The organism is Nitratireductor aquibiodomus (assembly GCF_900105565.1).
In the GTDB taxonomy this organism is placed as follows: Bacteria; Pseudomonadota; Alphaproteobacteria; order Rhizobiales; family Rhizobiaceae; genus Nitratireductor; species Nitratireductor aquibiodomus.
The window spans coordinates 2,805,344-2,917,985 of sequence record NZ_FNSL01000001.1 but is presented as its reverse complement, the minus strand read 5'-3'; the positions used below and the strand labels follow the sequence as shown (position 1 = coordinate 2,917,985).

At 62.1% G+C, this 112,642-nt stretch carries 110 protein-coding genes, 1 tRNA gene and 1 other RNA gene (2 of these 112 cut by a window edge); 61 read left to right on the top strand and 51 right to left on the bottom strand.

Annotated features, from left to right (window positions below; all coding sequences use genetic code 11):
• The 4 genes in view from rph to hemW are tightly spaced (at most 18 nt apart) and all read left to right on the top strand, a layout consistent with a single transcriptional unit that may run on beyond the window.
• Positions 1-456 carry the 3' portion of a ribonuclease PH gene (gene rph / locus BLW55_RS13930; RefSeq protein ID WP_007008103.1) on the top strand. Its footprint begins 261 nt before the window's first position, so only the last 456 of its 717 coding nucleotides appear in the window; its start codon lies beyond the left edge, outside the window; its stop codon occupies positions 454-456.
• Between the two features lie 18 nt (positions 457-474).
• Positions 475-888 carry a VOC family protein gene (locus BLW55_RS13925; protein WP_090329202.1) on the top strand — a complete coding sequence of 138 codons (414 nt, stop codon included), beginning with the start codon at positions 475-477 and terminating at the stop codon, positions 886-888.
• Entirely contained in the window at positions 885-1,532 is a 648-nt protein-coding gene (rdgB, locus tag BLW55_RS13920; RefSeq protein WP_090329201.1) for an RdgB/HAM1 family non-canonical purine NTP pyrophosphatase, read from the top strand. The genes BLW55_RS13925 and rdgB overlap by 4 nt, the downstream gene beginning before the upstream one ends.
• Positions 1,529-2,692, top strand: a complete 1,164-nt coding sequence (gene hemW / locus BLW55_RS13915; protein WP_090329200.1) for a radical SAM family heme chaperone HemW — start codon at positions 1,529-1,531, stop codon at positions 2,690-2,692. The genes rdgB and hemW overlap by 4 nt, the downstream gene beginning before the upstream one ends.
• Before the next feature lie 3 nt (positions 2,693-2,695).
• On the opposite strand, the gene BLW55_RS13910 is transcribed toward hemW, so the two are convergent.
• Positions 2,696-3,913 carry a penicillin-binding protein activator gene (locus tag BLW55_RS13910; RefSeq protein WP_090329199.1) on the bottom strand — a complete coding sequence of 406 codons (1,218 nt, stop codon included), beginning with the start codon at positions 3,911-3,913 and terminating at the stop codon, positions 2,696-2,698.
• Positions 3,914-4,001: 88 nt separating this feature from the next.
• On the opposite strand from BLW55_RS13910, the gene rsmI reads away from it, so the two are divergent.
• Both rsmI and BLW55_RS13900 read left to right on the top strand, forming a co-directional pair.
• The gene (gene rsmI / locus BLW55_RS13905) at positions 4,002-4,910 is read left to right on the top strand and encodes a 16S rRNA (cytidine(1402)-2'-O)-methyltransferase (RefSeq protein ID WP_090329198.1); all 909 of its coding nucleotides are present in this window, start codon (positions 4,002-4,004) and stop codon (positions 4,908-4,910) included.
• Positions 4,900-5,268 carry a YraN family protein gene (locus tag BLW55_RS13900; protein ID WP_090329197.1) on the top strand — a complete coding sequence of 123 codons (369 nt, stop codon included), beginning with the start codon at positions 4,900-4,902 and terminating at the stop codon, positions 5,266-5,268. Before rsmI ends, BLW55_RS13900 begins: the two co-directional genes overlap by 11 nt.
• 985 nt (positions 5,269-6,253) lie before the next feature.
• Here BLW55_RS13900 and BLW55_RS13895 read toward each other — a convergent pair.
• Both BLW55_RS13895 and BLW55_RS13890 read right to left on the bottom strand, forming a co-directional pair.
• Positions 6,254-9,661, bottom strand: coding sequence for a class I SAM-dependent DNA methyltransferase (locus BLW55_RS13895; protein WP_090329196.1), 3,408 nt, complete (start codon positions 9,659-9,661; stop codon positions 6,254-6,256).
• A gap of 214 nt (positions 9,662-9,875) precedes the next feature.
• Positions 9,876-11,246 (bottom strand): cytochrome P450, encoded by a 1,371-nt coding sequence (locus BLW55_RS13890; protein ID WP_025031662.1) that lies wholly within the window; start codon positions 11,244-11,246, stop codon positions 9,876-9,878.
• Positions 11,247-11,412: 166 nt separating this feature from the next.
• Here BLW55_RS13890 and BLW55_RS13885 point away from each other — a divergent pair, with 166 nt between their 5' ends.
• Positions 11,413-11,610 (top strand): CsbD family protein, encoded by a 198-nt coding sequence (locus tag BLW55_RS13885; protein WP_007008094.1) that lies wholly within the window; start codon positions 11,413-11,415, stop codon positions 11,608-11,610.
• A gap of 75 nt (positions 11,611-11,685) precedes the next feature.
• Here BLW55_RS13885 and BLW55_RS13880 read toward each other — a convergent pair whose 3' ends face one another.
• Together BLW55_RS13880 and BLW55_RS13875 are read right to left on the bottom strand one after the other, a co-directional pair.
• Positions 11,686-11,892, bottom strand: a complete 207-nt coding sequence (locus tag BLW55_RS13880) for a hypothetical protein (RefSeq protein WP_090329195.1) — start codon at positions 11,890-11,892, stop codon at positions 11,686-11,688.
• Between the two features lie 112 nt (positions 11,893-12,004).
• On the bottom strand, positions 12,005-13,081 hold the full coding sequence (locus BLW55_RS13875; protein WP_090329194.1) for a zinc ABC transporter substrate-binding protein: 1,077 nt from the start codon (positions 13,079-13,081) through the stop codon (positions 12,005-12,007).
• A gap of 180 nt (positions 13,082-13,261) precedes the next feature.
• On the opposite strand from BLW55_RS13875, the gene BLW55_RS13870 reads away from it, so the two are divergent.
• From BLW55_RS13870 to BLW55_RS13845, 6 genes are all read left to right on the top strand, one after another.
• Entirely contained in the window at positions 13,262-14,131 is an 870-nt protein-coding gene (locus BLW55_RS13870) for an ATP-binding cassette domain-containing protein (protein ID WP_090329193.1), read from the top strand.
• Positions 14,121-14,942 carry a zinc ABC transporter permease subunit ZnuB gene (znuB, locus tag BLW55_RS13865; RefSeq protein ID WP_090329192.1) on the top strand — a complete coding sequence of 274 codons (822 nt, stop codon included), beginning with the start codon at positions 14,121-14,123 and terminating at the stop codon, positions 14,940-14,942. The genes BLW55_RS13870 and znuB overlap by 11 nt, the downstream gene beginning before the upstream one ends.
• A complete protein-coding gene (locus tag BLW55_RS13860; protein WP_007008088.1) occupies positions 14,939-15,334 on the top strand; it encodes a Fur family transcriptional regulator in 396 nt (131 codons plus the stop codon). The genes znuB and BLW55_RS13860 overlap by 4 nt, the downstream gene beginning before the upstream one ends.
• 92 nt (positions 15,335-15,426) lie before the next feature.
• Positions 15,427-15,870, top strand: coding sequence for an Rrf2 family transcriptional regulator (locus BLW55_RS13855; protein ID WP_090329191.1), 444 nt, complete (start codon positions 15,427-15,429; stop codon positions 15,868-15,870).
• A gap of 3 nt (positions 15,871-15,873) precedes the next feature.
• Entirely contained in the window at positions 15,874-16,761 is an 888-nt protein-coding gene (locus BLW55_RS13850) for an NAD(P)/FAD-dependent oxidoreductase (protein ID WP_090329190.1), read from the top strand.
• Between the two features lie 8 nt (positions 16,762-16,769).
• The gene (locus tag BLW55_RS13845; RefSeq protein WP_244509075.1) at positions 16,770-17,459 is read left to right on the top strand and encodes a class I SAM-dependent methyltransferase; all 690 of its coding nucleotides are present in this window, start codon (positions 16,770-16,772) and stop codon (positions 17,457-17,459) included.
• On the opposite strand, the gene BLW55_RS13840 is transcribed toward BLW55_RS13845, so the two are convergent.
• The 8 genes from BLW55_RS13840 to BLW55_RS13805 all read right to left on the bottom strand — a co-directional run bounded on the left by BLW55_RS13840 (position 17,452) and on the right by BLW55_RS13805 (position 25,387).
• A complete protein-coding gene (locus BLW55_RS13840) occupies positions 17,452-17,994 on the bottom strand; it encodes a P-loop NTPase family protein (RefSeq protein ID WP_090329188.1) in 543 nt (180 codons plus the stop codon). The two genes, BLW55_RS13845 and BLW55_RS13840, sit on opposite strands and share 8 nt — an antisense overlap.
• A gap of 102 nt (positions 17,995-18,096) precedes the next feature.
• The gene (gene hisD, locus BLW55_RS13835; protein ID WP_090329187.1) at positions 18,097-19,428 is read right to left on the bottom strand and encodes a histidinol dehydrogenase; all 1,332 of its coding nucleotides are present in this window, start codon (positions 19,426-19,428) and stop codon (positions 18,097-18,099) included.
• 85 nt (positions 19,429-19,513) lie between these two features.
• The gene (locus BLW55_RS13830; RefSeq protein WP_177175082.1) at positions 19,514-19,969 is read right to left on the bottom strand and encodes a GNAT family N-acetyltransferase; all 456 of its coding nucleotides are present in this window, start codon (positions 19,967-19,969) and stop codon (positions 19,514-19,516) included.
• A complete protein-coding gene (locus tag BLW55_RS13825) occupies positions 19,962-20,891 on the bottom strand; it encodes an ABC transporter ATP-binding protein (protein ID WP_007008081.1) in 930 nt (309 codons plus the stop codon). Before BLW55_RS13825 ends, BLW55_RS13830 begins: the two co-directional genes overlap by 8 nt.
• Complete coding sequence (locus BLW55_RS13820) at positions 20,888-21,697, bottom strand: ABC transporter ATP-binding protein (protein ID WP_090329185.1); 810 nt, start codon at positions 21,695-21,697, stop codon at positions 20,888-20,890. Before BLW55_RS13820 ends, BLW55_RS13825 begins: the two co-directional genes overlap by 4 nt.
• A complete protein-coding gene (locus BLW55_RS13815; RefSeq protein WP_090329184.1) occupies positions 21,694-22,602 on the bottom strand; it encodes an ABC transporter permease in 909 nt (302 codons plus the stop codon). The genes BLW55_RS13820 and BLW55_RS13815 overlap by 4 nt, the downstream gene beginning before the upstream one ends.
• Positions 22,602-23,579, bottom strand: a complete 978-nt coding sequence (locus BLW55_RS13810; RefSeq protein WP_090330004.1) for an ABC transporter permease — start codon at positions 23,577-23,579, stop codon at positions 22,602-22,604. The genes BLW55_RS13815 and BLW55_RS13810 overlap by 1 nt, the downstream gene beginning before the upstream one ends.
• Before the next feature lie 149 nt (positions 23,580-23,728).
• Positions 23,729-25,387: an ABC transporter substrate-binding protein gene (locus BLW55_RS13805; protein WP_090329183.1), complete on the bottom strand. Its 1,659-nt coding sequence runs from the start codon at positions 25,385-25,387 to the stop codon at positions 23,729-23,731.
• Between the two features lie 262 nt (positions 25,388-25,649).
• On the opposite strand from BLW55_RS13805, the gene BLW55_RS13800 reads away from it, so the two are divergent.
• Positions 25,650-29,009: a hybrid sensor histidine kinase/response regulator gene (locus BLW55_RS13800; protein WP_090329182.1), complete on the top strand. Its 3,360-nt coding sequence runs from the start codon at positions 25,650-25,652 to the stop codon at positions 29,007-29,009.
• Between the two features lie 44 nt (positions 29,010-29,053).
• Positions 29,054-30,985 (top strand): beta-N-acetylhexosaminidase, encoded by a 1,932-nt coding sequence (locus BLW55_RS13795; RefSeq protein ID WP_090329181.1) that lies wholly within the window; start codon positions 29,054-29,056, stop codon positions 30,983-30,985.
• 4 nt (positions 30,986-30,989) lie between these two features.
• Here BLW55_RS13795 and BLW55_RS13790 read toward each other — a convergent pair whose 3' ends face one another.
• From BLW55_RS13790 to BLW55_RS13770, 5 genes are read right to left on the bottom strand one after another with little or no spacing between them, the layout of a single operon-like run.
• Positions 30,990-31,493 carry a GAF domain-containing protein gene (locus BLW55_RS13790; RefSeq protein WP_090329180.1) on the bottom strand — a complete coding sequence of 168 codons (504 nt, stop codon included), beginning with the start codon at positions 31,491-31,493 and terminating at the stop codon, positions 30,990-30,992.
• Positions 31,494-31,505: 12 nt separating this feature from the next.
• Positions 31,506-32,258 carry an ABC transporter ATP-binding protein gene (locus BLW55_RS13785; protein WP_090329179.1) on the bottom strand — a complete coding sequence of 251 codons (753 nt, stop codon included), beginning with the start codon at positions 32,256-32,258 and terminating at the stop codon, positions 31,506-31,508.
• On the bottom strand, positions 32,255-33,100 hold the full coding sequence (locus tag BLW55_RS13780; protein WP_090329178.1) for an ABC transporter ATP-binding protein: 846 nt from the start codon (positions 33,098-33,100) through the stop codon (positions 32,255-32,257). The genes BLW55_RS13785 and BLW55_RS13780 overlap by 4 nt, the downstream gene beginning before the upstream one ends.
• Entirely contained in the window at positions 33,097-33,993 is an 897-nt protein-coding gene (locus BLW55_RS13775) for an ABC transporter permease (RefSeq protein WP_025029857.1), read from the bottom strand. Before BLW55_RS13775 ends, BLW55_RS13780 begins: the two co-directional genes overlap by 4 nt.
• Positions 33,990-35,066, bottom strand: coding sequence for an ABC transporter permease (locus tag BLW55_RS13770; RefSeq protein WP_090329177.1), 1,077 nt, complete (start codon positions 35,064-35,066; stop codon positions 33,990-33,992). The genes BLW55_RS13775 and BLW55_RS13770 overlap by 4 nt, the downstream gene beginning before the upstream one ends.
• 232 nt (positions 35,067-35,298) lie before the next feature.
• Here BLW55_RS13770 and BLW55_RS13765 point away from each other — a divergent pair, with 232 nt between their 5' ends.
• From BLW55_RS13765 to queF, 7 genes are all read left to right on the top strand, one after another.
• Positions 35,299-35,964, top strand: a complete 666-nt coding sequence (locus BLW55_RS13765; protein ID WP_025029859.1) for a helix-turn-helix domain-containing protein — start codon at positions 35,299-35,301, stop codon at positions 35,962-35,964.
• A 21-nt stretch (positions 35,965-35,985) separates the two neighbouring features.
• Positions 35,986-37,572 (top strand): ABC transporter substrate-binding protein, encoded by a 1,587-nt coding sequence (locus tag BLW55_RS13760; protein WP_090330003.1) that lies wholly within the window; start codon positions 35,986-35,988, stop codon positions 37,570-37,572.
• A gap of 87 nt (positions 37,573-37,659) precedes the next feature.
• Positions 37,660-38,757, top strand: coding sequence for a M24 family metallopeptidase (locus BLW55_RS13755; protein ID WP_090329176.1), 1,098 nt, complete (start codon positions 37,660-37,662; stop codon positions 38,755-38,757).
• Between the two features lie 137 nt (positions 38,758-38,894).
• Entirely contained in the window at positions 38,895-39,626 is a 732-nt protein-coding gene (queC, locus tag BLW55_RS13750) for a 7-cyano-7-deazaguanine synthase QueC (protein ID WP_090329175.1), read from the top strand.
• A complete protein-coding gene (queD, locus tag BLW55_RS13745) occupies positions 39,619-39,975 on the top strand; it encodes a 6-carboxytetrahydropterin synthase QueD (protein WP_007008690.1) in 357 nt (118 codons plus the stop codon). Before queC ends, queD begins: the two co-directional genes overlap by 8 nt.
• The gene (gene queE / locus BLW55_RS13740; protein ID WP_177175081.1) at positions 39,972-40,691 is read left to right on the top strand and encodes a 7-carboxy-7-deazaguanine synthase QueE; all 720 of its coding nucleotides are present in this window, start codon (positions 39,972-39,974) and stop codon (positions 40,689-40,691) included. Before queD ends, queE begins: the two co-directional genes overlap by 4 nt.
• Before the next feature lie 16 nt (positions 40,692-40,707).
• On the top strand, positions 40,708-41,175 hold the full coding sequence (gene queF / locus BLW55_RS13735) for a preQ(1) synthase (protein WP_090329174.1): 468 nt from the start codon (positions 40,708-40,710) through the stop codon (positions 41,173-41,175).
• Positions 41,176-41,246: 71 nt separating this feature from the next.
• Here the strand turns inward: queF and BLW55_RS13730 are convergent, their stop codons facing one another.
• The 3 genes from BLW55_RS13730 to BLW55_RS13720 all read right to left on the bottom strand — a co-directional run bounded on the left by BLW55_RS13730 (position 41,247) and on the right by BLW55_RS13720 (position 43,189).
• Positions 41,247-42,068, bottom strand: coding sequence for a class I SAM-dependent methyltransferase (locus tag BLW55_RS13730; RefSeq protein WP_210184103.1), 822 nt, complete (start codon positions 42,066-42,068; stop codon positions 41,247-41,249).
• On the bottom strand, positions 42,065-42,577 hold the full coding sequence (locus tag BLW55_RS13725) for a GNAT family N-acetyltransferase (RefSeq protein WP_177175080.1): 513 nt from the start codon (positions 42,575-42,577) through the stop codon (positions 42,065-42,067). The genes BLW55_RS13730 and BLW55_RS13725 overlap by 4 nt, the downstream gene beginning before the upstream one ends.
• A gap of 138 nt (positions 42,578-42,715) precedes the next feature.
• Positions 42,716-43,189 (bottom strand): GNAT family N-acetyltransferase, encoded by a 474-nt coding sequence (locus tag BLW55_RS13720; protein ID WP_090329172.1) that lies wholly within the window; start codon positions 43,187-43,189, stop codon positions 42,716-42,718.
• Positions 43,190-43,699: 510 nt separating this feature from the next.
• Here BLW55_RS13720 and BLW55_RS13710 point away from each other — a divergent pair.
• A complete protein-coding gene (locus tag BLW55_RS13710) occupies positions 43,700-45,292 on the top strand; it encodes a TIR domain-containing anti-phage reverse transcriptase (protein ID WP_342027735.1) in 1,593 nt (530 codons plus the stop codon).
• Between the two features lie 314 nt (positions 45,293-45,606).
• Positions 45,607-46,176 (top strand): hypothetical protein, encoded by a 570-nt coding sequence (locus BLW55_RS13705; RefSeq protein ID WP_090329169.1) that lies wholly within the window; start codon positions 45,607-45,609, stop codon positions 46,174-46,176.
• Between the two features lie 315 nt (positions 46,177-46,491).
• On the opposite strand, the gene BLW55_RS13700 is transcribed toward BLW55_RS13705, so the two are convergent.
• Positions 46,492-46,581, bottom strand: a tRNA-Ser gene (locus BLW55_RS13700).
• Positions 46,582-46,811: 230 nt separating this feature from the next.
• On the opposite strand from BLW55_RS13700, the gene BLW55_RS13695 reads away from it, so the two are divergent.
• The 6 genes from BLW55_RS13695 (at position 46,812) to BLW55_RS13670 (ending at position 53,693) form a co-directional block, all read left to right on the top strand.
• A complete protein-coding gene (locus BLW55_RS13695; RefSeq protein ID WP_090329168.1) occupies positions 46,812-47,123 on the top strand; it encodes a hypothetical protein in 312 nt (103 codons plus the stop codon).
• 276 nt (positions 47,124-47,399) lie between these two features.
• Positions 47,400-48,392: a BMP family lipoprotein gene (locus BLW55_RS13690; RefSeq protein WP_025029871.1), complete on the top strand. Its 993-nt coding sequence runs from the start codon at positions 47,400-47,402 to the stop codon at positions 48,390-48,392.
• Between the two features lie 127 nt (positions 48,393-48,519).
• Positions 48,520-49,902, top strand: coding sequence for a dipeptidase (locus BLW55_RS13685; RefSeq protein WP_090329167.1), 1,383 nt, complete (start codon positions 48,520-48,522; stop codon positions 49,900-49,902).
• Positions 49,903-49,918: 16 nt separating this feature from the next.
• Positions 49,919-50,536: a ribonuclease D gene (locus BLW55_RS13680; protein ID WP_025029873.1), complete on the top strand. Its 618-nt coding sequence runs from the start codon at positions 49,919-49,921 to the stop codon at positions 50,534-50,536.
• Between the two features lie 109 nt (positions 50,537-50,645).
• On the top strand, positions 50,646-52,874 hold the full coding sequence (locus BLW55_RS13675) for a transglycosylase domain-containing protein (protein ID WP_090329166.1): 2,229 nt from the start codon (positions 50,646-50,648) through the stop codon (positions 52,872-52,874).
• A 75-nt stretch (positions 52,875-52,949) separates the two neighbouring features.
• Positions 52,950-53,693 carry an SDR family NAD(P)-dependent oxidoreductase gene (locus tag BLW55_RS13670; protein WP_007010895.1) on the top strand — a complete coding sequence of 248 codons (744 nt, stop codon included), beginning with the start codon at positions 52,950-52,952 and terminating at the stop codon, positions 53,691-53,693.
• A gap of 37 nt (positions 53,694-53,730) precedes the next feature.
• On the opposite strand, the gene BLW55_RS13665 is transcribed toward BLW55_RS13670, so the two are convergent.
• Entirely contained in the window at positions 53,731-54,177 is a 447-nt protein-coding gene (locus BLW55_RS13665) for a baeRF12 domain-containing protein (RefSeq protein WP_090330000.1), read from the bottom strand.
• A gap of 225 nt (positions 54,178-54,402) precedes the next feature.
• On the opposite strand from BLW55_RS13665, the gene cysG reads away from it, so the two are divergent.
• From cysG to rpsU, 6 genes are all read left to right on the top strand, one after another.
• Positions 54,403-55,830, top strand: a complete 1,428-nt coding sequence (cysG, locus tag BLW55_RS13660) for a siroheme synthase CysG (protein ID WP_090329999.1) — start codon at positions 54,403-54,405, stop codon at positions 55,828-55,830.
• Positions 55,830-56,138: a DUF2849 domain-containing protein gene (locus BLW55_RS13655; RefSeq protein ID WP_007010891.1), complete on the top strand. Its 309-nt coding sequence runs from the start codon at positions 55,830-55,832 to the stop codon at positions 56,136-56,138. The genes cysG and BLW55_RS13655 overlap by 1 nt, the downstream gene beginning before the upstream one ends.
• Positions 56,139-56,153: 15 nt before the next feature.
• Positions 56,154-57,824, top strand: coding sequence for a nitrite/sulfite reductase (locus tag BLW55_RS13650; protein ID WP_090329165.1), 1,671 nt, complete (start codon positions 56,154-56,156; stop codon positions 57,822-57,824).
• A complete protein-coding gene (locus tag BLW55_RS13645; protein WP_090329164.1) occupies positions 57,799-58,566 on the top strand; it encodes a phosphoadenylyl-sulfate reductase in 768 nt (255 codons plus the stop codon). The genes BLW55_RS13650 and BLW55_RS13645 overlap by 26 nt, the downstream gene beginning before the upstream one ends.
• A 9-nt stretch (positions 58,567-58,575) precedes the next feature.
• Positions 58,576-59,097, top strand: coding sequence for a DUF934 domain-containing protein (locus BLW55_RS13640; protein ID WP_090329163.1), 522 nt, complete (start codon positions 58,576-58,578; stop codon positions 59,095-59,097).
• A gap of 295 nt (positions 59,098-59,392) precedes the next feature.
• Entirely contained in the window at positions 59,393-59,620 is a 228-nt protein-coding gene (gene rpsU / locus BLW55_RS13635) for a 30S ribosomal protein S21 (RefSeq protein WP_007010888.1), read from the top strand.
• Positions 59,621-59,725: 105 nt separating this feature from the next.
• Here rpsU and BLW55_RS13630 read toward each other — a convergent pair whose 3' ends face one another.
• From BLW55_RS13630 to BLW55_RS13605, 6 genes are all read right to left on the bottom strand, one after another.
• Positions 59,726-59,929, bottom strand: coding sequence for a hypothetical protein (locus tag BLW55_RS13630; RefSeq protein WP_143038440.1), 204 nt, complete (start codon positions 59,927-59,929; stop codon positions 59,726-59,728).
• 119 nt (positions 59,930-60,048) lie between these two features.
• A complete protein-coding gene (locus tag BLW55_RS13625; protein ID WP_090329161.1) occupies positions 60,049-61,077 on the bottom strand; it encodes a trans-3-hydroxy-L-proline dehydratase in 1,029 nt (342 codons plus the stop codon).
• Positions 61,078-61,080: 3 nt separating this feature from the next.
• Positions 61,081-62,193 (bottom strand): cis-3-hydroxy-L-proline dehydratase, encoded by a 1,113-nt coding sequence (locus BLW55_RS13620; protein WP_007010885.1) that lies wholly within the window; start codon positions 62,191-62,193, stop codon positions 61,081-61,083.
• 9 nt (positions 62,194-62,202) lie between these two features.
• A complete protein-coding gene (locus BLW55_RS13615) occupies positions 62,203-63,204 on the bottom strand; it encodes a 4-hydroxyproline epimerase (RefSeq protein WP_090329160.1) in 1,002 nt (333 codons plus the stop codon).
• 12 nt (positions 63,205-63,216) lie between these two features.
• Positions 63,217-64,476, bottom strand: a complete 1,260-nt coding sequence (locus BLW55_RS13610; RefSeq protein ID WP_090329159.1) for an NAD(P)/FAD-dependent oxidoreductase — start codon at positions 64,474-64,476, stop codon at positions 63,217-63,219.
• 16 nt (positions 64,477-64,492) lie between these two features.
• Positions 64,493-65,950 (bottom strand): aldehyde dehydrogenase family protein, encoded by a 1,458-nt coding sequence (locus tag BLW55_RS13605; protein WP_025029882.1) that lies wholly within the window; start codon positions 65,948-65,950, stop codon positions 64,493-64,495.
• Between the two features lie 309 nt (positions 65,951-66,259).
• Here BLW55_RS13605 and BLW55_RS13600 point away from each other — a divergent pair, with 309 nt between their 5' ends.
• Positions 66,260-66,934: a GntR family transcriptional regulator gene (locus tag BLW55_RS13600; RefSeq protein WP_025029883.1), complete on the top strand. Its 675-nt coding sequence runs from the start codon at positions 66,260-66,262 to the stop codon at positions 66,932-66,934.
• 9 nt (positions 66,935-66,943) lie between these two features.
• Here the strand turns inward: BLW55_RS13600 and BLW55_RS13595 are convergent, their stop codons facing one another.
• The 6 genes from BLW55_RS13595 to ffs form a co-directional block, all read right to left on the bottom strand.
• Positions 66,944-67,342 carry a Kazal-type serine protease inhibitor domain-containing protein gene (locus BLW55_RS13595; RefSeq protein WP_007009202.1) on the bottom strand — a complete coding sequence of 133 codons (399 nt, stop codon included), beginning with the start codon at positions 67,340-67,342 and terminating at the stop codon, positions 66,944-66,946.
• Between the two features lie 118 nt (positions 67,343-67,460).
• Complete coding sequence (locus BLW55_RS13590; protein ID WP_025029884.1) at positions 67,461-68,693, bottom strand: lytic murein transglycosylase; 1,233 nt, start codon at positions 68,691-68,693, stop codon at positions 67,461-67,463.
• A gap of 32 nt (positions 68,694-68,725) precedes the next feature.
• Positions 68,726-69,331: a recombination mediator RecR gene (recR, locus tag BLW55_RS13585; RefSeq protein ID WP_090329158.1), complete on the bottom strand. Its 606-nt coding sequence runs from the start codon at positions 69,329-69,331 to the stop codon at positions 68,726-68,728.
• Between the two features lie 52 nt (positions 69,332-69,383).
• Positions 69,384-69,707 (bottom strand): YbaB/EbfC family nucleoid-associated protein, encoded by a 324-nt coding sequence (locus tag BLW55_RS13580; protein WP_090329157.1) that lies wholly within the window; start codon positions 69,705-69,707, stop codon positions 69,384-69,386.
• 17 nt (positions 69,708-69,724) lie between these two features.
• Positions 69,725-71,563: a DNA polymerase III subunit gamma/tau gene (locus BLW55_RS13575; protein ID WP_244509074.1), complete on the bottom strand. Its 1,839-nt coding sequence runs from the start codon at positions 71,561-71,563 to the stop codon at positions 69,725-69,727.
• Positions 71,564-71,690: 127 nt separating this feature from the next.
• An RNA gene (ffs, locus tag BLW55_RS13570) (signal recognition particle sRNA small type) lies at positions 71,691-71,787 on the bottom strand.
• Between the two features lie 129 nt (positions 71,788-71,916).
• Here ffs and BLW55_RS13565 point away from each other — a divergent pair.
• Positions 71,917-72,336 (top strand): HIT domain-containing protein, encoded by a 420-nt coding sequence (locus BLW55_RS13565; RefSeq protein WP_007009197.1) that lies wholly within the window; start codon positions 71,917-71,919, stop codon positions 72,334-72,336.
• A gap of 31 nt (positions 72,337-72,367) precedes the next feature.
• Entirely contained in the window at positions 72,368-73,336 is a 969-nt protein-coding gene (nudC, locus tag BLW55_RS13560; RefSeq protein ID WP_090329155.1) for an NAD(+) diphosphatase, read from the top strand.
• Here the strand turns inward: nudC and BLW55_RS13555 are convergent.
• Together BLW55_RS13555 and BLW55_RS13550 are read right to left on the bottom strand one after the other, a co-directional pair.
• Positions 73,333-74,205: a prephenate dehydratase gene (locus BLW55_RS13555; protein ID WP_090329998.1), complete on the bottom strand. Its 873-nt coding sequence runs from the start codon at positions 74,203-74,205 to the stop codon at positions 73,333-73,335. The genes nudC and BLW55_RS13555 overlap by 4 nt on opposite strands.
• Positions 74,205-74,951 (bottom strand): 3-deoxy-manno-octulosonate cytidylyltransferase, encoded by a 747-nt coding sequence (locus BLW55_RS13550; RefSeq protein ID WP_090329154.1) that lies wholly within the window; start codon positions 74,949-74,951, stop codon positions 74,205-74,207. The genes BLW55_RS13555 and BLW55_RS13550 overlap by 1 nt, the downstream gene beginning before the upstream one ends.
• Positions 74,952-75,148: 197 nt before the next feature.
• Here BLW55_RS13550 and BLW55_RS13545 point away from each other — a divergent pair, with 197 nt between their 5' ends.
• From BLW55_RS13545 to BLW55_RS13515, 7 genes are all read left to right on the top strand, one after another.
• Positions 75,149-75,901 carry a c-type cytochrome gene (locus tag BLW55_RS13545; RefSeq protein ID WP_090329153.1) on the top strand — a complete coding sequence of 251 codons (753 nt, stop codon included), beginning with the start codon at positions 75,149-75,151 and terminating at the stop codon, positions 75,899-75,901.
• 152 nt (positions 75,902-76,053) lie between these two features.
• The gene (locus BLW55_RS13540) at positions 76,054-77,934 is read left to right on the top strand and encodes an extracellular solute-binding protein (protein ID WP_007009193.1); all 1,881 of its coding nucleotides are present in this window, start codon (positions 76,054-76,056) and stop codon (positions 77,932-77,934) included.
• Positions 77,931-79,820, top strand: a complete 1,890-nt coding sequence (locus tag BLW55_RS13535; RefSeq protein WP_090329152.1) for an extracellular solute-binding protein — start codon at positions 77,931-77,933, stop codon at positions 79,818-79,820. Before BLW55_RS13540 ends, BLW55_RS13535 begins: the two co-directional genes overlap by 4 nt.
• Positions 79,821-79,874: 54 nt before the next feature.
• The gene (locus BLW55_RS13530; RefSeq protein WP_007009192.1) at positions 79,875-80,987 is read left to right on the top strand and encodes a microcin C ABC transporter permease YejB; all 1,113 of its coding nucleotides are present in this window, start codon (positions 79,875-79,877) and stop codon (positions 80,985-80,987) included.
• Positions 80,987-82,138, top strand: coding sequence for an ABC transporter permease (locus tag BLW55_RS13525; protein ID WP_090329151.1), 1,152 nt, complete (start codon positions 80,987-80,989; stop codon positions 82,136-82,138). Before BLW55_RS13530 ends, BLW55_RS13525 begins: the two co-directional genes overlap by 1 nt.
• Positions 82,135-83,766, top strand: a complete 1,632-nt coding sequence (locus BLW55_RS13520) for an ABC transporter ATP-binding protein (RefSeq protein ID WP_090329150.1) — start codon at positions 82,135-82,137, stop codon at positions 83,764-83,766. Before BLW55_RS13525 ends, BLW55_RS13520 begins: the two co-directional genes overlap by 4 nt.
• 17 nt (positions 83,767-83,783) lie before the next feature.
• On the top strand, positions 83,784-84,734 hold the full coding sequence (locus BLW55_RS13515; protein WP_090329149.1) for a 2-hydroxyacid dehydrogenase: 951 nt from the start codon (positions 83,784-83,786) through the stop codon (positions 84,732-84,734).
• On the opposite strand, the gene BLW55_RS13510 is transcribed toward BLW55_RS13515, so the two are convergent.
• From BLW55_RS13510 to BLW55_RS13500, 3 genes are all read right to left on the bottom strand, one after another.
• On the bottom strand, positions 84,731-85,585 hold the full coding sequence (locus tag BLW55_RS13510; RefSeq protein WP_090329148.1) for a C40 family peptidase: 855 nt from the start codon (positions 85,583-85,585) through the stop codon (positions 84,731-84,733). The two genes, BLW55_RS13515 and BLW55_RS13510, sit on opposite strands and share 4 nt — an antisense overlap.
• Positions 85,582-85,932 (bottom strand): MarR family transcriptional regulator, encoded by a 351-nt coding sequence (locus BLW55_RS13505; RefSeq protein WP_090329147.1) that lies wholly within the window; start codon positions 85,930-85,932, stop codon positions 85,582-85,584. The genes BLW55_RS13510 and BLW55_RS13505 overlap by 4 nt, the downstream gene beginning before the upstream one ends.
• Before the next feature lie 99 nt (positions 85,933-86,031).
• On the bottom strand, positions 86,032-87,411 hold the full coding sequence (locus BLW55_RS13500) for a leucyl aminopeptidase family protein (protein ID WP_090329146.1): 1,380 nt from the start codon (positions 87,409-87,411) through the stop codon (positions 86,032-86,034).
• Positions 87,412-87,532: 121 nt separating this feature from the next.
• On the opposite strand from BLW55_RS13500, the gene BLW55_RS13495 reads away from it, so the two are divergent.
• On the top strand, positions 87,533-88,357 hold the full coding sequence (locus tag BLW55_RS13495) for a tetratricopeptide repeat protein (protein WP_007009185.1): 825 nt from the start codon (positions 87,533-87,535) through the stop codon (positions 88,355-88,357).
• Positions 88,358-88,420: 63 nt separating this feature from the next.
• Here BLW55_RS13495 and BLW55_RS13490 read toward each other — a convergent pair whose 3' ends face one another.
• The 9 genes from BLW55_RS13490 to BLW55_RS13450 all read right to left on the bottom strand — a co-directional run bounded on the left by BLW55_RS13490 (position 88,421) and on the right by BLW55_RS13450 (position 97,554).
• Positions 88,421-89,410 (bottom strand): type II secretion system F family protein, encoded by a 990-nt coding sequence (locus BLW55_RS13490; protein ID WP_090329145.1) that lies wholly within the window; start codon positions 89,408-89,410, stop codon positions 88,421-88,423.
• A gap of 3 nt (positions 89,411-89,413) precedes the next feature.
• Positions 89,414-90,427 carry a type II secretion system F family protein gene (locus BLW55_RS13485; protein WP_007009183.1) on the bottom strand — a complete coding sequence of 338 codons (1,014 nt, stop codon included), beginning with the start codon at positions 90,425-90,427 and terminating at the stop codon, positions 89,414-89,416.
• A gap of 41 nt (positions 90,428-90,468) precedes the next feature.
• A complete protein-coding gene (locus BLW55_RS13480) occupies positions 90,469-91,995 on the bottom strand; it encodes a TadA family conjugal transfer-associated ATPase (RefSeq protein ID WP_090329144.1) in 1,527 nt (508 codons plus the stop codon).
• A 19-nt stretch (positions 91,996-92,014) separates the two neighbouring features.
• Positions 92,015-93,295, bottom strand: coding sequence for a CpaE/TadZ family protein (locus tag BLW55_RS13475; protein ID WP_007010844.1), 1,281 nt, complete (start codon positions 93,293-93,295; stop codon positions 92,015-92,017).
• Between the two features lie 14 nt (positions 93,296-93,309).
• A complete protein-coding gene (locus tag BLW55_RS13470; protein ID WP_090329997.1) occupies positions 93,310-94,038 on the bottom strand; it encodes a CpaD family pilus assembly protein in 729 nt (242 codons plus the stop codon).
• Positions 94,039-94,067: 29 nt separating this feature from the next.
• Positions 94,068-95,558, bottom strand: a complete 1,491-nt coding sequence (locus tag BLW55_RS13465; RefSeq protein ID WP_086008168.1) for a type II and III secretion system protein family protein — start codon at positions 95,556-95,558, stop codon at positions 94,068-94,070.
• A 98-nt stretch (positions 95,559-95,656) separates the two neighbouring features.
• Complete coding sequence (cpaB, locus tag BLW55_RS13460; protein WP_007010847.1) at positions 95,657-96,472, bottom strand: Flp pilus assembly protein CpaB; 816 nt, start codon at positions 96,470-96,472, stop codon at positions 95,657-95,659.
• 218 nt (positions 96,473-96,690) lie between these two features.
• The gene (locus tag BLW55_RS13455; protein ID WP_090329143.1) at positions 96,691-97,212 is read right to left on the bottom strand and encodes an A24 family peptidase; all 522 of its coding nucleotides are present in this window, start codon (positions 97,210-97,212) and stop codon (positions 96,691-96,693) included.
• Positions 97,213-97,362: 150 nt separating this feature from the next.
• Positions 97,363-97,554: a Flp family type IVb pilin gene (locus BLW55_RS13450; protein ID WP_090329142.1), complete on the bottom strand. Its 192-nt coding sequence runs from the start codon at positions 97,552-97,554 to the stop codon at positions 97,363-97,365.
• A gap of 314 nt (positions 97,555-97,868) precedes the next feature.
• On the opposite strand from BLW55_RS13450, the gene BLW55_RS13445 reads away from it, so the two are divergent.
• The 10 genes from BLW55_RS13445 (at position 97,869) to BLW55_RS13395 (ending at position 107,931) form a co-directional block, all read left to right on the top strand.
• On the top strand, positions 97,869-98,309 hold the full coding sequence (locus tag BLW55_RS13445; RefSeq protein WP_065817351.1) for a pilus assembly protein N-terminal domain-containing protein: 441 nt from the start codon (positions 97,869-97,871) through the stop codon (positions 98,307-98,309).
• Positions 98,310-98,469: 160 nt separating this feature from the next.
• Entirely contained in the window at positions 98,470-99,018 is a 549-nt protein-coding gene (locus BLW55_RS13440; RefSeq protein ID WP_090329141.1) for a TadE/TadG family type IV pilus assembly protein, read from the top strand.
• Between the two features lie 31 nt (positions 99,019-99,049).
• Complete coding sequence (locus BLW55_RS13435) at positions 99,050-99,679, top strand: TadE/TadG family type IV pilus assembly protein (protein WP_090329140.1); 630 nt, start codon at positions 99,050-99,052, stop codon at positions 99,677-99,679.
• A 285-nt stretch (positions 99,680-99,964) separates the two neighbouring features.
• The gene (mutM, locus tag BLW55_RS13425; RefSeq protein WP_025030870.1) at positions 99,965-100,858 is read left to right on the top strand and encodes a bifunctional DNA-formamidopyrimidine glycosylase/DNA-(apurinic or apyrimidinic site) lyase; all 894 of its coding nucleotides are present in this window, start codon (positions 99,965-99,967) and stop codon (positions 100,856-100,858) included.
• Positions 100,859-100,909: 51 nt separating this feature from the next.
• Entirely contained in the window at positions 100,910-101,683 is a 774-nt protein-coding gene (locus tag BLW55_RS13420) for an enoyl-CoA hydratase (protein ID WP_025030869.1), read from the top strand.
• Between the two features lie 165 nt (positions 101,684-101,848).
• The gene (gene rpsT, locus BLW55_RS13415) at positions 101,849-102,115 is read left to right on the top strand and encodes a 30S ribosomal protein S20 (protein WP_007010565.1); all 267 of its coding nucleotides are present in this window, start codon (positions 101,849-101,851) and stop codon (positions 102,113-102,115) included.
• 973 nt (positions 102,116-103,088) lie between these two features.
• Complete coding sequence (dnaA, locus tag BLW55_RS13410) at positions 103,089-104,525, top strand: chromosomal replication initiator protein DnaA (RefSeq protein ID WP_040665473.1); 1,437 nt, start codon at positions 103,089-103,091, stop codon at positions 104,523-104,525.
• A 286-nt stretch (positions 104,526-104,811) separates the two neighbouring features.
• Positions 104,812-105,930 carry a DNA polymerase III subunit beta gene (gene dnaN, locus BLW55_RS13405; RefSeq protein ID WP_090329138.1) on the top strand — a complete coding sequence of 373 codons (1,119 nt, stop codon included), beginning with the start codon at positions 104,812-104,814 and terminating at the stop codon, positions 105,928-105,930.
• A gap of 23 nt (positions 105,931-105,953) precedes the next feature.
• Entirely contained in the window at positions 105,954-107,123 is a 1,170-nt protein-coding gene (recF, locus tag BLW55_RS13400; protein WP_090329137.1) for a DNA replication/repair protein RecF, read from the top strand.
• A 31-nt stretch (positions 107,124-107,154) separates the two neighbouring features.
• Positions 107,155-107,931: a molybdopterin-synthase adenylyltransferase MoeB gene (locus tag BLW55_RS13395; RefSeq protein WP_007010193.1), complete on the top strand. Its 777-nt coding sequence runs from the start codon at positions 107,155-107,157 to the stop codon at positions 107,929-107,931.
• Positions 107,932-108,177: 246 nt separating this feature from the next.
• Here BLW55_RS13395 and BLW55_RS13390 read toward each other — a convergent pair whose 3' ends face one another.
• Entirely contained in the window at positions 108,178-109,179 is a 1,002-nt protein-coding gene (locus BLW55_RS13390) for a 2-hydroxyacid dehydrogenase (RefSeq protein WP_007010192.1), read from the bottom strand.
• A 163-nt stretch (positions 109,180-109,342) separates the two neighbouring features.
• Here BLW55_RS13390 and BLW55_RS13385 point away from each other — a divergent pair, with 163 nt between their 5' ends.
• Positions 109,343-109,897, top strand: coding sequence for an SH3 domain-containing protein (locus BLW55_RS13385; protein WP_007010191.1), 555 nt, complete (start codon positions 109,343-109,345; stop codon positions 109,895-109,897).
• A 14-nt stretch (positions 109,898-109,911) separates the two neighbouring features.
• Here the strand turns inward: BLW55_RS13385 and irrA are convergent, their stop codons facing one another.
• Entirely contained in the window at positions 109,912-110,340 is a 429-nt protein-coding gene (gene irrA / locus BLW55_RS13380; RefSeq protein ID WP_280140474.1) for an iron response transcriptional regulator IrrA, read from the bottom strand.
• Positions 110,341-110,591: 251 nt separating this feature from the next.
• On the opposite strand from irrA, the gene fabA reads away from it, so the two are divergent.
• The 3 genes in view from fabA to fabI are tightly spaced (at most 49 nt apart) and all read left to right on the top strand, a layout consistent with a single transcriptional unit that may run on beyond the window.
• Positions 110,592-111,104: a 3-hydroxyacyl-[acyl-carrier-protein] dehydratase FabA gene (fabA, locus tag BLW55_RS13375; protein WP_007010189.1), complete on the top strand. Its 513-nt coding sequence runs from the start codon at positions 110,592-110,594 to the stop codon at positions 111,102-111,104.
• Between the two features lie 49 nt (positions 111,105-111,153).
• Complete coding sequence (gene fabB, locus BLW55_RS13370; RefSeq protein ID WP_090329136.1) at positions 111,154-112,374, top strand: beta-ketoacyl-ACP synthase I; 1,221 nt, start codon at positions 111,154-111,156, stop codon at positions 112,372-112,374.
• A gap of 11 nt (positions 112,375-112,385) precedes the next feature.
• Positions 112,386-112,642, top strand: partial view of an enoyl-ACP reductase FabI gene (gene fabI, locus BLW55_RS13365; protein ID WP_007010187.1) — the beginning only. Its footprint extends 562 nt past the window's final position; only the first 257 of its 819 coding nucleotides appear in the window; it begins with the start codon at positions 112,386-112,388; its stop codon lies off the right edge, out of view.

The window sequence follows — 112,642 nt, the reverse complement described above, 5'->3', positions numbered from 1 at the left end:
CTCGAAATCCAGCGCCTCATCGGTCGCTCGCTCCGCTCGGTCGTGGACCTGCAGGCCCTTGGCGAAAAGCAGATCACCGTCGACTGCGACGTGATCCAGGCCGACGGCGGCACCCGCACGGCGGCCATAACGGGTGGTTTCATCGCCCTTTCGGACTGCCTTTCCTGGATGGAAGCGCGCCAGATGGTCAGCCGCGACAAGGTTTTGAAAGATCATGTCGCCGCCATCTCCTGCGGCATCTATAACGGCACGCCCGTTCTCGATCTCGACTATGCCGAAGACTCGGCTGCCGAGACTGACGCCAATTTCGTGATGACCGGCAAGGGCGGCATCGTTGAGATTCAGGGCACGGCCGAGGGCGAACCTTTCTCCGAAGACGAGTTCGCAGCCTTGATGGGGCTTGCCCGCAAGGGTATCACCAAGCTGGTGGACATGCAGAAGATGGCCATCTCCTGAACTGGCGCAAAGCGAACCATGCAACCCTCGGCAATCCTTGAAGCCGCGCTCTACGTAAGCGATCTTGCCGAAGCCGAACGCTTCTACGGCGAAACGCTTGGGCTTGAGAGGATCGCCAGGATCGAGGGCAGGCATGTGTTCTTTCGCTGCGGGCAGACCGTTCTTCTGCTGTTCGATCCGGCGGCAACCGCCGAATCGCCCGCAGCCGACGCCCGGCTTCCCGTGCCGCCGCATGGCGCCCGCGGACAGGGCCACCTCTGTTTTGCCGCAACTGCCGAAGAGATTGTCCGCTGGAAGGCGCATCTCGAAGCGGGCGGCATCGCCATCGAGGCGGATTTCGAGTGGCCCGGCGGCGGCCGCTCGATCTATTTCCGCGATCCCTCCGGCAATTCGCTCGAATTCGCCGAACCGCGCATCTGGGGACTGACTTGAGACCGATCGACAACAAGACCTTCGTGCTCGCCAGCCATAACAAGGGCAAGCTACGCGAGTTTTCAGACCTTTTGGCCCCGTTCGGCTACACGGTGCGCTCGGCTGCCGAGCTTGGCCTGCCGGAGCCGGAAGAAACCGGCACGACATTTGAGGAAAACGCCCGCATCAAGGCACTGGCCGCAGCCGCGGCCACCGGCCTGCCGGCGCTTTCCGACGATTCCGGCCTCTGCGTGGATGCGCTGGACGGCGCGCCCGGCGTCTACACCGCCGACTGGGCGACCAAGGACGACGGCAGCCGCGACTTCATGATGGCCATGGAGAAGACGGAAAAGCTGCTCTCCGAAACCGGCGCAGACACGCCGGAAAAGCGCACCGGTCGCTTTGTGGCAACGCTATGCCTCTGCTTTCCCGATGGCGAGACGGAGTATTATCGTGGTGAAGCCGAAGGGCATCTGGTCTGGCCGCCGCGCGGTACGGACGGATTCGGCTACGATCCGGTGTTTCAGCCACTCGGTCATGACGTCACTTTCGGTGAGATGAGCGCGGAACAGAAGCATGGCTGGAAGCCCGGCGACGAGCATGCCCTCTCCCACCGCGCCCGCGCCTTCCAGAAACTCGCCCGCGCCAGGCTGGGCGCCGCGTGATCATCCCACTCGATACGGCTCCGGGTTTCGGCGTCTATCTGCACTGGCCGTTCTGCGCGGCCAAATGCCCATATTGCGACTTCAACAGCCATGTACGCCACCAGCCGGTGGATCAGGCCCGCTTTGCCGCAGCCTTTCAGCGCGAGCTTGCCACCATGCGTGCGCGAACCGGCCCGCGCACCGTCACCAGCATTTTTCTCGGCGGGGGGACGCCCTCGCTGATGGAACCCGGAACCGTCGGTGCGCTGCTCGATGTCGTTGCGGCCAACTGGAGCGTTCCGGACGGTATCGAGGTGACGCTGGAGGCCAATCCAAGCTCCGTCGAGGCAGACCGTTTTCGCGGTTACCGCGCGGCCGGCGTCAACCGTGTTTCGCTCGGCGTTCAGGCGCTCAACGATCGGGATCTGAAATTTCTCGGACGGCTGCACAATGTCGATGAAGCGCTGAAGGCGATCGGGCTTGCCCGCGAGATTTTTCCACGCCTCTCCTTCGACCTGATCTATGCCCGCCCGCATCAGAGCGAGGAGGCCTGGGCCAGCGAGCTCGAACAGGCCATCGGCCACGCGGCTGATCATCTCTCGCTCTATCAGCTCACCATCGAGGAAGGTACGCGCTTCCAGCTTCTCCATGAGGCCGGCAAGCTCGCCATGCCGGACGGGGATCATGCCGCACGACTTTACGAGATCACGCAGGAGGTGACGGCGGCGTGCGGGTTGCCGGCCTATGAGATTTCCAACCACGCTCGCCCGGGCGCGGAGAGCCGACACAATCTCGTCTACTGGCGCTATGGCGAATATGTCGGTGCCGGCCCCGGCGCCCATGGGCGGTTCATCGAGGATGGCCGCCGCCATGTGACGTTCACCGAAAAGATGCCGGAGACATGGCTCGAACGCGTCGAGACCGAGGGCCATGGCGTGATAGGCGGCGAAGTACTGACCCATGATGAGGAAGCCGATGAATTCCTGCTGATGGGGCTGCGGCTTGTCGAGGGCATAGACCTGCCACGCTATGAAGCGCTTTCGGGCCGGGCGCTGTCCAATGCGCGTATTGCGGTGCTGCAGGAGGAAGGCCTTGTCGAGCCCGTTGGCAACACCCGGCTGCGCGCGACGCCGAAGGGCATGATCGTGCTGGATGCGGTTGTCGCCGATCTGGCCCGATAACGCCTAACTGCCTCCCCCAAACCGAGACGGCGCCGCGTCAATGATCTCGGCCTTGCCTTCCCGAACCTCATAGATGGCGTATCCGCGCTCGGTCGTGCCGTCGCCCAGGAAGCGGAAAAGGCCGGTATAGCCATTGAAACCGACCGGCGTTTCAAGCGCGTGACGCTGGATCCCGCCGCCGCCCTTTGCGATGTTGGCCACCAGAACAACCGAGTCATAGGCAAGCGCGGATGTGAGCGACGGCTCGGCACCGAACCGCGCCTGATAGCGCTGCTTGTAGGCGTTGACGCGGCTCTGGTCCGTATCGGCAAACCAGCCCCCCTGAAGCGCCGGATCGGCCAGATTGGCGCTCGTCCATTGCCCGGTCCCCAGAAGCTTCTTGCCGGAAATGTCGATCCCGGTTTCGGTCATGGTGGATGCGATGGTGGCCGGGCTCGTGCCGCCATCGGGAATGAACACGGCATCCGCCGCGCGCACCGCATCGGCAACGCCCTGCACCGCTTCATAGACTGACATGTTGTCATAGGCGTAGCGGGCGACCGCCGTCACCTCACCCCCCATGGAAAGCATGGTGCGGCGCGCTTCGGCCTCTGCGATGTCGCCGGCAGCCCCCTCGGGCAGGATCGCCACCACGCTGCGCACGCCCTGACCCGCGGCATAGGAAAGCGTGCGCTGGACCACGCCCTGCGGAAGGAACGAATTGAGATAGACCCCCGGCGATGCCGCCCCACGGTCGGAGGAAAACGCGATCATCGGGGTCTGCGACATGCCGAGCGGCGGCGCGGCGGCGCGCACATTGGCCGAAAAGAGCGGTCCCAGCACGGCAGCGGCACCTTCGGCGGAGGCCTGACCGGCAGCGATTGCAGCGCCTTCGGTGGTCCCGCCCGTGTCCTTCACCACCAGTTCAAGCGCGTTCAGGCCGACGTCGTCCATGGCAAGCAGTGCGGCGTTCTTCAGCTCGGCAGCGATGCGGCTGGCATTGCCTTCGCCGGTTAGTGGCAAAAGCAGCGCAACACGCGTCTCACCGGTGCCAATCACCTCACCCGAGGCGGGCAGACGCGGCGCATTGTCCACAACCGGCTGCGTGGCAATGCCCTGACCGCCCGGCTGCGGCATGCCGTAGGGCACATCGCCCCCCACGCAGCCACCGAGTACCAGAAGACCGGCCAGCGCCAGCGAGCGGAACCCGGTTCTGCGACCGGGCGATGTCCAGACTTTCATACGTCGCATCCGTCCCAAATTCAGCGCGCGACTTTGCAACCCACATGCCTCCATGTCAAAGAGATGAGCGAATAAGGATCAAAGAGTTATGGATAACCCGCGCGGGGAGAAAAGTTTCGTCGTTGGCAGCGCCCGCATCGGCGCGGCACCGCTGGAGCCGGCGCTTTATCTCGTGGCAACGCCCATCGGCAATCTGGGCGACATCACGCTGCGCGCGCTCGAAGTGCTTGCCGGGGCGGATATCGTCGCCTGCGAGGACACCCGCGTTTCGCGCGTGCTCCTTGCGCGCTATGGCATCGGCCAGAATCTCACCGCCTATCACGAGCACAATGCGGAAAAGGCCGGGCCGCGCCTTCTGGCCGCACTCGAAGCGGGACAGAGCGTTGCGCTCATCTCCGACGCCGGCACGCCCCTCGTCTCCGATCCCGGCTATCGTCTCGTGGATCAGGTGATCGAAAAGGGTCTGCGCGTCGTGCCCATTCCGGGGCCCTCGGCGGTGCTGGCAGCACTCTCGGCCTCCGGTCTGCCGACGGATGCCTTTCTGTTTGCGGGCTTTCTGCCCGTGAAGGACGGCCAGCGCCGCGCGCGGCTCGAAACATTTCGCCAAACGCCGGCGACACTGGTGTTTTTTGAATCCCCGCGCCGCCTTGATGACAGTCTGGCCGCCATGGCGGAGGTGCTTGGCGGGGCGCGCCAGGCCTGCGTGGCACGCGAGCTGACCAAGACGTTCGAGGAACTGCGGCGTGGCGCGCTTTCGGATCTGGCCGCGCATTACGCCGACTCCGGTGCGCCCAAGGGCGAGGTGGTGGTGTGCGTGGCGCCGCCCCTGGATGAAGAGGAAACGAGCGCGGAAGATGTGGACCGGCTGCTCATGGCGCTCTCCAAGGAGATGTCCGCCTCGAAGGCGGCGGGTGAAGCCGCCCGCATGACCGGCGGGCGCAAATCCGAGCTCTATCAGCGGCTTCTTCACCTGAAAGCCAAGAGCGATGCGGAGTGAGGCGCGGCAGAAAGCCTATCGGCTCGGCCATCGCGGCGAGTGGCTGGCGGCCATGGCGCTGCGGCTGAAGGGTTATCGCATTCTGGCTCGTCGTTACCGCACGAAGCTTGGCGAGATCGACCTGATCGCCCGGCGTGGCGATCTGGTGGCGATTGTCGAGGTGAAGGCACGCCCGACCGTGGAGGCGGCGATGGATGCGGTGGCCTACCATGCACAGACCCGCATCGAGCGCGCGGCGGACCTCTGGCTTGCGCGCCAACCCGACCACGCGCGCCTCTCGCTGCGCTTCGACCTCGTCGCCGTGCTTCCCCGCCGCTGGCCGGTGCATGTGGAGAATCTGTTCCAGGGGCGTGGGTGAAGACCGGGCCGTGCTCTTGCGCGCGCTGCCAATGGGACCCGGGTCAGGCCCGGGATGACGGGAGTGGGGTGAGCGCTTCATCGTCGTCATCCCGGCCGAGCGGAGCGAGAGCCGGGACCCATTGAGAGGCGTGGCCGGGTGCGGCTGGTGGTGCCGGGGTGAGGACCGGGCCGTGCTCTTACGCATTCTGCCAATGGGTCCCGGGTCAAGCCCGGGATGACGATCTCCTTCTCCCCGCGGGCGGGGAGAAGGTCCCGGCAGGGGGATGAGGGGCGGGCGGCGCCTTGCGATCTTCTCCACCTCTGTCGGTATCCCGGCCACTGATGGCGCTCGCCCCTCATCCTCACCTTCTTCCCGCTCGCGGGGAGAAGGGGGCGTTTGACGTTGGCGGGCATTCTGCAGAGGGGGGTGTGGCGCGGACATTTCAAGACAGGCTCCTTCGTTGCCGCGCGGGGTTCCGCCGGGGTTTGCATCGTTCGGGAAACGGGGCGCGTTTTTCGTGCCTCTCTGTTGTGAAATAAGTGGCGCGAAAAGCGCGCCCCGCCGGCCGCTGTCCCGACTGCCGACCGGTCACTCGGGCAAACTTTGCCCTAGCGGCTTTTCCGCAACCGGTCTGAAACCGGCCGCCGGCCTTTCGCGGGCCCTCACAGGCCTCGGGTTACCGAACCCGAGGGGGAGGCTGCCGTCGCTCCTCCTGATCCCCGGCTCCGGACCCGGTTCCCGACAGGGGCGATGGATGGAGTGTAGCGGAGGTTTTGGGGGTGGGGGAGAAAAGAGCGAATAGGGAATAGCGAATAGCGAGTAGGGTACGCGCTTCAACTCCCTCGTCATCCTATGGCCAGGCCATGGGAGCCATGCCGTTGCGGGTATGATGGGGGGGCGGGTGAGAAAAATTGCGTTTCGCCTTGCAGGGCGGCGGTTTATCCCCGGTGTTGCGGCATGGGTCCTCGGGTCGGGCCCGAGGACGACGAAGCAGTGGTGGTGCTCAGGCGGCGCGGCGGGCGGCGTAGGTGCCGTCGGGCAGCGCGGTGACGTGGCCATAGGCGGCCAGCGTGCGCAGATGCTGCTCCACCCTGCCCTCGATGCGCTTGCCGCCGCGCTTGAACTGGCGGGCGATCTCGGCTGCCGCCATGGGGCGGGCCTCGACGGCAAGAATGCGCTCCACCGCGAGCGGCTGCTCGTAGGCATCGGTGGGGAAGGAGGGCCTGTCCCTGTCGATGGCGACCACCGGCGCATCGAGCGCCAGCTCGCCGCTTTTTGCGGCAGCGCCCTTTGCGAAACGGGGGATCTGATATTCTGGCCGCAGCCAGCGAACATGCCCTGCCGCCTCCTCCTTCGCCCGCTCGGCATTGAGCGCGACCAGCCGTTCGAGGATGTCCTCGTCGGAGAGATCGTGCGGCCAGCCATAGGCCTCGGCGGTGAGCCGGTCGATGGTTTCGTGCAGCTCTTTGAGGATCAGCACGAGGCCGCGTGTCTTCACATCCTCGTCCTTCTCCGAAAGCGCCTCGCCGGATTTGAGCTTTTCCAGAACGTTGTAAAGCCCGGTCATGGTGAGATCGGGATGCTCGGCCAGAACCTTTTTGCGCGTGGCATCGAGTTCTTCTCCGGCAGCGCGGAGCTTTTCGCGCAGGGCATCGGAGGGATCGGGGAATGGGAAGGGGTCGAACGTTCGCGTCTTGGTGTAAACGGAGTCGTTGCCTTGTCCGAGCCAGCCGCCAGTTCGAAGCGACCAGCAAATATGTATTCTAGAAGAAACTACCGCCAAAATATCAGCATCTCGGCCAGCAATTATAACAGATTTATCATCCAAAATATAATGGCAATCAAAGAACTGGAAAACTCTATGTCGTGAGGTGTCTACCGTTGCAATCATTCTGTCAATGGAATTTATCGCTGGACGCAGATCTCTGCGCGGCTCGCCAAATATCCACCATCTATTTCTGTAGCTATCTCTTTTGTTTTTCTCTCTTTCCGGCTTAACATGCTCCAGTATATGCTGATAAACTTTTGGATATTTCTCTCTAACTTCTGATGATTCAAGACCCAAAAGGTCGATTGCGAATAAATCTCTCGATCTGTGCGCAATGTCTCTACCGTTCCGATAAGGACGTAGGTGATTTGCCAAATCGTCGCTTTGCCCCAAGCCTAAAAGTGTTGCCTCAGAGCGTGAAACGAGAAAACCTTTCCCATGCAGTTTCACGCCATCATGTGCGATACCGGCATTCGCCAAGAGAGTTGTGATGTTGGTTACATCCACCCCCACGCTCAGATCCGAATTGATCTTCCCCACACGGTTTTCAAACACGATCCTCGGCTCGTCCGTGTCCAGCGCCGCCTCGCGCACCACATCGCGCAGAAGACCTTCATGGCTGCCGGGAGCGCCCACGGTCATGGCGATGCGCACCGCCGCGCTGTCGCGGGTGGCCTTGGTCCAGGGGTGGTCGGGCACGGCATAGATGAGGCTTATGGGCTTCTTGGCATTGAGGTGGCGCTCCATGACACGGCGCTGGAACACCTGGCTGATGGAATTGGTGGTGACGAAGCCGAACCGGCGCAGCGGGGTTTTCTTTCGTGTCAGAAGCTCGGCGGCACGGTCCCACCAATACATGACGAAATCCGCGCTCTCATTCATGTGTTTGTGCGCGGCCCACAGCGCCTCGGCATAGAGAGAGCCCATGCGCGAGCGAATTGTCCCGCCGCCGACAAAGGGCGGGTTGCCGACGATGAACTCCGCCTCCGGCCAGTCGGGCCGGCGTGGATTGGGGCAGGTTTCCACGCGCTCGCCATCCTTTTCCACGATTGTCGGCACGGGATGGCCATCCCATGTCAGCACCGCGTCATAGCCCTCGCGCCGGCCGAAATTGATGTTCTTGAACGCCTTGAGGATCGGCTCGGCGGGGTGGCCGTCGCGGTTTTTATAATGCTGTTGCAGATAGCCGATCCACACGACGAGCTCGGCGATGGCCGCGGCGCGCGGGTTGATCTCCAGACCCAGAAACTGGTGCGGATCGACGGTTTCGCCCTCCAGCCCCAGCGCCTCGGTCTCGCCAAGGCGGGCCAGTGTTTCCAGCACCTCGCCTTCGAGCTTTTTCATCAGCTCCAGACTGACATAGAGGAAATTGCCCGTGCCGCAGGCGGGGTCGAGCACGCGGGTTTCGCAAAGCTGGTGGTGGAATGCCTTGACCAGCTTGACGGCATCCTTTTCCTTGCCGCTCTCCTTGGCGGTTTCGGCGCGGGTGAGCACCTTGCGCCAGTCATCACGCAGGGGCTCCATGACGGTGACTTCCACCAAACGCTGCACATAGGTGCGCGGGGTGTAATGCGCGCCGAGCTTGCGCCGCTCGGTGGGCTCCAGCGCCTGTTCGAGCAGCGTGCCGAAAATGGCGGGGTCGACCTCGGTCCATTTTGCTTTTGCCGCCTGCCAGAGCTCGCCGATCTCTTCCCGCCCCAGCGGGAAGGCGCGGGCATTCTTGAACAGATTGCCGTTGAAATGGCGCAGATGGGTGCGGAAGGCGGAGAAGAAACGGTCGTCGCGCTTTGGCGCGTCCATCTTCTTCCAGAGGTCCTCGACCAGCGGGACGAAGGCATCGGGCGATTTGGTGCAGTCTTCCAGAAGGCCGGTGAAGGAGGCCTCCGGCAGGAGCGCCACATCCTCGGCGAACATGGTGAAAATGCAGCGCATGAGAAAATGCGCCACCTCTTCGGGCGGGTGCTTCTTCTCCAGCGCCTTGCTGACGGCGGCGAGCCTTTCGGCGATCTCGCGGGTGACGCGGGCGGATTCGCGCGTGGGGTCGAGCGCTTCGGGATCGGTCCAGATCTTGCGCAGGCGCTCGCGGATCGCCTCGTCGCGCAGATCCTCCATATAGATGCGGAAGCCACGGCGGTCGGGAAACTGGTCGTAGGCGCGGCCGGTGCCGGTGAAATCGGCAAAGATCTCGATGGCGTGGCCGACATCGCACACAAGAATGAAGGGCGGCGCGGGATGGCTGGCATCGAGGCGGAAGACATAATCCTCGGCCTGACGGCGCGCCTCCAGCATCATGCGGTCCCAGCCGCGGGCGACGGTGCGTTTGCCGCGCGGGGCGGGCTCTTCGGCAAAGAGTGCCGGCTGCTCGGCGCCGCGCCCCTGTTTCATGCGCGACTGCTTGGCCTCCAGAATGAAGGCGCCTTTCTTATAAAGGTCGATGCGCTTTGGGGCGGTGGTGCCTTCGCTCCTGCGCGGCTTGACGGCGCGCTCGAACACATAGTCGTTGAGCGCGGTTTCAGAGCCGGCGACATCGGGATGGGGCAGGCCCAGCACATCGCACAATTCGGTGATGAACATGGCGTAATTGGCGCGCTCTGCCCCGCCCTCGCGCGCGGTCCAGCGCTCTATGAATGCCTCGACGTCCATGCTTCCCCCGGTCGCTACGGGTTGCACTTTATGCAACCGCCGATGAAAGGCAAGGCGGTGATGGGGGAGGAAGGGAGCGAGTAGCGAATAGCGAGTAGCGAATAGGGGACGCGCTTCTACTCCCTCGTCGTCCTATGCCTTGATCATAGGATGACGAGGGTGTGTGGGTGTGGGAGAAAGCGGCTCTGGTGGTGATCCTTATCCTGATGCGGTTTCAGCGCCGCGACACGCGCATCGGCAGGCCGCCCTGGGGCTGGGTGGTGAGCTTTTGAACCGGCCAGGGCTTCGTTTCGGGCAGCGTGTCGAAGCGGAAGCGGGAGAGGAGGATGGCGAGCGCTATGACGGCCTCCTGCATGGCGAAAGTGGCGCCGATGCACACGCGCGGGCCGGCGCCGAAGGGCAGATATTGATAGCGGTCGAGCTTTTCGCGGTTCCCAGGATGGAAACGCGACGGCATGAAGGCATCCGGCTCCGCCCATAACAGCCGGTGGCGATGGACCGTCCACGGCATGACGAGCACCTGCGCGCCCTTGACGATGGTGAAATCGCGGTAGCGATCCTCGGCCAGCGCCTCGCGGTTGATGGAGGGCGCGGGCGGATAAAGCCGCATCGCCTCCTCGAAGGCGGCGCGGGTGAAGGGCATGGCATCGAGCCAGCGAACGGGATCGGGTTCGCGGGCGAGCACCGCGTCGATCTCGGCCTCGATCTTTTCACGCTCCCACGGGGCCGAGGCGAGGCAGTAGATCGCCCAGCCGAGTGCGCGCGCCGTGGTTTCGTGGCCGGCACCGATGAAGGTGATGATGTTGTCCTCGATCTCCGCGCGGGTGAGGCCTTCCGGTCCCTCGGCGCGCAGGAGAAGGGTGAGGAAATCTTCCGGCACGTCGTGGCCGGACGCCATCTTCTCGCGGCGCATTGCCATCGTCTCGGCGACGATGTCGCGGAAGAATTTCAGCGAATTGCGGCCCAGAAGACGCGTGATGCGCGGGAGCCAGTCGGGCGCGCCCAGAAGATCGAGCGGGTCGACGCGGCCCATGGTCTCAAACAGACGATCCACCTGATAGGCGAAACTGCCGGGCTCGCCGGCGATCTCGCCGGAAAAAAGCGTCTCGGCGAGAATGTCGAAGGTGAGAAGGGTCATGTCGCGCGAGACGTCGACGGGCTCGTCTGCGTTTTCGTATCGCGCGACGAAGGCCTGGGTGCGCTCAAGCATCGGTCTGGCGAAGCCGGCGATGTGGCGCGGGGTGAAGACCGGCGCCATGGCCTTGCGCGAGCGGCGCCAGACCGCGCCTTCGGCCGTCAGGAGCCCGTCGCGCAGGATGGGGCGCAGGATCTTCTGGCGCACGCGGGCCATCCTGTAGTTTTTCGCGTTGTCAACGAGGACATGGCGGATGAGGCCCGGATCATTGGCGATGACGAGCGGGCCGCCGATCGTGTTGTCGATGGAAATCCACGGTTCGTTGTAGGAGGGCTCGCCCCACAGTTCGAGCGGGTTGCGATAGACAATGCGCATCATCTCGAAGGTGGAGGGCGGGCTGGTGCGCGGGCGCGGCGCAGGCGGCACGAAAGGCGCGGGCTGGCTTTCCATAGAGGTTTCCTTTCCCCCCTCAATCTAAGGGTGGCTGCACCCGCATTCAAACCCGATGGCGGCGAAAACAAATGCGGGAACCACATCACGTCTCGCGCATTATCGAGCCACCTAGGCCGATGACTTCAACCGGAGTGCACTCCATTCAGATGCGGAAGGAACCGTCATGAATTGGAATCAGATCGAAGGCAATTGGGAACAGTTCAAGGGTAAGGTCCAGCAGAACTGGGGCAAGCTCACCAATGACGATCTGGATGTCGTTCGCGGCAACCGGAAGGAACTCGCCGGCAAGCTACAGGAACGCTACGGCAAAGCCCAGGAAGAGGCCGAGCGCGAGATCGACGACTGGCTTTCCCGTCACTGATCGAACCATGGCATGAGAATGCAAAGCCCCGCCGGAAAGAAAGGCGGGGCTTTTTTTTGCGCGGCTGGCCCGCGATCAGTGGTTTTCGTGGCTTTCGCCCGAGCCGCCAACGGCGACGATGTTGTAGGGCATGCCCTCGACCGCATGGACAACGCTCTTGAGCGGGTGCAGTGGCCTCGATATCGGCATGGTCGCCATGGTGCAGTGAACGGCGCCCGGAACAGGCACTGTCTGAACCGGGCGCCCGCCTGACCCTGGGGGCTTGTGTGCCAGGCGATCCATCTGGCTTTGCCAGCCGCAGGCAGGGATGGCTCACCGTTTCGCGGAAACGCTGACGCGGTGGGGGCCCCCAATCCCCAGCAATCGCGGAAAGAAGCCTGCCCCCGCTTTTTCCTTACTTCGCCAGGCAACCCCTTAAGGAAGCCGCCATGCCGCGCATCAGGTCGAAATAGAGATCCGGGCCATCGGCGATCTCGGCACCGAGCGGATCGAGAACACCGGATCTGGCATTGGTCCCCTCGGTGACGACTTCCACGAGACGTGGCTCGAACTGGGGTTCGGCGAAAACGCAGGCAGCGTCTAGTTCGCTCACCTTTGTGCGGATTTCATCCACCCGCTGTGCGCCCGGGATGACTTCCGGGCTGACGGTGATGGACCCGGCTGCGGAAAGGCCGAAGTGCTTTTCGAAATACTGATAGGCATCGTGGAAGACGATGAAGGGACGCTCTTTCACCGGCTCCAGCCCGGTTGCGATTTCCGCTTCCAGCGCCTCAATGCGCTCGTTGAGCCTTGCAGCATTGGCTGCATAGGTCGAGGCATTCCCGGCGTCGGCTTCGCTCAGGGCCTCGGCGACGGCATTGACGATGCTTTTCGCATTTTCCGGGTCGAGCCAGATATGCGCGTCCGGGCCATGATCGTGGTGATCGTGTCCCTCATGTGCATGGTCCTCGTGGGCGTGATCCTTCTCACCCTCCTCATGATCGTGCCCATCGTCATGAGCATGTTTTTCCTCGTGATCATGGCCTACTTCATGGTCATGGCCAGCTTGGTGCGCCTCGTGATCATCTTCATCGCCGTGGGAATGCGCTTCGAACGCCCCGCCCTCGCGCATGTCGATAAGAGTGATGCCCTCACTCTCGGAGAGGCTCACCAGCTTTGCCTCGCCCGCCAGCGTCTCAAGAGGCTTCGCCAGAAAGACCTCCATACTGGGGCCGACCCAGAACACGACATCGGCACCAGCCAGCATGCGCGCCTGGGAGGGACGCATGGAATAGGTGTGCGGCGAGCCGGCGCCCTGCAGGATGAGCTGCGGCTCGCCGACACCTTCCATCACCCCGGCCACCAGGGAGTGTACCGGCTTGATGGAAGCCACGACCTCCAAATCAGCTGCGGAAGCGCCGGTTGTCCCGGCTGAAGCAAGCAGCGTGAGGACGGATGCTGCGGCAGCGAGGGAAAGGCGAAACGATTTCATGACTGGCTCCTGTCAGGCGTCGAACGAACAGTCGGACATGTAGCCACAACGCCGGCTCCCCACTTGGCCCGTGCCGACACAAATGTTTTGGCCCGTGCCGGCACAAATGTTATGATATTACACATCCTTGCGTTACGCTATAACGTGTGCCATATCCGCTGACAAGTCGGAAATATTCACATGCTGGAAAAATCAAAATCATTGGCACAGACCTCCAGTGACACGCTGGTGGAGATGCACAATGCCGGGATCAGCCGTGGCGGGCGCTGGCTGGTGCGCGGGGTCGATCTTTCGGTGCGGCGGGGCGAGATCGTGACGCTGATCGGGCCCAACGGCTCTGGCAAGAGCACAACGGCCAGGACGGCCATCGGCATCCTCCAACCGAGCGAAGGTCATGTGCACCGGGCGAGCACGCTGAGAGTGGGCTATGTGCCGCAGAAAGTGGCGCTCGACTGGACGCTTCCGCTCAGCGTGGAGCGGCTGATGACGCTGACGGCACCGGCAGGCAGGCAGGAGATCCGTACCGCTCTTGAGGCTGCGGGCGTGGGACATCTGGCGGAGCGGCAGGTGGCTGCCCTTTCCGGTGGCGAATTCCAGCGCGCGCTGCTGGCGCGGGCCATGCTGCGCAAGCCGGACCTCCTGGTGCTCGACGAGCCGGTTCAGGGCGTGGATTTCACGGGCGAGGTGGCGCTCTACGAGCTGATCCGCGACATAAGGGACCGGACGGGCTGCGGCATACTGATGATCTCGCACGATCTGCACATCGTGATGGCCGACACCGACACGGTGATCTGCCTGAACGGCCATGTGTGCTGCCGCGGCGAGCCGCAGAGCGTGATGGACAGCCCGGAATACCGAAAGCTCTTTGGGACGCGTGCCGCAGAGTCGCTGGCGCTTTATCGCCACCATCATGACCACACGCATCTGGCCGACGGCCGTGTGCGCCATGCCGATGGAACGATCACCGAGCACTGCCACAAGGATGACGGTCACCACGACCACCATGCGGAAGCCGAAGCGCCGGTAAAGGGGAGTAGTGATGCTCGATGATTTCTTTATCCGCGCGCTTGTCGCCGGTATCGGCCTTGCCCTGGTGACGGGGCCGCTCGGCTGTTTCGTCGTGTGGCGGCGTATGGCCTATTTCGGCGACACGATGGCGCATTCCGCACTTCTGGGCGTGGCGCTCTCGCTGGTGATGGAGATCAACCTCATGGTGGGCGTGTTCCTGGTGGCGGCGCTTGCCTCGCTGGCGCTTATCTTTCTGGAACGGCGGCGGGCGCTTTCCACCGATGCGCTGCTCGGCATCCTGTCGCATTCCACCCTTGCGCTCGGCCTTGTCATGGTCGCCTTCATGACCTGGGTGCGGGTGGACCTGATGGGCTTTCTGTTTGGCGACATTCTCGCGGTGTCGAAGGCCGATATTGCGGTGATCTATGCCGGGGGAGCGGCGGTGACTGCCCTGCTCGTCTGGCTGTGGCGGCCGCTTCTGGCAGCCACGGTCAACCCCGATATCGCGCAGGCAGAGGGGTTGAAGCCCGAACGCTCGCGCCTCGTCTTCATGCTGTTGATGGCGGCGGTGATTGCCATTGCCATGAAGCTTGTGGGCATCCTGCTCATCACCGCACTGCTGATCATCCCGGCGGCCACGGCGCGCCGCTTTGCCAGCGGGCCGGAGGTCATGGCCGTGCTCGCTGCACTGATCGGTGCATTTTCGGTTGTCGGCGGGCTGACGGCGTCGCTGCAATTCGATACACCTTCTGGACCGTCCATCGTGGTGGCGGCGCTTGTGCTCTTCCTTCTGAGCCTGACGCCCTCACCCATGGCGAAAGGTGAAGCGCCCTCCACGGAGACAAAACCATGAGTGCCGATCTTACACGCAACCAGGCGCTGGTAATGAAAACGCTTTCCGGTGCCGAAGCTCCGCTCAGCGCCTACACGATCCTCGACCGGCTGCGCGGTGACGGGCTGCGCGCACCGCTGCAGGTCTATCGCGCGCTCGAAAAACTGACGGAGCTGGGGCTGGTGCACCGGCTGGAGAGCCTCAACGCCTTCGTCGCCTGCGCGCACCCCAACTGCCATGAACAGGAGCTGATCGCCTTCGCCATCTGCGAGGACTGCGGCAAGGTGGAAGAGTTTTCCGACGACGTGGTGAAGGACCGGCTGGACGGCTGGACCCGCTCGCACGGTTTCAGGCCGGCCAAGACGACAATCGAGATTCGTGGCAATTGCGGCGGGTGTGCGGGCAAGGCCTGATCCCTACCCGCCGGCTCACGCCTTCAAACACTTCCTGATTGCAATTTTGATACCCCTTGACGCATGCCTCTAATCGTAACTACATAAGTTACATGAAACGAGACAGCCGCCTTTCCTCCGTCCTGCACGCGCTGCTTCACATGCACGAAGCGGACGGGCCGATGACATCCGAGACGCTGGCCAAGTGCCTTGGCACCAATCCCGTGGTCGTGCGGCGCACGATGGGGCTGTTGCGCAAGGCGGGAATCGTGACGTCGGATCGCGGGCCGGCCGGCGGGTGGCGCATCGCGGTAGACCTCAGAACCGTCACACTCCGGCAGTTGCATGCTGCCCTCGGCGAGCCCGCATTCTTTGCCATCGGAAACCGCAATGAGACGCCCGAATGCCTGGTGGAGCAGGCGGTCAATGCAGCGCTCGACGACACATTCATCAAGGCAGAAGCGCTGCTTCTGGAACGTTTTTCACAAATCACGCTTGCCAACCTCGCCGCCGACTTCTCCCGCCGGTACGCCGAGCGCCGCAGGCAGGGGGCCTAGCACATGGAACAGGATGTCATCATCATCGGCGGCAGCTATGCCGGCATGGCCGCGGCGCTGCAGCTTGCAAGAGCGCGGCGCCGGGTGCTGGTAGTTGATGCGGGCGAAAGACGAAACCGCGCGGCCAGACACTCCCACGGATTTCTGAGCCGCGACGGCGACGATCCAGCACAGATCGCGCTGGAGGCCCGGCGTCAATTGCATGCATATCCAACCGTGAGCGTGATCGCCGCCCGGGCCACTGCCGTTTCCGGCGAGCGCGACCGGTTTTTCGTCGAATGCGCGGATGGCGCGCACCATCCCGGCCGCCGGGTGATCTTTGCCACCGGCGTGCGCGACCATCTGCCGGCCATCGAGGGCATGGCAGAGCGTTGGGGCCGCCACATTTTCCATTGCCCGTACTGCCATGGCTATGAGCTGAATCAGGGGCGCATTGGCGTGATCGGCAGCGGCGCAATGTCGATCCATCAGGCCGAGCTTCTGACCGAGTGGGGTGAGGTCACCTTCCTGCCCAACGACGCGCTGGCGCTCGATCCGGACACAAGGGAGAGGCTCATCCAGCGTGGTGCAAACATCGAAACGACCGGCATCACGCGCATCGTCAATGACGCGGATGTGGAACTTGCGGACGGGCGGGTTCTCACTTTTTCAGGGCTCTTTGTGGCGCCGCGGGTGGAGCCGGCCAGCAACCTTCCAGTAGCGCTTGGCTGTGCACTTGAGGAGACGCCAATGGGGACGCAGGTCGAAACGGATGCGTCCAAGGAAACCAGCGTGTCGGGCGCCTTTGCCTGCGGCGATGTCGCGCTGGTGCCGCATTCCGTTTCGCTTGCCGTGGCGGACGGGGCGATGGCCGGCGCGCAGGTTCATCGCTCGCTGGTCTGGCCCGGATAGGACGCGACATGCCTCCTTCACAGATGACAGCTACGACTTCGGCAGACGGGTATGAGGACCGGGTGATGCGGCAGGTTCCGGGCCTTGCCGACATGCATCGTATGGCCGGTATTCTTCTGGCAGAGCATGTTCCGCAGAAGGGCCGCGTTCTTGTGCTGGGTGCGGGCGGCGGAGTTGAGCTTCGGGCCTTCGCGCTCGCCCATCCCGGCTGGCGCTTCGAGGGAGTGGACCCTTCTGCCGATATGCTGGCGCTGGCCTGTGCCACGCTTGGCGACCTGCAAAACCGGGTTACCTTCCGCCAGGGCTATATCGAGGACGCACCCGAGAAGCGTTTCGATGGCGCTTCCTCCTTCCTCACCCTGCATTTTCTGCCGCGCGAGGCCCGGCTCGACACGCTGCGGGCGCTGCATTCCCGGCTTCAGCCCGGAGCGCCGCTTGTCGTGGCACATCACAGCTTTGCCATCGAAACGCCAGCCGGCGAACGCTGGCTCAGGCGCAATGCGGCCTTTCACGCAGCATCGGGTGAGGTATCGGGCAAGGTGATGGCCCAGATCGCGGCGATGCGGCAGAACCTGCCCGCATTGGCACCGGAGGAAGACGAAGCCCTGCTGGCGGAAGCCGGTTTCGGCGATATCGAGCTATTCTATGCGGGCTTCAGCTTCAGGGGCTGGGTGTGCCGCGCGCTCCCCGCTATCTGACCGGGGACTGAAGCTCCCAGACGCAGTACAGATCGTTCAGCGCCCGGGCCGACTGGCATTCAACCGCGGGCAGGCCGGACCTGCGCACAACATCTGCGTATTTGGCATCGCTGTTACGGGTCTTGACGAGGATCCAGTGGATCATCTCCCATTTGATGCTGTCCTGCGCGCCTTCCAGATGCCCGGCGCGGTCAGCCCGGTTGACCAGCGTGCGCTTCAGATAGCGCCCGATGCGCAGCCACGGGCTGGATGTGATGAGGATGATGCCGGTGGCGCGAGCCAGCCGCTGCGGCATGAGGCGGGAGTAGTTTCCTTCCATCACCCAGCTTTCCTCCTCAATCGCCGCATCGTGCAAAGCCCTGAACTCGGCCTCCGGCCGCGTCTGCCAGTCGGTGCCCGGCAGATGCTGTAGCTGATCGAGATGGACTGCCGGAAGACCAAGCTTTTCGGACAGGGCGAGAGCCAGCGTTGATTTACCCGCGTTGGACGGGCCGAGAATGACAATGCGCTCGCCGAGCGATGCAAGGGGCAACATGAGAACACCGGTGGGTTGCAAGGGGCGGTTGCAATGCGCTTTGCGGGTGGTTCTGTCAAGCGTTGCCTGCTGGTTGCGTTTCCTTGAAGGCCGCTTCGCGCCCTACTCGCCCTTCTCCACGTGATTGTTCCTGAGTTTCGTTACCGCATTTCCATGGGCGTCGAAGCCCTCATAGCGGGCAAAGCGCAGCGTGTGGGGGGCGAATTCGGCATAACCCTGCGCGGTCACATGGCCAATGGACGAGGTTTTCATGAAATCGTGCACGCCGAGCGGGGAATGCGCGCGCGCCATGCCCGAAGTGGGTAGAACGGCGTTCGGCCCCATGGCATAATTGGCCATGGAGCCTGCTGCATGTTCGCCGAGCAGGATCTCCGATGCGTTGCGGACCCGCGACAGATATTCGAAGGGCGTCTTTGACAGGATCTGAAGATGTTCGGGCGCGTAATCGTTGACGAAGGCGAACGCCTCTTCCGGCGTGTCCGCCAGAACGATGCCGCCGCTTGTGCCGCCCAGCACATCGGAAGAATAGCGCACACGCTCGGCATTCATCTCGGCCCAGTATTTCGGAAGCGCATCGCGCACCTTTTCCGCAATCTCGCGCGACCAGGTGACCAGAAAATTGGAGCTGTCGCTGCCGTGTTCGGCTTCGACCAAGAGATCGAGCGCCGCGATTTCGGGATCAGCTGTCTCATCGGCCAGGACGATACTCTCGGTGGGGCCGGCGGGGAGACGCGAAGCGATCTGGCCCTGAAGCAGGCGCTTGGCGGCGGCGATCCACGGGCTGCCCGGTCCCTCGAACTTGGCGCAACGTGGAATGGTTTCCGTGCCGTAGGCAGCGGCGGCGACGGCCTGACCGCCACCGGCCTTGTAGACATGCTTCACGCCGGCAATGCGCGCGGCAACCAGCGTCGCCGCATCCACCCTGCCGTCGGGCCCGGGCGGGGTGAGCACGATGGGCATGGGCACTCCGGCAACCACGGCCGGGATCGCCGTCATGAGGGTCATCGAAGGGAACGTGCCCTTGCCGCGCGGCGAATAGAGCGCAACGCTGTCGATCGGCGTGGCGCGCTCGCCGACCAGAACGCCGGGGCGGATTTCCTTCATCCACATTTCTTCAGGCCGCTGCGCCTCGTGGAAACGGCGAATGTTGTCGGCGCAGAATTCCAGCGTCTCGATCATCTCCGGATCGAGCGTCTTGAAGGCAGCATCGAAATCTTCTTCCGTCGCGGCGATCGCGTCCGGCTCGACCTGCGCCTTGTCGAACAGGCGCGCAAAACGGGAAAGCGCCACATCGCCCTCCTTGCGCACCGCCTCGATGATGGGGGCGACATTTTCGAGGAAATGGGTGAGGTCGTCTTCCGTTCGCGTCAAGAGCGTCTTGCGCTCATCTGCGGACAGTTTTGACAATTCGTGCCAGGCGACGCGGTTCGACATTTTCACCCACCAGTTCAAAGGATGCGTTTGGGCGCCACGTATAAATGATTTTCGCGTGAGGCAAAGCCCCAGAGCGCAAAGCTGATCAGCGCAGCATGTCGCCATAGATGCCAGGGGTGGAGCCGGGGATCTCGATTGCGCCGCACTGGCTCTTGTAGAATTCGATGGGCCCGGCTCCGCCAATCACCGCATAGACATAGCCTGCATCGCGCATCGCCTGCAGCGTTGCCATGAGCAGCGCCGCCCCGACGCCGCGCCCGCGCGCGGCCTCGTCAACGCCGGTCGGGCCGAAGAAGCCCTTCGCCGTGGCGTCGTAGCAGGCAAAGCCCAGAAGCTTTCCGTTTTCCACCGCGACCAGAACATTGGCCGGCTGTGCCGCCATGGCCACGGCGCATTCGCTGGCCCAGTTGCGGCTGAAATGCTTCTCGGCGAAATCGCACACGACATGCATTTCCGGCCCGATGGCGCGGCGAATGACAATGCCCTCGGCCACGGGTTTGGCTGGCGGGAGCTTGTAGAGGGGCACGAGCATATCAGTCATGGTCTGCATCCGAATAGGCAACGAAATGGTCCGGCGCAACCTCACGATAACCCGAGATGGGACGCGCCGCACTTGCCCGCACGGCCTCCGCCTGCCGGGTGAAGGCGAGCCCGTCGCCATCGGCATCGTCGAAACGCTTCGCCGGATCGGGCACGGCAGAAATGAGAAGACGCGAATAGGGATGGCGCGGATTGCGGATGACCGCATCGGACGGGCCGCGCTCCATCACCTGCCCGGCATACATCACCGCCGTTTCCTCTGCGATGTAGTGCGCAGTCGCGATGTCATGCGTGATGTAGAGGAAGGCGATGTTGCGCTCTTCCTTCAGGCGCCGCATCAGATCGAGCACCGATTTTCGGATCGACACATCGAGCATGGAGGTGGGTTCGTCGGCAACGATCAGCTCCGCGCCGACGGCAAGCGCACGGGCAAAGCTGACACGCTGGCGCTGACCACCGGAAAGCTGGTGCGGGAACTTCTCCAGCGTGGTGTCGGGATCAAGCTCCACATCGGCCAGCGTCTGCCTGAGCCGCGCTTCGAGATCCGCCGTCCCGCCATGCAGCCGCAGCGGGCGTTCGAGGTGGTGGCGGATCGTGTGGGTGGGGTTGAGCGAGGAGAACGGATCCTGAAACACCATCTGCACCGCGCGCAGATAGGCGCGGTCGCCGCTGCGGGTGCGGTTTTCAAAAATGTTCTCGCCGCGAAACCGGACCGTGCCGGCGCTCGGTTCGAAATGCCGGATAACGGCGCGTCCGCAAGTGCTTTTGCCCGACCCGCTTTCGCCCACCAGCGCCAGCGCCTTGCCGGGCTCGATGGAGAAGGTGACATTGCGCAGCGCATCAACACGGCGCACAGCACCCAGAACCGGGCGCACATGGAAGGTCTTGGAAACGCCTTCAAGCGACAGAAGCGGGGCGGTCATGCGGCGGCCCCCTCAATGCGCGGCATGGCTGCCCAGAGCCTGCGCGTGTATTCGTGCTGCGGATCGGCAACGAGGCTCTGCGCCTCGCCCTTTTCCACGATGCGCCCTTCCAGCATGATCGCGATGCGGTCGGCAAACTGCGCCATCAGCGCCAGATCATGCGTGATGAACAGCACCGAGAAGCCGAGCGTTTTGCGCAGCGCCACGATCTCCTGCAAAATCTCGCGCTGCACCACCACATCAAGCGCGGTGGTGGGCTCATCCATGACGACCAGGCGCGGCTTGAGCGTGAGTGCCATGGCAAGCACCACGCGCTGGCGCATGCCACCGGAAAGCTGGTGCGGATAGGCATCCAGCCGGTCTTGGGGGATGCCGACCATGGCGAGCATCTCGCCGGCCCTGTTGCGGGCGGCATCCCGCCCCATCTTTTCGTGGCGGGCGAGCATGTCGCGGAACTGCTCGAAAACCGTAAGCACCGGGTTGAGCGAATTCATCGCGCTCTGGAACACCATCGATGCCCCGCTCCAGCGCCACGCCTCAAGCCGGCGGCGCGAGAAGGCAAGCACGTCCTCGCCCTCAAACAGGATCCTGCCGGCGCTGATGAAAGCCGGGGGCCGGTGAAGCCGCATGAGAGAGAAGGCGATGGTGCTCTTGCCGCACCCGCTTTCACCGGCAAGGCCCAGGATTTCGTTCTGCCCGATGTCGAGCGAGACATTGCGCACGGCGCGGAATGTGCCATTCGGCGTCAGATAGTCGACGCACAGATTCTGGACGGACAGGAGCGGATTATCAGTCTCCATGCTCATGCCTCCTTCCCGGCAAGACGCTCACGGTCGAGCTTTCGTTGCAGTTTCATGGCCTTGCCGATGGCGCCCAGCGTGCGCAGCCGCGGATTGGAAATCTCGTCGACACCGAAATTGAGCAGCGACAGGCCAACGCCGATGATGACGATGGCGACGCAGGGCGCGGCCATCTCCCACCATGCACCCACGGTGATCGCCGAGGCGTTCTTGGCGTTGTAGAGCATCGTGCCCCACGAGACGGAGAGCGGATCGCCGAGCCCGAGGAACTCCAGCGTGGCCTGGGTGATGATGGTGAAGATCACGCTGCCGATGAAGTTGAAGCCGATGATCGACAGGAGGTTCGGCAGCATCTCCACCAGGATCATGCGCCATGCCGGCTCGCCGATGAGCTGGGAGGCCTGAATGAACTCGCGGTTCTTCAGGGTCATGGCCTGCGCGCGTGTTACCCGCGCCCCCCACGCCCATGATGTGAGGCCGATGATGATGGCAATGGAGAGCGGGCCCACCTGCCCGAGAAATGCCGCCAGAACCAGCAGCAGCGGCAATTGCGGCAGGACCAGAACGACATTGGTGGCGAAGTTGAGCGTCTCGTCCGTCGCGCCGCCGTAATAGGCGGCGGTGAGGCCCACCACGGTGCCGATGAGCGTGACAATGAACCCGGCGAGAATGCCGACCATGAGCGAGGTGCGCGTGCCCCAGACAAGCTGGGTGTAGACATCGCGCCCCATGCGGGTGGTGCCCATCACATATTCCGCGCCTGGCGGCTGATGCGGACGGCTGACGCGTTTGTTGGGATCGTGAGAAGTGATAAGCGGCGCGGCCAGCGCCACCACCACGTAGAACACGACGATGAATACGCCGAAGGCTGCCTTGCGGTTGCGCAGAAAGATTTTCAGCAGATCCAGCATCACGCTCTCCTTAAGCGCGGGTCGAGCGCCACATAGGCGATGTCGACGGCAAAGTTTGCGCTCAGCATAGCGAGCGTCATGATGAGGAGTTGCCCTTGGATGAGCGGGAAATCGCGGGCGATCACGCCCATGTAGAGCAGGTTGCCCAGCCCCGGATAGTTGAACACCACCTCGGTGATGAGCGAGCCGCCGAACACCGAGCCAAGGCTGATTGCAAAGGCGGTGATGGAGGGCAGGAAGGCGTTGCGCGCCGCATAATTGTAGCGCACGCGGGCATCCGAAAGCCCCTTCGCCTCCGCCAGATGCACGTAATCCTCGCCAAGCTGGCCGATCATGTTGTTGCGCATGGTGATGAGGTAGCCACCCACAAGAACGATGCTGAGCGAGAGCACCGGCATCAGCGCATGAAAGAACATTGATGAGAGGAACGGGCCGCTAAGCGAAGGCTCAAGTGCAGGATCGAATGCATAGCCGGCGGGAAGCCAGTTGAGCGTGACGGCAAAGACGAACAGTGCCGTGATCGCCACGACCACCGGGGGTATCGACTGCAACGCCAGCGCCAGCGGGGACACAACGCCGTCGAACCGGCCGCCACGACGCCACGCGGCGCGAATGCCAAGCAGGGTGCCCAGCGCATAGGCCACAAGCGTGGCCGTGCCGGTGAGGAACAGCGTCCACGGCAGAGCGCGGGCGAGCAGGTCATAAACGGGTGTCGGATAATACTTGACGGAGACACCGAAATCCCAGGTGAAGATCGAGCCCAGATATTTGAGATACTGCAGATAAAGGGGTTCGTTGATGAAGCCGAAAGTCTCCATCAGCGCCTCGCGCGCCTCCGGCGGCAGGGTGCCCTGCGCCTGGGCCAGCATCACGTCGGCTGGATTGCCCGGCATGAGCCGGGGGATCAGAAAATTGAATGTGGCTGCCACGAGAAAGGCAACGAGATAAAACGCCAGCCTGCGCAGAATGAAGCGCATGGTCTCCCCTTTCTTTGCGTCGTTTTCACCGACGCCTTCTTTTGCTTTGAGGCCCCGATTGGGAGCCATTCACCAGAAACACTGCTTCGAAACCCTCCTTCCCGCGGACGGGAAGGAGGTGGGAAGATGCAGCCGGATCGACGATGTTCTCAATCTTCGACCGGACGCAGGGAGAGCAGGTGGAGGAGACGCTCCGGCGTCTCATCGTGGACGACAGGCTTGGCCTGGGGGTTCTCGGCGCTGAAGAAGCCCGTGAAGCGCTTGGTGTTGTACTGGTACCAGAGCGGGTTGTTGAAAACGGCGATGAAGGGCATGTCTCGGCCGATCTCCATCTGGATATCGTCCATGATCGCGCGCTGTTTTTCGGCATCCACTGTCTGGAAGAAGGACTCCAGCAGACCGTCCAGTGTCTCGTTGTAGTAACGGGTCGCACCGAAGCGGGTCTTGCCCTGATTCTGCGAATGCAGGCCCAGATCATACTGGTAATGCGGGGTCACGCCGGTGAAATAGGCATTCATGGCCATATCGTAATCGCCATTGATCAGGCTTTCCGACCAGACCGCATGTTCGGGCGTGGCGACCTGCGCCTCAATGCCGATGGAGGTCAGGCCTTCCACCGCAAGCTGCACCGTGTTGATCCAGTCAGTCCAGCCATTGGGCACGATGATGCTGAAAGAAATATCCTTGCCGCTCGGCGTTTCCAGATTGCCATCGCCATCGGCATCCTTGTATCCCGCTTCCTCCAGCAACGCCTTGGCGCCGTCGACATCGTAATTGGTGAACTTGCCGAATTCGGCATCCACTTTCGGGTTGTTCCATGAGTGATAGGCCTGACCGAGACCGGAGGGATACTGGTTGATGGTCGGGTAGCCGTAGCCGGCAATGTCGACCATGGCTTCACGATCGAAAGACATGGAAACCGCGCGACGGAAATTCACGTCGCTGAACGCTTCGCGGTTGCCTTCGTTCTTCGATTCCATGTTCACGTTGAAAGCGACGAGCGAACCGGCGGGGAACCAGTATTTGTGGTGTTCGGGATCCTTGCCGACAAAGGTCTTTTCGATGTCGGGCAGGAAGGAGCCCATCCAGTCGAGCTCGCCACGGGCGGCGGCTGCCAGCGCCTGATCGTTTGTGGCGATCTGCGGGAAGCGCATGCAGTCGACCTTGAGGGTCTCCGCATCCCAATATTTGTCATTGCGGCACTGGATGTATTCCTGTGGCGTGAAGCGACGGATTTCCGTCAGCGGGCCGGTGCCAACGGGGTTTGGATTGGTGAAGGTGACCGGATCTTCGACACTGCCCCAGACATGCTCGGGAACGACCGCAAGACGGACGATGGAATAGATCGCACCGGAATTCGCATCGTTCAGGGTGAAGCGGACCGTCCGGTCATCCACGGCTTCCGCGGATTCGACCAGCTTGCCATGACCGTAATTGTCGAGCGGCTTGTGGGCCTTCACGAGGTTCAGGCTGAAAACCACATCCTCTGCGGTGAAAGGCTCACCGTCCGACCAGGTTACGCCCTCGCGCAGGGTCACGGTAACAGACTTCAGATCCTCGGAATATTCGTAGCCCGTCGCCAGCCGGTAGTTCGGCTCACCGCCTTTCAGCGTGTTGAAGATGATCAGCGGCTCATAGATGAAATCGTTGACCGAAGGCAGTCGCGTGGACTGGTTGTAGGGGTTGAAGTTTTCGATCCACGCCGTGCGCTGGATCGGCAGGGCCGTGAGAACAGACTCGGCTGCGGCCGATTGCATCTGAAGAATACCGGCGGCAAGGACGAGCCCCGCCGTGAACGCGTGTTTCATGCTTTCCTCCCTCAAGAGCCGAGCGGACCGTCCGCCCTGTTCCACTGCTTTGCCGAAGGCTCCACCCTGGCGCGTCACGCGCCGGCAAGAACAGCCGGCTCATTCTGCTGGACAAGACCAATCCAATGCCACCTGCTATTTCGTAAATTTCGTCAGTTTCGTTGCATTCGCGTGAGGGCGGGGCACGCGGTCTTGGCGGAACCCTCGCGTTTCGCTAGCGTGTTCTTGGAACGGCGCAGCTTTGCCGTCTCGGGAGGATTGCATGAATTGGCGCAGGGTTTTGCCGGCCGGCTTTCAGGCCCGGCTTTTATTGGTCTTGTTCGCGGTATCGATTGTGCCGCTGGCGATCAGCGCTGCCGCCTTCTACTCCCTCGTCAACGCGAATATTGCACGCGAAACCTTCGAGAAGATTGCCTTTGCACGCGATGCCAAGACCAGTGAACTGACACAGTACGTGTCTTTCGCCAAGCGGCAGGCCGAAAGCCTCGCCCAGACCAATATAGCGCGCTACTCGATTGGCGACTTTTACGGTTTCAGCTACGCCATGAGCCAGATGGCGCCTGATGAGGAGCAGGCCGCGGAAGAGCTGCGCAGCCTGTTCGAGGTCGGGCCGAACGAGCCAGCGCGGGCCGAAGCGCCCAGCCATGACAGGCTGCTGCGCGAAGCCCTCGCCTACGCCAATGCACACAGCCAGTTTCACGAGGAGTATCTGACCTTCGTGGAGAGCTCCGAGTTCGACAATGTCTATCTCGTCAATGCGCGCGGGCGGGTCGTCTATTCCGTCTTTAAGGACGATTATCTGGGAACTCTCCTGACCAACGGCGATTCAACGCTTTCCAGGGCGCTGATGGAACTGCGCCCCGCGGCCGACGACCGGCATATCGTGTTTTACGATTTTGCGCGCGATCCGCGCACCGGCGAGTTCGCCGCCTATTTCGCCGTTCGCGTGAACCTTTATCAACGCGCCAATGGTGCGGCCATTCTGCGCCTGCCCGCCAGCAAGCTTGCCTCCCTTCTGGGTGGGCATGAAGGCGTCAACGGAACGCTCAGCCTCATCTCGTCGCGCGGCGCCGTCATCGCCTCTTCGGCTCCTGCCCTCAAGACCGGCATGAGCGCCAGCATGCCGGAGGCGATGGAAGCAAAAAGCGGTGTGACGATGCTCGAAACGGGACTGCTCGGCGCACCCGCCCTTTCGGCATGGACGCATCTTCTCCTGCCCGACGCCACCTGGCTCTTCGCGGTTGATGCGGATGCCGCATCGGCCTTCGCGGCAAGCACCAGACTGCGCAATCTCATCCTGGCGCTGGCCGCACTCGCGCTGCCGCTGATCCTGCTTCTGTCCTACTATCTCGCCCGCTCGCAGACCCGCCCGCTGAAATCCGTCACCGATGCGGCAGAGGCCGTGGCCGATGGCGCACTGGACATGAGCCTGCCGAAATTTGACCAGCCGACGGAGTTCGCGCGGCTCTCCCATTCCGTCGCCCGCATGCGCGATGCGCTGCGCGATCAGCTTCAGCTCATCAGCCAGAAGAACCGCGAATTGAAAGTGCATATCCGCGAGATCGGCGAGAAGAATGCGGAGCTGGAACAGGCCGACCGCATGAAAGACCAGTTCCTCGCCAACACCTCGCATGAGCTGAGAACACCGCTCAACGGCATTATCGGCATCTCCGAAACACTGGCCGCAGGTGCGGCCGGCGACATCGCCCCGACGCAGCGCAACCAGCTTCAGCTCATCACCTTCTCGGCGCGCCGCCTGTCGCGCCTCGTCGACGATCTGCTCGACCTCTACCGCATCCGGCAGGGACGCATGCGGCTCGACATTCAGGGCGTCGATGTGGCCACCAGCGTCCGCCAGGTTCTGCTTCTCTCCGAGCCGCTGCTTTCCGGCGAGCCGGTGAGCCTCAGAGTGGACATTCCCGATGTGACGCCGCCGGTGATCGCCGATCCGGTGCGCTTTGAGCAGATTCTTTACAATCTCATCGGCAACGCCATCAAATATGTCGATGACGGGCATATCCACGTGACCGCATGGCATGAGGGCGAAGGCGACAGCGCGACCGTCTCCGTCGCCGTGGAAGACACCGGACGCGGCATCTCGCCCGAAAATCTGGAACGCATCTTCCAGCCGCTCGAACAGGCCGAATCCGACGATGTCACGCAGAAGAAGAGCGGAACCGGCCTCGGCCTCGCCATCGCGCGCAATCTTGCGGCCCTGCTGGGTGGCACGCTGACCGCGACCAGCGAACCGGGCAAAGGTTCGCGCTTCGTGCTGCAGCTTCCCGCCGCCAGCGCCGATGCGGCCGAACAGGCGCGCGGCAAATATCCCGGCGGCCTGCACCAGACCATCAACGCGCTCGATGCATTCGAGGCCCCCGCCTCCCAGCGCGACGACGCCAATGCGCCGACCATCGTGGTGGTGGATGACGAGCCGATCAATCTGCAGGTGCTGCGCAACGTGCTCCTGCCGCAGGGCTATCGCGTCATCTGCGCCGACAATGGCCGCGACGGGATCGAGGCGGTGCTCGAGCACAAGCCGGACCTTCTCATTCTCGACGTGATGATGGATGATCTCTCGGGCCTCGAAGTGGCGCGCACGCTGCGCCGCCAGTTCTCGCTGATCGACCTGCCCATCATCATGGTCACGGCGCGCAGCCGCACGCGCGACATGATCGCCGGCTTCGAGGCAGGGGCGAACGACTACGTGGTGAAGCCCTTCGTCAAGGACGAGCTTCTGACGCGCATCTCCACCCTGATCGACGCCTCGCGCGCCCGCAGCCGTGCGGAGGAAAACCAGGAACTGCGCGACGAGGTGGACCGCCGCATCCAGGTCGAAGACGCACTGCGCCTTTCGCAGCGCCGCATGGCGCGTCTGCTCGACGCGCTGGAAGCCGGCCTCGTCTGCGTCAACGACAAGACGATCATCACCTATGCCAACCGGGCTGCGGAGACGATCTTCGGCCGCCCGCTCGACCGCGCCACGCCCCTGTCTCTTCTGCTGCCGTCGGACATGGCCGCGCTGCTCGACAGCCAGTGCCGGGTGGATGGCGAAAGCAGTGCCACGCTGCATCTGGGCGGACGCGAATTCACCATCAACGCATTCGAGCTGGAGCCCGAGGCGGGCGCGGGCATGGCGCTCGTTCTGAGCGACGCCTCGCTGGAGGCCGAGAACCTGCTTGTTTCGGTGCGCGGAGCCATCGACAGCGCACTGCCGGTGATGGCCGGCGAAGCGCAGGTCGAGCCGGGCCCGGCATCCGATGAAGCCTATCGCGCCCTCATCGTGCAGGTGATGACGGGCAGCCTCAACCTGTGGCGCGACGTGACCGGCAAGGAGCGGATCGAGTTTGCAGAGGAGAGCGGCATCTGGCGTGTCAGTCTCGACAAGACGTCGCTGCAGACCCGCACGCTCGACAAATATCTGCTGATCGAGACGCTGCCGCTCAACCCGCGCTGGCGCGATGTGGTGCGCTCGGCCGAGTTCACCCTTGCCCGCGCGGCGGCTGCCGACCGGCAGGCCGAAGCGCAGAAACTCGCCGCCGATCTCGCGCGCCTGCGGGAGCATCTACGGATCGCCAACGCACCCCGGCAGCGGCAGGACCAACCCACCGCCGCCGACCACTGAAATCCATCAATCCAAGCATTCTTTTTCTTTCGGGAGGAACACTGATGCCGAACAGCCATGCCTGCCGCCTGCTGACCAATTGGGACGCGGAGCGCCGCGTGATCGAGCTGAAGCTCGAAATGACCGAAGGCGCCCCCATCAGCGGCGCACAGCTCGCCACCACCTCGCTCTTCCGCATTCATCCCGACTGCGAGATCGAGGGGGCAACGCTTGCCGACCAGCTCTCGAACTATCACGTGTTCCTCCAGCCGAAGGGCGCAGTGCTTGCGCCGGGCGAAAGCTGGGTTATTCGAGCAGACCGGCTGAGCCACGTGCTGCGCCATTACACCTATGGCCCCAAGAGCGCGCATCTCATTCTGAAAGACGGAACCACCTGCCCGGTGGACGTGGAACCGATGACGCTGAATGGCGTTCCCGGCGAGCCGAATTGGGAGAAACTCGAGCAGACCGCTCTGCCGGAAGGAGCGGCCCCCATCTCCGTCATTCCCGCACCGCTGGATGTGCAGGTGGATGGCCGGCGCGACACGGCGCAGCCCTTGGTGCCCGCAGCGGAAGCATCGCTTACCGCGCAGAAGGCATTTTCGGCGGTGCGCGCGCTTGCCGGCAGGCTGTTTGCCGATGAGGAGCCCCTTTTCGGTCATGGCGCCGGCCATGTGGTTGCAACGGCGGAGGATCCAGGTCTCCCCGACGGCGGTTACGAAATCGCCTTCGACGCGGAAGGCATCGCGCTCACCGCTGGCGATGAACACGGCTTTCGCCACGGTTTCATCACGCTGGGCCAGATGCTGCGCGGCGCGCGGCTGCGGCCTGACGAATTTACCCTTCCGGAAACCGGGATTGTGCGCGACAGACCGCGGTTCGGCTGGCGGGGCGCCCATCTCGATGTTGCCCGCCAGTTCTATGTCATGCAGGATCTCGTCGATTTTCTCGACTGCCTTGCCTGGAACAAGCTCAACCATTTCCACATGCACCTGAACGATGACGAGGCCTGGCGTCTGGAAATTCCCGGCTGGCCGGCGCTGACGGCGCGAACCGCTTTTCGCGGTGGCGACGAGCTTCTCCCGCCTCTTCTGGGCACGCCTTCCGAGCGTTCGGGCGGATTCTACACCGGCGACGACATTCGCGCGCTGGTGGCCCATGCTGCGGGGCTTGGCATCGAGATTATTCCGGAAATCGACATCCCCGGACATTGCTATTGTGTGCTGCGCGCGCTGCCCCAGCTTTGCGATCCGGGTGAGAACCGCATCTATTACCGCTCGGTGCAGTACTTCCCGAACAACGCGCTCAACCCGGCCGTCGATGCGACCTGGAATTTCCTTGGCGATGTGTTCGATACGCTGGTGGAGCTGTTTCCCGCACGGTACATCCATGCCGGCGCAGACGAAGTTGCCGAGGGTGCCTGGCTGGAATCGCCGCTCGCCCGCACGCTGGGCGAAAAACTGTTCGGCAAGGTCGAGACCTTCTCGCTGCAATCCTACTTCCTCAAGCGCGTGCAGGAGATGCTTCGCGAGCGCGGTCGCGATATCGCCGTGTGGGAAGAGGGCGCGCTTGGCGGCGGGCTCGAAGTGGACGGCGCGCTGCTTGTCGCGTGGAAGGAATCGAAGAGCGGACGCGCTCTGGCCGAACAGGGCTATCGGGTGGTGCTGGCCCCTGCCGAGCACTACTATCTCGACATTGCCCGTTCGACGGAATGGTGGGAACCCGGCGCGAGCTGGGCCGGAACCGTGACGCTGCGCGACACCTATGACTATGAGCCGGGCGGCGACTGGCCGGATGAACTCAAAGGCCAGCTCGCCGGTGTGCAGACATGCCTCTGGTCGGAGAATCTGGCGACGCCCGGCCTCTTCGCACATCTGGTCTATCCGCGCATCTCCGCCATGGCAGAGACGGCGTGGTCGGCAAGCGAGCGCAAGGACTTTGACCGGTTTCGGGCAATTCAGGACCTGATGCCCGTTTCACACCGGACCGTGGCGTGAAGGATTATCCGTCCTTCAACTGGCGGCTGGCAAGGTAGGCTGCCTTTGCCGGCACCGAGAGCCAGGCCTTTGCCAGCGCCACGCGCTCTTGCGTGTAGTGATGCTCGACATCGAGCATGTTGACTGTGCCGACCAGCGTATCGCCCAGCACCACCGGCAGGTTGATGACCGAACCGCAGCCGAGCTTGCCGATCAGCGTGGCGTCGGGGAACACGGTGTCGATGTCGGCCAGCGTGTTGGCGACGAAGCATTCGCGCTTCTTGTGCACCGTCTCGAACCAGCGGTCATAATGGATCGGCTTGGTGCCGGAGACGGGATATTCTTCCGGATGCGAGGTGTAGGAACGGCTTGCCGTTTCCGTCTTCATGTCTGCCGTCATGAAGGTGAACAGCTTCGTGCCGACCACGGCACGCGTCAGCTCCAGCAGCGCATCGAAGGGGGCATCCGGGGTCGTGGCGCGTGAAAGCGCTCGGTCGAATTCGGCCAGCGGGCCGGTGTAGTCGGTCATTTTCAGTCTCTGTTATGCGGGTTGGAGCGTGCCGCCGCTGGCGGCGTAGAGTTCGCGCGAATAGGGATCGGAAAGCCGACCCGTCTTCAACGCATCGACCTTGGCGATCTCGACCACGCGGCCATGACGCATGACCGCCATCCGGTCGCAGAGGAAGGAGACCACGGGCAGATTGTGGGTCACCATCAAATATGTGAGTCCCTGCTCGCGGCGAAGCTTCTTCAGGAGGTTGAGGATTTCCGCCTGCACCGAGACGTCGAGCGCCGAAGTGGGCTCATCGAGCAGCATCACGCGCGGCTCCAGCATCAGCGCACGGGCAATCGCCACGCGCTGGCGCTGGCCGCCTGAAAGCTGGTGCGGGAAGCGGAAGCGGAAACGCTGGTCGAGACCGACCGCGTCGAGCATGTCCTTCACGCGCGTGTCGCGCCCGCCGATGCCATGCACGGCAAGCGGCTCGGCAAGGCAATCGTCCACCGTCTTGCGCGGATGCAGCGATCCATACGGATCCTGAAACACCATCTGGCAGGTTTTTGCGAACTCCCGGTCCGGCGCATGGCCGCGCGGCTTTCCGAGCACAGAGATTTTGCCGGTCCAGTCGGGCGCAAGACCGCTGATCGCACGCAGGATGGTCGACTTGCCGGAGCCCGACTCGCCCACCAGCGCGAAGCTCTCACCCTCGGACACGGAGAAATTGACATCGAACACCACCGGCGTCTTGCCGTAGCTGATCGACAGGTTTTCGAGATGAATTGCGGCGTTCTTCATGTGCCCGCTCCCGTGGTCCAGGTGCTGCGGTCGAGCACCGGCAGTTCGTCGCGGTTCTCGTCCATGCGCGGCATGGCCGCAAGAAGCCCCCTCGTATAGGGGTGCGTCGCCTTGTTAAGGTCGCTGGCCTTGCACGATTCAACGATCTCGCCGCTGTTCATCACGAGGATGCGGTCGCAATAGCGCGAGACAAGGTTCAGGTCGTGGCTGATGAGGATCAGCCCCATGCCCTTGCCGGTGACCAGATCGTCGATGATGTCGAGCACCTGCGCCTGCACCGAAACGTCGAGCGCGGACGTCGGCTCGTCGGCGATCAGAAGGTCGGGCTCGGGGATGAGCATCATGGCGATCATGACGCGCTGGCCCATGCCGCCCGAAACCTCGTGCGGATAGAGGTTTGCCACCCGCTCCGGCTCGTTGATGCGCACGGCTTCCAGCATGGCAAGCACCCGCGCCTTCAGCTCGCTGCGCGGCAGCTTTTTGTGGGTGAGCAGCGCCTCGCCGATCTGAGCGCCGATGGTCATCACCGGGTTGAGCGAGAATTTCGGGTCCTGCATCACCATGGAAATGCGCGCGCCGCGAAGCTCGCGCATCTGCCGTTCGCTTTGCGCCAAAAGGTCGATGCCATCGAAGGTCATCCGGTCCGCCGTCACGCGGCCCGGCTTGCGGATGAGCCGCAGGATGGACCGGCCCGTCATCGACTTGCCGGAACCGGATTCGCCGACGATGCCCAGACGCTCACGGCCAAGCGAGAAGGAAATGCCCTTCACCACGTCGACCGGTCCCCTAGACGTCGGGAAGGTGACGGTCAGGTTTTCGATTTCAAGCAGCGGTGCGCTCATTGCTTTTCTCCCTGCTTGGGATCGAGCACGTCACGCAGACCATCGCCCAGGAAGCAGAAGCCGAGGCTGACGAGAATGATCGCAAAGCCCGGCATGGTGGCGACCCACCACTGATCGAGGATGAAGTTGCGCCCGCGCGAGATCATCGCGCCCCATTCGGGAAGCGGCGGCTGCGCGCCGAGACCGAGGAAGCCGAGGCCGGCGGCAGTGAGGATGATGCCCGCCATGTCGAGCGTCACGCGCACGATGGTCGAGGACGCGCAGAGCGGCAGAACGTGACGCAGGATGACCCGCGTCGCCGAAGCGCCCTGCAGCCTGACCGCCGAGATGAATTCCGAATCCCGGAAGGTGATCGTCTCGGCGCGAGCGATGCGCGCATAAACCGGCCATGCGGTGATGGCGATGGCGATGATGGCGTTTTCGATGCCCGGCCCGAGTGCTGCCACGAAGGCAAGCGCCAGAATGAGCTTCGGCATGGAGAGGAAGATGTCGGTCACGCCCATCAGGACGCGGTCGACCCAGCCGCCGAAATAGCCGGACACCGCACCGACCACGAGGCCGATGGGGGCGGCGATGACGGCCACCATGGTGACGATCAGAAGCGTGATGCGCGCACCATAGACAACGCGCGAATAGATATCGCGGCCAAGCTCATCCGTGCCCATCCAGTGTTCGGCGGAGGGCGGCATGAGGCGGTTTGCGAGATCCTGCCCAACGGGGGAGTAGGGCGCAATCAGCGGGGCGAAGATCGCCATGACGACCAGCACCAGCACGATCAGCGCGCCGACAACGGCGAGCGGATTGCGTAACAGCGCGGTCCAGACGCGCCATGCGCGGCCAAGATTGGCCTGAAGGCGCGAGGCGGGGGAATCGTCGAGAAGCCAGTCAATCATCGGCGTGCCCTCGGGTCGAGGATGCGGTAAAGCACATCGGAAATCTTGTTGATCATGATGAAGACAGCGCCAATCACCAGCGTCGCACCGAGAACGGCGTTCATGTCGGCGGTCAGAAGCGCGGTCGTGAGGTAGTTGCCGATGCCCGGCCACGAGAACACGGTCTCGATCATCACCGAACCTTCCAGCAGCGCCGCATAGGACAGGCCGATCACGGTGATGAGCTGGATGCGGATCGGATAGAACGCATGCCGCCAGATGACACGGCGCTCGGACACGCCCTTCACGCGCGCGGTCGTCACATATTCCTGCCCGAGCTGGTCGAGCATGAAGGAGCGCGTCATGCGGGCGATATAGGCCAGCGAGAAGAAGCCGAGGATCGACGCCGGCAGCATCAGATGGTCGAGCGCGTTCCAGAAGATATCCCACTCGCCGGCGATCACGCTGTCGACCAGATAGAGCCCGGTCACGGGATCGAGCAGGCCGTCATAGAAGATATCGACGCGGCCCGGACCGGCAACCCAGCCAAGCCCCGCATAGAAGACGGCGAGACCGACAAGGCCGAGCCAGAAGGCAGGCACCGAGTAGCCGAGCAGGCCGAGCACGCGGATCACCTGGTCGATCCAGCTGCCCTGATGCGTGGCGGCTACCACGCCCATGGGCACGCCCAAGACGACACCGATGATGATGCCGATGGTGGCCATTTCCAGCGTCGCGGGGAAGACGCGCGCCAGATCGTCGACCACCGGACGCCCGGTGGAGATCGACATGCCGAGATCGCCTGTCAGAACGTCGCCCACATAGGCGAAGAACTGCACGATGAGCGGTCGGTCGAGCCCCATGGCCTGACGCGCCGCCTCATAGACTTCCTGTGTCGCCCGGTCGCCAACAACCGAGAGCACGGGATCGATCGGCACGACACGACCGATGAAGAAGGTGATGGCCAGAAGGCCGAGAAAAGTTCCGGCGACGACGATGGCGAAGCGCAGAACGCTCGCGGCGCTCTCGATCGCTCTGCCGGCCAGCATGCTGATGCGGGCGTTTGCCGCCCCGGTGGATGGTTCAAATGCCATGGCTTTTTCGCTCTCTGGCCGCGGTTTCTTTGAATGGATGCCCCAAACGCGCCCCCTCTCCCCTGGCTGACCTGCAAGCCGGCGCGCGCACCACCAGGAAGCCAACATTCTGTTTTCATGCAGTTTTGCGGCGCAAAAAACCGTCTCGCGCCCTGCAAAACCTTCAAAAAAGTGCTTGGATCATACAAAAAAATCTGGTTACATCAAAAAAATTTTTGTGGGGGAAAAATCTTTGAGCACGCAGCCGGCCCGCGCCACACCCGATGTCGACACCAGAATCGGTGTGCTGATACGCGCCCGCCGAAAGCAGCTCGGCCTGACCCTGCAACAGCTCGGCAAGGCTTCAGGCCTCTCCGTCGGTTATCTGAGCCAGGTGGAGCGCGACAACGCCACGCCGACGCTCGGTTCGCTCGCCGGTATTGCCCGCGCGCTGGGTGTCGGGCTCGATTATTTCGTCGCTCAGCCCCGTGCCGAGGATGGGCTGACCCGTGCCGAAAGCCGCCAGCAGTTTTCAATTGCCGGCTCCTCGATCATCTATGAGCGGCTTGGGACGGAGTTTCCCGGCAGCCAGCTTTCTTCTTTCGTGCTGACGGTGCCGCCCGGCTATTCCTCGGAGACAGTGAGCCATGAGGGCGAAGAGCTGATCTACATTCTCGAAGGCACCATCACCCAGTATCTCGACGGCGAGGAAATGGTGATGAAGGCCGGCGACAGCCTGCATTATCGCGGCAACACCCCGCATGCGTGGAAGAACACCACCGATACACCGGCCCGCCTTTTGTGGACCGGCACGCTGACCGTGTTCGGCGCCAATGGCCAGGCCAACAATCGCATCGAACTGGTTTCGCCGGACAAGAGCCCCGGCAAACCCACAAGAAAAACCAAGAGCAATTCCTGATCCAAAAAGGAGGAGAACATGATGAAGCTCTTCAAGACGGCGCTCCTTGCCGCCGCCCTCACCATGCCGCTGTCGCAACAGGCATTCGCTGCAACGCCGGACAATGTGCTGGTCGTCGCGCAGAATATCGACGACATCGTCGCCATCGATCCCGCACAGGCCTATGAATTCTCGTCGGGCGAGCTGGTCACCAACATCTATGACCGCCTCGTGCAGTATGACGCCGAAGACCCGACGGTGCTCGCTCCCGGCCTTGCAGCCGAGTGGGATGCCGATGCGGAAGCAAAGACCATCACCTTCACCATGCGCGACGGCGCGACCTTCCACTCGGGCAACCCGGTGCGCGCGGAAGACGTGGCGTTTTCCTTTGCCCGCGTCATCAAGCTGAATCTGACCCCGGCCTTCATCCTCGCCCAGCTCGGCTGGACGGCGGAGAATGTGGACCAGATGGTCACCGTCGACGGCAACAAGGTTGTCGTGAAATATGAGGGCGACTTCTCGCCTGCCTTCGTGCTCAACGTGCTGGCCGCCCGCCCGGCTTCCATCGTCGATGAAAAGACGGTGATGGAGCATGAAGAAAACGGCGACATGGGCAACAAATGGCTCAACGCCAATTCCGCCGGTTCCGGCCCGTTCAAGCTGACGGCCTACCGCCCCGGCGAGTTGGTGCGCATGGGCGCCAATGCCGACTACTTCAAGGGTGCGCCGAAGGTCGAGAACGTCATCATCCGCCATGTGGCGGAAGCCGCGACCCAGCAGCTTCTGCTCCAGTCAGGCGACGTGGACATGGCCCGCAATCTGACGCCGGACCAGATCAACGGCATCAGTGCCGACAACATCAAGGTCGAGACCTATCCGCAGGCGGCCGTGCATTTCGTCTCCTTCAACCAGAAGACCGAAGCGCTGCAGCCGGAGGCCGTCTGGGAGGCCGCGCGATACCTCGTCAACTATGAGGGCATGACCGACAGTTTCCTCAAGGGACAGATGGAAATCCATCAGGCTTTCTGGCCGAAGGGCTTCCCCGGTTCCTATGACGAGACGCCCTACACCTATGACCCGGAGAAGGCCAAGCAGATCCTTGCCGATGCCGGTGTGGAAACGCCGATCAAGGTCACGCTCGACGTCATCAACTCGACGCCGTTCACCGACATGGCGCAGTCGCTGCAGGCAAGCTTTGCGGAAGCCGGCATCAATTTCGACATCATCCCCGGCACGGGCTCGCAGGTCATCACCAAGTACCGTGAGCGCAGCCACGAGGCGATGCTGCTCTACTGGGGCCCGGATTTCATGGATCCGCACTCCAACGCGAAGGCCTTCGCCTATAACCGCGACAATTCCGACGACAACTACCAGGCCACCACCACGTGGCGGAACGCCTGGGCCGTGCCGACGGAGATGAACGACAAGACCGCTGCCGCTCTGGCCGAATCCGACGCTGACAAGCGCAACGCGATGTATGTCGAGCTGCAGAAGGAGGTGCAGGCCAAGTCGCCAATCGTCATCATGTTCCAGGCCGCCTATCAGGTCGCCATGGACAAGAAGGTGAATGGCTACGTCAACGGCGCCACCTCCGACTTCGTCTACTACCGGCTCGTCACGAAAGACTGACAAACGCCACACCATTCGAGGCCGCCCCGCCAGTCGTGGCGGCCTCTCTTCTTTTCAAAGCGCCTCTCTCATTTCTGGAGTTTTCCGATGTCCACCACCTCCAACCGGCGGCTTGAGGCCCTGCGCGAGCGCATGCGCGAAACCGGGACCGATCTCGTCGCCATCGGCCCGTCGAGCCACATGATTTATGTGGCGGGCCTCGATCCGCATGGTGATGAACGCCCCGTCATGCTGCTGGTCTCGAAGGATCATGCCGGCTTCCTGATGCCCGCGCTCAATGTCGACAGTTCGCGCCAGAAGACCGACCTGCCCTTCTTCCCCTGGCGCGACGATGACGGCCCGGACGCAGCCCTTGCAGAACTCCTCAGGGCATCGAACCTGCCGGCGGCTCCCAGCGTCGTGATCGACGAGACGATGCGCGCCGATTTCGCACTGCTTCTGCTCGACGCGCTGCCCGGCGCAAAGCGCCGCTTCACCGACGACACGGTGGGCCATCTGCGCGCCCGCAAGGACGAGGACGAGTACAGGCGCCTGAAGGCGAGCGCGGTGCTCAACGACACGGCGGCCATGGCCGGTTTCGATGCGCTGAAGCCGGGTGTCACCGAGCTGGAAGTGGCCGCGGCAGTGCGCGATGTCTACAAGGCAGCCGGGGCCGTGCCGGTGTTCACCAGCGTGTGCTTTGCCGGCAATGGCGCATTCCCGCATCACCACACCGGCGACACGAAGCTGAAGGAAGGCGATGCGGTGCTGATCGACACCGGCGGGCGGCTGGACGGCTACCCCTCCGACATGACGCGCGTCGGCTATTTCGGAAAGCCCGATGCGGAGTTTGAGAAGGTTTACGCCATCGTCGAACAGGCGGTTGCCGCAGCTCTGGCCGCCGCGAAGCCCGGCGTCACCGCAAAGGCCATCGACAAGGCCGCGCGCGACGTGATCACCGAGGCCGGTTATGGCGACTTTTTCCCCCACCGCACCGGACACGGGCTCGGCATCGACATTCACGAGCCGCCCTACATGACCGCCACCTCCGAGACGGTTCTGGACGAAGGCATGGTGTTTTCCATCGAGCCGGGCATCTACCTGCCCGGCAAATTCGGCCTGCGGCTGGAAGAGATCGTCATCATGCGCGCCGATGGTGCGGAGATCCTCTCCGACCTGCCGCGCACCGCGCAGCTGCGCGGATAAAGGCTCACAAAACCGGGCGGCGGTCGGGAAACCGATCGCCGCTTTTCTTTGGGCTGAAGGTCTGATACGCCTCCAGCCGCCGGAGAATTCCGGCACCGGTCGCAGCCTACCCGGTCATTAAAACAAGGAACCCGATCATGAAAACGCTCGTCGTCTGCTCAGGCGGACTCGATTCCGTTTCCCTTGCCCACAAGGTGGCGCGGGAACAAAACCTCATTGGCCTGATCTCCTTCGATTACGGCCAGAGACATCGCAAGGAGCTGGAATTCGCGGCAAAGGCAGCCGCCCGGCTCGGCGTCCCTCACGACCTTCTCGATATCTCCGCCATCGGCCGGCATCTCTCCGGCTCCGCCCTCACCGACGCCATCGACGTGCCGGACGGGCACTATGCCGAGGAGACCATGCGCGTGACGGTGGTGCCCAACCGCAACGCCATCATGCTCACGATAGCCTTCGGCATTGCCGCAGCGCGCGGGGCCGATGCTGTGGCCGCCGCCGTCCATGGCGGCGATCACTTCATCTATCCCGATTGCCGGCCGGGCTTCATCGATGCGTTTCAGGCCATGCAGGATGCTGCGCTCGAAGGCATGGGCGCGGTCAGCCTCTACACGCCCTTCGTGAACGGCACCAAGGGCGATATCGTGCGCGAGGGCGCGCGCGTCGATACGCCCTTTGCCGAAACCTGGTCCTGCTACAGGGGCGGCGAAAACCATTGCGGGCGCTGCGGCACCTGCGTGGAGCGGCGCGAGGCCTTCCACGAGGCCGGTGTCGCCGACCCCACCATCTATGACGATCCGGACTTCTGGCTTGCCGCCACCGCACGAAGGGCCACCCCACGACAGACCAACGGGGAGGCAGAGCATGTATAGGGTCAGCAAGGAGTTTCATTTTTCCGCCTCGCACCGCCTGACGAACCTGCCCGACGACCACCCCTGCGCGCGGCTGCACGGGCACAATTACATCGTGGTGGTGGAACTGGCCGGGGAGCGGCTCGACAATCACGGCTTCGTCCGCGACTATCGCGAGCTGAAGCCCCTGAAAGACCATATTGACGACACGCTCGACCACCGGCATCTGAACGAGGTGTTCGGCCATGACGGCGTCACTGCCGAGTTTCTCGCCAAGGCGCTTTTCGACTGGTGCCGGACGCGCTGGAGCGAGGTGTCGGCGGTGCGCGTGAGCGAGACGCCCAAGACCTGGGCGGAATACCGCCCATGAGCACGCTGCGCATCGCCGAGATTTTCGGCCCCACGATCCAGGGCGAAGGCGCGCTGATCGGCATGCCGACCGTGTTCGTGCGGGCCGGCGGCTGCGACTATCGCTGCCGCTGGTGCGACAGCCTGCACGCCGTCGACAACACCTATCGCCACGACTGGCTGCCCATGCAGAGCCGCGACGTGTTTGAGCGCATAAAGGACCTCTCCGTCGGCGCGCCCGTGATGGTCTCGCTGTCGGGCGGCAACCCGGCGATCCAGCCCTTCGAAGAGCTGATCGATACGGGCCGCGCCGAGGGCTACCGCTTCGCGCTCGAAACGCAGGGCTCCATCGCCCGCGACTGGTTTGCAAAGCTCGACATGCTGGTTCTGAGCCCCAAGCCGCCCTCCTCCGGCGAGACGGTGGACTGGGAGCGTTTCGAAGTCTGCATCGCTGCCGCCGGATCTGCATCCACGGTGATGAAGATCGTCATCTTCGACGAGGCCGATTATCGCTGGGCGCGGCATGTGGCGAACCGCTACCCCGCCCTGCCCCTCTACCTGCAGCCGGGCAACCACACCCCGCCGCCACCCGAAGCCGAGGATGCCGCCATCGACATGGAAGGCATTCTGGAGCGCATGCGCTGGCTGGTGGACCGCACGGTGGCCGACCGCTGGTTCTCCCCCCACATCCTCCCGCAGCTCCATGTGCTCCTGTGGGGCAATCGGCGCGGCGTTTGACAAGGAAGCGACCGCAATGACCGACAAGACCATCTATGACGACCTGACCCTTCTGGGCGGCAGGACCGAACTGCCCGCGTCCCCCGAAGAAGCCGTGCTCGAACGCGTGCCCAACCCGCAGGAGGATGTGCGCTACGCGGTGCGCTTCACCGCGCCGGAATTCACGTCGCTCTGCCCGCTCACGGGCCAGCCCGACTTCGCCCATCTGGTGATCGACTATGTGCCGGCCGGCTGGCTGGTGGAGAGCAAGTCGCTAAAGCTCTATCTCGGCGCGTTTCGCAATCACGGCGCGTTTCACGAAGACTGCACCGTCTCCATAGGCCGCCGCCTGTGCGACCTTCTGGACCCCCACTGGCTGCGCATCGGCGGCTACTGGTATCCGCGCGGCGGCATGCCCATCGACGTGTTCTACCAGACCGGCGAGCCGCCAAAGGGCGTGTGGATCCCCGATCAGGGCGTGCCGCCCTATCGCGGGCGGGGCTGAGATGTTCGCACTGCTTCGCCCCTTCAGCCCCTGAAAGCCCCGGGGCGTGGCATGAGCATGCCTGGAGACATTCATCGTCTCGCAAGCGTGATGATCTCGGGGGCGTGCGGTCCGACCGGATTGCGCCGGAAATCGCCATACTGTTCGCTGATACGGAAGCCTGTTTGTTTCAGCAGGTCGCACAGCGCGTGATGTTCCATGAAACGCAGGGTGCTGCAGCTTGTCGCCGGCAGTCCCGGATGATCCCCTTCGAATGTCTCGACGAAGGTCACGCACCGCCCGTCGAACGGCACCGTAACACGGGTTGTGACCTGTAAGGTTCTGCCATCCGGCTCAATCAGCCGGTCCGGCCCTTCCTGCGCCCACTGTTCCCAGACGCGGGCATCCGGATTGCGTGTTTCGAAGGCAAAACAGCCGCCGGGAACCAGTGCCTCCCGGACGGAATGCAGGAGTGTGGCAAGCTCTTCATCTTCAACGATTGCCTGAAACGCGTGACCCGTCATCACAATCAGTTCAAACTGCTCCCTGAAACCGCAGTCAGCCAGCACGCCGGACAACCATTCAACGCCATCGTATTGTCTCGCGATCCTGAGCATGCTCTCGGCCGGATCAAGACCGCAAAGGCGCCCTGCATGTCCTCCCGCATGTGCCTCGCGCAACAAGGAACCCGTACCACACCCCACATCGAGTACAGACTGCGCCTCATGGATCATCGGCAGATAGAAGTCGAAGTCGCCGCGCAGATGGCGCGGCTGAAGTCGATCATAAAGCGATGCCAGATACGGGTTTGCGTATAATGCATCGATCCCGGCAGTGCCCCCCGGCGCTGTGCCGGAGGCTCCACCGCCGCCATCCCGCGCGGGGCTGAGGCGCGGTTGCGGTTGCGTGTTCAAGACACGCGCTCTCCGCGCGGGCTCTCAAGGGCAAGGACCACCTCTACCTCCTCGTCAAACATGCCACCCGTGGGCACGAAGCCGAGCTTCTCGTAGAATTTCTGCGGGCCGCCCGCGCCGAGCCCGAAGCTCGTGTAGAGCTCCCTTATGCCGCGCGCGCGCAGACGGTCCGCGACCCCGGCGATCGCCCGCCTTCCAAACCCTCGGCCCTGAAACGGCCGGGCGATCATGAAACGCCAGAGATATGGCCCGGGACAATCGATGCCGTCGTCCCAGTCCGATCCCTCGTGCAGCATCACGAAACCCACAAGGCATTCATCCGCATAGATTGCGCGGAACCAGGCCGATTCCGAGCAGAACCCCTCGGCAAGCGAAGTTCCATTGTCGGCAACGAATTCGCGCTGCTGATCCGAAAGCGTCTCGCTCAGTTCGCACACCTCCGACACATTCGCCGAGGTGACGCGGCGGAAGGTGATCTCGGCAGTATTTTCCAGTGCTTCTTCCATCATGTTCGTTCCGTTGACCATCCGGCTGCGCGATCTTCGCAGCCATTTCCTGAACGCGCCGGCAGGCAGGTCAATGCCTGCCGGCGGTCCAATGCCTCTCTGCAAGGGGCCGGAGAGCGCGCGGCTCCCCGGCCCTTGACGTTACACGTCGAGCCGCATCACCATTTCGCCGTCAATGGTTTCGCCGGTTGGCCGAAAGCCCGCCCGTTCGTAGAGCCTGATGGCAGCCTCGTTTTCGGGCTTCACCCCCAGCATGATGAACGGGCAGTCCGGCAGCGCGGACAGCCTGCGGACGATGAGCGAAAGCGCTGCCGCCCCGTAACCGTGCCCCTGGAAGCGGGCATCGATCATCAGACGGTAAAGCCAGCGATTGCCATCGTCTTCGTCGAGGGCGTGCATGGCGAACCCGACGGGCTGGCCTCCCGCGCGGATAACGAGGGGGACGCAGGCGTCGTTCTCGTCCGCTTCCTCAAGCGAATCCGCGTTTGACGCCACAAACCGGGTCTGCTCATCGGCAACGCGGAGCGCGCAGAGATCTGCACGGTCCTCCGGGCTGACGACATGCACGGTGACGGATGACGCAGGCGCCATCCGATGCGATGATTTCTTTTCCATATTTTCCTGCAACGGTGCACACGGGCACCGAAAATGAGCTTCGTTGCAGAGCGCAGATCGAGGGCAGGTCCACCCTTGATACGCTCCCGCGATGCTCGCTGCCGCAGGGTTTTTTAAAGGATTGCGATCCCCGGAACAGCGAGCGCAGATTCACCGATAAAGCCAAACATTGCGCGCCTCCCTGATCGTGGTTCACCGTTTCGCCACTACACGCATGGCGCGCGCACCGCAAGCGGTTTCGAAGCCGTCGATCGTCGATTGGGGGGGCGCGGGATTGTCTGCGTGAAAACACCAGTGCATTGCCCGGCGCAGCGCGGCATTATGGGCCTGTGGCGCGTGAAAATCTGCCTTCCGTTGAGAGGGAAGCGAATGCCCGGAGTGGGCGGAAAGCCGACCTTCGCTGCGATCTGGACGAACGGCAGCGATGCGCAGGCCTCACTCGATAGGGTTGACCAGAAAAGCCTATTCTGTAATCGTTGCGACGAAGGTTCAGCTCTCTAATTTGCACTGGTGAATCCCCGGTGGCTCGCTGAGAAGTTCGTCCAAAATCGCGGTGGTTCGACGGATATTTGTTCGTTGAACACTGTTCAAGGTAGAGAACGAGGGTTGGGCCTTCCAAATCATTTCAATCCCGCAAGCGCCCATCTCCTGATTAGATCTGCGCACTCCGTGCAGGATGTAGCAGGAGCGCTGATGATGCGCCCAGATGGACTGTTTCATGTTCTCAAGAACACAGAGACAGGCAAGTATTACAAAACATTTGAGATTCCCAAAAAACGCGGTGACACAAGGTCAATAGACAAACCACTTGGTGGTTTAGCGATGGCGCAGGAGCGTTTCGCGGCCGTCTTGTTGGAGGTCTACAATCCAAAACCTTTCGTTCATGGGTATGTCCGCGGGCGATCATTCCTCTCGAACGCTCAATACCATCAGAAACAAAGATGGATACTGAACATTGATATCGAAGATTTCTTTGGGTCTATCGGATTCGCGCGGGTTCGCGGCCTCTTCATGTCAACGCTATTCGGATACAACGACCGCGTTGCAACGATTCTGGCTCGTATTTGCACCTACCAAAACCGTCTCCCGCAGGGAGCAAAAACCTCACCGACTCTCGCCAACTTGATTGCGCACAACCTAGACAAAGAACTCATCTCGTTGGCCGCGAAGGAGAACCTACGCTTCTCACGGTATGCCGATGACATCACGTTTTCCTCCAGTTCTAAGAAGATACGAACGTCCCTCATCAAAGAATGGGAACCAGAATACGGTGAACGTGAAGTCGAACTGGGCAAGCGCCTTGAGGAAGCATTTCGAGCTTCGTCTTTCAATATTAACAGGGATAAGACCCGGATTCAGCTTTTCGGTGAGCGGCAAGTCGTGACCGGCCTTATCGTGAATCAATCTCCAAATGTCTGGCGCAAAGACGTCAAGCGACTGCGAATGAAGCTCTACTCAGCCAAAAAGTATGGCTTGGATCAAGCGGCAGAGCTCTGGATTGGTCCTAGGGCTAAGCCCGAGGCCTTCTGGGCCCACGTTGAAGGTTGGCTCGGCTATATCAAGCAGGTTCGTGGTGAAGGAGATGCGGTGCTTTCCAAGCTTTGCAAACAAGCCATTGAGGCAAACCCAAACTCGTCAGATTGGATCCAGGAACACGCTTACATGATGCACGAATTCGACCTATTTCTGTCTCATGCTTCCGAAGACAAGCCGAGGGTCAGAAAACTCTACGAAAAACTCGTCGGCCTCGATGTAAAAGTCTTCTTTGACGAGAGTAGTATTACATGGGGCGACTCGATTGTTGACCAGATCAACATCGGCTTGATGAAATCCAATTTCTTCGTTCCTTTCCTTTCGAGCACTTTTGCGGCCAAAGGGTGGACGAACAAGGAGTTGAACTCAGCGATTTCCATCAACATCAACCGCAAGGGACGAATACTCCCAATCTGCGATCATGACTTCCATGTCGGCCAGAACTACCCGCTACTTGCTGACATCTTGTATGAGAGCTGGCCTGGTCCCGATGCAGATGAGGAAGCCAAGCTGAACGAGATTGCGGACAAGCTTCTTGCGGCCGCAGAGAGGGCGAAGCACCCGCAATGACCCGTTCGACGCTGCTTGAAGTGAATGACCGCTCTCCGCGCGATCATCAGTTTGCCCCATCGGATGCAATTGCAGAAAGGATGTCTCTTCCGGGCCGGGAGCGGCGAAGGTTGGTTTTCAACTAGGCGTTATTCCGCTGCACCGCCGCATGTCCGGTTGGGGCCCTTAGCGGTCATTCGAGCACGCAGTAGGGCGACTGTCCTCGCGGGGGTGGCGAAAGGTATGGCCCTTTACATATGAATCTTGCTTGACACTTCGTCAAGCTGACGCGACTTTCTGGTTTCGAGGGCAGAATTTAGCGCAGGAAAGTTGGCGTGGCAGAAGATAAGAAAACAATTTTCATTGGAACAATTAGCTATTTGCTGTCGCATCGCAACTACCGAGATTTCATTAGCGGCGGTCTGAACGTCAACCAACTGCCGGTGCTATCTGACGCAATTTCAAAAATTCAAGCCGATCTTGAGAAGATTGACCCCATTAATCTTCATCATCGAGGTGGATCTATTGCGCACTCCGAATCGGCCCCAAAAGACCTAATGCGACTTGCCACTGTCGAGCCCTTTCAATTTTCTATCCAAGACTTCTTTATTCAATCCGTTTCATTCGAAAGCGGATCAGTATATGCTAAGGTTCAAATCGGCGCTTTTTTGATATTCACAGCATACCAAGGCTTGGCAGATTACAAAGATGTAAAAGAGGGATTTGCTGAGCTAAGGAAAGATATAATTGAAATAGTAAATATCGCTTTTGAAGTGGACGGCGCTGGTCCGGTTGAAGGCGAACGACCGGAAGATGATGCAGAGATACGCTATTACTTTGTTCAACCGCGGCGCATTGAGGAAGAGGCACTCCGGCGACGGCTCCCACCCGAAAACGACGTGTAACGATTAGGGCTGCCTATTGTAATATAGGTTTGTAGCGGGTTCCTATAGCTTTGCTGCCGTTTGTGATCAGCGCAGATAAAGTCCGCTTCCAGCCGCGCGAGTCGATCCTGCTGAGATACACATCGTCCCCATGCTGCAACGGCGAACGACCGTTCCGTCCGCATAGCTGCCAGCTGATCATCAGAGTTTTCTTGGCTGCATCGAATGTCAGCTATCGAGCCCCGTACTCCGAGATGCGAACGGCAGCTAAGGGCCGGAAGCGCCACCACAATTTGAGCCGATGAATGTCTGGCTTGGGGCCAAATCAGCAGAAAATGGCGGAGAGAGAGGGATTCGAACCCTCGATACGGTTTCCCGTATACACGCGTTCCAGGCGTGCGCCTTCAACCACTCGGCCACCTCTCCACGGCGCGGCGTTGTGAGCCTCGCGAGGGTCATCTAGTCGATCTGATCGAGAATGCCAAGACCAGTCTGTGACAGTTTTGCAATTTGCCGCACTTTCCCGCGTGCCTTCCTCACATACGCTCAACTTTCCGTAGGGTGATTGCCAAGCGCAGCCGCCGGGCCTATGTCTCGCACCGAACGTTTCGTCGTCTGAAGACCGAAACCGGCACCGGCACGGATGTGAGGCCCGAATGTTTCGTCTGTTCTTGCGGATACTGGCTGTTTTAGCCCTCGCAGTCGCTGTCGTCATGGCGGTGATCGATGCGACACGCTCCATCGCGGCTTCGACACTGACCTTCACGCCGCTCGGCGAAAGCTGGTATGCCGTTTCACCCGATACGCTCAATCTCGCACAGGCGACGATCCAGCGCTACACGCTGCCCGCCATCTGGGACCCCGTCATCATCCAGATCCTGACCCTGCCGGGCTGGCTGGTCTTTCTTGTGCTGGCCCTCGTCTTCTACATCGCCGGATACCGGCGCCAGCGAACTGTTCTTGTCTGAATGCAGGAAAGAGGCAGGCCTGCCGCTGGTTGAAACAGGAACTGCAAGACTATCCCAAGTCGTTTTTCCGGACGGTCAAAATTCCGCGTGAATTTTCATTTCAGCCATGCAAGAGTGGCCGCAAGGGGAGAGCGAAAGACTTTCCCCATGCCGTTCCCGATGGTCCACGGCCGTTGCGGGACGCTCGCAGGAGCGCTTGAGCGGATCTGCCATTCGAGGCTGCCCGCTCATGTGGCGTAACCAGAAACGCAAGACAACCGACAGGGTGTGGATCACATGAAGCGTATTGTTCTCGGCCTTCTGGCCGCAACCGCACTTTCCGCAAGCGCATTTGCGGATGAGATCGCTCCGGCTCTCATCTACGATCTGGGTGGCAAGTTCGACAAATCGTTCAACGAGGCGGCCTATAACGGCGCCGAGCGGTTCAAGGAAGAAACCGGGATCGAATATGTGGAGTTCGAAATCTCCAACGACGCCCAGCGCGAGCAGGCCCTGCGCCGCTTCGCCGAGAACGGCCGCAACCCGATCGTCATGGCCGGGTTCACCTGGGTCGATTACCTGAAGAAGGTCGCGCCGGAATATCCCGATACCGATTTCACCATCATCGACGATGCGGTCGACGCGCCCAACGTGCGCTCCGTGACCTTCAAGGAGCAGGAAGGCTCCTATCTCGTCGGCATGCTGGCCGCACTCGCCTCGGAAACCGGCACGGTCGGCTTCGTCGGCGGCATGCAGGTTCCGCTCATCGGCAAGTTCGAGTGCGGCTATGTGGGCGGCGCAAAGGCTGCCCGCTCTGACGCCAAGGTGATCCGCAATTACACGGGCGACACGCCTTCCGCATGGAACGACCCTACCAAGGGCGGTGAGATCACCCGCACGCAGATCGACCAGGGTGCGGACGTGATCTATCACGCTGCGGGCGGCACGGGCGTTGGCGTGCTCCAGGCGGCAGCGGATGCCGGCAAGCTCGGCATCGGCGTCGATTCCAACCAGAACGGCCTGCATCCGGGCAAGGTTCTGACCTCGATGGTCAAGCAGGTGGACGTTGCCGTCTACAATGCCTTCATGGACGCCAAGAACGATGCGTTCAGCTACGGCCTTCAGGACCTCGGCCTGGCCGAGGACGGTGTCGGCTATGCGATGGACGACAACAACAAGGACCTCGTCACCGCCGAGATGAAGACCGCGGTTGAAGAAGCCAAGCAGAAGATCATCGATGGCGAGATCGAAGTGCACAACTTCCTCAGCGACAACGCCTGCCCCTACTGAGGCAGCGCAGCGTTTAACTGGACCAATCCGAAGGGCCGCCCGTGCGGCCCTTTTTCCTTTCCTCATCCGGGCCCGAATGTGTTAGGCCGCTTCAACATCTTCTCCGAACAGTCTTCAGGAGCTTTCCATGTCCGATATCGCCCCGGTTCTCGATCAGCTCGATCGTTCCATCGATCAGAGTCTGGAGCGGCTTTTCCACCTTCTGAAGATCAAATCGATCTCCACCGACCCGGCCTTTGCCGGTGACTGCCGCAAGGCTGCCGAATGGCTGGTGGAAGACCTGAAGACAATCGGCTTCGAGGCCAGCGTGCGTGACACGGCAGGCCATCCGATGGTGGTGGCGCATCATGACGGCGAAGGGCCGCACGTGCTTTTTTACGGGCACTACGACGTGCAGCCGGTCGACCCGCTGAACCTGTGGGAGAACGACCCGTTCGACCCGTCTGTCAAGGAGATCGAGCCCGGCCGCAAGGCGATCATCGGGCGCGGGTCTTCCGACGACAAGGGCCAGCTGATGACGTTTGTGGAAGCCTGCCGCGCCTATAAGGCGGTGCATGGCAAGCTGCCCTGCAGGATCACCATTCTGTTCGAGGGCGAGGAAGAATCCGGCTCGCCTTCGCTGCGTCCCTTCCTGGAAGAAAACCGCGCAGAGCTTTCGGCCGACTATGCGCTGGTGTGCGACACCGCCATGTGGGACCCGGAGACGCCCGCCGTCTGTGTCGGCCTGCGCGGGCTTGTCGGAGAGGAAATCACCATCAAGGCGGCGGACCGCGACCTGCATTCGGGCTTTTTCGGCGGAGCGGCGGCCAATCCGATCACGGTTCTGGCCCGCATTCTGGGCGACCTGCATGACGAGAACGGCCGTATCACCGTGCCCGGCTTCTACGAGGGCGTTGAGGAAACACCGGCGGACATCCTGAAAAGCTGGGAAGGGCTGGGCGAGACAACCGAAAACTTCCTCGGTCCAATCGGCCTTTCGAAGCTTTTTGGCGAGAAAGACCGCTCGGCGCTGGAGCTCGTCTGGGCGCGTCCCACGGCGGAAGTGAACGGCATCACCGGCGGCTATACCGGCGAAGGTTTCAAGACCGTCATTCCGGCTGAGGCTTCGGCGAAGGTGTCTTTCCGGCTGGTGCACAGGCAGGACCCGGACAAGATCCGCACCGCCTTCCGCAAATTCGTCGAAGAGCGGCTGCCGTCCGACTGCCGCGTGGAATTCCATCCGCATGGCGGCTCGCCGGCCTTCCAGCTCGATTACGACATGCCGCTGGTGACGAAGGCGCAGGGTGCGCTGAGCGATGAATGGCCAAAGCCCGCAGTGGCGATCGCCATGGGCGGTTCCATTCCGATTGCAGGCGAGTTCCGCCGTATGCTCGATATGGAAACGCTTCTGGTCGGCTTCGGCCTCCAGGATGACCGGATCCATTCGCCGAATGAGAAATACGATTTGAATTCGTTCCATCGCGGCCAGCGCTCCTGGGTCCGCATTCTCGATGCCCTCAGCGGGCAGTAAGCCTGGAAGACACGCCATGACGATCCGATTTCACAAGAACGACCTGCCCGATCTCAGCAACTACGATGTCGATGCCGTTGCCATCGACACGGAGACGCTGGGACTGAAGCCACACCGCGACCGGCTGTGCGTGGTGCAGCTTTCGCCCGGCGATGGCACGGCCGATGTGGTGCAGATCGATGCCGGGCAGAAGAAGGCGCCGAACCTCGTCGCTCTTCTGAAGAACCGCAAGATCACCAAGCTGTTCCACTATGCGCGCTTCGATCTGGCGGTGCTCTATCACAGCTTCGGCGTGATGCCGGAGCCGGTGTTCTGCTCCAAGATTGCCTCGCGCCTCACCCGCACCTACACGGATCGCCACGGGCTGAAAGATCTGTGCAACGAACTGCTTGGCGTGTCGCTTTCGAAGGCGCAGCAGTCTTCCGACTGGGCAGCCGAGGAGCTTTCGCCCGAGCAGCTCGAATATGCGGCGTCCGACGTGCTCTACCTGCATCAGTTGCGCGAAAAGCTGATCGTGCGGCTTGAGCGCGAGAAGCGCACGCGCGAGGCCGAAGCCTGCTTCCGCTTCCTGCCGACACGGGCGAAACTGGACCTGATGGGCTGGGAAGAGGCGGATATTTTCGCCCATAGCTGAGGGTCTCCCGCCGATTTTGTTTAATTTGACTTAACTGCGCCTTAAACCGCTGCCTCTTACTGTGCCCGCATGAAATGTGCGGGTGCAGGGTTGCGGGGTTTGTGAGCGTATGGCGCGCAGGACGAAAAACCGAAGGATCGAGCCGACTTTCGATGCGCCGGCGGCGCGCCGGAGCAGCGACGATCTGAAACTCGGTGACAGCGACCGCGTCGTACCTTCGCGCCAGCGGCGCAAGCCCTCGCCCTCCAGAGGCAAGAGCGCCAAGGGAGCGAAACGCACCCGCCGTGCGAGCCCGCGACGCAGGAGTGGGCGCGGGAGCGGAGGTGGTTTCTTCGGTTTCCTGCGCACCGCCATCTACTGGTCGCTCGTTCTGGCGCTGTGGGGCGGCATCGCCGCTGTCGGCATCACCGCCTATTACGGTGCCAAAATGCCTTCGGCGACCACCTGGGAAATCCCCGACCGCCCACCCAATGTGAAGATTGTCTCGGCTGACGGAGACATGATCGCCAATCGCGGCATGACCGGCGGCGAGGCGGTGGGCCTGCATGAGATGTCGCCGCATATTCCCCAGGCGGTGATCGCCATCGAGGACCGCCGCTTCTACTCGCATTTTGGTGTCGACCCGATCGGCCTTGCCCGCGCCATGTCGGAAAACCTGATTGCCGGGCGGCTGACGCAGGGCGGCTCGACCCTGACGCAGCAGCTTGCCAAGAACCTCTTTCTCAAACCCGACCGCACCATCGAGCGCAAGGTGCAGGAAGTGCTGCTGGCGCTGTGGCTGGAGCAGAAACATTCCAAGGACCAGATCCTGGAGATGTATCTGAACCGTGTCTATTTCGGCTCGGGCGCCTATGGGGTGGAGGCGGCCTCGCGGCGCTATTTCAACAAGTCCGCGCGCGATGTCACGCTTTCGGAAGCCGCTCTTCTCGCGGGTCTTTTGAAGGCGCCTTCGCGGCTCTCGCCGGCGCGCGACCCGCAAGCAGCCGAAACGCGGGCGCAGGTGGTGCTGACCGCCATGCGCGACCAGGGCATGATCGGCGACGGCGAGATGACCACCGCAATGAGCAGGCCCGCCACCCGCGCTGCCGCCTACTGGACCGGCTCGGAGCACTATTTCGCCGACCGCGTGATGGAAGAACTGCCGGGTCTCATCGGTGACGTGAAGGGCGACATCATCGTGGAAGCCACGGTCGATCTGAGTCTCCAGAAACAGGCCGAGAAGACCATCCGCAGCCTGATCGACGAGAAGGGCGGGAAGCTGGCCGTCAGCCAGGGGGCGCTCGTCTCCATCGACACGAGCGGCGCGGTGCGGGCCATGGTGGGCGGCTATGACTATGCCAACAGCCAGTTCGACCGCGCCTCCGAGGCGCGCCGGCAGCCCGGTTCGGCCTTCAAGCCTTTCGTCTACATGGCCGCGCTCGAACAGGGGCGGCGGCCCGACAGCGTGCGCAACGACGCGCCGATCAAGATCGGCAACTGGACGCCGGAAAATTACAAGGGCAAGTATTATGGCCCGGTCACGCTCTCCGAAGCGCTGGCGCGCTCGCTGAATTCGGTCGCCGCGCAGCTTGCCATGGAGGCGGGCCCCAAATCGATCGTCGAGCTCGCCCACCGGATGGGCATCGAATCCGACCTGAAGGCCAACGCCTCCATCGCGCTCGGCACGTCCGAGGTCACGCCGCTGGAACTGACGGCGGCCTATCTGCCCTTTGCCACCGGCGGCTACAGACCCGAGGTCTATTTCGTCCAGCGGATCACCACGCCTTCAGGCAAGGTGCTTTACCAGCATGACAGGCCGCGCATGACCCGGGTGGCCAGCCCCGAGATCATCGGCATGATGAATGCGATGATGCAGGGAACGGTGGACTATGGCAGCGCGCGCGCGGCAAATATCGGCCGCCCGGCAGCGGGCAAGACGGGAACCACGCAGCAATCGCGCGATGCCTGGTTCGTTGGCTATACGGCCAATCTGGTGACGGGCGTCTGGTTCGGCAACGACGCCTCCAAGGCGACGAAGGCGACCGGCAGCTCCCTGCCCGTACCGGCCTGGAAAGCCTTCATGGAGGAAGCCGAGAAGGGCCACCCCGTGAAACGGTTGCCTGGGTCGTGGAGCCCCGGCGCACCGGGCATTGTTGCTCATGAGCCCGCAGCCCGTCCTGTGCCTCAGGCTGCGGTTGGCAGCGGAGCGCAGGCACGTCCCACACCGCAGGCGGCCATTCCAGCCGGCGGCGATCCGGGGCATACGGCCTCGGTCCGCCGCCCCGTACCGCCGGCCGATGTGGGCGGCGGCACACAGAAGAAGCAGACCTCCATCCTCGACATCATTCTCGGAAATTAGAGCCCACCGGTCCGCTTTTGCCTATCGCATTCCCATGCGCTCTCGCTTACATAGGAGCGGAACAGGGAGCAGGGCATGGCCGACGAACGCAAGACACTGGTTTTGACCGGCGCGAGCCGGGGCATTGGTCACGCGACGGTGAAGCGTTTTTCGCGGGAAGGCTGGCGGGTGATCACCTGCTCAAGGCAAGCCTTTGCGGAGGATTGCCCGTGGCCTGCCGGACCGGAAGACCACATCAAGCTCGATCTCTCGGACCAGGAAGACGTGGGCATCGCCATCGCCGAGATCCGCCATCGGCTGGAGGCCAATGGCGGGCGGCTCGACGCGCTGGTGAACAACGCCGCCATCTCGCCCAAGCTTGAGGGCGGCAAGCGCATGAACTCCATCGAAACGCCGATGCATGTCTGGCGTGATGTTTTTCAGGTCAACTTCTTCGCGCCCATCATGCTGGCGCGCGGGCTCTTCAAGGAACTCGGCAACGCCAGGGGTTCCATCGTCAATGTCACGTCCATTGTCGGCAGCCGGGTGCATCCGTTTGCGGGAACCGCCTATGCGACCTCGAAGGCCGCGCTGGTGGCGCTCACACGCGAAATGGCCGGAGACTTCGGCCCGCACGGCATCCGCGTCAACGCCATCGCGCCGGGCGAGATCGAGACCTCCATCCTTTCCCCCGGCACGGAAAAGATCGTCGAGACCATTCCGCTGCGCCGGCTGGGGCAGACATCGGAAGTGGCCGATACGATCTATTTCCTGTGTTCGGATCAGTCGTCCTATGTGTCGGGGTCCGAGATCCACATCAATGGCGGGCAGCACGTCTGAGGCACCGTCTGGCGCCGGCGCCGATACCCGCTCATACCTACTGCATCAGCACTTTCTCAATGTCGCCTACCGTGTGATTGGTGAGTGTCTTGGCGACCTCGCCGATCACCCTGTCTTCCACTTCCTTGTGCATTTCCTTGCGCAATTCGCCCAAAACCAGCGGCGGGGCGACGAGGACGAGTTTGCTGAATTTGCCCTTGTGGGCAAGCTTGTAGAGGCGCTCGGCAACATCAACGGCAAAACGCTCCTTTTCGATGCGGTGCCAGTCCGTCTCATCCACGGCGCTGCGGTGGGCGCCATGACCATCATTGAGGCGTCCCGGCCTGTCCGTGCCCTGCTCGCGGCTTGGCGGATTTTCCTCGTGGATCGTACGCACCACCTGAAGATTGGGGTAGGTCGCATCGCCTTCATTGCGAAGGAACAGTGCCTTCTCGCCATCGGCAACGACAACCCATGCATCGTGTACAAGCCGAAACTCAGCCATATCGATCTCCATTCTTTCCATGGTTTTGAGGAAACGCAGCCTGCCGCTTCCCGTTCCACACGACGGATATGGTATCCAGGAAAGAACGGGGAAGGATTTCCTGCCGAAAAGCGGTGCGGCGAAAAAGCAATCTTGTCGCATACGCGCGACGGCGAGTGTGTTTCTTCTCAACAAACCATGCAAACCGCCATTATTCCGGGCATCTTTCACGAAGGCTCGCGAACCATGGCGACAGACACTCAGAAGCTTGCCGCTTTCCCCGTGTTCATGCGGGTGGAGAACCGTTCGGTTGTCATTGTCGGCAATGGCGACGAGGCGCTTGCCAAGGCGCGGCTTCTCAGCCAGTCGAGCGCGACGCTCACGCTTGTTACCGATGCGCCTGAAAAGACGCTTGCCGACTGGGCCGAGACCAATGACGCCCGTTTGATCAGGGCGCCCTACGCGCCGCGCTATATCGAGAACGCAGCGCTGGTCTTTGCCGCGACCGATGACGAGGCGCAGGATCGCGCCATCGTGGCGGATGCGCGGGCGCGCTCCATTCCCGTCAACGCAGTGGACCGGCCCGAACTTTGCGATTTCTACACGCCGGCTCTCGTGAACCGGGCTCCGCTTGCGGTTGCCATTGGAACCGAGGGGGCCGGCCCCGTGCTGGCGCAGATGGTGCGGGCGCGAGTCGACCAGATGCTCTCCCCGTCGCTGGGCGCGCTCGCCCATCTCGCTACCCAATACCGCGATGCCGTGGACCGGCTCGTGCCGCGCGGGCTCGCCCGTCGACGCTTCTGGAAAGCCTTTTTCACAGGCGATACGGCGCGTGCGGTCGAGCGCGGCGATGTGGCCGCCGCCCGCCGCAGCGCCTCCAGCCTTCTTGCCGCCGGTGAGGACATTCCCGGCCACATCGCACTGGTGGGCGCAGGCCCAGGCGCAGAAGACCTTCTGACGCTGCGCGCGCAGCGCCTTCTGATGGAGGCAGATGTCATCGTCTACGATGCACTGGTGCCGGAGGCCGTGGTGGCCATGGGCCGCCGGGACGCCGAGCGTATCTCCGTCGGCAAGCGCAAGGGCTGCCACACCAAGAGCCAGGAAGAGATCAACGACCTGCTCGTGGCGCTTGGCCGTGACGGCAAACGCGTGGTGCGGCTGAAATCCGGCGACCCGCTGATCTTCGGGCGCGCGGGCGAGGAAATGGCGGCACTCCGGGAAGCGAGCGTTTCCTATGAAGTTGTGCCGGGCGTGACAGCCGCCTTCGCCGCCGCCGCCGATTTCGAACTGCCGCTGACGCTTCGCGGCATCGCGTCCTCCATCGTGTTCACCACCGGGCACGACCTGAAGGGCCGCACCCTGCCGGACTGGGCGAGCCTCGCCGTCTCCGGAGCGACCATCGCCGTCTATATGGGGCGCTCGGTGGCTGCCGATGTGGCCGGACGCCTCGTCGAGGCCGGGCTTTCGCCCGACACAGCCGTGGCCGTGATCGAGAATGCCAGCCGCGACGACAGGCGGCTTCTGCACGGAACGCTGAGCGACCTGCCCTCGCTTGCCGAACGCAGCGAGCTGACCGGTCCCGTGATGACGCTGATCGGCGACGCCGTGGCCGGCGCGAATTTCGAGCGCTCCAAAGCGCTCGCAACCTACAAGCACCAGTTGGAGCGCGCGTGATGAAGATTGTAGCCGCCAATCGCCTGACCGATGGCGAAACCGTGTGGCTTGGCGCCGGAGACCGCTGGGTCGAAACGATCGACGCCGCCCATGTGGCGCAGGACACGGAAGACGAAGCGCGCATCGCCGCTGCGGGCAGTGCCGCGCTTGCCGCCAACATCGTGATCGACGTCACGCTTGTTGACGTGGAGATCGCCGAGGGCCGCATCCTCCCCAAACGCCTGCGCGAGCGCATTCGCGCCGGCGGGCCCTCCATTCACCCAGAAATCGGCAAGCAGGCGCGCAAAGCCGCGCAGCACGCCGCCTAAGCCAGGTCACGTTTCATGTATCGTTACGACGAATTCGACCAAGCCTTCGTGAAAGCCCGCGTTGCGGAGTTCAGCGATCAAGTGAAACGCCGCCTTGCAGGCGAGCTCACGGAAGACCAGTTCAAGCCGCTCAGGCTGATGAACGGTGTCTATCTGCAGCTACACGCCTATATGTTGCGGATCGCCATTCCCTATGGCTCCCTCTCGCCGAGGCAGATGCGCAAGCTCGCCCATATCGCGCGCACCTATGACAAGGGCTATGGCCATTTCACCACGCGCCAGAACCTGCAGTTTCACTGGCCGAAGCTGGTCGACATCCCGCGTGTGCTCGAAGAGCTTGCGGAAGTGGAGATGCACGCCATCCAGACCTCTGGAAACTGCATCCGCAATGTGACGGCGGATCACTTTGCAGGCGCGGCGGCGGACGAGGTGGCGGACCCCCGCCCCTATGCGGAAATCCTGCGGCAATGGTCGTCGCTGCATCCGGAGTTTTCCTATCTGCCGCGCAAGTTCAAGATTGCCGTGACGGGTGCTGCGCGCGATCGCGCGGCCATCGAAGTGCATGATATCGGCCTGCATCTGAAGAAGAACGACAGGGGCGAGCTGGGTTTTGCCGTGTTTGTCGGCGGCGGCCTTGGCCGCACGCCCATGGTCGCCAAGAAAATCCGCGATTTCCTGCCCGAGCGCGACCTGCTCTCCTATGTGACGGCGATCCTGCGCGTCTACAATTTGAATGGACGGCGCGACAACAAATACAAGGCGCGCATCAAAATCCTGGTGCACGAGACCGGCACGGAAGAGCTGAAGGCGCAGGTGGAAAAGGAGTTCCTCGCGCTGAAGGAAAGCGAGCTGAAGCTGCCTGCCGCCGACATCCGCGCCATCGAAACCTATTTCGCGCCGCCGACGCTGAGAGCCCGCCCGGAGGGCGACGCAGCCGTGAGCAGGGCAGTGAAGGCCGATCCGGGTTTTGCCGACTGGCTGCGCCGCAACGCGCACACGCATCGCAACGCCGACTATGCTTCCGTGACCGTGTCGCTGAAAGGCATCGGCGAGGTGCCAGGCGATGCGACCGATGCGCAGATGGATGCGATTGCCGACCTTGCAGAGCAGTTTGGCAATGATGAGATCCGCGTCAGCCATGAGCAGAACCTGATCCTGCCGCATGTGGCGCGGGCCGACCTGCCGGCGGTGCATGCAGCCCTTGTCGAGATCGGGCTGGCAACCTCCAATGCCGGGCTGATCACCGACATCATCGCCTGCCCCGGTCTCGACTATTGCGCGCTCGCCAATGCCCGCTCCATTCCCGTGGCGCAGGAGATTTCCGAGCGTTTTGCCACGCAGGCCCGGCAGGACGAAATCGGCGATCTGCAGATCAAGATTTCCGGCTGTATCAATGCCTGCGGGCATCACCATGTGGGCCATATCGGCATCCTCGGTGTCGAGAAGAAGGGCACGGAGCTCTATCAGGTAACGCTTGGCGGTTCGGCGCGCGAGGGTTCGACCATCGGCGAAATCATCGGGCGCGGCTTTGCGCCGGAAGAAATCACCGATGCGGTGGAGACCATTGTCGACACTTATCTGGCGCAGCGCGAGAATCGCGAAGAAAGCTTTCTCGATGCCTATCGCAGGCTCGGCCCCGCACCGTTCAAGGAGGCGCTATATGGCCACGAAGCCAAGGCAGCTTGATCGAGACTTTGCAGCCAGTGGCGATGCGACCGAACTCGCGGATGCGCTGAACCTGCGTTACGGGCATCTACCGGCGGAGGAGATCATCGCCGTGGCGATCGATCTCTTCGATGACGCCGGCGGCATTGCGGCGACGTCCTCGTTCGGGGCGGATTCGGCGGCCCTTCTGCATTTGATCGCCGAAGCGGAGCCCGGCCTGCCGATCACCTTTCTCGACACCGGCCAGCACTTTGGCGAGACGCTGCAATATCGCGATCAGCTCGCGGAAGATCTGGGTCTTACCAATATCGTGATCGTGAAGCCGCTGGACGATGCGCTCAATGCCGACGATCCCGACGGCATTCTGCACCAGAGCGACACGGACCGGTGCTGCGCGATCCGCAAAGTGGAGCCCATGGCACGCGCCGTCGCGCCTTACCGCGCGTGGTTTACCGGTCGCAAGCGCGGACAGGCTTCAACGCGGGCGGAAATGCCTGTGTTTGAGGCCGTCGGCCCGCGCATCCGCGTCAATCCGCTGGCGCGCTGGACGACCGAGGATCAGGCCGACTACATGCGCCGGCACGATCTGCGGCAGAACCCGCTGGTGGCATTCGGCTATCTGTCGATCGGCTGCTTTCCCTGCACCAGCCCGGTCAAGCCCGGCGAAGACGCGCGCTCCGGCCGCTGGGCCGGACAGGCGAAGACAGAATGCGGCATTCATCTGTCCGGCCTTGAAGCTGCGCTCCCTTCGGCTTCGGGATAGGAGTTTTTCATGAGCAATTCAGACATCCACCTCTGGTCGCCGGAGGGTTTCCGGGAAAATCACTGGCAGAAGGCCGGGGATGCCGCCGCGCTCAACGACGGCGGACGTGTGATCCTGCCGCTGGCGGTGTTTCTCGAACTCGACGAGGAGGTGCGCGAAGATGCTGCGGAACGCATTGGCGTCGAGCTTCAGCCACGGGACGCACTCGACGCGCTGTTGCCGCATCTCAGCCATCTGCCACTGGTGGCGCTCGCCTTCCCCGCTTTCAACGACGGGCGCAGCTATTCCAAGGCGGAACTCCTACGCACCCGCCACGAATATCGCGGCGAAATCCGCGCGACGGGCGATGTGCTGATCGATCAGGTGGCGCATATGTTCCGGGTCGGGTTTTCGACGCTTGAAATCGTCAACCCCCATACGATCAGCCAGCTTGAGGGCGGGAAAGAAGCGGGCATTCCGCTCTACTATCAGCCGGCAGCGAAAGCGGCGGCCGCGCCGGGCTCCTATGCCTGGCGGCGTGTTTCGGCCTGATTTTCCGGGTTTCTTTGACAAAAAGGCGGGATTCCGGCGCTTTTCTGCGTCATTTCATCTCGAAATCCGCCGGTTTCGACCTATATCTCTGCCAAGGGGTGCATTCCGCACAACTTCTGTTATGGTGCGCCCCATCTTGAGTCGCCCCTTTGCCGGGCGCTTTTGCATCTCTGCGCCGGCTGATGCCAGGCCCTTGCACCGATGTGGAATAAGATTGACCGAGAGCTGCCCTTCGCGCTTTCCAGCGCCTTGGCCATGCTCAACCACTGAAACGCCAACTGAAGAAGGAAGTCCATTGCAGGTTATCGTTCGCGACAACAATGTCGATCAGGCCCTTAAAGTGCTCAAGAAGAAAATGCAGCGCGAGGGTGTTTTCCGGGAAATGAAGTCCCGCCGTTCTTATGAAAAGCCGTCGGAGAAGCGCGCACGCCAGCGTGCCGAAGCTGTCCGCCGCGCCCGCAAGCTGGCCCGCAAGCAGGCCCAGCGCGAAGGCCTTCTGCCGAAGAAGCGCCGTGCAGCCTGAGGGCTGACGATCAGGCCTTGCCTGACTTTACCGGATTTTGAAGCAGGGACGGCGCGGCTCAGGCCCCGTCCCTGTTTTGATTCACGGGTTCGGTATGGAAACGGATCAGCCGGCGCGGCGCTCGGCCTCGTCGAGTTTGCCCAGAAGGTCATGAAACTCTTCCGGCATATCGGTATCCAGTGAAAAATGCGGCATCTGGTTCAGAAACCGCGTATTTTCAGGCTGGCCAAGACGCTTTCTGACACTGCGCGCAGTGTCAGCGCGATTTTCGTCGCTCTGGCGCTCCTGTCGTTTTTCGTGTTGCGTCATGTCCTTGCTCAATCGTTTCAAATCGCACTCGGTGGGTTAAACCGCCAAATGGGGATTTGTTCCGAGAATTAAGGAACTTCAGCCACGATCCAAGAACAAGGTAAACTTTTCCTAAAATCCTAAATATCCACCCAGGTATCGGAAATCCTGTACCCTTCTGGCCATGGGTCGGAAGGATCCAGCATCAGTTGGTGCGTTCCAGTGACCCAACCCCGTCCCACGATTTCCGGTGTAATAGCCGGCTTATCTCCGACGCGGGTTTCAGCGATGATACGGCAATCGAAGCGCGAGCCGAGAACCGACACGCCTGTAAAGCGGTCGCCCGGTTTCATGTGTCCGCGCGCGTGCAGAACGGCCATCCTTGCCGAACAGCCGGTGCCGGTGGGCGAGCGATCAAGCTTTGCGGGGCGGATGACGACCGTGTTGCGCCCGACAAGACCATCCGCTGTTTCCTCAACCGGCAGCGCAAGCTGGCAGAAGGAGATGTGGTCCCATTCCGGGTTTTCGGGATGTGTGAAGCCAAGCTGCTCATTGGCGGCCCGAGTGATCTTCGCGCCGGTTTCGGCCAGATCGCGGGCTTCGTCCGGGGTGACGGAAAAACCAAGTGCCGCTGCATCGGCGATCACGAAACTGTCGCCGCCATAGGCCGTATCGACCGTGAGCGTGCCCAGCCCCGCGACCTCAAGAGGCGCGCCGAGGCGGTCGGCGAAGGAGGGAACATTGGTGACACGAATACGCTCGGCCTTGCCGTTGCGACATTCGGCGACCACGTGAACCAGACCGCCCGGTGCTTCCAGAACGAGCTTCGTCTCGGGCTCGGTCATGGGCACGATGCCCGTATCTAGAAGCACGGTGGCGACGCAGATCGAGTTTGAGCCCGACATGGGCGGCGTGTCTTCCGGCTCCATGATGATGAAGCCCATATCGGCTGCCGGGTTTTTGGGCGGGACCAGAAGATTGACATGGCGGAAGACGCCGCCGCGCGGCTCATTGAGCACAAAGTTGCGCAGCTTGCCGTCGCTGGCGATGAAATTGCGCTGCTCCCACAGCGTATCGCCCGGCGGCGGCAGGACACCACCGACAATGACGTCGCCCACCTCGCCCTCGGCATGGCAGGAGACGATGTGGACGATCTGGCTCGAGCGCATGTTTCAGACGCCTTTGTCGAACGACAGGACCGGAGCACCGAGCGCTTTGAAATCGGGCTCGATGCCGAGACCCGGTGCCGATGGCGCTTTCATGCCGCCATCGACACGCTTCGGCGCATTGGCGGCAATGGTCTTCGTTCCATAGGAATTGAAGTCCGTTGCCGAGAAGACGAAATCGGACGGTGTGGACTGCGCCAGATGCGCGATCGCAGCAGTGACGATGTCGCCGCCCCATGTGTCTTCGATGGTCATGGGGATGCCGTGTGCGAGACACACATCGCGCATGGTGCGCGCCTTCGACAGACCGCCGACCTTGGAGATTTTCAGGTTGATGACATCGAATGCGTCGTCGGCCAGACCGCGCACGAGCATATCCAGGCCGGTGATGTTTTCATCCATCACGAAAGGTTTTGCCGTGCGGCGGCGGATCGACAGGCACTCGTCATAAGTGGGGCATGGCTGCTCGATATAGACATCGAGATCGGCCACCGCATCGACCACGCGCGCTGCCTCGTGGCGGGTCCAGCCTGTGTTGGCGTCGGCCACGAGAATGTCCGTGTCGTCGAGGATTTCGCGACATGCGCGGATGCGGGCGATGTCATCATCCGCATTGCCGCCGACCTTGAGCTGGAACTTGGTGTAGCCCTCGGCCTTGTAGCCGGCGATCTTCTTCGCCATCTGATCCGGGTCTTCCTGGGAGATGGCGCGGTATAAGCGCACCTCATCCTGCGCGCTGCCGCCGAGAAGCGTGACCAGCGGCAGGCCGCTCGCCTTGCCGAGAACATCCCAACAGGCGATGTCGAGCGGCGCTTTCACATAGGGATGCCCGTTGAGCGCGGCATCCATGGCGCGGTTAACGAGACCGAGATTGGTGGGATCGAGGCCGATCAGCTTTGGTGCGATCTCCTCAAGCCCGGCCCGCACGCCGCGCGCATAAGACGGCAGATAGGCAGAACCCAGCGGGCAGCATTCGGCATAGCCGGTGATGCCCTCATCCGTCTCGATGGCGACGACGGTGGAATCGAAGACCTCGACGAAGTTTCCGTTCGACCATGAATAGCGCCCTTCCTTCAGCGGCAGGTCGACCTGATAGGCGCGGATAGCTGTGATTTTCATGGTCTCTCCTCAAACGACAACAAAGCCGTGGGCATAGGGATCGCGGTCGTCGATCATGATCGTGTTGTAGCCCGTGACGCGCGCCCAGCCGGCGACCGAGGGCACGATGGCGGGCTTGCCTGCAACCTGCGTTTCGGCCTCCACGCGGCCCTCGAACATGGAGCCGATGATGCTTTCGTGGACGAAATCGTCGCCGGGTTTCAGGAGCCCTTTCGCATGCCAATGCGCCATGCGCGCCGAGGTGCCCGTGCCGCAGGGCGAGCGGTCTATCGCCTTGTCGCCATAAAACACCGCATTGCGTGCGTGCGCTTCGGGCCGGGAGGGTTTGCCAGTCCACAGAATGTGGCTCAGGCCCTTGATGTCGGGCTTTTCGGGATGGACGAAATCGTATTTCGCGTTGAGGGCCGCGCGCAGTTTAGGGCTCCAGCCGATGAGTTCGCCCGCCGTATGGTTCGCCATATCCTCGAAGGCAGGCTGCGGCTCGACGATGGCGTAGAAATTGCCGCCATAGGCGACATCGACCGTGATTTCGCCAAGCCCTTCGACCTCTGCGCTCAGCCCGGTCGCATGCACGAAGGCCGGCACATTGGTGAGGCGCACCTTTTCGACAAAACGATCGTTCTGCTCGTACTCCACAACGACAAGGCCCGCCGGCGTGTCGAGGCGGACCACGCCGGGCTCGCGCGGACGGATGAGGCCGTTTTCGATGCCGATGGTGATGGTGCCGATCGTGCCATGCCCGCACATGGGCAGGCAGCCCGACGTTTCGATGAAGAGAATGCCGATGTCGCAATCCTCCCGCGTGGGCGGATAGAGGATGGAGCCGGACATCATGTCGTGGCCGCGCGGCTCGAACATCAGGCCGGTGCGGATCCAGTCATATTCGGCGAGGAAATGCGCGCGACGCTCCAGCATGGTGGAGCCCTGGAGCTGCGGACCGCCGCCGGCCACCACACGCACGGGGTTTCCGCAGGTGTGGCCGTCGATACAGGTGAAGGTGCTGACCGCCATAATGCTTTCCTGTCAAAACCGGCCGGGCCGGAAGGGCGATATGTCGATGGGTGGGTTTCGCTCAAGGATCAGATCAGTGACGAGCCGCGCGGTGGCGGCCGACTGCGTGAGCCCCAGATGGCCGTGGCCGAAGGCATAGAGAATGCGCGGGCTGGAGGAGGCCCGCCCGATGACCGGAAGCGAATCCGGCATGGAGGGGCGCGAGCCCATCCACTCCGTTCCGCCTTCGCGCTTCAGCCCCGGCAGGAAACCGGCGGCCTTGTCCAGCATGTGCCGCGCGCGCTTGTAATTGACCGGGGCATCGAACCCGGCAAGCTCGGACGCGCCGCCGACGCGGATGCCGGTGGCAAGCGGCGTGACCACGAAGCCATGCGCGGGAAAGATGACCTGCCGTTTCAGATCGAAACTGCCGGGCGGCAGCGTGGTGTTGTAGCCGCGTTCGGGTGTGACCGGCACCCTCTCGCCCAGCGTCGCGGTGAGCCTGTTCGACCACGGCCCGGCGGCGAGAACGGCATGGTCTGCCTTGAGGGTTTGACCACCCTCAAGAGTGACCATGACGCCTTCGGTGCTATCGGCCAGATGAGAGACCGCTCCCGCGACAAGCTGGACGCCCCGCGCCCGGGCGGCTTCCAGCAGGGCAAGCGCATAGTCGCGCGGGTCGCTGACCGTTTTCCACTGCGGCAGGAACACGCCCTTCACCAATCCTGGCGAGAGGCCCGGCTGCAATTCTGCAAGGCGCGCGCCTTCCACGTGCTCGATCTCGACGCCGGCCTTCTCGCAACGCTCCCAGCTTTTCAGCGTGGCGCGCCATGCGGTCTCGCTCTCATAAAGCTCCAGAGCGCCATCATGGCGTACCAGATGGTCGAGCCCGGCTTCCCGCGTGAGGGTTGCGGTTTCGGCTTCGGAGAGCCGGTTCAGGGCTGCCTGCGCTGCCGTACTGGCCTCGATGCGGTCTGGCATGGAGGCGCGGAAGAAGCGCAGAAGCCACGGCAGAACCTTTGGGAACTCCGCCGGCGGAATGGAGAGCGGCCCCAGCGGATCGAACAGCCATTTGGGCGCCTTGAAGAGAATGCCGGGTGACGCCAGCGGAAGGATGGAAGGAAAGGCGAAAGCACCGGCATTGCCCCGGCTCGCGGCATTGGCCGGCGCATCGCGCTCGATGAGCACGACCTGCCGACCAGCCTCTGCAAGGCGGAACGCAGTGGCGATGCCGATGATGCCGCCGCCTATGATGGCGACATCGGCGTTTCCTTGCGAACGGGCTTTGCCCATCCTCCGCTCCTTCCGATCAGGGCTGCGTGTAGGCCGTCTTCACCGTCGTGTAGAATTCGACGGCGTAACGCCCCTGTTCGCGCGAGCCGAAGCTCGAGCCCTTCGTGCCGCCGAAAGGCACGTTGTAGTCAACACCGGCGGTCGGCAGGTTGACCATGACCATGCCGGCCTCCGACTTCTGCTTGAAGTCGCTCGCATATTTGAGCGAAGTGGTGCAGATGCCCGAGGAGAGGCCGAAGCTCGTGTCGTTGGCGACGTGCAATGCCTCTTCGTAATCCTTGACGCGGATGACGCTGGCGACAGGGCCGAAGACCTCCTCGCGGTTGATGCGCATGTCATTGCTGGTTTCGGTGAAGAGTGCAGGCGCCATATAGAAGCCGGGCTTCTCCAGCGTCAGGCGCTCGCCGCCGATGGCGAGCTTTCCGCCCTCCTGGCCGGCGATCTCGACATAGGACAGATCCTGCTCGAGCTGCTTTTCGTCAACCACCGGGCCCATCTGTGTCTTCGGGTCGAGCGCATCGCCGACGACGAGGGTCTTGAGCTTTTCGGTGAGTGCGGAGACGAAACGGTCGTGAATGCCTTTGGACACGACGAGACGGCTGGACGCGGTGCAGCGCTGGCCGGTGGAAAAGAATGCGCCGTTGAGTGCGGCACCGACTGCCACGTCGAGATCGGCATCGTCCAGAACCACAAGCGGGTTCTTGCCACCCATTTCAAGCTGCACCTTTTTCAGATGCTCGCCACAGGCTGCGGCAATGCCGCGGCCCGTGGGTACGGAGCCGGTGAAGGAGATTGCGCGGACCTTCGGGTTTTCGATCATGCGCGGGCCGAGCTCGGAACCGCGGCCCGCAACCATGTTGAACACACCTTCAGGCAGACCGGAGCGCGAGAGGATTTCTGCCAGCGCCCAGGCCGAGCCCGGCACGAGCTCGGCCGGCTTCAGCACGACCGCATTGCCATAGGCAAGTGCGGGGGCAATCTTCCAAGCCGGGATGGCAATGGGGAAGTTCCACGGGGTGATCATGCCGATAACGCCCATCGGCTCGCGGCGCATGTCCACCTCGACGCCGGGACGGATGGAATCGAGGCGCTCGCCCGGCAGGCGCACGGCCTCTCCTGCGAAGAACTTGAACACCTGACCGGCACGCACCACCTCGCCGATGCCTTCTGCCAGCGTCTTGCCTTCCTCGCGCGAAAGCAGACGACCAAGCTCGTCTTTACGGGCGATGATCTCATTGCCGACGGCATCGAGAATGTCATAGCGCTGCTGCGGGGTAGACCGCGCCCAGCCCGGCGCTGCGTCATGCGCCGCATCGATGGCGCGATCGAGATCGGCCCCGCCGGAGCGCGCTGCCAGACCAACGACATCGCGCGTGTCGGACGGGTTGATGTTTTCAACCTGGCTATCGCCTTCGATCCATTCGCCGGCAATGTAGTTCTTGAAATGGTTGGTGCGTGTCTCGCTGAGCGCCATTGGTGGAATACCCCCGAATTCAATCAGTTTCTGTTTGTTGGCCAGTTTCAGTTCGGCCGGCAGCCTAGCGCAGACGCCGCATGCCAGTCATGCGATGCTTCGTTATGCCAGCCTGCCATTTGCACATGATGCGCTGATCGACGCTGGAAAACGCCCTGCTCCCACAAGCGGCTCACCAAACATTGCGGAAGAGTCTTTAACTCAGATTGGATCCAATATACAATCGTAAAATGAAGCATCATTCGATGCTGCGGGAGTTCGGGCACACAGCGCAGGCATGTCAGCGGGGCCGCAGGCGGGATTCAGGAAATGAAGCTGGAAACCATTGATGTAAGACAGACAGCCTCGGCGACCGACCTGGTGTTCGAAGCCCTGCGCAAGGCCATCATCGAGGGCGAACTGGCGGAAGGCGAACACCTGCGGCAGGACCGTATCGCGCAGATGTTCAACACCAGCCGCATCCCCGTGCGCGAAGCACTGCAGCGGCTGGAACAGGACGGGCTCGTGACCACCCAGCGCTACCGGGGCACGGTTGTGGCAGCTCTTTCCGCTGTGGAGATCGAGGAGATTTTCGAGTTTCGCGCCCTGCTGGAAAGCGAAGTTATCCGGCTTGCGGTGCCGGCGCTCACGCGGAAACAACTGGATGCCGCCCGCACGAACCTCGAGGCTTTTGCCACAGCCTCAGACCCGGGCGGCTGGGGCGAGGCGAACCGAAAATTCCACTATGGCCTCTATGAAGCGGCTGACCGCCCCTACCATCTGCAGATCATCCGCTCGTCACTCGACCGGGTCGACCGCTATCTGCGGGCGCAGCTCACCCTGACGGACGGCAAAAAGCGCGCCCACCGGGAACATCTCAGCATCCTTGATGCCTGCGAAAGAGGCGACGCGGATGAAGCGGCCAGCCTCACCCGCGCCCATATTCTGGATGCCGGCCGCTCGCTGCTCGCCATTCTGGAGAAGCGACGCGGCCAGAGCGTTTAGCACACTCTCTCAGCACTCTCCGGGGCGAACGACCCGGAAGCCGGCTGCGCGCGCCGTGCATGCATTGCCGAACGTGCGGCGCTGACCACCCCTGCGCGCACAGACAGGGCGGTATTCACGGGTGCAGATCTGCGGACGCTCGGGCCGGCTGGACTGAGGCCGACAGGTTCCCGGTCGCACGATCCTGAAGCCCTGCGCGCGTGCCGAACAGGCATTGCCGAACGTGCGTTGCTCGCCGCCGCGTCGCGCGCAGACGGGGTTGTATTCCATCGTGCACATCTGTGGGCGGTCCGGCCGCGGCGGACGCGGACGGTTCGGCCCTTCCTCCACGACAACGGTGCAACTGGCCAGAATGATCGCCCCACCGGCAAGCGCGGCGAAACGGGACATGAGTTTTGCAATGATCACCGGTCTTTCCCTCTCTCGACTGCAGGCATGGAGGTTCCGCGCCTTGCCCCGAAAGCAGATTAGCCGATTTTCGGGCGGCTTCCAGCCTATACCGTGACGATCACGCGACTGCCTGACCCTAGCGCAGACGCCGGATCGTATCGCCGGCGGGAAAGCAGGTCGGCGCGATGCCGTTCTTCTGCTGCCACTCGCCGATGGAGCGCCGGGTCTTGAACCCGACGAGGCCGTCAGCGCCGCCGACATCATAGCCAAGCTTTTCAAGCCCGCGCTGCATGGCCGCGACATCGCCACGATCGAAGCCGCCGACACGCTCCCATGAGCCGGAAAATTCGCTGTTGCCATACATGATGCGGTCGCCCGCGTGGCCAACGAACAGCGCGTAGAGATCGCTCTCGTTATAGTCCTTGAGGCGGTAGAAATTCGGTGTGACGATGAATGCCGGACCGAAGCGGCCTGCGGGCATCATCAGATAGCCCTCACCGCGCAGCTCATGCTCGGGAAACGCCTTGCCGCCGACCCGGCGAATGCCGAGCGCCTGCCAGTCTGCGATGCGTTTTCCACGATCAGGGCCTTCAAGCGCGCAGGACACGGATTGCGGAACGCTGACTTCAAAACCCCAGTCGCGCCCGCGCACCCAGCCATGCTGCGCCAGGTAATTGGCTATGGAAGCCAGCGTGTCGGCCTCGGATTTCCAGATGTCGGCGGTGCCGTTGCCGTCGCCATCGACGGCGTATTTCAGATAGGAACTGGGCATGAACTGCGGCTGTCCCATCGCGCCGGCCCAGGAAGAGCGCATGGCGCGCGGCGAAACACCCCGGCGCTCCACCATCTCGAGTGCCGACAGAACCTCCTCGCGGAACATCTCCCTGCGGGTTGCAAGGAATGCCTTGGTGCCAAGCACCTCAAAGGCGTCATAGGGGATTTTTGCGCGTCCGAAGCCCGATTCACGCCCCCAGATGGCAAGCACGATGCCGCGCGAGACGCCATAGCGCTTTTCGATTGCAGAAAGGACGCCCGAAAGCTGGCCGGCGCGGGAGCGGCCGCCTGAAACGACACCACCGATGTGCTGGAAATAGGCGGACGGGGCGCGGAATTCGGCCTGGTGCTGCCTGTCACTGCGCGGTTTGCTCTCTCCCGGCATAACGAGATCTGGCAGCTTCAGATTGGGCGAGACGCTGGCGAAGGCGGCGTTGAACGTAGCGGAGGAAATGCCGCGCCGCTGCGCCTCCGGCCAGAGGTCTTGTGCGAGCCAGTCGCGGAACTGCGCCTCGATGGACTGCGCCGACGCGGCACCCGCCACAAGCGAAAAGCAAAGGGCTGCAATGAGGCGGATCGAGTTGCGAAGGCTCAAGTTGCGAAGACTCAAGGCGTTTCTCCCGCTGTTCAAAAGCTCGTGCGCGACTTCAACGCTGCCGAAAGCGTTCCCTCATCCAGATAGTCGAGTTCACCGCCCACCGGCACGCCGTGGGCAAGGCGCGTGACCTTCACGTCCATGCCGGCCACCTGATCGGTGATGTAGTGGGCCGTGGTCTGCCCCTCCACCGTGGCGTTGACGGCGAGGATCAGCTCCGACACGCCGCCTTCGGCCACCCGCCCCACCAGTCCCTTGATATTGAGATCGTCGGGTCCGATCCCATCAAGCGGCGAGAGCGTGCCGCCGAGAACGTGGTAGCGCGCACTCATTGCGCCGGCACGCTCCAGCGCCCAGAGATCGGACACATCCTCCACCACGATGATGGTGGTGCCATCGCGGCGCGGATCGGTGCACAGCGTGCAGGGATCGCTGGTGTCGACATTGCCGCAGGTCGAACAGACCCGCACCTTGTCAACGGCCTCGGCCATGGCCGCCGTGAGCGGGGCGAAGAGCTGGTCTTTCTTCTTGATCAGATGAAGTGCAGCCCGCCGGGCCGAGCGCGGCCCGAGCCCCGGCACACGCGCCAGGAGCTGGATGAGACGTTCGATTTCCGGTCCGGCAATGGATTTGGACATGGCTGTTCCGCCCACGCATGGCCAGTGCAGGACTGGCCTTACCCTTATTCTATTAGAAAGGCAGCTTCATGCCGGACGGGATCGGCAGGCCGGCGGTCATTTCCTGGGTCTTTTCCTGAATGGCCGCCTCGAGCTTTGATTTTGCATCGTTGTGCGCGGCGAGGATCAGGTCTTCGAGGATTTCCACATCGTCTTCCTTGAAGAGCGAGGGATCGATCTTCAGGGCCTTCATCTCGGATTTGCCGCTCAGCGTCACCTTGACCGTGCCGCCGCCGGCCTGGCCCTCGATCTCCATCTCGGCCATTTCTTCCTGCATGGCCTGAAACTTGGCCTGCATTTCCTTTGCCTTGCCCATAAGGCCCATCAGATCGCGCATTGTGGTCTCCAATTCACTCAGAAATCGTCGTCGTCATCATCGTCCGGATCGACCGGATCAATTGCGTCGGCTGTCTCTTCGACCGCATCAGGGTCGGTTGCATCCGGAATGCGGATGTCGATGATCTTCGCGCCGGGGAAACGGTCGAGAATGGCCGCGACCGCCGGGTCGGCCTTCGCGTCGGCGATCGCACTCTCGCGGCGGCCCTCCTCCTGCTCGGCGAGCGTCGGCCCGCCAGCCTCGCTCGACAGCGAGACGATCCAGCGACGGCCGGTCCATTCCTTCAGCCGATTGGTGAGATCACCCATCACCGTCTTGGGCGCATCCTCGGTCAGGCTGATGTCGAGGCGACCCGGCTCAATCGAGACAAGGCGGACACACCGCTTGAGAAGAACCTTGAAGGCCATGTCGCGCTTCGCATCGGCGAGTCTGGCGATGTCCTCAAGCGATTTGAGCGGAACCGTATCGGGCACCGCCTCTTCGGCAACCACCGGCGGCTGCATCGCCACGGGCGCTGCTTCGGGCTGAACGAGACGCATGGTCTGACCGCCACCGGAGACCGGCGCATGCTGGGTCGCAACGGCGGATGCCATTGCGCCACCGCCGCCATTGCCGGACGGTGAAACCCCGCCGGGCGCCGGAGGCTGGCCCTGCCCGTTGCCCGCGCCTACCGGCATGTCGTCGAGCCGCTTCAATGCCTCATCGAGTGTCGGAAGGCTGGCGGCATGGGCGATGCGGATCAGCACCATCTCGCCGGCGGCCATGGGCCGACCGGAAGACTGTACCTCCTGAATGCCCTTGAGGAGCATCTGCCATGTCCGCGAGAGGACGCGCACAGACAGTGTTTTGGAGAATTCGAGACCGCGCGTGCGCTCGTCTTCGGAAAGTGCCGCGTCTTCGGCAGCTTCCGGCACGAAACGCAGACGGGTGACCAGATGATTGAACTCGGCAAGATCGTTCAGAACCGTTGCCGGGTCGGCGCCGACGTCGTATTGCGCGCGGAACTCGGCCAGCGCAGCAGCCACATCGCCCTTCATCAGGTCTTCGAACAGGCCGATGATGCGGCTGCGGTCCGCCAGCCCCAGCATGTCGCGCACGGTTTGCGCCGTGACCTTGCCGGAGGAATGGGCAATCGCCTGATCGAAGATCGACTGGGCGTCGCGCATCGAGCCTTCGGACGCGCGCGCGATCATCGCCAATGCTTCATCTTCCGCCTCCACACCCTCGAGCCCGCCGATGCGGGCGAGATCGGCCTTGATCATGGCCGCATCGATGCGGCGCAGATCGAAGCGCTGACAGCGCGACAGGATGGTGATGGGAACCTTACGGATTTCCGTGGTGGCGAAGATGAACTTCACATGCGGCGGCGGCTCCTCAAGCGTCTTCAACAGACCGTTGAAGGCCTGATTGGAGAGCATGTGAACCTCATCGATGATGAACACCTTGTAGCGCGCGGAAACCGGCGCGTAACGCGCCTGGTCGATGATGTCGCGTATGTCGTCGATGCCGGTATGGGAAGCGGCGTCCATCTCAACCACGTCCACGTGACGGCCTTCGAGGATGGCGCGGCAATGCTCTCCTTCCGAGGTCAATTCGACCGTCGGTCTGTCTAAGGAATCGGTCTTGTAATTGAGTGCGCGCGCCAGAATGCGGGCTGTTGTCGTCTTGCCGACACCACGTACGCCGGTCAGCATCCATGCCTGCGCGATACGCCCGGCGATGAACGCGTTGGTGAGGGTGCGCACCATCGGCTCCTGGCCGATCAGTCCCGTGAAATCACTGGGGCGGTATTTGCGGGCAAGAACCCGGTAGGCGCCGCCGGCCCTGTCGCTTGCTTTGGTGCCGGCCTCGGTCATTGCCCTCTTGTGCTCCGTGTTTTGTCCTGACGCCGGCAGTGTCCCCTTGGACATGGTTCTGCGTCAATGGACAATGTGGACGGCAAGGCTGGAATCCGGTGAATGCGGCCAGAAAGACGAGAAGAAGGTGGGAGGCTGGCACGGCGACCCGTGCCTGGCTCGTTAGGGCTGCTTCCTTCCGGACCTGACCCGGTTGGCGAGTGGCTCGTCCACCACCAACCTCCCGGCCCCCATATCGGAAATTGTGAAGCCAAATGCAAGAGAAGAGATGTGCTTTCCTGTCAACGATCAACCATTCGCTTGCAGGCGTGCCCGGCACATTCTAGCCTCGATGAACATCATGAGGATGACCGATGCTGCCAGATGCAAAACAGGGTTTCGAGCTTGACCGACGGCTGGAGGCGGAAAGCCTGCATGTGATGTGGCTCGGGCTTTGCGAACTGCGGCTTTGCGATGACAGGCGCTGGCCCTGGCTGATCCTCGTGCCACAGCGCCCGGGCTCGGAGGAAATCCACGACCTGACGCCTCTCGATCAGGCGATGGTCAGTTTCGAGACGAATCTGGTCGCGCAGATGCTGAAAGATATGACAGGCTGCACCAAGATCAACACTGCCGCGCTCGGAAATGTGGTTCGCCAGCTGCACATCCACGTGATTGCGCGGAGTGAGGGTGATCCGGGCTGGCCAGGCCCCGTCTGGGGATATGGTGTCCGCGAACCCTATCGCCGAGAAGACCTGCACCAGCTCGCCGAGACGATTCGCGGCAAGTTATGAGCCCACCTTGAAAACCGACAGATCATCTTTCATGACCTTTCCATTCTTCGACACCGTCCGCGACGAGGCGAGCCAGCGCGTCGCCTTTTCGGGAAACCGCATCGACAGGCAGGCCGAAGCCCGCACTGACGATGCCGCCGAACAGGCGCTGAAGGCCCGGGATGCGCGCCTGTTGCTGTTTGCGCAGGGGCGGCTCTTTCTGCGTGTCGAAGGTGACAGGGCTTTCGACCCCTACTTCACCCGGGACGAAACCCCGGCCTTTGCGCCCGATCTGAAACAGGCGGTGCTGCTTGGCCATGAGAACGGTGCCCCCGTGCTGGCCGTGCCGTCAGCGGCGGATATCGAGGCACTGCCCGCACCGGTCAAGGCCATCGACTATCGCTCGATCTATATGCAGGGGCTTCTGGAGCCGACCGCGCTCGGCGCGCTGGCACAGGGGGCGGCGCTTCTTGCCTGGCACGAGAGCCACCGTTTCTGCGGGCGCTGCGGCAATGAAACAGAGATGCGGGATGGTGGCTACAAGCGGCATTGTCCGACCTGCGGGCGCGATCATTTTCCGCGCACCGATCCGGTGGTGATCATGCTCGCTGTCCGTGGCGAGCAGTGCCTGCTGGGCCGCAGCCCTCATTTCGCCCCCGGCATGGTTTCCTGCCTTGCCGGTTTTGTGGAGCCCGGCGAGACAATCGAGGCTGCAGTGCGCCGCGAAACGCAGGAAGAGGCGGGGATTGCCGTCGGCGCAGTCGCCTATCATGCGAGCCAGCCCTGGCCGTTTCCCTATTCGCTCATGATCGGCTGCTATGGTCAGGCCGAGAGCGAGGCGATCACCATGGATGAAAACGAGCTGGAGGATTGTCGCTGGTTTTCCCGCGACGAGGTGCGCCTGATGCTGGAAGACAGAAATCCGGACGGCCATCGCGTACCGCCTCGGGGCGCGATAGCCAACAGGCTCATCCGCGACTGGGTGTTTGGATCGGATCCACGCCAGATGGACGGCGGTTAATCTTCGTCCTCGGTCTGCGTCGCGCGGAAGGGGTGGGCCTCATAGACACCGAGAATGCGCACTTCACGCGAGAAGAAGCTCAGTTCCTCAAGCGCAAGCGCTACATTGCGGTCGTCGGGATGCCCTTCAACATCGGCATAAAACAGGGTGGAGAAGAATTTGCCGCCGAGCTGGTAGCTTTCCAGCTTGGTCATGTTGACGCCGTTGGTGGCGAAGCCGCCCATCGCCTTGTAGAGCGCGGCGGGAACGTTGCGCACCCGGAAGATGAAGGTGGTCATCATCAACTGATCCGGCGCGGTCCGCGCGGCCAGCTTCTCATCCTTCGAAAGCACAACGAAGCGGGTAACATTGTTGTCGGTGTCCTCGACATTCTCCATGGCGATGTCGAGGCCGTAGAGCTCTGAGGCAAGCCGGGGCGCCAGCGCGGCGTTGGAACGCTCGCCCATTTCGGCAACGAGGCGGGCGGCACCCGCGGTATCGCCGGCGACCGTGCCCTTCCAGCGGTTCTTGCGGATGATGTTGCGGCACTGGCCGAGCGCATGAATGTGGCTGTAGACCGTCCTGATTTCCCCGGTCTTCACGCCCGGCAGCACCATGAGCTGAAAGTGGATCGGCAGGAAGTACTCACCGACAATGTGCAGCTTCGAACGCGGGAGAAGGTGGTGGATGTCGGCCACGCGCCCGGCGATGGTGTTCTCAATGGGGATCATTGCCAGGTCCGCGGCGCCGGTCTCGACCGCAGTAAAACAGTCTTCAAAGGTCGGACACGGAAGCGGCTCCATGTCGGGAAACATGTTGCGGCAGGCCGTATCGGAATTTGCACCGGGTTCGCCCTGAAAGGCGATCTTGTTTGTCTTGGCTGCCATGATCATGTGTCCGTTTTCAATGCTAGTATCTGCCTGGCTTTCTCCAGGTCTTCTGGCGTATCGACGCCAAGCGGAACCGAAGCGACGATCTGCGCATCAATGCGCATACCGGCCTCCAGCGCCCGCAACTGCTCAAGCCGCTCGCGCTGCTCGAGCACCGATGGCGCAAGGGAGACAAAACGCTCCAGCGCCGCGCGACGATAAGCGTAGATGCCGACATGGTGGTAGAGCGGCCCTTCGCCCCATGGGGCGGTGGCGCGGGTGAAATAGAGTGCGCGCAGACGCGACGGTTCGTCATCGCGCGGCGCCCCCACGATCTTCACCACGTTCGGATTGATCTTCTCCGCCTCGTCCACGATCTCGACGCCGAGCGTGGCGATGTCGACCCGGGGATCGTCCAGCGGGCCGGCAACGGCGCGGATGTCCTCAGGGGCGATGGTGGGCAGATCGCCCTGTAGATTGATAATGCTCTCATAGCGACCATCCGGATCGATGCTGCCCAGAGCCTCGAAGATGCGATCGGAACCGGATTGATGGTCGGCGCGGGTCATGATGGCTGTGAAACCGGCTTTCTCGACGGCGTCGGCCACCTCTTTCGAATCGGTTGCGACCGCAACCTGCCCGGCGCCGCTCTCCGAGGCCCGAAGTGCCACCTGAACGATCATCGGCAGGCCGGCAATGTCCGCCATCGGTTTGCCGGGCAAACGTGTCGAAGCCATGCGCGCGGGAATGACGATGAGGCTGGACATCGGGGCGGGAACTCTCTTGAATCGCTAAAGTGGCAAAAAGTCTCACTGGGAAGTGCCTTATATGTGTTGCATGCGCGGAGCAAAAGACCTAGTTTCCGCGCGATTTTACCGGCAACGGCCGAACGCGGGGGACAACGGCGCTGAAGTTTCGTTCTTCTCGCCGCCGCGAGCGTCCGGAATAGGGAGCCTCAGGGCGTATGAACTCGTTCGAACTCAACAAAATCCTCGGCGCGCTGCTTGGCGCCGTTTTCGTCATCTTCTCGGTCAGCATTCTTTCGGACGCGATCTTCTCCTCGCCTCCGCCGGCCACACCGGGCTATGCGATCGAGGTGGCTGAGGACGATGGGGCCGGTGCGTCCGACGAACCGGCAGAGCCAGAGTCCATTGCGCCGCTGCTGGCTTCCGCCGATGCAGGCAAGGGCGAGAACATCTTCAAGCGCTGCCAGGCCTGCCATACTGTCGATGACGGCGGCGCCAACAAGGTCGGCCCCAATCTCTGGGAGATCGTCGATCGCCCAATCGCCAGCCATGAGGGCTTCGGTTATTCAGCCGCCATGCAGGAATTCGCACAGGGCGGCAGCGTCACGTGGACCTATGAAAACCTGGATCATTTCCTGGCCAATCCGAAGGGGTTCATTTCCGGGACCGCTATGGCATTCGCCGGCCTCAAAAAGATCGAGGACCGCGCCGACCTGATCGCCTATCTGCGCCAGCACGCTTCAAGCCCGGTGCCTCTGCCTGAACCCGAGGCCGAAGGTGGTGACGACGCGGCTGCAGCGCCTGCCGAGACCGAAGGAGCCTCACCGGCCGCTGAAGGCGAGGCGACGCCCGCTGAAGAAACGACCGCACCAGCCGAAGCGCCCAGCAACGAAAGCTCTGCGCCTGCTGAGGAAGCCCCGGCTGAAGAGGCTCCTGCCGAGGACGGCGACAGCGCCGCATCCGGCAACTAACGAAAATTTAATTTTGGCAAACTTGAAAAAGCCGGTTTCGACCGGCTTTTTTGTTACCTGAAAGAAGCTTTCAGGGAGACCGTATCCCTTGCCATGCGTGGGGGATGGTCTACCTTTCGGCTGGGAACCAAAAACAATATGAGGAGAATGCCATGCGGGTGATCGGTGCGAGAGCAACATGGGCGGCCTGTCTCGCCACGGCTCTTATGTTCGCCAGCCATCCCGCCAGCGCCGAAGACGAATGGCTTACCAACTCGTCCCTCATCCAGCCCGAAAGCGAACAGGGGCCTTTCGAGCGCTACGACTATGTGAACCCCGACGCCCCCAAGGGCGGGACGCTGAATTCGGTGGCACTTGGCACCTATGACAGTTTCAACCCGTTCATCGTGCGCGGCACGCAGGCGGCGGGGCTCAACTATTTCGGCGGCTTCCTCTGGGACACGCTGATGCAGCAGTCGCTGACAGAGCCGAGCACAAGCTATCCGCTGATCGCCGAGGCCTTCAAGCATCCAGAAGACAATTCTTCCGCCACCTATCGCATCAACCCGAAAGCGCGCTGGCACGATGGTGCGCCGATCACGGCGGAAGACGTGGTCTGGTCTATCAACATGCTCAAGAAGCACAGCCCCCAGCACACGCGCTATTTCTCCAGCGTGGTGGAGGCGGTGGCCCTTTCCGAGCGTGAGGTGGAGTTCCGCTTCGACCAGAAGGGCAACAAGGAACTGCCACACATCATGGGCGACCTGCCGGTTCTGCCCAAACACTGGTGGGAAGGCACGGACGCCGACGGCAAGAAGCGCAACTTCACCCAGCCCACGCTCGAGCCGCCGCTGGGCAGCGGACCTTACAGGATCGAGAGCTTTACGCCCGGTTCCGAGATCGTGTGGAAGCGGGTGGAGGATTACTGGGCAGCCGATCTGCCGGTGAATGTCGGGCGCTACAATGTAGACCGGCGCAAATACACCTACATCCAGGATGAGAACGCTGCCTGGCTCGCCTTCACCAAGGGCGGCCTGCAGGACATCCGCGTGGAGACCCGCTCGCGCCGCTGGGCGACGGAATACACGTTCCCGGCCGTGAAAGACGGCGATGTCATCAAGAAAGAGTTTCCAACCGGCGGCGCCGAGCCCATGCAGGGCTTCGTGCTGAACACCCGCCGACCCAAGTTTCAGGACCGCCGCATCCGCGAGGCGCTGACCCTCGCCTTCAACTTCGAAGACATGAACCGGACGCTGTTTTTCGACAGCTATACCCGCACGGACAGCTATTTCGAAGGGACCGAGCTGGCCGCCACCGGCCTGCCGGAGGGGCGTGAACTGGAGATACTCGAAGAATTCAGGGACAAGCTTCCGCCGGAACTTTTCACCGAGGAATTCAGGCTGCCGGTCTACGACAATCCGCAGGCGGAACGAACCTATCTGCGCGAAGCCATCAAGCTCTTTTCCGAAGCGGGTTGGAGCATCAAGAGCGGCAAGATGACGAACAATGGCACGGGCCAGCAGTTTACCATCGAGTTTCTCGGTAACAGCCCCACTGACGAGATAACGACGGGGCCTTACATGGCGGCGCTGCGCAAGATCGGCATCGACGTATCGCTGCGCATCATCGATCCCTCGCAATATGTAAACCGCATCCGAAACTTCGATTTCGACGCGGTGGCGAGCATCTTCGTCAACTCGCTTTCTCCGGGCAATGAGCAGCGCGAATACTGGGGTTCCAAGGCCGCCGACACGCCCGGCACCCGCAATCTTGCCGGCGTGAAGGATTCGATCGTCGACGCGCTGGTCGAGAAGATCATCTATGTGAAGGACCGCGAGGAACTGATCGCGGCCAGCCGGGCGCTCGACCGCGTGCTTCTGTGGAACTACTACTGGGTGCCGCAATGGCACGCGCCCTATGTCCGCATTGCCTACTGGAACAAGTTCGGCATGCCGGAGAAACAGCCCGAATATGCCGGCGTCGACCTTGATTCCTGGTGGATCGATCCGGAGCGTGAGAAGGCTCTCGCCGCCAAATACCGGAGCCAGAATTGAGCGGGCGCGCCACGGTACCGCATGGGCTCCCGCGTCGGGACTTCCTGTCGCTCGCCGGTGCGGCCATCGCCACGCCTCTTTTGCCGCGCGACGTGTTCGCCAATGTGGAGACGGGCACGCCGCTGCATGGTCTTTCGGCGTTCGGCGATCTGAAATATGCGCCGGGCTTCAGCCGTTTCGACTATGCCAGCCCGGAGGCGCCGAAGGGCGGCACCTTCAACTTCCAGCCCGGTTACTGGTACTACAACCAGAACGTCCTGACCTTCAACACGCTGAATGCCTTCGTGCGCACCGGGGATGCGCCGCCGCGCATGGAGATATGTTACGATTCGCTGATGGTGCGGGCCTATGACGAGCCTGACGCAATCTACGGGCTTCTGGCCGAGAGCGTGACACTTTCCGACGACCGCAACGGGTTCACCTTCAAACTTCGGCCGGAGGCGCGTTTTCATGATGGCTCGCCTGTCACCGCCGCCGACGTGGCCTTCACTTACAATCTGCTGAAGGAGAAGGGGCATCCTCAATTGCAGTTGCCTCTTACCGAGATGACCGAGGCCTCGGTGGAAGGGCCCGACCTGGTCCATCTGCGGTTTTCCGGGCGGCAATCGCGGCGCAACATTCTGACCGTGGCCGGGTACCCGATTTTCTCAAAGGCCTTTGTCGAGGAGAACGGCTTCGACAGTTCCCGTCTCGTCCCGGTGCTCGGCTCCGGCCCTTACAAGGTGGGACGGTTCTCGGCCGGGCGCTATGTGGAGTATGAGCGGGTTGAAGACTACTGGGCGCGCGATCTTGGCCCAGCAAAGGGGTTCAACCATTTCGACACGATCCGCCTCGACTTCTACCGCGACCGCAATGCCGGGTTCGAGGCTTTCAAGAAGGGCGATGTCTACTGGCGCGAGGAGTTCACGTCTCGGGTCTGGGCTACCGGATACGATTTTCCGGCCATCCGCGACGGACGCGTGGTGCAGGTGGAAATCCCCGGCGAGAAGCGCCCGCAGCTCTATGGCCTGGTGCTGAACCAGCGGCGCGAGCAATTCAAGGATGTGCGGGTGCGCGAGGCCATCAGCCTGTGCTTCGACTTCGAATGGACGAACCGCAATCTCTTTTACGACGCCTATGCGCGATCGCACTCCTTCTTCGAGCGCTCGCCTTACATGGCCGAGGGGGAACCCTCACCCGAGGAGCAGGCGCTGCTCGACCGCTTTCGCGGCGAGGCGCCGGAGGCAGCGTTTGGCGAGGCGGTGAAGCAGCCGGTTTCCGATGGTTCCGGCCGCGACCGCAACAATCTGAGACGGGCGCGCCAGCTTCTGACAGAGGCCGGCTGGACCCCGCGTGACGGTGTTCTCCACAATGAGAAGGGCACGCGCTTCACGCTGGAATATCTGGTGCGGGATGAACTCTTCCTGCGGCAGGATGCGAGCTTCGGCGAGAACCTGCGGGCCATCGGCATCGACGCTTCCACCCGCGTGGTCGATGCCTCACAGTATCAAAGCCGGCAGAACGCGTTCGATTTCGACATGATCTCCATGGCGATCGGCCTGACGGCCACTCCGGACGCGAACGGGCTCGAACAGATATTCCATTCGCGCACGGCGGGTGTGGAAGGTTCCTACAACTTCGCCGGCACGGCCGATCCGGTTGTCGATGCGCTGGTCGAGATTGCCGGAGAGGCAAAAAGCCGCGACGAACTGACCGTCACGCTAAAGGTGCTGGACAGGGTCTTGCGTGCGAGGCGCGACTGGATTCCAAATTGGCATCTGACGAATCACCGTGTGGCCCACTGGGACATGTTCGGGTACAGCGACAACAAGCCGGATTACTTCTTCCCGGTGGAATCGCTCTGGTGGTTCGAGGCAGAAAAGGCAAAAGCGATTGGCAAGGCGTAAGCGCGGCGTGGCAGATTTTATCTCAGTTCCAAACATGAATAGAGCGGCTGACTGATGGGCGCCTATATCCTGCGTCGTCTGCTGCTCATGATCCCGACCCTGTTCGGCATCATGGCCATCTCCTTCATCGTCGTGCAGTTTGCACCGGGCGGCCCCGTGGAACAGGTGATCGCACAGATCACCGGCCAGGCCGGCGGCGCGGATGCGCGCATCTCCGGCGGTGGCGGCGATTTCGGCAATCAGGGTTTTGACGGTGGGACTGTCGAAGGCAGCGGCGTGACCTCGAAATATCGCGGCGCGCAGGGTCTCGATCCCGAGTTCATCGCTTCGCTTGAAAAGCAGTTCGGTTTCGACAAGCCGCCGCTCGAACGCTTCGCCCTGATGATCTGGAACTATGCGCGGTTCGACTTCGGCGAGAGCTATTTCCGCGACATTTCGGTGATCGACCTGATCCTTGAGAAAATGCCGGTCTCGATTTCGCTCGGCCTCTGGATCACGCTGATCTCCTACGGAATTTCCATTCCGCTCGGCATCCGCAAAGCCGTGAAGGACGGCTCGGCGTTCGATGTGTGGACCAGCGGTGTGGTGATCGTTGCCTATGCCATTCCGGGCTTTCTGTTCGCCATCCTCCTGATGGTTCTTTTCGCCGGCGGTTCCTTTTTCGACTGGTTTCCGCTGCGCGGCCTGACCTCCGACAACTGGGAGAGCCTTTCCTGGCCGGCGCGCATTCTCGATTATTTCTGGCACCTTGCCCTGCCGCTGACGGCCATGGTGCTCTCGGCCTTCGCCACGACGACGCTTCTGACGAAGAACTCATTTCTCGATGAAATCCGCAAGCAGTATGTGGTGACCGCACGCGCCAAGGGGCTTTCGGACCGGCAGGTGCTCTACGGCCACGTCTTCCGCAATGCGATGCTGATCATCATCGCCGGCTTTCCAGGCGCGTTCATCTCGGCGTTCTTCACCGGGTCGCTGCTGATCGAGAGTATTTTCTCGCTCGACGGGCTCGGCCTGCTCGGCTTCCGTTCGGTGATCGACCGCGATTACCCGGTGGTGTTCGCCAATCTCTACATCTTCTCGCTGATGGGTCTGTTTATCAGCCTCATCTCGGATGTGACCTACACGCTGATAGACCCCCGCATCGACTTCGAGCGGAGGGATGTGTGATGTCCGATATTCAGGTGCAAAGCGAAGTGGCGGCGGCGCGGCGCCCCGGCAGACGGCCTTGGCTTTCGCCGATCAACAGGCGCCGCTGGCAGAATTTCTGCGCCAACCGGCGGGGCTACTGGTCTCTCTGGATATTCCTGATCCTGTTCGTGCTGTCGCTGTTTGCCGAATTCCTCGCCAACGACAAACCGATCCTCGCCTATTACAAGGGAGAGGTTCTGTTCCCGGTTCTGGTGGATTATCCGGAAGAGAAATTCGGGGGCTTCCTTGCTGTAACCGACTACCGCGATCCGATCATCTCCGAGGAGATCGAGGCCAATGGGTGGGTGGTGTGGCCGCCCATCCGCTATTCCTACCGCACGGTGAACAACGAAATACCGGAGGCGGCGCCAGCCAAACCTTCATGGATGTACACCAAAGAGGAGCGCTGCGGGCGCTATCTGCAGGGGGTGGACGACCCGGCCTGCACGCCCGGCAACTGGAACTGGCTCGGCACGGATGATCAGGCACGCGACGTGCTCTCGCGCGTAATCTACGGGTTCCGCATCTCGGTTCTGTTCGGCCTGATCCTGACCGGCGCCTCGGCGCTGATTGGCGTCAGCGCCGGCGCGGTACAGGGCTATTTCGGCGGCTGGACCGATCTTCTCTTCCAGCGCTTCATCGAGATATGGTCCTCCATTCCGGTGCTCTATCTGATCCTGATCATCGCCGCCGTTCTGCCGCCTGGCTTCTTCATCCTGCTCGGCATCATGCTGCTTTTCTCGTGGGTGGCCTTCGTGGGCGTCGTGCGCGCCGAATTCCTGCGCGCCCGCAATTTCGAATATGTGAGTGCGGCACGGGCGCTTGGCGTTTCCAACCGGACGATCATCTTCCGCCACCTTCTGCCCAATGCGATGGTGGCCACCCTCACCTTCCTGCCCTTCATCCTGAACGGCTCGATCACGACGCTGACCTCGCTCGACTTTCTGGGCTTCGGCCTGCCGCCGGGCTCGCCATCGCTGGGTGAATTGCTGCGGCAGGGCCAGCGCAACCTCAACGCCCCCTGGCTCGGCATTGCCGGCTTCCTGAGCCTTTCGATCATGCTGTCGCTGCTGATCTTCATCGGCGAAGCCGTGCGCGATGCCTTCGACCCGCGGAAGACGTTCAAATGAACGAAAATCCCCTCCTTTCGATCCGCGATCTCTCCGTCTCCTTCAAACAGGGGGCTGAGGAGACGCTTGCGGTCGACCGCATCTCATTCGACATCGCGCGCGGCGAAACGGTCGCGCTGGTGGGCGAGTCTGGCTCGGGGAAGTCGGTTTCGGCGCTGTCCGTGCTGCGGCTTCTGCCCTATCCGGCGGCGAGCCACCCCTCAGGCCAGATTTTCTACAATGGCGTCGACATTCTCTCAGCCGACGATGCGACCCAGCGCAAGGTGCGTGGCAACGAGATCTCCATGATCTTTCAGGAGCCGATGACCTCGCTCAACCCGCTGCACACCATCGAGCGCCAAGTGGGTGAGGTGTTGAAACTGCATCGCGGAATGAGTGACAAGGCAGCGCGGGAGCGGACTCTTGAATTGCTGGAGCAGGTCGGTATCCGTGACCCGGAAAAACGACTCGATTCCTTTCCGCACCAGCTTTCCGGCGGCCAGCGCCAGCGCGTAATGATCGCCATGGCGCTCGCCAACGAGCCCGACCTCCTGATCGCCGATGAACCGACCACCGCGCTCGACGTGACGGTGCAGGCGCAAATCCTGGAACTTCTGGCCGATCTGCGGCGCAAGAAATCCATGTCGATGCTGTTCATCACCCACGATCTCGGCATTGTGCGTAAGGTGGCGGACCGGGTCTGCGTGATGACCGACGGCAAGATCGTGGAAAGCGGGCCAACGGAGGAGATATTCACCAACCCTCAGCACGCCTATACGCGCCATCTGATCGAAGCCGAGCCAAAGGGACGGCCGCCCAGGGCGGACGCCGATGCCGAAACGGTGATGAAGGGCGACGAGATCAAGGTCTGGTTCCCGGTGAAAAAGGGGCTGCTGCGCCGCACGGTCGACTACATCAAGGGTGTCGACGGGGTGGACGTGACCGTCCGCGCGGGCCAGACGCTCGGCGTGGTGGGTGAATCGGGCTCCGGCAAAACGACTCTCGGCCTGGCCCTTGCACGCATGATCGGCTCGGAGGGGCATATCCACTTTTCTGGCGACGAGATCGATCATCTCTCGTTTCGACAGATGCGCCCCTACAGGCACGACTTGCAGGTGGTGTTTCAGGATCCCTACGGTTCGCTCAGCCCGCGCATGTCTGTTGCCGAAATCATCGAGGAAGGCCTGCGCATTCACGAGCCCGGCCTTTCAGCCAATGAGCGCGACGCGATGGTGGTCGATGTCCTGAAGGAGGTTGACCTCGACCCCGACAGCCGGTTTCGCTATCCGCATGAATTTTCCGGCGGGCAGCGTCAGCGTATCGCCATTGCCCGTGCCATGGTGCTGAAGCCGCGTTTCGTGATGCTGGACGAGCCCACCTCGGCGCTCGACATGAGCGTGCAGGCGCAGGTGGTGGACCTTCTGCGCGATTTGCAGAAGCGGCATAACCTGGCCTATCTCTTTATCAGCCATGACCTGAAAGTGGTGCGCGCGCTTGCCAATGAGGTGATCGTCATGCGCGCCGGCAAGGTGGTGGAGGCCGGTCCGGCGGAGCAGATTTTCGATGCACCGCAGACCGACTACACACGCGCGCTGATCGCAGCCGCGTTCAACATCGAAGCCACGCCTGGAGGCGTGGTCAGCGAATAAAAATCGAGGGGCAAACCATGAGCACACCGGAACGCGGTCGCGTCCTTCTTTCCGTCACCGGCTTCAACCCGCAGCGCTGGTATGACCTTCTCTCCAAAGAGCGGGATGTCGTGCTGGAGCCCGACGGGGCGGAAGACCCTTCGATCGATTATGCCGTTGTCTGGAAGCACCAGAAGGGCGCACTCGCCAAGCTGCCGAACCTGAAGGTCATCTTCTCCATCGGTGCGGGCGTGGATCACATCTTTGCCGACGACCAGGTGCCCGATGTGCCCATCGTGCGCGTGGTGGCGGAAAACCTCACGCAGTATATGTGCGAGTATGTGACGTGGCGGGTGCTCGACCATCACCGGCAGGGCGCCGTCTACCGGGAACAGCAGGTCAGGAAAGTCTGGCACGAGCCGCGGCAGCCGCCCGCCAACGAAGTTTCGGTAGGCATTATGGGGCTCGGACAGCTCGGCACCCGCGCCGCACAGGCCCTGCGTGCGGTCGGTTTTTCGGTGAATGGCTGGAGCCGCACGCCCAAGGATATCGATGGCGTCAAGGGCTTTCACGGCGAGGACGGGCTGACGCCCTTCCTCAACGCCACCGACATTCTGGTGGTGCTTCTGCCGCTGACGCCCGCGACCCACGGCATTGTGAACCACTCGCTGCTGTCGCGCCTGCGGCAGGATGGACCGCTGGGCGGTCCCTGCCTCATCAATGCGGGGCGCGGCGGGCTGCAGCGCGAGACCGACATCCTCAAGGCACTTGAGGAAGGTGTGCTGAAGGAAGCAAGCCTCGACGTGTTCGAACGCGAGCCGCTGGCGCCGGAAAGTCCGCTCTGGTCGCATCCCCGCGTTTTCGTGACACCGCATGCGGCTGCCACCTCCGACCCCGCACATCTGGTGCCGCCCATGCTGCAACAGATGGCTGCGTTCGAGCGTGGTGAGGCACTGGAAAACCTCGTTGATCGAAGCGCGGGGTACTAGGGCCGGCGATAATGCGTCGGGCGACCATAGAGCCGCTCAATCCGCTCGATGGCATCTTTCAGCGGTTCACGCGCCACCGTCATCGTGTTGCCGTTGGCGTGAAGCATCATCTCGTGATCCAGCATGATCGCCACATGGCCTTTCCAGAAAACGAGGTCGCCACGGCTGAGTCCGGTTTGATCGGGCTCAATCACGGTGCCGATGCTCGCGGCCTGCATGTCGGTATCACGCAGGACGGTTCTTCCGGCCATGCGCATGGAAAGCTGCACCAGACCGGAACAGTCAATACCGAAGCCGCTTGCCCCACCCCACAGATAGGGTGTGTGCAGAAAAGTTTCTGCGACCGTGACATAGTCCTCATGATGCATGTCTAACGGCTGCAAGTGCCCGGCGATCATCGCGCCGCCCGAGGCAAGAAGCGCATATTGCGTGCCGCGATTTTCGACCATTTCCGTGATGCAGACCGCCGCACCGATGCTGTGCGCCCCGATTGCAGGAGCCTTCAGCTCCGGCTCCGGATAGATGAAGCTGCGCTGCGCACGAACGCGATGCGTGGGGGCGACATCCTGCTCGGTAAGGCCCGCGGCATTCACATAGCCCACATACCCATCATGCTCCGCCTGCACCCAGGCCCAGCCTTCGCGCCGTTCGAACACGCGCACCGCATCACCATGGAGGAACTGGGTGTCGATGCCGGCGTCGAGACGCGGGGCGCTGTGCACGTCGACGACGGGCGCGCCAATGCGGGCGGGCGTGCCGGCGGTGAAACGTTCCGCCTTCACCCTGCCCTCAAGACGGGCATCGGCAAGGTCTGCCCGGTGGGCGTGAAGGCGGCGGTCGAGTGTCGTCATAAGGGGAGCTCCGCGGATTTTGCCACCACCACATCGCCAAACCGCTCTACGAACAGGGCACCCTCGACGGTGCGCTTGATCAGGACATTGCGGCGGTCGTTCGGGTCGCGGTGGCGGGACACGAGTTTCAGCGCGCCCATCGTGTCGAGGGCGCGGGTGATGACGGGTTTGGAGACATCGAGTTTCTCGGCGAGCCCGCGCACGGTGTGCGGCGGCGGGTCCAGATAGATCGTCAGAAGGATCGCAAGCTGGCGTTCGGTAAGATCCGGTGCCTTGCCGCGCACCTCGGCAAGGCTGACCTGCTGCCACAGACGCAGCGCCTGGCTTGGCCTTAGCTGGACGGACATGTCAGGACCTGCCTTCACGGAGGAAACTGGAAACCGTTTCGGTTCCGTTTCATTCATGCCGCGAAAGGCAGGCCGGTGCAAGTGTCCACTGACGCTTTGTCAGGACGCACTCCCGTAGCGATCCACCAGAACGCGTTCGATCGCGCGGATGCCCTGCGCCTCGCCGCCGACCGGAGCGTGCGGCTTGTCTGCCGGGTTCCAGCCATAGATGTCGAAATGCGCCCAGCTCTTCGCCTTCTCCACAAAACGGCCAAGGAAGAGACCGGCAATCGGCGAACCGGCGAAGCCATCGAGCGAAACATTGTTGATGTCGGCGATCTTGGAATCGAGACGTGAGAGATAAGGCTTCCAGAGCGGCATGCGCCAGAGCGGGTCGGCGACCGCCTCAGAGGCCCGAGCCAGGGCTCCCGCCAGCGCTTCATCATCGGTGTAGAACGGCGGCACATCGGGCCCGAGCGCGACACGGGCAGCACCGGTTAGCGTCGCCATGTCGATCAGGAGCTCCGGCTCTTCCTCGTCCGCGAGTGCCATCGCATCGGCAAGCACCAGCCGGCCCTCGGCATCGGTGTTGCCAATCTCGACTGTGAGCCCCTTGCGGCTGTTCAACACATCGCCGGGACGGAAGGCATTGCCGGCGACGGCGTTCTCCACGGCAGGAATGAGCACACGCAGGCGAATGTCGAGCTTTGCCGCCATGAGCATCGAGGCAAGTCCAAGGACATTGGCCGCGCCGCCCATGTCCTTTTTCATGAGCAGCATGCCGGCGGCGGGTTTGAGATCGAGGCCGCCCGTATCAAAACAGACCCCCTTGCCGACAAGCGTGACCTTTGGCGCTGCTTCCCGCCCCCAGCGCAGATCGAGAAGGCGCGGCGCGGCCTCGGCAGCGCGGCCAACCGCGTGGATCATCGGCAGGTTTTCCGTGAGGAGGTCCTCACCCGCCGTCACCGCCAGCGTTGCGCCATGCTCCGAGGCGAGTGCGCGGGTAGCGGCTTCAAGCGCATCGGGCCCCATATCGCCGGCAGGCGTGTTGATGAGCTCGCGTGCAAGGACGCTGCCATTGGCCAGCCGCTCGACGCGGCCTGCATCCACCCCTTCGGGAACGGCGAAGCGAAGCGCGTTGCGTGGTTTCTTGCCATAGCGCGTGAAGGCATAGGAGCCGAGCATCAGGCCCAGGGTGGCGAGTTCGGCACCTTTCGGCGGAGCGGCAAAGTGCCAGTCGCCTTCCGGCAGATGACGGGCCAGCGCTCCGGCGGCAAGCGGATTGGCGGCATCCGGTTCGCCAAGTCCGAAGAACGCGCCGACCACCGCGCCGTTCTTGCCCGGTATCGTCAAAACCCTGCCCGAGGCGCCCGAAAAGCCGTTTGCCCGTGCCCAGGCGATGGCGTCCTTGGGTGCATCGCAGGCGTCCAGGTTATCGGCCTCGACCGTATAAACCGGCAGCGATGAAACCTCTTTCGAGCTCAGGAGCGTGACGGGCATTTGTTGTCTCCACGTTCAGGTTTTGCGGCGCGTTTTAACGCTCCGTTAGGGTTAACAGAATATTTCTCTCTGTTGAGAGTTGGCCGGAAAACGGCCGAAGCCAATCGGAGGGCGCGCGCAGATGTTTACCGAACAGCGCACGAATGCAACCGCAAACAGGATAACCATGACGGCCCTGGCGCTGATTATGGCAGTGTCAGTGGCCGGCTGCGCCAGAGACCGTATGACCACCGGTTCGATCAGCCGCAGCACGCCCAAGGCCGCTTCCAACGTTGCGACCATGAGCGAACCGCAACTACGGAGCGCTGCTGACTCCCTCGGTCGCGCTTACACACAGAACACCAAGGACAAGGCAACGGCACTGCGGTACGCCTCCGTGCTCCAGATGACCGGGCGCGTCGACCAGTCTCTGGCAGTGATGCGCAAGCTTGCCATCGATCATCCCAAGGACCGCGAAGTGCTGGCCGCCTATGGCAAGGCACTGGCGGCAGCCGGAGAGCTTCAGCCTGCGCTTGATGCAGTGCGCCGGGCGCAGACGCCCGAATATCCCGACTGGCGCCTGCAATCGGCCGAAGGCGCGATCCTGGATCAGCTCGGCCAGAAGGACGCGGCCCGGACGCTCTATCGCCAGGCGCTCAATTTAAAGCCCGGTGAGCCTTCCGTCCTTTCGAACATGGGAATGTCATATCTGCTCGAAGGCGATCTGAAATCGGCAGAGCATTATATGCGGCAGGCAGTGCAGGCTTCCGGCGCCGACAGCCGTGTGCGGCAGAACCTGGCGCTGGTCGTCGGGCTTCAGGGACGTTTTGGCGAAGCTGAACAGCTCGCCCGGCAAGAGCTTTCGCCTGAACAGGCCGAAGCCAATGTCGCATATCTGCGGTCCATGCTCGCACAGCAGAATGCGTGGAGCCAGATCTCCGACGACAACCAGAAGAAGCGCCAGTAACGGCGCTTCATTTCCAAGGTACAAGTTTTGGAAAGGCCGCTTCGAGCGGCCTTTTCTATGATTTCAGAACAGGCCCTGCTGTTTGATCTGGATGCCGGCCGGCCCGAGAATGACGGCGAACAGGACAGGGATGAAAAAGAGGATCATCGGCACGGTGAGTTTGGGTGGCAGTGCGGCCGCCTTTTTCTCCGCCTCGTTCATGCGCATTTCACGGCTCTCGTCCGCAAGAACCCTGAGCGCATGGCTGACGGGCGTGCCATAGCGTTCGGCCTGAATCAGCGCCTGCGTGACGCTCTTCACCGTCTCCAGCCCGGTGCGCGCGGCGAAATTCTCATAAGCCTGACGCCGTTCCTGCAGGAAGGAGAGTTCGGCATTCGTCAGCACCAGCTCCTCGGCCAGCGCGACCGACTGGGCGCCGATCTCGTCCGCCACACGGCGGAATGCAGCTTCGATCGACATGCCCGATTCAACGCAGATCAGCATCAGATCGAGCGCGTCCGGCCATGCAAGCTGGATCGATTTCTTGCGCTTTGCCGCAAGGTTGCTGACATACAGCACCGGTGCATAGAAGCCCGCATAGGCGGCGATGATGCAGACGAAGGCCTTCACAAACAAAGGCTGCTCGGGCAGCCCGCCGAGCATGAAAATGTAGACGCCCGCCAGAAGCAGCGTCACAAATGGAAGAACGAGCCGGAAAAACAGAAACTTTGTCAGCGGGTTCTGGCCGCGGAAGCCGGCTGTGCGCAGTTTGGCCACCGCTGCATCATCGGCCAGCGCGCGGCGCAGGTCGAGCCGATCGACGATGGCGCGCATGCCTTCAGACTGATGTTCGCGCAGGCCCCGACGGCGCTTGTCAGCCTCGGCGGCCAGACGCGCGCGCTGCCGCGCCCGCAGTTCCTCACGCTCCAGCGCAACGCTTTTCATACGGGATTTCAGCGGATGGCCGCCAAACGCCGGCAAAAGCGTGAACACCGTTGCAAAAACCGCCACCGCAACCAGAATTGCAATCAGGAAACTGGGCTCGATGATACTTCCGACGGCATCTGAAGGCATTGTCTAAACCTCGAAATTGATCATGTTCCGCATTACGAGAATGCCGATCGTCATCCACAGTGCGGAGAAGCCCAGGATCAGATGCCCCGCGCTCGTCGTGAAAAGCGGCATGATGTAGGTCGGGCTGGTGAGATAGACGAGGAACGCGACGACAAATGGCAGGGCACCGATGATAACGGCCGATGCCTTGGCTTCCATCGAAAGCGCCTGAACCTTCGCCTTCATCTTCTTGCGGTTACGCAGAACCCGCGACAGATTTGACAGCGCCTCAGAGAGATTGCCGCCCGCCTGCGACTGGATCTGGATAACAATGCCGAAGAAGTTCGCTTCGGGGCAGGGCATCGTCTCACCCATCCGCAGGCAGGCCTCCGGCGTCGAAACGCCCATCTGCTGGGCTTCAACAATGCGCCGAAACTCCGTTCGCACAGGCTCCTGCGCCTCGCTCGCAATCAGGCGGATGCCATCATTGATCGGCAGGCCCGATTTCACCGCACGCACGATAACATCGAGCGAATTGGGAAACTCGTTCAGGAATGCCTTAACCCGGCCACGGCGCTTCCAGGCAACGAACCAGCGCGGCAGGCCCAGCGCTCCGACAATCAGCGCGCCCGGGAGAACAAGGAGCGGAGCGCCCAGGATGAAAATCACCAGAGTAAACACCAGCGCACAGATCGCAGAAATGATGTGAAACCGCTCCGGAGTCACGTTCATTCCGGCCTGTTTGAGCTGCATCTTGAGCGGCGGCTTGCGGACCTTGCTGTCGCGCTTCTTCTGCCGTTCTTCCAGATCCTTCAGGGAATCCTGGATGGATTTGCGCCGTTTCGCCGTTTCGGCCACGCGGTCGCGCGACGCCTTGATCGATATCTGGTCGGTCTGCGCCCGCTTGACGGTATCCAGCCGGCGGCCGACCTTCTTTTCTGCCGCCATGTTGTTGAACATCAGCGCATAGGCCACCGCGCCAGCGCTACAGCCGGCCAGAAGCACGAATGCAATCAGAGTGATGTCCATTCCAAACATGGTTTTACCCGCTCAAACTGGAACAGGAAGCCGCTGACATTTTAGTCAGACTTCCTTTCCATCGCTTCCAGCGCATTCGCCAGACGCTGCTCTTCACCATAGTAACGGGCGCGGTCCCAGAAATGCGGCCGCGCGATGCCCGTCGATACGTGCTCGCCAATGATCTTGCCGTTCGCGTCCTCGCCCTTCATGTCGTAGAGCATGAGGTCCTGCGTGATGATCACGTCACCCTCCATGCCGATCACCTCGGTCACATGGGTAATGCGGCGCGAACCGTCGCGCAGGCGCGTCGCCTGGATGATGACATCCACCGAACCGACAATGATCTCCCGCACCGTTTTCTGCGGCAGCGTGAAACCGCCCATGGCGACCATGGATTCGATTCGGTTCAGACACTCACGTGGATTGTTGGAGTGGATCGTTCCCATCGAACCGTCATGGCCCGTGTTCATCGCCTGAAGGAGATCGAACACTTCGGGGCCGCGAACCTCGCCGACGATGATCCGTTCGGGGCGCATGCGCAGACAGTTGCGCACCAGGTCGCGCATGGTGACTTCACCCTCGCCTTCAAGATTGGGCGGGCGGGTTTCCAACCGTACCACATGCGGCTGCTGAAGCTGCAGTTCGGCGGAGTCCTCGCAAGTGATGATGCGCTCATCGAGATCGATGAAGCTCGTCAGACAGTTGAGCAGCGTCGTCTTGCCCGAACCGGTGCCGCCCGAGATCAGGACATTGCAGCGCACCCGGCCGATGATCTTCAGAAGCTCGGCGCCTTCCGGCGAGATAGCGCCAAAGCGGACCAGCTGGTCGAGGGTGAGCTTGTCCTTCTTGAACTTACGAATGGTGAGCGACGCGCCATCGATGGCGAGCGGCGGCGCGATGACGTTCACACGGGAGCCGTCGGGCAGGCGCGCATCACAGATCGGGCTCGATTCATCGACGCGGCGGCCCACCTGGCTGACGATGCGCTGGCAGATGTTGAGGAGCTGCTGGTTGTCGCGGAAGCGCACGCCGGTCTGTTCGACTTTGCCGTTCACCTCGATGTAAACATGCTCGGCACCATTGACCATGATGTCGGCGATGTCGTCACGCGCCAGGAGCGGTTCCAGCGGGCCGTAGCCGAGCACGTCGTTACAGATGTCTTCGAGCAGTTCTTCCTGCTCGGAGATGGACATCGCAAAATTCTTGATCGCGATGATATCGTTGACAATGTCGCGGATTTCCTCGCGCGCACTATCGGGGTCGAGATTGGCGAGCTGCGAGAGATCGATGGTCTCGATCAGCGCCGAAAAGACCTGGCTCTTGGTGTCATAGTAGGACTCGCTGCGTGCCCGGGCCGGCTGCGGCGACCGCGCCGGCGGCGGGGGTGGCGGTGCGGACGGCGTGGGCCTGGGTGCCTCAGCCCGGGGCCGCGGGGCAGGATCCTGCGTGGCAGGCGCGGCATTTTGCGGACTCGGAGATGCGGGCCGTTCCGGCGTCAATACGTCGGTGCCGCCCGAAAAGGACTTCGGGGTTTCGGTGTGCGGCGCTGTGGGATGCGGGACGCCTGTCCCTCTCTTTCCGAACATCTGACGCTACCAATCCGTATCAGCTCTTGCGTTTCAACCTGTCCAGGATGCCGGACAAACCGCTCTTCTTTTTTGGCTTCACATCACGCCGGCCTGTCAGCACATGGGCGAGATCGTTGATCGTCTCGACGATCGGGTTGCTGGCGTCCATTTCGCCCAGCATGCGACCATTGTTGGCCGCATTGCCGAACAATTGCGGCTCAAACGGAATCGTCGCTGCCGGGATCACGCCGAGCGGCTCTGCAAAGTCTTCCAGCGAAATCTCGGGCCGCTTCGGAATGCCTGCCTGATTGAGCAGAAGAACCGGCGGCTTGTCGTTGGGCCGCAACTTCTTCAGCGTGTCGATCAGGTTCTTCGTGTTGCGAAGGTTGGCAAGGTCCGGTGTGGCTGTGATGACGATCTCGTCGGCCTGCGCGAGGGTGGTCTTGGTCCAGCCGTTCCAGGCATGCGGAACGTCGAGAACCAGCACCGGCGCGGTGCGCTGTGTCGTATCGATGATCTGCGCAAAGGCTTCCGGATCGAAATCATACACGCGATCGAGCGTGGAAGGCGCCGCCAGAAGGGAAAGCCGCTCCGCGCACTGCGCCAGAAGGCGGTCGAGATAGACCTCGTCGATGCGCTCGGGCGAAAACACCGCCTCGGCGATGCCCTGCGCGGGATCCTGATCGAAATTGATATTGGCCGTGCCGAAAGGCAAATCCAGATCGGCGACAACGACTTCATTCTCGAACAGGTTCGAGATCGCCCAGGCCACATTATGGGCCACGGTGGACGAACCGACCCCGCCCTTGGCGCCAACAAATGCAATGGAATGCCCAAGTGGCTCGGCTTCGGGATCGACAAAGATGTTGGCGATCACGCTGACAATGTCAGCCATGGAGATCGGTGCAACCACATATTCAGAAATGCCGGCGCGGATCAGCTCGCGGTAGAGCCAGACATCGTTGTAGTGCCCGATGATGATGACTTTCGTCGAGGGATCGCAGACCCCCGCCAGTTCCTCAAGCGAGGCCAGTAATTCTCTCGGTTCACTGGACGATTCAACGATGACGAGGTTCGGCGTGGCCGCGGTCTGATAAAACTCGACCGCTGTCGCCACACCGCCCATATGCACCTTGAGATGGGTTTTCGCCATGCGGCGATCTTCGCCCGCCCGTTCGATCGGGTTGGCGACGCTGTCCGTCTCGCAGAACGCCTGAATCGATATCCTCGGGATCGGGCGCAGCTTCTGCAGCGCCGGTGACGCGCCGTCTTCGGGGGCGAGATCCTCGTGATCCGTTTCGTAGGCCAGATTGCTCATGTCATGCCCCTCGCCTAGTACGCGATCTCTCTGGCGGCCCGGAAGTCTTCGGACACCTTGCCTGGTTTATAAATGCTCTCGGCGCCGCGATACTTGTCGATCACGCCCATGCGGTTCTCGGCATCGATCTCACCCTGCTTGCGCGGGCCGAGGAAATCATTCGGATTGGCGACCTGGGCGGCGAGATTGTTCTGATAGGAACAACCGAAGTTCGCGTAGTGCTTGTTGTCGGTCGTATCGAGCATATCTGCCGGCCAGCGGCCGCACTGATTGGTGGATGCCTTGACCACCGGATAGGAGACACGGATCGGCGGTGCAGTGTCGGGCGCCAGAGCCTGATAGGACACCACGGAGATGTTTTCCGGCGGAACCCCCTGGTTCTGAAGCAGATGCGTGATCTGGGAGGCGACGTTGGACGCGCCGAGTTCATTGACCGATCCCGAGGGCACGAGCACGGAAACCGTGCTGCCGGAACGCCGGTCATAGCCGCTCATGAAACCAGCGAGTGTGCTCATCTGGTCGCGGGACATCTTCCGGGCGGAGGCGGCAATCGGCAGGTCGATCTCCTGCGCCTTTTCGGAAATGACGATCGGGTGATTGGTGCGGTAGTCGTCCGGTATCGAGCCGACGATGACCGAATCCCGCTTTGCCGCACATCCGGCCATCAGCATGGCCGTGCAGATGACGAGTGCCGTGCCGGTGAGCCTGGCCCGCTGTGTGTTCCGTGTTGTGTTCTTCATCATGACCACCCCCGGCATGACCTTCCCCCAGCTCATTTGTAGATGTAGCCGACAACGCCGTGGTAGCGGCCATTGGGCAGGTTGGTTTTCATGGTTCCGTAGACCCGATTGACCCGGCCAAGGAACATTCCCGCGCCATCGCTGGCGGGTGTGAAATTGTCATCCGGCTTCGCCAGCGCGGTGCGCGCCGTCGGCTTGGACAGGAACGGTGTCACGATGATCACCAGCTCCGTTTCGTTGCGAACGAAGTCACGGCTGCGGAACAGCGCGCCGAGCACGGGAACCTTTGAGAGCCCCGGAACCCCGTTGAACGCCTGCCGCACGTCATCCTGCACGAGGCCGGCGATCATCATCGACCCGCCGGACGGCAACTCGACCGTGGTGTCGGCCAGGCGCTTGCGGATCGAAATCGCATTCATGCTCGAAGCGTTGCGGTAGCGCTGGCCGCGCCCCATGCCCGCGAAGAAGGTCTCCGACCCCTGCATCGTCGGTTCGGAAACCTGTGTACGGATCTTCAGGCTGATGCGACCCGCCGAAAGAACGGTCGGGAGGAACTCCAGGCCAATGCCGTAGTCGATCTTCTCGACTTCGTATTTCAGTGCGTTTGTATCGGGGTCGACTTCCTGAGACGTGACGATGTTGAACTCGCCACCAACGCGGAACGTGGCCTTCTCGCCGGAAACGGCCGTGAGGGCCGGCTCGGCGAGCGTTTTCATGACGCCGGCCTGTTCCATGGCATTGATGTAGGCGTCGATCAGCGATCCGCCGACCGAGAACTGAGTGGGCGAAAGCGGTTTGCCGAGCCCGAAGGCATTGTCGACCACGGCACCCCAGGAGATGCCGTCGGCGCTACCCGAACCGATCATGTTCACGCCAAGCTGCTTCATGACGGAGCGGCTAACTTCGGCAACCGTCACCTTCAGTGTGACCTGATCCTCGCCGATGATCTGGATCATGTTGACGATCCGGCTTGTCTGGCGCTTCTGGTCGGGGTTGTTGATCGCCACGCCGCCACCATCGGTGGGCGCTGCCGCGCTCTGGGAATACTGGCCGGTCGTGGCTTCACCACCGGTGACGAATATCTGCGCGAGCTGCGCGGCACGGGCGGCGTCGAGCGGCGTTTCAACGGTGCCGGTGAGAACAACGTTGTCGTTGATCAGTTCAACATCGATATCGGAATTCGGGATGAAGCGCTTGAGATAGTCTTCGAGACCCGCAACATCGCGCTCCACTGCGAGGTCGAGGCTGGCAATCTGCTCGCCATTGGCGCCAAACACGAAGATGTTGGTCTCGCCCACCTGTTTGCCGAACAGATAAATGCGCCGTGCGGTGCGTGTCACGGCGTCGGCGACCGACGGATTGGCGACCAGAATGTCGTAGGCGTCGCTCGGCAGGTCGAGCACGAGCGATTTGTTGAGGCCAAGCTTTACGCGCTGGCTCACATTGGATCCGCCTCGCGCCTTGACGACGTTCTGTTCGGCGAATGCCGGGCCAGCCGGTAAGGCGACCTGGACGGCCAGCATTGTTGCGCATCCCAACAAGAGACGCGCGGTCAGCTTCAGATTGCTGCGCATTTCCCGCCCTGACTGTTTCACGGCCCTCGCCCCATTCGCGCGCTTCATCATTTCCGGGTCCCCACTTCGGTGACTTCACCGGACTTGATCAGACGGACGCTGTTGCCCCTGCCTCTGCCCGAGACGAGATAGGATCCGTCGTTCTCCGATGTTTCGTTCGTGTCAGTGATCGCCCGCAAAGACAGCGTGAGGCGATCGGCCATCTGCTGCGCAACGGTGATGATCTCTGCCTGCTCCGGCGTCAGTTCCAGCGTTGCCGTCTCACCCACCTTGACGCGGCGGCCTTCCTCGTCCTCCTGAATGGTCTGGTCGATCGCCAGGACCTTGATGTTCTTCAGGATGGTCTCGGTGATGAAGCCGTTTGCCGTACCGCTGTCCTGCGCCCGGCGGGTCATGATGACGTCGACATAATCATTGGGAAGGATGAAACCGCCTGCCGAGGTGTCGGCCGCAATCTGCGTGGCGACGGCGCGCTTGCCGGAGGGCAGAATGGCCGACATGAAGCTCATGCCCTCGCCAATGAGCTTGGAGCGCCTGAGCGGTTCGCCGGTATAGAGCGCGACACGCGCAATGGAGCTGCGCAGCTCTTCCAGCGCCTCGGGGCTCTCGTTCCGGGTGATCATGTTTGCGTTGATGTTGTCCGTCGGCCAGGCCTGCCAGCTAACGGCGCTGCCGAGCTCGGTGCCCATGGGCACGTCCTGGCCAATGACCAGAACATCGACCAGATCAATGGCCGGCTCCTCCGGTCCCGCGCTCGCTATCGGCTGCTGCGGAGCCGGCGCCGTCAGATTCTTGGCCACATAACCGGCGCCAAGGGCAGCCAGCACGGCCACTCCTAAGATGACGATCCGGGATTTGCTCATGACTCCGCCCCTCGTACTCGGACTTCCCTTGCGTGAAGCGGAGAATGGAGGGCCAATCGTCAAATTATGGTTAACGCGAAGCTTACAGAAATGATTAATTTAAAGTTGAGCGATTATTCTAGGCCGGAAAGCAGGAACGCCCCGATGAAACATCGGGGCGCAACGGTCAGGCTCTTATGGGCGCTGGAAGCGCTGCTCGCAGGCTGAACTGTACGATGCTAAAGCCCTGCAAGGCGGGCAAGCGCCCACTGCATGAGCGGCGTTTCGGGATAAGCGGCAAGCCCGGAGAGGCCCAGCGCGATGCCATAGGGCACCCCCGTATTGTGATCGGCGAGGTTACGCAGGAATACGTTGTTTCCCGAGATGTAGCCAAGGAACGAATTCCGGAAACTGATGATCAGAAGCGTCAGTGCGCCTCCGAGGATCGCCGCGCCCAGAAGGTACTGGATCAGCGCAGGGCTGAAGCCGAACCACACTGCGGTCGCTGCAAGAAGCTTCGCATCGCCGCCGCCCATCCCGCCAACGGCGAACAGCACAAAGGTTACCGACAGAATGAGAAAGCCTGCTGCGACGTGCATTCCGATCTGCTGCCAGTCCATACCGATCATCGGTGCGGCGACGGCAAACGCGACAAGCAGCAGCAGAGACACACGATTTGCGATGGTCATGGAAAGAAGGTCGGAGACCGCTGCAAAGGCCATGCAGAACGGAAAAACAACAAGTATGACTGCTTCGAGCATGATGCGGCACCCCTTTTCTCTTCCGTTATGCAGGCCGTCGCTTAAAACTTGATAAACCGGCAGAAAGCAGCTTCTGGAAAAGCAAAGGCCGCCCTTCGGAGAAGAAGGACGGCCTTTATGGTCATTGCGCGTGGTTATCGCAGAAGCGGATTACGGGTTGCCGCCACCGCCGCCACCGCCGCCGAGCGCACCGCCGACCGTGGTGAAGGTCGTGCCGATGTTGGTGCCGATGGCACGGGCGCCGCCGATGATCGCAACTGCAATCAGAGCAGCCAGAAGGCCGTATTCGATCGCCGTGGCGCCGGACTCGTCTTTCATGAAACGTGCAAACAGATTTGCCATTTGGGAAAACTCCTCTTCCGCGTTTTTGTTCAGCAAGACCGTCAACGTTTTTTGTTGTGTTGATCGGATGGCCTGACCATACGAGGGAGCTCTTTCAACCTGCTTAAGAAACACCCTTACCAAAACCTTGCCGCCTCAAAGCGCGAGCATTGGTTAACAGCACTCTAAAACGGGGATGCCCGAGCGGACGGACGGAAGACACTTTATATATAGCCCACAAATGCTGCCGCTGCTGCGCCAGACATCCGTGCGCTTAACCCTTGGTTCACCAATGATGTTCATAGTCTCTTCAGCTTGACGTGGGGAGCAGGGTAATGCGCGCCGTATTTTCCAAGACTGGAACTGCCTTGAAGACAGCCTGCCTGATCGCAGGTCTGGTTGCATTGCCGGGCACCGCCCCGGCGAACGAGGCAGCAATTGAGGTGGTGATGAACCAGGCGAAGATCGTCAAGCTTGCACGCGAGGCGGACACGATCGTTATCGGTAACCCCGAGATCGCCGACGCCGCCGTACAGGATGCGACGACCATCGTTCTCACCGGCAAGGGTTTCGGCGTGACCAATCTCGTCGTTCTCGACCTGGATGGTCAACCGATTGTCGATGAACAGGTCGTCGTCAGCCGGCAGTCTGCAAGCTCGGTCCGCATCTATCGCAGGGCCAATGTGCAGACGCTTTCCTGCACGCCCTACTGCGAAAGCTCCTACAAGACGGACGCGGAGCGGACCTCCGAAGCCGAGATCAGCGCCAACCAGTAAACGGCATCGCGCTCCGGGCTCAACGAGCGCCGTGCGCAGCACCGTTCAGGGTTTACAAAACGCAAACCAGAACGATGCAATTTGAGCTGCCGTCAAAACCGGAATGCAACCGGGGCTGGTTATAGTCCTCCCTGACAAACGCACATTTCAGGGGCTGGCTATGGGCCATCAAACAAAAGGCAAAGCGTGTCGCGCGCCATTTCGGCGCCGTCTGCTCGGCCGTTTCATCAAGAATGAGGAAGGCGTGGCGGCCATCGAGGTCGCCTTTCTCGGCCTCCCGTTCTTCTTTCTGATCTTTGTGATTCTGGAAGCCTGCATCGGCTTTGCAGCACAACAGCTTCTGGCCAACGCGACGGATGACGTCGCGCGGCTGTTCCGTACCGGACAGGTTCGCAGCAGTGAGCTGAACGAAACGAAACTTCGGGACCTTCTGTGTGGCCGAATGTCCATACTGATGTCCGAGACCTGCCCCGGGCTGGAAGTGGATCTTCGGCAGTTCGACACGTTCGAGGACGCCGCCAGGTCAAACCTCGGCTTCAATGACGACGGAAGCATCGACACCAAGACCGAACTCGGGCCGGCACTCACGAAGAACATGCTGCGCGTTTACTACCGCTGGCCGGTGGTAACGAACATGCTGGCGGATCGGCTTCCGGACGGCAAGCTTCTGCTTTTCTCGACGAATACCTGGCAGAACGAACCATTCTAACTGTTGGCAACGGGTCGTGGGGGACCAGGCAATGACGTTCAACGACAATGCGAAACCCGCAAAGACGGGCATCTTATCAACCCTGGGCGATTTCGCCCGCAACAGGCGTGGCGTGGCAGCCATCGAGTTTGCGATCATCGCGCCCATCCTGTTCGCGATGTATTTCCTGACACTGGAATTCGGCCAGGCGATCGATGTGAACAAGAAGGTCAGCCGCGCGGCGAACATGGCGGGCGACCTGATCGCCCAGCAGCCTTCGATCACGGCCGGTGAAATCGACGCCATCATGAAGATCGGCGGCGCCATCATGAAGCCCTACAATCGCTCCACACCGACCCTGACGCTGACGGCGATCCAGGTGACCGATGAAAGGAATCCGAAGGTCCAGGTGGTCTGGTCGCGTGAACTAAAGAACGGAACCGCCTCAGCCGGTCTTAAAGAAGGCAGCACCACGACCCTTCCCCCCGAACTGGAGATCAAGGGAGCCTTTTATATCCGTGCAACTGTCTCGCTTGGCTATAAGCCCATCCTCACATGGTCGAAGGATGGCGCAAAATCTGCCGGCCTGACGGCGATGGCGGGTCTCGACAATCTTCAGATGAGCGAACGCTTCCACCTGCGCCCGCGCATGAGCAGCACCATCCCCTGCGACGATTGCTGACAGGACACAGCGCCGCACGATTGCAAAGACTCCGCTGCCCTTCTATGTCTTTGACGGCAGGGCAGCGACAGTGAGCGGATATGGCGTGCGTATTCCTTTTCGGTCTGGCTTTCTTCGGCGTCGAACACGCTGCCGAAACCGGATCGCTAAACGGTCCCGGTGCGGGCGCGCGCGGGCAGATGCCCGAGGCATGCGCCGCGGCCGGAATGGCATTCAGGCTCCCCGCATATCGGGGTTTGCCGCCCGGCAGCCACGGTCAATCCATTCCGAGTGAGCTTTCCAGACATGCCTGAACTGCCGGAGGTCGAAACCGTCCGTCGTGGACTCCAGCCGATCATGGAAGGGGCGCATATCGATTCCGTCGAATTGCGGCGCCCGGATCTGCGGTTTCCTTTTCCCAGGGGGTTCGCCGAGCGGCTCCGGGGGCAAGAAATCATCGCGCTCGGGCGGCGGGCGAAGTATCTGCTGATCCATCTTGAGACCTCAGACGTGGTGCTCTGCCACCTCGGCATGTCGGGCTCATTCCGCATCGACCAGGACGACGAGGAGCAACAGGCACCTGGCGCGTTCCACCATCCGCGATCCAAGGCGGAGAAACACGACCACGCTGTGTTTCACCTGACTTCGGGCGACGGGCGGACCCTTCGAGTGGTCTATAACGACCCGCGCCGGTTCGGCTTCATGCTTCTGCACGATGAAGGCCCGCTGGACAGCCACCCCCTGCTGGCGACGCTTGGCATCGAGCCGACCGGAAACGCACTGGACGGAGCACTGCTTGCCGAGCGCCTGCGCGGGAAGCGCACACCGCTGAAAGCCGCATTGCTCGACCAGAGGGTGATCGCGGGTCTCGGCAACATCTATGTCTGCGAAGCATTGTGGCGCGCACGGCTTTCGCCGAAGCGCAGCGCCGATACAATCGTCGCCAGACGCGGAACCTCGGAGCGATGCGAGCGTCTGGCGACGTCGATCCGCGCCGTCATCGCAGAAGCAATCGCAGCCGGCGGCTCATCCCTGCGGGACTATGTAAAGGCGGATGGATCGCTTGGCTACTTCCAGCACGCCTTCAAGGTTTATGGCCGCGAGGGACACGCATGCGCTCATGACGAATGCAACGGCACCGTTCGCCGCATCGTGCAGGGCGGGCGGTCGACCTTTTATTGTCCGAACTGCCAGCGCTAGGGTCAGAACCTTACCCTGGCAATTCACATATAACGGAGAGGAAACCAGACCATGGCTTATGAGACGATCCTGGTGGAGACGCGGGAGCGCGTCGGGCTGATCACTCTGAACCGCCCCAAGGCGCTCAACGCACTGAACTCCCAGGTGCTCGAGGAAGTGGTAGGGGCGCTGGAGGCGTTCGACGAGAACCCACGGATCGGCGCCATCGTCATCACCGGATCGGAGAAGGCGTTCGCCGCCGGAGCCGACATCAAGGAGATGGCATCCAAGTCCTATGTGGACGCCTATATGGAAGACCTCTTCGCGGGCTGGGACGGGCTGACCCGCGTGCGCAAGCCGATCATCGCTGCCGTGGCAGGCTATGCGCTGGGCGGCGGCTGCGAACTGGCCATGATGTGCGATTTCATCATCGCCGCCGAGAATGCGAAATTCGGCCAGCCCGAGATCACGCTAGGCGTCATGCCGGGCATGGGCGGCTCGCAGCGACTGACCCGTTTCGTCGGCAAGTCAAAAGCCATGGACATGTGCCTGACGGGCCGCTTCATGGATGCCGGGGAAGCCGAACGCTCCGGCCTGGTATCGCGCGTCGTGCCACCCGGTGAGCTTATCGAGGAAGCCCTGAAGGCGGCCGATACCATCGCCGGCTTCTCCCTGCCGGCGGTGATGATGACCAAGGAGGCGGTCAACCGCTCCTACGAAACCACCCTTGCCGAAGGCCTGCGTTTCGAGCGCCGTGTGTTTCATGCAATGTTCGCTCTGGACGATCAGAAGGAGGGCATGGCCGCATTTACCGAGAAGCGGTCTGCCAACTTCAAAAATCGCTGATCGCGAGAGGTGCGATCAGGAGGGATAGGCGCCAATAGGCGTTGACGTTGCCCGAAAGCTCCACTATAAGCCGCCACGACTGTGGTGGCCCTGCGGCTGCCCTTTTTGTTTTGCGCCCGCGTGACACTGATCGCGGCAGGATTTGTAGAGACATAGAGAGGACACATGGCCAACACGACTTCGGCCAAGAAGGCGGTGCGCAAGATTGCTCGCCGTACTGCGGTTAACAAGAACCGTCGCTCGCGTGTGCGCAGCTTCGTTCGCAAGGTCGAAGAAGCACTGGCCACCGGCGACAAGGCAGCAGCGGAAAGCGCATTCAAGGCTGCTCAGCCAGAGCTGATGCGCGCTGCGGGCAAGGGTGTCCTGCATCGCAACACGGCGTCGCGGAAGGTCTCTCGCCTTGCGCAGCGCGTGAAGGCGCTCGGCGCCTGACGCTTTTTAGCAGACTTAGAGATGAACCCGGCTTTCCAGCCGGGTTTTTCTTTGCCTCTCAAAAGGCTGGCCTGCGACAACCCTGTGTTGTCACAGGCCAGCCTTTTGCGTTTGTGACCCTAAGTGTTTGAGAATCGTATTATTTTCGTCACATAAGCATCCCGTTAAATTTCGGCCAAACCGATATTCGCCTTTTATTTCATAGGGTTGTGAAAGTTTATCCACAGGTTACCCATGTCACGCTCAGCGGAAATTCAACGCTGAAATGTCAAGCTCTTTTTTAAGATTTTTTTTCGCAGCGCGCGTGAAGCGCGCGCATTTAGAAAAGGCTTTTGAATCCAAAAGGCTTATCCATCTGCCCCTTGGGCGATGCCGATTTTTGCGCTCCGCACAAGACCAGATTCGAGAAAAAAGCGGCAGCCCCGCCCTTGCCCTTTCCACAAGGATTTCGGTAATGTCAGGCCATCGAGAGGGCAGAAAAAAGCCCGATGACTTAAGCCCAAATCGGCACCCATTGCGACGCGGTTTTTTCTTCCGCGTGGGGTTTTTGCGCGCTCTCGAAACAAGCCTCGCCAGCTCGTTTGTCGGGGACCCAATGGAGACGCATTCGCGTCGAGACCAGACGAGCACGAGCTGCATGACCGCCGGCACAGAAAATCAACCGGTGATTGCATAAATCTGTTTCAACGGCGGCCATGCCGCTGTAGAGAGCCAAGGAGAGTTTTGGGGTCAGAGACCAGGCGGACCTACGATCATCATAAAAAGAACGGACCGGGCAGGGGCAGACAGCCTTGTGGCAAGGACCCGGCCGTTAAAAACACCACTCAAAACGACAGGGACACGAGGAATGCAAAGCGGCGCGGAAAGGGAAACGACGGGGGGATTTTCTTTTCAGGAGCAGATGTCTCAGCAGGAGGGCAAGGAGACAACAGAAGCAGGTAAGAGCGACAGCAAGGCGGGACCGTCCGAGGCGATTTTCGAGCGCGTAAAAACGCAGCTCCGTGCACGCCTGGGAAGCGAAGTTTATTCCAGCTGGTTCGGTCGCATGAAGCTGATGGAAGCCTCGAAGGGCTGCGTGCGGATCTCTGTGCCCACGGCTTTTCTGCGCTCCTGGATCAATGGTCACTATCTCGACCTCATCACCGAATTGTGGAAGCAGGAAGCACCCGACACTCTCAAGGTGGAGATTGTGGTGCGGACTGCCACGCGCAATGTGCGGGCAACGCAGGAAAACAAGCCGGCAGCCGCGCGCAAGGCTGCGAGCCGTCCGCAGACGGCCCTTGCCTCCGGCACGCTGGCCGGAGCACCGTCCGCACGCGCCAATCCGGCGAAATTGCCCGAGGCCGACGGGCGTTCGAACATTCTGGGCTCGCCGCTCGACAGCCGGTACACATTCGATTCCCTGATCGAGGGCGCCTCCAACCGCGTCGCCTGTGCCGCTGCGCGCACCGTGGCCGAATCGGACTCCAATGCGATCCGCTTCAACCCGCTCTTTCTTCATGCCTCAGTGGGGCTCGGAAAGACGCATATGCTGCAGGCGATTGCAGCCGAGTCGCTGCGCCGCAAGCCGCAGGCCCGTGTCGTCTATCTGACGGCGGAGTATTTCATGTGGCGTTTCGCCACCGCGATCCGCGACAACAATGCCCTGACCCTGAAAGAGCAGTTGCGCGACATCGACCTCCTGATCATTGACGACATGCAGTTTCTGCAGGGCAAATCCATCCAGAACGAGTTCTGCCACCTGCTCAACATGCTGCTCGACAGTGCGCGCCAGGTGGTGGTGGCGGCCGACCGCCCGCCCTCAGAGCTGGAATCGCTCGAGCCGCGCGTAAAGTCGCGCCTCAATGGCGGCGTCTCTCTCGAGATCGGCGCTCCGGATTTCGCCATGCGGCTCTCGATCCTGAAGCAGCGTCTGGCGAGTGCGCAGGCCGAAGACGGTTCGCTCGACATCCCAGAAGAAATTCTGGTGCATGTGGCGCGCTCGGTCACCGGCAGCGGCCGCGAACTGGAGGGCGCTTTCAACCAGCTTCTGTTCCGCCACTCCTTCGAGCCGCAGATCACCATCGACAGGATCGACGAAATCCTCGGCCATGTCTGCCGCGCCGGCGAACCGAAACGCGTGCGCATCGAGGACATCCAGCGCATTGTCGCGCGGCACTACAACGTGTCCAAGACGGAGCTGCTTTCGAACCGCCGCACACGCACCATCGTCAAGCCGCGCCAGGTGGCCATGTATCTTTCCAAGGTCATGACGCCGCGCTCCCTGCCGGAAATCGGCCGTCGTTTCGGCGGACGCGATCACACGACGGTGCTGCACGCGGTCCGCAAGATCGAGGGCCTGACCGACGGCGACAGGCAGCTCGCGCAGGAGATTGAGCTTCTGAAGCGCCTGATCAGCGATCAGGCCTGAGGCTGGCGGGGCCGCCGGAGCCCGTGACGGCAAGACGGCACCCGAAGCGATTTTGACAGACCGGCGGCGCGCCCGCCGGTCTTTTCTTATCTTCCGCGCTCCTGCTTCCCTGCGGGCAGTGCGTTTTCCCCAAAAACCGGAAGGAACCGGGGCGTAACGCCGTGAAAGGCTTGCGTTTCTTGTCGATTTCCTGTCATTTTGACGGAAATCGAAGCCTGTTCACGGCTGTCCTGAACATGCGCCATGTTTGCAGGGCTATTCTTCATTCAAGTGAGATTGATTGGTCATGCGTGTTATTCTCGAACGCTCCACCCTCCTGAAGTCACTGAACCATGTTCACCGCGTGGTGGAACGCCGCAACACCATTCCGATTCTCTCCAACGTGCTTCTCAGCGCGGATGGCGCAAGCCTGCAAATGAAGGCGACCGACCTCGACCTGGAAGTGAGCGAGGCTGCGGGCGCGACCATCGAGCAGGCCGGCGCAACGACCGTTCCGGCGCATCTGCTCTACGACATCGTGCGCAAGCTGCCCGACGGTGCGGAGGTGATGCTGAAGACCGATGAGGACGGCAACGCCATGTCCGTGGTGGCCGGGCGCTCGAGCTTCCGTCTCCAGTGCCTGCCGCAGTCCGATTTTCCCGAGCTCTCGGCCGGCAATTTCTCCCATATCTTCCGGCTCGATTCGGCCGATCTGAAAGGGCTGATCGAGAAGACCCAGTTCGCCATCTCCACCGAGGAGACACGTTACTATCTGAACGGTATCTTCCTGCACACGATCGAGGCCGATGGCGGGCTGAAGCTGCGCTCGGTGGCGACCGACGGCCACCGTCTCGCACGCGCCGAGATGGAAGCGCCGGCGGGCTCTGAAGGCATGCCCGGCATCATCATCCCGCGCAAGACGGTCGGTGAACTACAGAAACTGGTCGACGATCCGGATGTGGCTGTTACGGTCGAGCTCTCGGACACAAAGATCCGCTTCACCATCGGCAGCGTCATTCTCACCTCGAAACTGATCGACGGGACTTTCCCCGACTATCAGCGCGTCATTCCGACCGGCAATGACAAGAAACTGGTGATCGACCGTCAGACCTTCGCCTCGGCCGTCGACCGCGTGTCGACGATCTCCTCGGAACGCGGACGGGCGGTGAAGCTCAGCATTGCCGAAGGACAGGTGACACTGACGGTGAACAACCCGGACTCGGGCTCGGCAACCGAAGAGCTTGCCGCCGACTACGAGGCAGACCCGATCGAGATCGGCTTCAACGCCCGCTACCTTCTGGACGTGGCGGCGCAGCTCTCGGGCAGTGAAGCGCGCTTCCTCCTGGCTGATGCAGGCTCACCCACGCTCGTGCAGGACGAAGGCGACGAAAGCACGCTCTACGTTCTGATGCCGATGCGCGTCTAGAGCGCGCCGGCATTGGCTCCCCCTTGGTCGACCAGACATCCGGCAGGCAGGCCGTAGCCCAGGTTCACGCTACCAGGCTGAGCCTCACCGACTTTCGAAATTATCATGCCCTGGCGCTTGATCTTTCGCCGGGGGCGGTGGTTTTGACCGGCGAGAACGGCGCAGGCAAGACGAACCTGCTCGAGGCCGTTTCCTTTCTCTCGCCGGGTCGCGGATTGCGCCGCGCCACGCTTGATGATGTCGCGCGCGAAGGTGCCGGAACGGGCTTTGCCATCCATGCGAAGCTCGAAGGCCCGTTCGGCGAATGCGAGATCGGAACCGGCACTGCCGGCCTGCAGCCGGGAGCGGAAACGGGTGGACGTCGCCTGCGCATCAACGGCGAGAACGCACGGACAGCCGACGCCATGCTCGAGTGGGTGCGCGTCCTGTGGCTGACACCGGCCATGGATGCGCTCTTCACCGGTTCTGCCAGCGACCGCAGGCGCTTCCTCGACCGGCTCGTTCTCGCCATCGACCCGGCGCACGGCCGACGCGCCCTCGACTATGAGAAGGCGATGCGCGCGCGCAACCGGCTGCTTGCGGAAGACTCGCGCGATGGCGGCTGGTTCGACGCCATAGAAACGCAGATGGCCGGAACCGGCGTGGCGATTGCCGCCGCGCGTGCCGAGATGGTGCGCCTGCTCGCCGCGATGAACGAGCGTCTGCCCGAAGATGGTCCGTTTCCCACCGCCGGGATTGCGCTGGAGGGCACCATCGACCAAGCGATCGGACAGCACGCCGCCGTCGACGTGGAGGAGAAATTCCGCGCCGTTCTGTGCGACCAGCGGCCGCGTGACCGCGCCGCGGGGCGAACGCTGGAAGGTCCGCATCGCAGCGATCTTCTCGTGCGCCACGTGCCCAAGGACATGCCGGCGGCCCGCTGCTCCACCGGTGAGCAGAAGGCGCTTCTGGTGGGCCTGATCCTCGCGCATGCCCGGTTGACGGGCGAGCTTTCGGGAACCGCGCCGATCCTGCTTCTGGACGAGATTTCCGCGCATTTCGACCCGGATCGGCGGGCAGCGCTCTTTTCGATCCTTGAAGAGCTGAATTGTCAGGCCTTCATGACCGGTACGGAGGCGAGCCTGTTCTCGGCCATCGAAGGCCGCGCGCAGTTTTTATCCGTATCTGCCGGCGCGATCCACGAACAACGCTGACACGCTTCCTCCCGCTGGATAAGATCGCCCCATGGCCGAGACAACGACGTTCCCCGCCGCACTTTCCGACACCGAGCTGGAGCGCTATGCCCGCCATATCGTTCTGCCGGAAATCGGTGGAGCCGGGCAGCAAAAACTGAAGAAGGCGCGTGTTCTGGTGATCGGCGCCGGGGGGCTCGGCGCGCCGGTGCTTTGTTACCTTGCGGCCGCCGGCATCGGCACGCTGGGCGTGATTGACGACGACACGGTTTCGCTCTCCAACCTGCAGAGACAGGTTATCCATGACACGGACAGTGTCGGCATGGAGAAGGTCGAGAGCGCCAGGGCAAGCATTGCCCGCATCAACCCGCATGTGACGGTCGAGACGCATCCTATCCGGCTTGATGCGGAGAACGCTGCCGGGATCATCGCCACCTACGACATGGTGGTGGACGGATCGGACAATTTCGACACCCGCTACCTGCTGGCCGACACCTGTGAGGCGGTGGAACGGCCGCTCGTGACGGCAGCTGTCGGGCGCTTCGACGGATCGCTCACCGTGCTCAAACCGTTCGAACGCGATGCCGATGGCAATCTCATGCCGGGCTATCGTGACCTCTTTCCCGAGCCGCCGCCGGCGGGGCTTGTGCCCAGCTGCGCGGAAGCCGGCATTGTCGGCGCTCTGACCGGCGTGATGGGCACGCTGGAGGCCATGGAGGTCGTGAAGCTGGTGACGGGTATCGGTGAACCGCTCACCGGTCGCCTGCTGCTTTACGATGCGCTGGCGGCCCGTTTTGAAACCGTTAAATACCGGCGGCGCACCGGCTGAGGGCGTTTTTCCTGCGGGTGGGAACGGGCTTTGCTCGCTCCGTGACCTGTTGCATTGACGGTGTGCGTGGTTCGACAAGCTCACCATGAGGGGTAGTTGTGTCTGGCAGAAAACCGTTCTTCAGAGGCGCTGATGGCGCGCCTTGGCAGCGACATTGTCCCTCCATGCAGCCCATTGCCATCCCTCATGGTGAGCTTGCCGAACCACGCACAACGCCACTGCCAAGAGATCGCATGCGCAAAGCGATCAGACGTTCCTGGGCAGGACGCGGTCCGGCGGACGGTGGCCGTCGAAGAGGGTGCGGATGTTGATGATCACCTTCTCGCCCATGTCGATGCGGCCCTCGATGGTGGCCGACCCCATATGTGGCAGAATGACGATCTTGTTTTTCTGAGCGAGTTTCAGGAGTTTTGGATTGACGGAGGGCTCGTGCTCGAACACGTCGAGCCCCGCACCCGCAAGCTTGCCTTCCTCGATGAGGCGGATCAGCGCATCCTCATCCACCACATCACCGCGAGCTGTGTTCACGACATAGGCGCGGGGTTGCATGAGCTCGAGCCGCCGCGCAGACAGTAGATGGAAAGTGGCCGGCGTCGACGGGCAATTTACGGAGATGATGTCCATGCGGGCGAGCATCTGGTCGAGGCTGTCCCAGTAGGTTGCCTCCAGTTCGTCCTCGATGGCCGGCAAAACACGCTGGCGGTTGTGATAGTGGATCGACAGGCCAAAGGCCTTGGCGCGGCGCGCGACGGCCGTGCCCACGCGGCCCATGCCGACAATGCCGAGGCGCTTGCCCCAGATGCGGTGCCCCAGCATCCATGTGGGCGACCATCCGCCCCACTCGCCACCGCTGCGCAAAAGTTCCGCACCTTCCGTCAGGCGGCGCGGCACTGCGAGCATGAGCGCCATGGTCATGTCGGCGGTGTCTTCGTTGAGCACGTTGGGCGTGTTGGTAACAGTGATGCCTTTCCTGGCCGCTGCTGCGACGTCGATATTGTCGACGCCATTGCCGAAATTGGCGATGAGCTTCAGACGCTCGCCGGCCTGGGCAATGAGCGCGGCATCGATTCGATCCGTGATCGTGGGAACAAGAACGTCAGCTTCCTTGACCGCAGCCACGAGCTCGGGCTGCGTCATGCGCTTGTCGTCGAGATTGAGGCGCGCGTCGAACAGCTCGCGCATGCGCGTTTCGACCTGGTCCGGCAGCTTGCGGGTGATGACGACGAGAGGCTTCTTCCTGACGGTCATACGGTCTCCAAAATAACGCCCTGTTGATACCTCTTTAACCAAGATGCACGACACTGCAATGCCGAGCCGGGTTGTCTTCTGTCTATCAAGCAGGGGGCGCCAAGACAAAGAAAAAGGGTGGAAGCGCTCGTTCCGCCAGAACAAGGGTTACCGGGAGTTTGTAATGCCGGCCAACGCGCCATTCCGTTCAATGTTTGCAGCCCTCGCCGTGGCCGTTCTGGTTGCGACACCCATGACGACGCAGGCGCAGGCAAACACCGAACAGAACGTAAAGGTCGGGCCAAGCGGTCTCCCCCTGCCACGTTTCGTCAGTCTCAAATCAAGCCGCGTGAACATGCGCATCGGCCCTGGGCTCAACTACGCAGTGAACTGGATGTATCTGAAATCCGGTCTGCCGATGGAGATCATCCAGGAATATGACAACTGGCGGCGCGTGCGCGATGCCGAGGGAGCGGAAGGCTGGATCAATCAGGCGCTTCTTTCGGGACGCCGTACCGGTATCGCCGCACCATGGTTCAAGGGTAAGGAAGCCGATATCGACCTCAGGGCCGACCCGCGCGACGATGCGCGGCTCGTCGCTCGCGTCGAACCCGGCGCCATCGGCTCGATCAAGGCATGCAATGGCGACTGGTGCGAAATGGACTTCGCCGGCCATTCGGGCTGGGTGAACCAGTCACTGATCTGGGGAGCCTATCCGGGAGAGAGCGTAAAAGACTGACGGTGAAGCGCGCTTCAGTGGCGCTTGCGGCGCAGCCTGACAACGATATCGACATTGGCGATTTCCGTTCCTTCCGGCGGCTCCGGAAGGTTTCGGACCTCGACGCCACCTGAGGGGATGTCGAAAACCTTCTCATCTTCTTCGAAGAAGAAATGATGGTGATCCGACACATTGGTGTCGAAATAGGTGCGGGCACCCTCCACCTGGACAATGCGCAGCATGCCGGCATCCGTGAACTGATGCAGCGTGTTGTAGACAGTGGCCAGCGAAACGGAGAAGCCTGCATTCTGAGCTTCTTCATGCAGCGCTTCAGCAGAAACGTGACGATCACCGGCGGCGAACAGGAGATCTGCGAGCGCGACACGCTGGCGCGTGGGGCGCAGGCCCGCACTCCTCAAACGCTCTTCGAGCGAAATGTTCTGGCCTTCATTCGAGATCGACAATGAAACCGCCCGTCCTTCCTGTTATCCGAACCTTCGACCCATCCCGAGGCTCTCGCTGCAGTTATTCCTTCCTGACATATATTCGCTCCATTCAAGACGATCAATAGCGGCAGTTTTCCGGGGGCAGCCACACGCGGCATGGCAAATTCCCACAACGGCGGTTTCCAGCGAGAAACAAGCTGTGATAGGGAGTTCGGACAACGAAAAGAACGGTTCCGGCGCGACCGGGACCACCGACGGGATGGCTATTGATGGCGCAAACGAAAAACAGCTACGATTACGAAGACCTTCTGGCCTGCGCGCAGGGCGACCTTTTCGGTCCCGGCAATGCGCAATTGCCGGCTCCGCCCATGCTGATGTTCGATCGCATCACCGACATTCAGGAGGAAGGCGGGGAGTTCGGCAAGGGCTATGTCCGTGCCGAATTCGACATCAAGCCTGACCACTGGTTCTTCCCGTGCCATTTTCCCGGCAACCCGATCATGCCGGGCTGCCTTGGCCTCGATGCGCTCTGGCAGCTCACCGGTTTCTATCTCGGCTGGCTCGGCCTGCCGGGCAAGGGCATGGCCCTTTCGACCGGCGAAGTGAAATTCAAGGGCATGGTTACGCCGGAGACAAAGCTCGTCGAATACGGCGTCGACTTCAAGCGTGTCATGAAGGGCCGCCTGGTTCTCGGCACCGCCGATGGATGGCTGAAGGCCGACGGCGAGCAGATTTACACCGCCACGGATCTTCGTGTCGGGCTGGCCAAGCAGGAAGCCTGAGTTTCAACCATTGACTGGCGGCCGTGTGCAGCGGCCCAAGGAGAGTATCATGAGACGCGTCGTCGTTACCGGCCTCGGCATCGTTTCCTCGATTGGCAACAACGCAGACGAGGTAACCGCCTCGCTGCGCGATGCGAAATCGGGCATTTCGTTCTCGGAAGATTTTGCCGAGCACGGCTTCCGTTGCCAGGTATGGGGCGCACCGACGCTCGACCCGGCCGAGGTCGTCGACCGCCGCGCCATGCGCTTCCTCTCGAAGGGCGGTGCGTGGAACCATGTGGCCATGGAGCAGGCGATTGCCGACTCCGGCCTCGAGGAAGGTGACATCACCAACGAGCGCACCGGCATCATCATGGGTTCGGGCGGTCCGTCCACCCGCACCATCTTTGAAGCCGCGCAGACGACCATCGAAAAGGGCTCGCCCAAGCGCATCGGGCCGTTCGCAGTGCCCAAGGCCATGTCTTCCACGGCTTCGGCGACGCTTGCCACCTGGTTCAAAATCCATGGTGTGAACTACTCGATCTCGTCGGCCTGCTCGACCTCCGCGCACTGTATCGGCAATGCGGCTGAATTGATCCAGTGGGGCAAGCAGGACATCATGTTCGCCGGCGGCCATGAGGATCTCGACTGGACCATGTCAAACCTCTTCGACGCCATGGGCGCGATGTCTTCCAAGCACAACGACACGCCGGCCACCGCTTCGCGCGCCTATGACGCGACACGTGACGGCTTCGTCATCGCCGGCGGCGCTGGCGTTCTGGTTCTGGAAGAGCTGGAGCACGCCAAGGCGCGCGGCGCGAAGATCTATGCCGAGCTGACCGGCTATGGCGCAACCTCCGACGGTTTCGACATGGTTGCGCCTTCGGGTGAAGGCGCGGTGCGCTGCATGAAGCAGGCGCTCTCCACTGTGACCGGCGATGTCGACTACGTCAACACGCATGGCACTGCGACGCCGGTGGGCGATTCCCGCGAGATCGACGCCATCCGTCAGGTGTTCGGCGATAAGATGCCGCACATCGCGTCGACCAAGTCGCTGACGGGCCACTCGCTCGGTGGCGCGGGTGCGCAGGAATCGATCTACTCGATCCTGATGATGCAGGCCGGCTTTATCGGCGAGAGCGCGCACATCACCGAACTCGACCCCGAATTCGAGGGTGCGCCGATCGTGCGCAAACGCATCGACAACGCCAAGATCGATACAGTCCTGTCGAACTCGTTCGGGTTCGGCGGCACCAACGCCACGCTTGTTTTTCAGCGTTACGCAGGTTGAGATAAGGGTCCATGGACGGTTTGATGAAAGGGAAGCGCGGCCTCATCATGGGGGTCGCCAACGATCACTCGATTGCCTGGGGCATCGCCAGGAAGCTGGCCGAGCAGGGCGCGGAGCTGGCGTTCACCTATCAGGGCGATGCGTTTGGCCGGCGCGTGAAGCCGCTGGCCGAAAAGGTGAACTCGAACCTGCTCTTCCCCTGCGATGTGGAAGACAGCGCCTCCATCAACGCCGTGTTCGACGGGCTGAAAGAGGAATGGGGCTCGCT

Bases quoted from the DNA above. Each gene is read 5' to 3' on its own strand.
- BLW55_RS13495 (WP_007009185.1), top strand. From the start codon at position 87,533: ATGTTTACCGAACAGCGCACGAATGCAACCGCAAACAGGATAACCATG.
- BLW55_RS13885 (WP_007008094.1), top strand. From the start codon at position 11,413: ATGAATTGGAATCAGATCGAAGGCAATTGGGAACAGTTCAAGGGTAAG.
- BLW55_RS13805 (WP_090329183.1), bottom strand. From the start codon at position 25,387: ATGAAACACGCGTTCACGGCGGGGCTCGTCCTTGCCGCCGGTATTCTT.
- BLW55_RS13815 (WP_090329184.1), bottom strand. From the start codon at position 22,602: ATGCTGGATCTGCTGAAAATCTTTCTGCGCAACCGCAAGGCAGCCTTC.
- recR (WP_090329158.1), bottom strand. From the start codon at position 69,331: ATGTCCAAATCCATTGCCGGACCGGAAATCGAACGTCTCATCCAGCTC.
- BLW55_RS13610 (WP_090329159.1), bottom strand. From the start codon at position 64,476: ATGGGCAAAGCCCGTTCGCAAGGAAACGCCGATGTCGCCATCATAGGC.
- BLW55_RS13925 (WP_090329202.1), top strand. From the start codon at position 475: ATGCAACCCTCGGCAATCCTTGAAGCCGCGCTCTACGTAAGCGATCTT.
- BLW55_RS13540 (WP_007009193.1), top strand. From the start codon at position 76,054: ATGCGGGTGATCGGTGCGAGAGCAACATGGGCGGCCTGTCTCGCCACG.
- BLW55_RS13550 (WP_090329154.1), bottom strand. From the start codon at position 74,951: ATGTCCAGCCTCATCGTCATTCCCGCGCGCATGGCTTCGACACGTTTG.
- BLW55_RS13725 (WP_177175080.1), bottom strand. From the start codon at position 42,577: ATGATGGAAGAAGCACTGGAAAATACTGCCGAGATCACCTTCCGCCGC.
- BLW55_RS13470 (WP_090329997.1), bottom strand. From the start codon at position 94,038: ATGATGAAGAACACAACACGGAACACACAGCGGGCCAGGCTCACCGGC.
- queD (WP_007008690.1), top strand. From the start codon at position 39,619: ATGTATAGGGTCAGCAAGGAGTTTCATTTTTCCGCCTCGCACCGCCTG.
- BLW55_RS13445 (WP_065817351.1), top strand. From the start codon at position 97,869: ATGCGCGCCGTATTTTCCAAGACTGGAACTGCCTTGAAGACAGCCTGC.
- BLW55_RS13395 (WP_007010193.1), top strand. From the start codon at position 107,155: ATGGCCGAGACAACGACGTTCCCCGCCGCACTTTCCGACACCGAGCTG.
- BLW55_RS13465 (WP_086008168.1), bottom strand. From the start codon at position 95,558: ATGCTGGCCGTCCAGGTCGCCTTACCGGCTGGCCCGGCATTCGCCGAA.
- BLW55_RS13545 (WP_090329153.1), top strand. From the start codon at position 75,149: ATGAACTCGTTCGAACTCAACAAAATCCTCGGCGCGCTGCTTGGCGCC.
- BLW55_RS13830 (WP_177175082.1), bottom strand. From the start codon at position 19,969: ATGACTGATATGCTCGTGCCCCTCTACAAGCTCCCGCCAGCCAAACCC.
- cpaB (WP_007010847.1), bottom strand. From the start codon at position 96,472: ATGAGCAAATCCCGGATCGTCATCTTAGGAGTGGCCGTGCTGGCTGCC.
- BLW55_RS13645 (WP_090329164.1), top strand. From the start codon at position 57,799: ATGGCCACGAAGCCAAGGCAGCTTGATCGAGACTTTGCAGCCAGTGGC.
- BLW55_RS13615 (WP_090329160.1), bottom strand. From the start codon at position 63,204: ATGGCGGTCAGCACCTTCACCTGTATCGACGGCCACACCTGCGGAAAC.
- BLW55_RS13575 (WP_244509074.1), bottom strand. From the start codon at position 71,563: ATGACCGAGGCCGGCACCAAAGCAAGCGACAGGGCCGGCGGCGCCTAC.
- queC (WP_090329175.1), top strand. From the start codon at position 38,895: ATGAAAACGCTCGTCGTCTGCTCAGGCGGACTCGATTCCGTTTCCCTT.
- BLW55_RS13390 (WP_007010192.1), bottom strand. From the start codon at position 109,179: ATGACCGTCAGGAAGAAGCCTCTCGTCGTCATCACCCGCAAGCTGCCG.
- BLW55_RS13565 (WP_007009197.1), top strand. From the start codon at position 71,917: ATGCTGCCAGATGCAAAACAGGGTTTCGAGCTTGACCGACGGCTGGAG.
- znuB (WP_090329192.1), top strand. From the start codon at position 14,121: ATGCTCGATGATTTCTTTATCCGCGCGCTTGTCGCCGGTATCGGCCTT.
- BLW55_RS13670 (WP_007010895.1), top strand. From the start codon at position 52,950: ATGGCCGACGAACGCAAGACACTGGTTTTGACCGGCGCGAGCCGGGGC.
- BLW55_RS13655 (WP_007010891.1), top strand. From the start codon at position 55,830: ATGAAGATTGTAGCCGCCAATCGCCTGACCGATGGCGAAACCGTGTGG.
- BLW55_RS13825 (WP_007008081.1), bottom strand. From the start codon at position 20,891: ATGACCGCCCCGCTTCTGTCGCTTGAAGGCGTTTCCAAGACCTTCCAT.
- BLW55_RS13785 (WP_090329179.1), bottom strand. From the start codon at position 32,258: ATGAAGAACGCCGCAATTCATCTCGAAAACCTGTCGATCAGCTACGGC.
- rsmI (WP_090329198.1), top strand. From the start codon at position 4,002: ATGGATAACCCGCGCGGGGAGAAAAGTTTCGTCGTTGGCAGCGCCCGC.
- BLW55_RS13855 (WP_090329191.1), top strand. From the start codon at position 15,427: ATGAAACGAGACAGCCGCCTTTCCTCCGTCCTGCACGCGCTGCTTCAC.
- BLW55_RS13490 (WP_090329145.1), bottom strand. From the start codon at position 89,410: ATGCCTTCAGATGCCGTCGGAAGTATCATCGAGCCCAGTTTCCTGATT.
- BLW55_RS13620 (WP_007010885.1), bottom strand. From the start codon at position 62,193: ATGAAAATCACAGCTATCCGCGCCTATCAGGTCGACCTGCCGCTGAAG.
- BLW55_RS13485 (WP_007009183.1), bottom strand. From the start codon at position 90,427: ATGTTTGGAATGGACATCACTCTGATTGCATTCGTGCTTCTGGCCGGC.
- BLW55_RS13500 (WP_090329146.1), bottom strand. From the start codon at position 87,411: ATGCCCGTCACGCTCCTGAGCTCGAAAGAGGTTTCATCGCTGCCGGTT.
- BLW55_RS13475 (WP_007010844.1), bottom strand. From the start codon at position 93,295: ATGAGCAATCTGGCCTACGAAACGGATCACGAGGATCTCGCCCCCGAA.
- BLW55_RS13880 (WP_090329195.1), bottom strand. From the start codon at position 11,892: ATGGATCGCCTGGCACACAAGCCCCCAGGGTCAGGCGGGCGCCCGGTT.
- BLW55_RS13850 (WP_090329190.1), top strand. From the start codon at position 15,874: ATGGAACAGGATGTCATCATCATCGGCGGCAGCTATGCCGGCATGGCC.
- queE (WP_177175081.1), top strand. From the start codon at position 39,972: ATGAGCACGCTGCGCATCGCCGAGATTTTCGGCCCCACGATCCAGGGC.
- BLW55_RS13420 (WP_025030869.1), top strand. From the start codon at position 100,910: ATGGCTTATGAGACGATCCTGGTGGAGACGCGGGAGCGCGTCGGGCTG.
- queF (WP_090329174.1), top strand. From the start codon at position 40,708: ATGACCGACAAGACCATCTATGACGACCTGACCCTTCTGGGCGGCAGG.
- BLW55_RS13685 (WP_090329167.1), top strand. From the start codon at position 48,520: ATGTCCGATATCGCCCCGGTTCTCGATCAGCTCGATCGTTCCATCGAT.
- BLW55_RS13790 (WP_090329180.1), bottom strand. From the start codon at position 31,493: ATGACCGACTACACCGGCCCGCTGGCCGAATTCGACCGAGCGCTTTCA.
- BLW55_RS13650 (WP_090329165.1), top strand. From the start codon at position 56,154: ATGTATCGTTACGACGAATTCGACCAAGCCTTCGTGAAAGCCCGCGTT.
- BLW55_RS13720 (WP_090329172.1), bottom strand. From the start codon at position 43,189: ATGGAAAAGAAATCATCGCATCGGATGGCGCCTGCGTCATCCGTCACC.
- BLW55_RS13795 (WP_090329181.1), top strand. From the start codon at position 29,054: ATGCCGAACAGCCATGCCTGCCGCCTGCTGACCAATTGGGACGCGGAG.
- BLW55_RS13600 (WP_025029883.1), top strand. From the start codon at position 66,260: ATGAAGCTGGAAACCATTGATGTAAGACAGACAGCCTCGGCGACCGAC.
- BLW55_RS13385 (WP_007010191.1), top strand. From the start codon at position 109,343: ATGCCGGCCAACGCGCCATTCCGTTCAATGTTTGCAGCCCTCGCCGTG.
- BLW55_RS13760 (WP_090330003.1), top strand. From the start codon at position 35,986: ATGAAGCTCTTCAAGACGGCGCTCCTTGCCGCCGCCCTCACCATGCCG.
- BLW55_RS13680 (WP_025029873.1), top strand. From the start codon at position 49,919: ATGACGATCCGATTTCACAAGAACGACCTGCCCGATCTCAGCAACTAC.
- BLW55_RS13870 (WP_090329193.1), top strand. From the start codon at position 13,262: ATGCTGGAAAAATCAAAATCATTGGCACAGACCTCCAGTGACACGCTG.
- BLW55_RS13895 (WP_090329196.1), bottom strand. From the start codon at position 9,661: ATGGACGTCGAGGCATTCATAGAGCGCTGGACCGCGCGCGAGGGCGGG.
- BLW55_RS13860 (WP_007008088.1), top strand. From the start codon at position 14,939: ATGAGTGCCGATCTTACACGCAACCAGGCGCTGGTAATGAAAACGCTT.
- BLW55_RS13690 (WP_025029871.1), top strand. From the start codon at position 47,400: ATGAAGCGTATTGTTCTCGGCCTTCTGGCCGCAACCGCACTTTCCGCA.
- BLW55_RS13450 (WP_090329142.1), bottom strand. From the start codon at position 97,554: ATGGCAAATCTGTTTGCACGTTTCATGAAAGACGAGTCCGGCGCCACG.
- BLW55_RS13770 (WP_090329177.1), bottom strand. From the start codon at position 35,066: ATGGCATTTGAACCATCCACCGGGGCGGCAAACGCCCGCATCAGCATG.
- BLW55_RS13630 (WP_143038440.1), bottom strand. From the start codon at position 59,929: ATGACGCAACACGAAAAACGACAGGAGCGCCAGAGCGACGAAAATCGC.
- cysG (WP_090329999.1), top strand. From the start codon at position 54,403: ATGGCGACAGACACTCAGAAGCTTGCCGCTTTCCCCGTGTTCATGCGG.
- BLW55_RS13505 (WP_090329147.1), bottom strand. From the start codon at position 85,932: ATGTCCGTCCAGCTAAGGCCAAGCCAGGCGCTGCGTCTGTGGCAGCAG.
- nudC (WP_090329155.1), top strand. From the start codon at position 72,368: ATGACCTTTCCATTCTTCGACACCGTCCGCGACGAGGCGAGCCAGCGC.
- BLW55_RS13695 (WP_090329168.1), top strand. From the start codon at position 46,812: ATGTTTCGTCTGTTCTTGCGGATACTGGCTGTTTTAGCCCTCGCAGTC.
- BLW55_RS13780 (WP_090329178.1), bottom strand. From the start codon at position 33,100: ATGAGCGCACCGCTGCTTGAAATCGAAAACCTGACCGTCACCTTCCCG.
- BLW55_RS13910 (WP_090329199.1), bottom strand. From the start codon at position 3,913: ATGAAAGTCTGGACATCGCCCGGTCGCAGAACCGGGTTCCGCTCGCTG.
- BLW55_RS13515 (WP_090329149.1), top strand. From the start codon at position 83,784: ATGAGCACACCGGAACGCGGTCGCGTCCTTCTTTCCGTCACCGGCTTC.
- mutM (WP_025030870.1), top strand. From the start codon at position 99,965: ATGCCTGAACTGCCGGAGGTCGAAACCGTCCGTCGTGGACTCCAGCCG.
- BLW55_RS13800 (WP_090329182.1), top strand. From the start codon at position 25,650: ATGAATTGGCGCAGGGTTTTGCCGGCCGGCTTTCAGGCCCGGCTTTTA.
- BLW55_RS13480 (WP_090329144.1), bottom strand. From the start codon at position 91,995: ATGTTCGGAAAGAGAGGGACAGGCGTCCCGCATCCCACAGCGCCGCAC.
- BLW55_RS13845 (WP_244509075.1), top strand. From the start codon at position 16,770: ATGCCTCCTTCACAGATGACAGCTACGACTTCGGCAGACGGGTATGAG.
- BLW55_RS13665 (WP_090330000.1), bottom strand. From the start codon at position 54,177: ATGGCTGAGTTTCGGCTTGTACACGATGCATGGGTTGTCGTTGCCGAT.
- rpsT (WP_007010565.1), top strand. From the start codon at position 101,849: ATGGCCAACACGACTTCGGCCAAGAAGGCGGTGCGCAAGATTGCTCGC.
- BLW55_RS13435 (WP_090329140.1), top strand. From the start codon at position 99,050: ATGACGTTCAACGACAATGCGAAACCCGCAAAGACGGGCATCTTATCA.
- hisD (WP_090329187.1), bottom strand. From the start codon at position 19,428: ATGTCGAACCGCGTCGCCTGGCACGAATTGTCAAAACTGTCCGCAGAT.
- BLW55_RS13530 (WP_007009192.1), top strand. From the start codon at position 79,875: ATGGGCGCCTATATCCTGCGTCGTCTGCTGCTCATGATCCCGACCCTG.
- BLW55_RS13440 (WP_090329141.1), top strand. From the start codon at position 98,470: ATGGGCCATCAAACAAAAGGCAAAGCGTGTCGCGCGCCATTTCGGCGC.
- BLW55_RS13455 (WP_090329143.1), bottom strand. From the start codon at position 97,212: ATGCTCGAAGCAGTCATACTTGTTGTTTTTCCGTTCTGCATGGCCTTT.
- BLW55_RS13820 (WP_090329185.1), bottom strand. From the start codon at position 21,697: ATGAGCATGGAGACTGATAATCCGCTCCTGTCCGTCCAGAATCTGTGC.
- BLW55_RS13625 (WP_090329161.1), bottom strand. From the start codon at position 61,077: ATGCGCTCGAGCCAGATCGTCCACATCGTCTCCTGCCATGCCGAGGGC.
- BLW55_RS13605 (WP_025029882.1), bottom strand. From the start codon at position 65,950: ATGGCGCTCAGCGAGACACGCACCAACCATTTCAAGAACTACATTGCC.
- fabA (WP_007010189.1), top strand. From the start codon at position 110,592: ATGGCGCAAACGAAAAACAGCTACGATTACGAAGACCTTCTGGCCTGC.
- BLW55_RS13755 (WP_090329176.1), top strand. From the start codon at position 37,660: ATGTCCACCACCTCCAACCGGCGGCTTGAGGCCCTGCGCGAGCGCATG.
- BLW55_RS13810 (WP_090330004.1), bottom strand. From the start codon at position 23,579: ATGCGCTTCATTCTGCGCAGGCTGGCGTTTTATCTCGTTGCCTTTCTC.
- dnaN (WP_090329138.1), top strand. From the start codon at position 104,812: ATGCGTGTTATTCTCGAACGCTCCACCCTCCTGAAGTCACTGAACCAT.
- BLW55_RS13775 (WP_025029857.1), bottom strand. From the start codon at position 33,993: ATGATTGACTGGCTTCTCGACGATTCCCCCGCCTCGCGCCTTCAGGCC.
- BLW55_RS13675 (WP_090329166.1), top strand. From the start codon at position 50,646: ATGGCGCGCAGGACGAAAAACCGAAGGATCGAGCCGACTTTCGATGCG.
- BLW55_RS13520 (WP_090329150.1), top strand. From the start codon at position 82,135: ATGAACGAAAATCCCCTCCTTTCGATCCGCGATCTCTCCGTCTCCTTC.
- BLW55_RS13900 (WP_090329197.1), top strand. From the start codon at position 4,900: ATGCGGAGTGAGGCGCGGCAGAAAGCCTATCGGCTCGGCCATCGCGGC.
- BLW55_RS13890 (WP_025031662.1), bottom strand. From the start codon at position 11,246: ATGGAAAGCCAGCCCGCGCCTTTCGTGCCGCCTGCGCCGCGCCCGCGC.
- BLW55_RS13875 (WP_090329194.1), bottom strand. From the start codon at position 13,081: ATGAAATCGTTTCGCCTTTCCCTCGCTGCCGCAGCATCCGTCCTCACG.
- BLW55_RS13510 (WP_090329148.1), bottom strand. From the start codon at position 85,585: ATGACGACACTCGACCGCCGCCTTCACGCCCACCGGGCAGACCTTGCC.
- BLW55_RS13840 (WP_090329188.1), bottom strand. From the start codon at position 17,994: ATGTTGCCCCTTGCATCGCTCGGCGAGCGCATTGTCATTCTCGGCCCG.
- fabB (WP_090329136.1), top strand. From the start codon at position 111,154: ATGAGACGCGTCGTCGTTACCGGCCTCGGCATCGTTTCCTCGATTGGC.
- BLW55_RS13525 (WP_090329151.1), top strand. From the start codon at position 80,987: ATGTCCGATATTCAGGTGCAAAGCGAAGTGGCGGCGGCGCGGCGCCCC.
- BLW55_RS13580 (WP_090329157.1), bottom strand. From the start codon at position 69,707: ATGCGCGATCTGATGGGCCTTATGGGCAAGGCAAAGGAAATGCAGGCC.
- BLW55_RS13640 (WP_090329163.1), top strand. From the start codon at position 58,576: ATGAGCAATTCAGACATCCACCTCTGGTCGCCGGAGGGTTTCCGGGAA.